Source organism: Vibrio sp. MOR3 (assembly GCF_001557775.1).
GTDB classification, from domain to species: domain Bacteria; phylum Pseudomonadota; class Gammaproteobacteria; order Enterobacterales; family Vibrionaceae; genus Vibrio; species Vibrio jasicida.
In genome coordinates this window covers 57672-173014 of record NZ_LNRD01000011.1, presented here as the reverse complement: position 1 = coordinate 173014, position 115343 = coordinate 57672, and the positions used below count along the sequence as shown (strand labels likewise).

93 protein-coding genes and 2 tRNA genes (2 of these 95 cut by a window edge) are annotated in these 115343 nt (G+C 45.2%); 56 read left to right on the top strand and 39 right to left on the bottom strand.

The features are described from left to right. Together trmD and rplS are read left to right on the top strand one after the other, a co-directional pair. Positions 1–138, top strand: partial view of a tRNA (guanosine(37)-N1)-methyltransferase TrmD gene (gene trmD / locus ATB76_RS19605; protein WP_038870473.1) — the end only. The gene continues 606 nt to the left of window position 1, outside the view; the window shows 138 of its 744 coding nt (coding positions 607–744); its start codon lies off the left edge, out of view; it ends in the stop codon at positions 136–138. A 41-nt stretch (positions 139–179) separates the two neighbouring features. Further along, positions 180–533 (top strand): 50S ribosomal protein L19, encoded by a 354-nt coding sequence (gene rplS / locus ATB76_RS19600; protein ID WP_038870475.1) that lies wholly within the window; start codon positions 180–182, stop codon positions 531–533. Positions 534–858: 325 nt separating this feature from the next. Here the strand turns inward: rplS and yacG are convergent, their stop codons facing one another. The 8 genes from yacG to nadC form a co-directional block, all read right to left on the bottom strand. Continuing rightward, on the bottom strand, positions 859–1053 hold the full coding sequence (yacG, locus tag ATB76_RS19595) for a DNA gyrase inhibitor YacG (RefSeq protein WP_038870477.1): 195 nt from the start codon (positions 1051–1053) through the stop codon (positions 859–861). Between the two features lie 64 nt (positions 1054–1117). Continuing rightward, complete coding sequence (zapD, locus tag ATB76_RS19590; protein ID WP_038870479.1) at positions 1118–1858, bottom strand: cell division protein ZapD; 741 nt, start codon at positions 1856–1858, stop codon at positions 1118–1120. A gap of 27 nt (positions 1859–1885) precedes the next feature. Continuing rightward, entirely contained in the window at positions 1886–2500 is a 615-nt protein-coding gene (coaE, locus tag ATB76_RS19585; protein WP_039975491.1) for a dephospho-CoA kinase, read from the bottom strand. Then, positions 2501–3370, bottom strand: a complete 870-nt coding sequence (locus ATB76_RS19580; RefSeq protein ID WP_038870483.1) for an A24 family peptidase — start codon at positions 3368–3370, stop codon at positions 2501–2503. A 71-nt stretch (positions 3371–3441) separates the two neighbouring features. Beyond that, complete coding sequence (locus tag ATB76_RS19575) at positions 3442–4665, bottom strand: type II secretion system F family protein (RefSeq protein WP_039975492.1); 1224 nt, start codon at positions 4663–4665, stop codon at positions 3442–3444. Between the two features lie 31 nt (positions 4666–4696). Further along, complete coding sequence (gene pilB / locus ATB76_RS19570) at positions 4697–6382, bottom strand: type IV-A pilus assembly ATPase PilB (protein WP_061035980.1); 1686 nt, start codon at positions 6380–6382, stop codon at positions 4697–4699. 3 nt (positions 6383–6385) lie between these two features. After that, positions 6386–6826, bottom strand: a complete 441-nt coding sequence (locus ATB76_RS19565) for a pilin (RefSeq protein WP_061035979.1) — start codon at positions 6824–6826, stop codon at positions 6386–6388. A gap of 264 nt (positions 6827–7090) precedes the next feature. Next, positions 7091–7978 (bottom strand): carboxylating nicotinate-nucleotide diphosphorylase, encoded by an 888-nt coding sequence (gene nadC / locus ATB76_RS19560; protein ID WP_061035978.1) that lies wholly within the window; start codon positions 7976–7978, stop codon positions 7091–7093. Positions 7979–8070: 92 nt separating this feature from the next. Here nadC and ampD point away from each other — a divergent pair, with 92 nt between their 5' ends. The 5 genes from ampD (at position 8071) to lpdA (ending at position 16167) form a co-directional block, all read left to right on the top strand. Then, the gene (ampD, locus tag ATB76_RS19555) at positions 8071–8622 is read left to right on the top strand and encodes a 1,6-anhydro-N-acetylmuramyl-L-alanine amidase AmpD (RefSeq protein ID WP_061035977.1); all 552 of its coding nucleotides are present in this window, start codon (positions 8071–8073) and stop codon (positions 8620–8622) included. A 404-nt stretch (positions 8623–9026) separates the two neighbouring features. Next, a complete protein-coding gene (pdhR, locus tag ATB76_RS19550) occupies positions 9027–9794 on the top strand; it encodes a pyruvate dehydrogenase complex transcriptional repressor PdhR (protein ID WP_038870493.1) in 768 nt (255 codons plus the stop codon). A 55-nt stretch (positions 9795–9849) separates the two neighbouring features. Next, positions 9850–12513 carry a pyruvate dehydrogenase (acetyl-transferring), homodimeric type gene (aceE, locus tag ATB76_RS19545; protein WP_038870495.1) on the top strand — a complete coding sequence of 888 codons (2664 nt, stop codon included), beginning with the start codon at positions 9850–9852 and terminating at the stop codon, positions 12511–12513. A 30-nt stretch (positions 12514–12543) separates the two neighbouring features. Then, positions 12544–14493, top strand: coding sequence for a pyruvate dehydrogenase complex dihydrolipoyllysine-residue acetyltransferase (aceF, locus tag ATB76_RS19540; protein ID WP_061035976.1), 1950 nt, complete (start codon positions 12544–12546; stop codon positions 14491–14493). A 243-nt stretch (positions 14494–14736) separates the two neighbouring features. Continuing rightward, entirely contained in the window at positions 14737–16167 is a 1431-nt protein-coding gene (lpdA, locus tag ATB76_RS19535; protein ID WP_038870499.1) for a dihydrolipoyl dehydrogenase, read from the top strand. Positions 16168–16472: 305 nt separating this feature from the next. Here lpdA and opaR read toward each other — a convergent pair whose 3' ends face one another. Beyond that, the gene (opaR, locus tag ATB76_RS19530; protein WP_038870500.1) at positions 16473–17090 is read right to left on the bottom strand and encodes a transcriptional regulator OpaR; all 618 of its coding nucleotides are present in this window, start codon (positions 17088–17090) and stop codon (positions 16473–16475) included. A 320-nt stretch (positions 17091–17410) separates the two neighbouring features. Between opaR and hpt the strand changes: the two genes are divergently transcribed. Continuing rightward, the gene (gene hpt, locus ATB76_RS19525; protein ID WP_038870502.1) at positions 17411–17941 is read left to right on the top strand and encodes a hypoxanthine phosphoribosyltransferase; all 531 of its coding nucleotides are present in this window, start codon (positions 17411–17413) and stop codon (positions 17939–17941) included. A gap of 86 nt (positions 17942–18027) precedes the next feature. Here the strand turns inward: hpt and can are convergent, their stop codons facing one another. After that, positions 18028–18699, bottom strand: coding sequence for a carbonate dehydratase (can, locus tag ATB76_RS19520; protein ID WP_038870504.1), 672 nt, complete (start codon positions 18697–18699; stop codon positions 18028–18030). Between the two features lie 281 nt (positions 18700–18980). On the opposite strand from can, the gene ATB76_RS19515 reads away from it, so the two are divergent. From ATB76_RS19515 to lpxL, 4 genes are all read left to right on the top strand, one after another. Next, on the top strand, positions 18981–20651 hold the full coding sequence (locus ATB76_RS19515; protein ID WP_061035975.1) for a SulP family inorganic anion transporter: 1671 nt from the start codon (positions 18981–18983) through the stop codon (positions 20649–20651). A 253-nt stretch (positions 20652–20904) separates the two neighbouring features. After that, positions 20905–21822, top strand: a complete 918-nt coding sequence (locus tag ATB76_RS19510; RefSeq protein ID WP_038879226.1) for an ABC transporter ATP-binding protein — start codon at positions 20905–20907, stop codon at positions 21820–21822. After that, positions 21822–22592 (top strand): ABC transporter permease, encoded by a 771-nt coding sequence (locus ATB76_RS19505; RefSeq protein ID WP_038870509.1) that lies wholly within the window; start codon positions 21822–21824, stop codon positions 22590–22592. The genes ATB76_RS19510 and ATB76_RS19505 overlap by 1 nt, the downstream gene beginning before the upstream one ends. A 128-nt stretch (positions 22593–22720) precedes the next feature. Next, complete coding sequence (gene lpxL / locus ATB76_RS19500; RefSeq protein WP_061035974.1) at positions 22721–23650, top strand: LpxL/LpxP family Kdo(2)-lipid IV(A) lauroyl/palmitoleoyl acyltransferase; 930 nt, start codon at positions 22721–22723, stop codon at positions 23648–23650. Between the two features lie 54 nt (positions 23651–23704). Here lpxL and panC read toward each other — a convergent pair whose 3' ends face one another. The 7 genes from panC to sfsA all read right to left on the bottom strand — a co-directional run bounded on the left by panC (position 23705) and on the right by sfsA (position 29640). After that, positions 23705–24607 (bottom strand): pantoate--beta-alanine ligase, encoded by a 903-nt coding sequence (gene panC, locus ATB76_RS19495; protein WP_061035973.1) that lies wholly within the window; start codon positions 24605–24607, stop codon positions 23705–23707. Positions 24608–24618: 11 nt separating this feature from the next. Then, positions 24619–25413: a 3-methyl-2-oxobutanoate hydroxymethyltransferase gene (gene panB, locus ATB76_RS19490; protein WP_038870513.1), complete on the bottom strand. Its 795-nt coding sequence runs from the start codon at positions 25411–25413 to the stop codon at positions 24619–24621. 24 nt (positions 25414–25437) lie between these two features. Then, on the bottom strand, positions 25438–25923 hold the full coding sequence (gene folK / locus ATB76_RS19485; protein WP_038870514.1) for a 2-amino-4-hydroxy-6-hydroxymethyldihydropteridine diphosphokinase: 486 nt from the start codon (positions 25921–25923) through the stop codon (positions 25438–25440). Further along, entirely contained in the window at positions 25920–27287 is a 1368-nt protein-coding gene (pcnB, locus tag ATB76_RS19480; protein ID WP_038870516.1) for a polynucleotide adenylyltransferase PcnB, read from the bottom strand. Before pcnB ends, folK begins: the two co-directional genes overlap by 4 nt. A gap of 101 nt (positions 27288–27388) precedes the next feature. Then, positions 27389–28252 (bottom strand): tRNA glutamyl-Q(34) synthetase GluQRS, encoded by an 864-nt coding sequence (gene gluQRS / locus ATB76_RS19475; RefSeq protein ID WP_038878922.1) that lies wholly within the window; start codon positions 28250–28252, stop codon positions 27389–27391. A gap of 88 nt (positions 28253–28340) precedes the next feature. Continuing rightward, complete coding sequence (gene dksA, locus ATB76_RS19470; protein WP_010450149.1) at positions 28341–28787, bottom strand: RNA polymerase-binding protein DksA; 447 nt, start codon at positions 28785–28787, stop codon at positions 28341–28343. 136 nt (positions 28788–28923) lie between these two features. Further along, the gene (gene sfsA, locus ATB76_RS19465; protein ID WP_038870521.1) at positions 28924–29640 is read right to left on the bottom strand and encodes a DNA/RNA nuclease SfsA; all 717 of its coding nucleotides are present in this window, start codon (positions 29638–29640) and stop codon (positions 28924–28926) included. A gap of 67 nt (positions 29641–29707) precedes the next feature. Between sfsA and hrpB the strand changes: the two genes are divergently transcribed. The 10 genes from hrpB (at position 29708) to ATB76_RS19415 (ending at position 46231) form a co-directional block, all read left to right on the top strand. After that, positions 29708–32176: an ATP-dependent helicase HrpB gene (gene hrpB / locus ATB76_RS19460; RefSeq protein ID WP_061035983.1), complete on the top strand. Its 2469-nt coding sequence runs from the start codon at positions 29708–29710 to the stop codon at positions 32174–32176. Beyond that, a complete protein-coding gene (mrcB, locus tag ATB76_RS19455; protein ID WP_061035972.1) occupies positions 32169–34559 on the top strand; it encodes a penicillin-binding protein 1B in 2391 nt (796 codons plus the stop codon). The genes hrpB and mrcB overlap by 8 nt, the downstream gene beginning before the upstream one ends. Before the next feature lie 87 nt (positions 34560–34646). Next, entirely contained in the window at positions 34647–36962 is a 2316-nt protein-coding gene (locus ATB76_RS19450) for a patatin-like phospholipase family protein (protein ID WP_042603143.1), read from the top strand. A gap of 269 nt (positions 36963–37231) precedes the next feature. Beyond that, on the top strand, positions 37232–39820 hold the full coding sequence (gene acnB, locus ATB76_RS19445) for a bifunctional aconitate hydratase 2/2-methylisocitrate dehydratase (protein ID WP_038870528.1): 2589 nt from the start codon (positions 37232–37234) through the stop codon (positions 39818–39820). A 339-nt stretch (positions 39821–40159) separates the two neighbouring features. After that, positions 40160–40528, top strand: a complete 369-nt coding sequence (locus tag ATB76_RS19440; RefSeq protein ID WP_061035971.1) for a YacL family protein — start codon at positions 40160–40162, stop codon at positions 40526–40528. A gap of 188 nt (positions 40529–40716) precedes the next feature. Further along, a complete protein-coding gene (locus tag ATB76_RS19435) occupies positions 40717–41055 on the top strand; it encodes a P-II family nitrogen regulator (RefSeq protein WP_005439398.1) in 339 nt (112 codons plus the stop codon). A 25-nt stretch (positions 41056–41080) separates the two neighbouring features. After that, entirely contained in the window at positions 41081–42310 is a 1230-nt protein-coding gene (locus tag ATB76_RS19430) for an ammonium transporter (protein WP_005439399.1), read from the top strand. 151 nt (positions 42311–42461) lie between these two features. Further along, entirely contained in the window at positions 42462–43475 is a 1014-nt protein-coding gene (locus tag ATB76_RS19425) for a Fe(3+) ABC transporter substrate-binding protein (protein WP_061035970.1), read from the top strand. A gap of 99 nt (positions 43476–43574) precedes the next feature. Continuing rightward, complete coding sequence (locus ATB76_RS19420; RefSeq protein ID WP_038865820.1) at positions 43575–45200, top strand: iron ABC transporter permease; 1626 nt, start codon at positions 43575–43577, stop codon at positions 45198–45200. After that, positions 45200–46231, top strand: a complete 1032-nt coding sequence (locus tag ATB76_RS19415; RefSeq protein ID WP_061035969.1) for an ABC transporter ATP-binding protein — start codon at positions 45200–45202, stop codon at positions 46229–46231. Before ATB76_RS19420 ends, ATB76_RS19415 begins: the two co-directional genes overlap by 1 nt. Positions 46232–46324: 93 nt before the next feature. Here the strand turns inward: ATB76_RS19415 and ATB76_RS19410 are convergent, their stop codons facing one another. From ATB76_RS19410 to hemL, 14 genes are all read right to left on the bottom strand, one after another. Next, positions 46325–47737, bottom strand: a complete 1413-nt coding sequence (locus tag ATB76_RS19410; RefSeq protein WP_061035968.1) for a phosphoglucomutase/phosphomannomutase family protein — start codon at positions 47735–47737, stop codon at positions 46325–46327. Between the two features lie 125 nt (positions 47738–47862). Further along, the gene (locus tag ATB76_RS19405; RefSeq protein WP_045405520.1) at positions 47863–50271 is read right to left on the bottom strand and encodes a N,N'-diacetylchitobiose phosphorylase; all 2409 of its coding nucleotides are present in this window, start codon (positions 50269–50271) and stop codon (positions 47863–47865) included. A gap of 84 nt (positions 50272–50355) precedes the next feature. Further along, entirely contained in the window at positions 50356–52275 is a 1920-nt protein-coding gene (locus tag ATB76_RS19400) for a family 20 glycosylhydrolase (protein ID WP_061035967.1), read from the bottom strand. Positions 52276–52283: 8 nt separating this feature from the next. Next, positions 52284–53174, bottom strand: coding sequence for an N-acetylglucosamine kinase (locus ATB76_RS19395; protein ID WP_042603150.1), 891 nt, complete (start codon positions 53172–53174; stop codon positions 52284–52286). Between the two features lie 2 nt (positions 53175–53176). Then, entirely contained in the window at positions 53177–54916 is a 1740-nt protein-coding gene (locus ATB76_RS19390) for a glycoside hydrolase family 9 protein (RefSeq protein ID WP_061035966.1), read from the bottom strand. 72 nt (positions 54917–54988) lie between these two features. Then, the gene (locus ATB76_RS19385; RefSeq protein ID WP_038878947.1) at positions 54989–55984 is read right to left on the bottom strand and encodes an ABC transporter ATP-binding protein; all 996 of its coding nucleotides are present in this window, start codon (positions 55982–55984) and stop codon (positions 54989–54991) included. A 49-nt stretch (positions 55985–56033) separates the two neighbouring features. Continuing rightward, positions 56034–57017: an ABC transporter ATP-binding protein gene (locus ATB76_RS19380; protein WP_005386550.1), complete on the bottom strand. Its 984-nt coding sequence runs from the start codon at positions 57015–57017 to the stop codon at positions 56034–56036. A 2-nt stretch (positions 57018–57019) separates the two neighbouring features. Further along, positions 57020–58045 carry an ABC transporter permease gene (locus ATB76_RS19375; protein WP_038878949.1) on the bottom strand — a complete coding sequence of 342 codons (1026 nt, stop codon included), beginning with the start codon at positions 58043–58045 and terminating at the stop codon, positions 57020–57022. Positions 58046–58047: 2 nt separating this feature from the next. Then, on the bottom strand, positions 58048–59034 hold the full coding sequence (locus tag ATB76_RS19370) for an ABC transporter permease (protein WP_038865841.1): 987 nt from the start codon (positions 59032–59034) through the stop codon (positions 58048–58050). Positions 59035–59204: 170 nt separating this feature from the next. Then, positions 59205–60887: an ABC transporter substrate-binding protein gene (locus ATB76_RS19365; protein ID WP_038865843.1), complete on the bottom strand. Its 1683-nt coding sequence runs from the start codon at positions 60885–60887 to the stop codon at positions 59205–59207. Positions 60888–61704: 817 nt separating this feature from the next. Further along, positions 61705–65091 carry a response regulator gene (locus ATB76_RS19360; RefSeq protein ID WP_042603154.1) on the bottom strand — a complete coding sequence of 1129 codons (3387 nt, stop codon included), beginning with the start codon at positions 65089–65091 and terminating at the stop codon, positions 61705–61707. A 228-nt stretch (positions 65092–65319) separates the two neighbouring features. Then, a complete protein-coding gene (gene rsmC / locus ATB76_RS19355; protein ID WP_061035965.1) occupies positions 65320–66345 on the bottom strand; it encodes a 16S rRNA (guanine(1207)-N(2))-methyltransferase RsmC in 1026 nt (341 codons plus the stop codon). Between the two features lie 76 nt (positions 66346–66421). Further along, complete coding sequence (locus ATB76_RS19350; protein WP_038865847.1) at positions 66422–67507, bottom strand: AI-2E family transporter; 1086 nt, start codon at positions 67505–67507, stop codon at positions 66422–66424. A gap of 359 nt (positions 67508–67866) precedes the next feature. Beyond that, complete coding sequence (gene hemL, locus ATB76_RS19345; protein WP_061035964.1) at positions 67867–69162, bottom strand: glutamate-1-semialdehyde 2,1-aminomutase; 1296 nt, start codon at positions 69160–69162, stop codon at positions 67867–67869. A 246-nt stretch (positions 69163–69408) separates the two neighbouring features. On the opposite strand from hemL, the gene erpA reads away from it, so the two are divergent. The 3 genes from erpA to ATB76_RS19330 all read left to right on the top strand — a co-directional run bounded on the left by erpA (position 69409) and on the right by ATB76_RS19330 (position 74124). Further along, complete coding sequence (gene erpA / locus ATB76_RS19340) at positions 69409–69750, top strand: iron-sulfur cluster insertion protein ErpA (RefSeq protein WP_005439421.1); 342 nt, start codon at positions 69409–69411, stop codon at positions 69748–69750. Positions 69751–69864: 114 nt separating this feature from the next. After that, on the top strand, positions 69865–70980 hold the full coding sequence (locus ATB76_RS19335; protein ID WP_061035963.1) for an efflux RND transporter periplasmic adaptor subunit: 1116 nt from the start codon (positions 69865–69867) through the stop codon (positions 70978–70980). Between the two features lie 9 nt (positions 70981–70989). Continuing rightward, entirely contained in the window at positions 70990–74124 is a 3135-nt protein-coding gene (locus ATB76_RS19330; RefSeq protein WP_061035962.1) for an efflux RND transporter permease subunit, read from the top strand. A 42-nt stretch (positions 74125–74166) separates the two neighbouring features. Here ATB76_RS19330 and ATB76_RS19325 read toward each other — a convergent pair whose 3' ends face one another. Beyond that, on the bottom strand, positions 74167–75456 hold the full coding sequence (locus ATB76_RS19325) for a peptidoglycan DD-metalloendopeptidase family protein (RefSeq protein WP_042603158.1): 1290 nt from the start codon (positions 75454–75456) through the stop codon (positions 74167–74169). A gap of 130 nt (positions 75457–75586) precedes the next feature. On the opposite strand from ATB76_RS19325, the gene tyrS reads away from it, so the two are divergent. Then, the gene (tyrS, locus tag ATB76_RS19320) at positions 75587–76774 is read left to right on the top strand and encodes a tyrosine--tRNA ligase (RefSeq protein ID WP_038865855.1); all 1188 of its coding nucleotides are present in this window, start codon (positions 75587–75589) and stop codon (positions 76772–76774) included. Positions 76775–77195: 421 nt separating this feature from the next. Next, a complete protein-coding gene (locus ATB76_RS19315; RefSeq protein ID WP_039976195.1) occupies positions 77196–78041 on the top strand; it encodes a magnesium transporter in 846 nt (281 codons plus the stop codon). On the opposite strand, the gene dacB is transcribed toward ATB76_RS19315, so the two are convergent. Together dacB and ATB76_RS19305 are read right to left on the bottom strand one after the other, a co-directional pair. Then, positions 78020–79444: a serine-type D-Ala-D-Ala carboxypeptidase gene (gene dacB / locus ATB76_RS19310; RefSeq protein WP_038865861.1), complete on the bottom strand. Its 1425-nt coding sequence runs from the start codon at positions 79442–79444 to the stop codon at positions 78020–78022. The genes ATB76_RS19315 and dacB overlap by 22 nt on opposite strands. A gap of 117 nt (positions 79445–79561) precedes the next feature. After that, entirely contained in the window at positions 79562–80566 is a 1005-nt protein-coding gene (locus tag ATB76_RS19305; protein ID WP_038865862.1) for a porin, read from the bottom strand. 535 nt (positions 80567–81101) lie between these two features. Here ATB76_RS19305 and greA point away from each other — a divergent pair. Further along, positions 81102–81575 (top strand): transcription elongation factor GreA, encoded by a 474-nt coding sequence (gene greA, locus ATB76_RS19300; protein ID WP_038865864.1) that lies wholly within the window; start codon positions 81102–81104, stop codon positions 81573–81575. Between the two features lie 79 nt (positions 81576–81654). Here the strand turns inward: greA and yhbY are convergent, their stop codons facing one another. Then, positions 81655–81951 carry a ribosome assembly RNA-binding protein YhbY gene (yhbY, locus tag ATB76_RS19295; protein WP_005380066.1) on the bottom strand — a complete coding sequence of 99 codons (297 nt, stop codon included), beginning with the start codon at positions 81949–81951 and terminating at the stop codon, positions 81655–81657. A gap of 138 nt (positions 81952–82089) precedes the next feature. On the opposite strand from yhbY, the gene rlmE reads away from it, so the two are divergent. The 17 genes from rlmE to vmrA all read left to right on the top strand — a co-directional run bounded on the left by rlmE (position 82090) and on the right by vmrA (position 100131). Further along, positions 82090–82719: a 23S rRNA (uridine(2552)-2'-O)-methyltransferase RlmE gene (rlmE, locus tag ATB76_RS19290; protein ID WP_038865866.1), complete on the top strand. Its 630-nt coding sequence runs from the start codon at positions 82090–82092 to the stop codon at positions 82717–82719. A gap of 108 nt (positions 82720–82827) precedes the next feature. Beyond that, positions 82828–84807 carry an ATP-dependent zinc metalloprotease FtsH gene (gene ftsH, locus ATB76_RS19285; protein ID WP_038865868.1) on the top strand — a complete coding sequence of 660 codons (1980 nt, stop codon included), beginning with the start codon at positions 82828–82830 and terminating at the stop codon, positions 84805–84807. A gap of 69 nt (positions 84808–84876) precedes the next feature. Beyond that, positions 84877–85707 (top strand): dihydropteroate synthase, encoded by an 831-nt coding sequence (folP, locus tag ATB76_RS19280; protein WP_038865870.1) that lies wholly within the window; start codon positions 84877–84879, stop codon positions 85705–85707. Between the two features lie 19 nt (positions 85708–85726). Then, on the top strand, positions 85727–87067 hold the full coding sequence (glmM, locus tag ATB76_RS19275) for a phosphoglucosamine mutase (RefSeq protein ID WP_038878962.1): 1341 nt from the start codon (positions 85727–85729) through the stop codon (positions 87065–87067). 223 nt (positions 87068–87290) lie between these two features. Next, a complete protein-coding gene (gene secG, locus ATB76_RS19270; protein ID WP_010649836.1) occupies positions 87291–87629 on the top strand; it encodes a preprotein translocase subunit SecG in 339 nt (112 codons plus the stop codon). Positions 87630–87646: 17 nt separating this feature from the next. Continuing rightward, a tRNA-Leu gene (locus ATB76_RS19265) sits at positions 87647–87730 on the top strand. Positions 87731–87786: 56 nt separating this feature from the next. Beyond that, a tRNA-Met gene (locus ATB76_RS19260) sits at positions 87787–87863 on the top strand. Between the two features lie 227 nt (positions 87864–88090). After that, positions 88091–88546 (top strand): ribosome maturation factor RimP, encoded by a 456-nt coding sequence (rimP, locus tag ATB76_RS19255; RefSeq protein ID WP_038865875.1) that lies wholly within the window; start codon positions 88091–88093, stop codon positions 88544–88546. Positions 88547–88582: 36 nt separating this feature from the next. Then, positions 88583–90070 carry a transcription termination factor NusA gene (nusA, locus tag ATB76_RS19250; RefSeq protein ID WP_061035961.1) on the top strand — a complete coding sequence of 496 codons (1488 nt, stop codon included), beginning with the start codon at positions 88583–88585 and terminating at the stop codon, positions 90068–90070. A gap of 21 nt (positions 90071–90091) precedes the next feature. Continuing rightward, complete coding sequence (gene infB / locus ATB76_RS19245; protein WP_038865880.1) at positions 90092–92776, top strand: translation initiation factor IF-2; 2685 nt, start codon at positions 90092–90094, stop codon at positions 92774–92776. A gap of 109 nt (positions 92777–92885) precedes the next feature. After that, positions 92886–93293, top strand: a complete 408-nt coding sequence (gene rbfA / locus ATB76_RS19240; RefSeq protein WP_005449148.1) for a 30S ribosome-binding factor RbfA — start codon at positions 92886–92888, stop codon at positions 93291–93293. Continuing rightward, positions 93293–94237: a tRNA pseudouridine(55) synthase TruB gene (gene truB / locus ATB76_RS19235; RefSeq protein ID WP_061035960.1), complete on the top strand. Its 945-nt coding sequence runs from the start codon at positions 93293–93295 to the stop codon at positions 94235–94237. The genes rbfA and truB overlap by 1 nt, the downstream gene beginning before the upstream one ends. Before the next feature lie 150 nt (positions 94238–94387). Then, positions 94388–94657, top strand: a complete 270-nt coding sequence (rpsO, locus tag ATB76_RS19230) for a 30S ribosomal protein S15 (protein WP_005380094.1) — start codon at positions 94388–94390, stop codon at positions 94655–94657. A gap of 319 nt (positions 94658–94976) precedes the next feature. Beyond that, on the top strand, positions 94977–97109 hold the full coding sequence (gene pnp / locus ATB76_RS19225) for a polyribonucleotide nucleotidyltransferase (RefSeq protein WP_038865885.1): 2133 nt from the start codon (positions 94977–94979) through the stop codon (positions 97107–97109). 183 nt (positions 97110–97292) lie between these two features. Continuing rightward, positions 97293–98216 carry a lipoprotein NlpI gene (gene nlpI / locus ATB76_RS19220; RefSeq protein WP_038878965.1) on the top strand — a complete coding sequence of 308 codons (924 nt, stop codon included), beginning with the start codon at positions 97293–97295 and terminating at the stop codon, positions 98214–98216. 97 nt (positions 98217–98313) lie between these two features. Further along, positions 98314–98727, top strand: coding sequence for a MarR family transcriptional regulator (locus tag ATB76_RS19215; protein ID WP_038865889.1), 414 nt, complete (start codon positions 98314–98316; stop codon positions 98725–98727). A gap of 57 nt (positions 98728–98784) precedes the next feature. Further along, the gene (vmrA, locus tag ATB76_RS19210) at positions 98785–100131 is read left to right on the top strand and encodes a sodium-coupled multidrug efflux MATE transporter VmrA (RefSeq protein WP_038865891.1); all 1347 of its coding nucleotides are present in this window, start codon (positions 98785–98787) and stop codon (positions 100129–100131) included. 71 nt (positions 100132–100202) lie between these two features. Here the strand turns inward: vmrA and ATB76_RS19205 are convergent, their stop codons facing one another. The 3 genes from ATB76_RS19205 to ATB76_RS19195 all read right to left on the bottom strand — a co-directional run bounded on the left by ATB76_RS19205 (position 100203) and on the right by ATB76_RS19195 (position 104304). Next, positions 100203–101081 carry a U32 family peptidase gene (locus ATB76_RS19205; protein ID WP_038866052.1) on the bottom strand — a complete coding sequence of 293 codons (879 nt, stop codon included), beginning with the start codon at positions 101079–101081 and terminating at the stop codon, positions 100203–100205. Between the two features lie 20 nt (positions 101082–101101). Then, positions 101102–102115 carry a peptidase U32 family protein gene (locus tag ATB76_RS19200; protein WP_038865894.1) on the bottom strand — a complete coding sequence of 338 codons (1014 nt, stop codon included), beginning with the start codon at positions 102113–102115 and terminating at the stop codon, positions 101102–101104. A gap of 149 nt (positions 102116–102264) precedes the next feature. Further along, complete coding sequence (locus tag ATB76_RS19195; RefSeq protein WP_038865896.1) at positions 102265–104304, bottom strand: EAL domain-containing protein; 2040 nt, start codon at positions 104302–104304, stop codon at positions 102265–102267. Positions 104305–104570: 266 nt separating this feature from the next. Here ATB76_RS19195 and ATB76_RS19190 point away from each other — a divergent pair, with 266 nt between their 5' ends. Together ATB76_RS19190 and ATB76_RS19185 are read left to right on the top strand one after the other, a co-directional pair. Continuing rightward, positions 104571–105098: an SCP2 domain-containing protein gene (locus ATB76_RS19190; RefSeq protein WP_005431915.1), complete on the top strand. Its 528-nt coding sequence runs from the start codon at positions 104571–104573 to the stop codon at positions 105096–105098. Next, entirely contained in the window at positions 105082–105585 is a 504-nt protein-coding gene (locus ATB76_RS19185) for an N-acetyltransferase (protein ID WP_038865898.1), read from the top strand. Before ATB76_RS19190 ends, ATB76_RS19185 begins: the two co-directional genes overlap by 17 nt. Positions 105586–105671: 86 nt before the next feature. On the opposite strand, the gene ATB76_RS19180 is transcribed toward ATB76_RS19185, so the two are convergent. Continuing rightward, positions 105672–106124 carry a hypothetical protein gene (locus ATB76_RS19180; RefSeq protein ID WP_042603165.1) on the bottom strand — a complete coding sequence of 151 codons (453 nt, stop codon included), beginning with the start codon at positions 106122–106124 and terminating at the stop codon, positions 105672–105674. 63 nt (positions 106125–106187) lie between these two features. On the opposite strand from ATB76_RS19180, the gene ATB76_RS19175 reads away from it, so the two are divergent. The 9 genes from ATB76_RS19175 to ATB76_RS19140 all read left to right on the top strand — a co-directional run. Beyond that, complete coding sequence (locus ATB76_RS19175) at positions 106188–106586, top strand: DNA polymerase III subunit psi (protein ID WP_039976184.1); 399 nt, start codon at positions 106188–106190, stop codon at positions 106584–106586. Positions 106587–106598: 12 nt separating this feature from the next. Continuing rightward, the gene (gene rimI, locus ATB76_RS19170) at positions 106599–107054 is read left to right on the top strand and encodes a ribosomal protein S18-alanine N-acetyltransferase (RefSeq protein WP_038865902.1); all 456 of its coding nucleotides are present in this window, start codon (positions 106599–106601) and stop codon (positions 107052–107054) included. 303 nt (positions 107055–107357) lie between these two features. Further along, the gene (gene prfC / locus ATB76_RS19165; RefSeq protein WP_038865904.1) at positions 107358–108947 is read left to right on the top strand and encodes a peptide chain release factor 3; all 1590 of its coding nucleotides are present in this window, start codon (positions 107358–107360) and stop codon (positions 108945–108947) included. 120 nt (positions 108948–109067) lie between these two features. Continuing rightward, on the top strand, positions 109068–109235 hold the full coding sequence (locus tag ATB76_RS28490) for a DUF5363 family protein (protein WP_158654985.1): 168 nt from the start codon (positions 109068–109070) through the stop codon (positions 109233–109235). Then, positions 109222–109995, top strand: a complete 774-nt coding sequence (locus ATB76_RS19160; protein WP_038865905.1) for a TatD family hydrolase — start codon at positions 109222–109224, stop codon at positions 109993–109995. The genes ATB76_RS28490 and ATB76_RS19160 overlap by 14 nt, the downstream gene beginning before the upstream one ends. 204 nt (positions 109996–110199) lie before the next feature. Then, positions 110200–111483, top strand: coding sequence for a NupC/NupG family nucleoside CNT transporter (locus ATB76_RS19155; protein ID WP_038865906.1), 1284 nt, complete (start codon positions 110200–110202; stop codon positions 111481–111483). A 580-nt stretch (positions 111484–112063) separates the two neighbouring features. Then, the gene (deoC, locus tag ATB76_RS19150) at positions 112064–112840 is read left to right on the top strand and encodes a deoxyribose-phosphate aldolase (protein WP_038865907.1); all 777 of its coding nucleotides are present in this window, start codon (positions 112064–112066) and stop codon (positions 112838–112840) included. A gap of 99 nt (positions 112841–112939) precedes the next feature. Further along, positions 112940–114268, top strand: a complete 1329-nt coding sequence (gene deoA / locus ATB76_RS19145; RefSeq protein ID WP_061035959.1) for a thymidine phosphorylase — start codon at positions 112940–112942, stop codon at positions 114266–114268. Positions 114269–114336: 68 nt separating this feature from the next. Beyond that, positions 114337–115343, top strand: partial view of a phosphopentomutase gene (locus tag ATB76_RS19140; RefSeq protein ID WP_061035958.1) — the 5' portion only. The gene runs 214 nt beyond the window's last position; 1007 of the gene's 1221 nt are visible here — the first part of the coding sequence; the start codon lies at positions 114337–114339; the stop codon falls past the right edge of the window.

Sequence of the window (115343 nt, the reverse complement as noted above, 5' to 3'; positions counted from 1 at the left end):
GATATTCGTCAATGGCGACTAAAACAGTCGCTGGGCCGAACTTGGCTAAGAAGACCAGAGCTCCTGGAAAACCTAGCTCTGACTGACGAACAGGAACAATTACTTGCTGAGTTCATTACTGAACATAACGCAAAGTAACCTAATTTATTTAGTATCAGTTTATTCTAGGAATTTAAAAAATGAGTAACATCATCAAAGCTCTTGAAGAAGAGCAAATGAAATCAGACCTGCCTAAATTTGCACCAGGTGACACTGTTGTAGTTCAGGTTAAAGTTAAAGAAGGTGAGCGTGAGCGTCTACAGGCTTTCGAAGGCGTTGTAATCGCAATCCGTAACCGTGGTCTACACTCTGCTTTCACTGTACGTAAGATCTCTAACGGTGAAGGTGTTGAGCGTACGTTCCAAACACACTCTCCAATCGTTGATAGCATCGAAGTTAAACGCCGTGGTGCAGTACGTCGTGCCAAGTTGTACTACCTACGTGAGCGTTCTGGTAAGTCTGCTCGTATCAAAGAGAAACTTGCTAAGAAGTAATGCTATAACTAGCGTTCTCATAGTAAACGGAGCCCAATTGGGCTCCGTTTTTTTATGCGAGGAAAAAGACGCTGGGTTTAGGGAGTGGACGTTGTCCTTCGAGAATCGGGAACGCTACGAGATTCGAGAGCTTCTCGCTTTAGGAACCGAGAGGTGTAACTAGTGCAAGAAGTATGGCCTCGAAAGGTTGTTGGCAGAGCTTGTCCTTAGAAAGACAAAATGAACCGAATCCCGAAAAATAAAAAGGGCTGATGTTCCACATCAACCCCTCTCTCTATTCTCGAAGTGTAGAGTTTTCGTTTCTCGACTCTAGCCTCTCAATTCTTTAGTACTGGTCTTCAGACCATCCATCGCTGTCCGACATATCCGGTGCGCCAGCAATGGCGTTTTCTTCGTCAGCCCATTCGCCAAAATCAATCATTTGGCATTTCTTGCTACAAAAAGGGCGGTGAGGGCTTTGCTCTCCCCATTCTACGTCTGCACCGCATTGTGGGCATGGCACGATAGTAATTTTAGACATGATTAAAGAGTCCCATTATGTTGAGGTGTCAAAGGGGGTATAGAAATAATAGTGTGCGTTGGTTTTAGCTACAAACCGCGAGTTCAAACTCAACGTCTTGCGTGCAAGCTTGTCCGCTTTCAAACGACATAAACTTAATCGCGAAGCGGTTCTTATGGCCTGAAATCATCGGATAGACGCCATATTCCATAGGGATGTGTAAACGAAGGATATTCGCTTCATCAGCGTCGCTTTGGAAGAAGCCTGCACGAGCGATTTGTGCTTTGAAGTGGCCTGTTTCGCGAGTCAGTTTTAGCCATAAAGCGAGTGCATCGGACAACGGCTTTAAGCTCTCTTGCCATTGGGCTGCATCGTGCTTTTTGCGTTCGATAGGAAGGTGTAACCAATAATGCAAGGCTGGCAAATCAAAACAGCAAGAACCACCAGGAAGATTAAAGCGCTGGCGAATTGAGCTTAAAAAACGATCTTCTTTCAACGCTTGGCCGAAACGTTCAGCAGTCATCAGTTGGCTATGAACCACATCGATCTCTTTTAGTAGCTCACTTAACGCTTGCTGATCGACGCCTTCAACGTTCAGCCAATTTCGGTAGGCTAAACGTTGTTTCTCAAGATCTTTTGCCAACTCACTTTTCAATTGAATCTGCTCAAAGATTTCAACCATGTCGAAAAGCGCACGGAAGAACAACTGATATTGGTGATTATCGGCAAAACCAGAGGCTAGGTGAGCCTGACGCAGCAAAGACTCAACTCTCAGATAGATGCGAGTTTTCTCATTTAACGGATGTTCAAATTTGTGCGTGGTCATCGACATAAGCCTTGGTGAGTTTCATTCCTATTTTCGCAGATTTTTCTTACACATGGCTAGGTACTTTTCGTGTAAATCTGTGATTTGAAGCAAAAGATCAGGGTCGTTTGGGTTATTTCTCACCACATCATTCGCAATCGCGAGTCTTTGCGCTTGTGTTGCTTGTGAGGCTAAGATCGCACGAGCTTGATCTTCACTTACATTATCACGTTTTACCGTTCTTGCGATTTGAGTTTCCGGTTCAACATCAACCACAAGGACTCGGTCACATAGGCTATCAAGCTTGTTTTCGATTAAGAGCGGGACAACCAGTAGCGCATACTCTGACTCCACTTGCTCTAAATCTTCGATCATTTTTTCGCGGATCATCGGATGTAGTAGGGCGTTTAGCCACGCTTTCTCCTCCGGATTAGAGAAAATTTGCTCTCTTAATTTTGCTCTATCAAGGCTTTGGTCTTCTCGTACAATATCAATGCCAAAATGTTCAATGATCGCATTGAGTCCAGTCGAGCCCGGTTCTACGACTTCGCGGGCTACAATATCCGCGTCAACAACGTCTATTTTGAATTGCTGTTTGAATAAGTTTGCAACGGTGGTTTTACCGCTTGCAATGCCACCTGTTAGGCCAATAACAAAAGCCATTTATACTCCTAGAATCGACGTGAAGTACCAGTTTAGAATCTGGTTACCCCAAATAAGGCTCACCCAACCTGCAATCGCAAGGTAAGGGCCAAAGGGGAACGCTTTTTCGATACCCTGTTTTTGTAAACGCAGTTGTATCAGGCCGAAAATAACGCCCACAACCGACGACAGTAAAATGATCATCGGCAGTGATTGCCAGCCTAACCATGCACCAAGGGCAGCAAGCAGTTTGAAGTCACCATAGCCCATGCCCTCTTTGCCAGTCAGAAGCTTAAATACCCAGTAAACACTCCAAAGACACAAGTAACCAGCCATCGCGCCAATGATGGCGTCTTGTAGGTTAACAGGACTAACGCCAGACAATGCAAGTGCAATACCTGCCCACATTAATGGCAGCGTTAGTTGGTCTGGTAGCAACATAGTATCGAGGTCGATAAACGTGGCGGCAATCAATACAAAGGTAAAGAAAACCAGCGCAACAGTGAAGTAACTAAAACCGAAGTGAAACGCGATAAAACCCGAACCAAAAGCAGTAAGCAATTCGATGAGAGGGTAGCGAGCACTAATCGAGGATTTACAGTTATGGCATTTTCCTTTCAGAAGCAGCCAGCTAATGACAGGAATGTTGTCACGAATGCGGATCGGCGTTCCGCACTGTTGGCAGGAAGAACGAGGGACACTTAAGGTCAGTGTTTCCTTCGGTGCTTCAATTTTGTATTCAGGGAATGATTCAGCGCACTCGCGTCGCCATTCTAGTTCCATGATCTTGGGTAAGCGGTAAATAACCACGTTGAGGAAACTACCCACGATCAAACCAAAAATTGTGGCAAATACAACGAATAGCCATGGGTAGTACTGGAATACTTCCATATCTGTCTCTTGAACGATGAATCAAATAGCAAAGTGCTGTTTTGATGGGATTAATTTGCTAAAGCAACATTCTATCCCAATACGCTCATTAAGTTAAAGATTGGTAAGTACATTGCTGTGACCAATCCGCCAACGACGACCCCAAGAAAAACAATGATCAACGGCTCTAAAATTTTACTCAGATTGTCGACGGTGTTATCCACTTCAAACTCATAGATCGCGGCAATTTTGTTGAGCATATCGTCTAAACGTCCGGATTCTTCACCGATCATTACCATTTGCAGCACCAATTCTGGGAATACGTTGCAATTGCGCATTGCGATATACATTGGCATACCCGCTGCGGTATCTCGGTAGACCTCTTCGATGGCAAGTTGATAATGCATATTACCGGATGTTTTAGAGGTGGTTTTTAAGCTTGTCAAAATGGGGATACCGGCGGTAAAACTGGTTGCAAGAGTACGGCTGAATTTCGCAATCGCCGCTTTGGATAAGACGGGGCCGAGTATAGGAAATCTTAAGCTCGATCGAGCCAACAATAATCGGAAAGAGTCCGAACGTTTAGCCATGATACGGGAGGAAATAAATAAGCTTAATGCACTGAGCCCAATAAAAGGCCCCCAATTTTGTGTCCATGCCGAAAGATTTAAGACCATTTGAGTAAATGCAGGCAGGTCGGCGCCAAAGCCAACAAACATCTTTTCGAACTCAGGTATCACTTTGGTGAGCATGAGGTAGGAGACCCCTAGCGCGACCAAAACTACCATCGCCGGATAGATGAGTGCTTTGATAACTTTTGCTTTCAATTGTTCGCTTTTTTCTCGGTAAGTCGCCAGACGTTCAAATACCTGAGGTAAGTTACCTGACTGCTCACCGGTTGCGATTAAATCAGTATAGAGTGGATCAAAATGCGTGCTGGCGGTTCGCATGGCTTTGGACATCGGCGTACCTGCTTCTACTGCTCGTGTTACGCTCATCAGTATTGATTTCATCTCAGCTTTTCTATGGTTTTCTGAGACAAGCTTCAGAGCTTGAACGATGGGAACGCCGGTCATTAACATGGTAGCGATTTGACGGGTAAATACCGTAATGTCTTTGCCTTTGACTCGATGACTCAGCTTCGTGATAAAAGAAATACTGCCTTTCTTAAGCTTCTTAATTTTGATGTGTTGAGCATCTAGGCGTTCTCGCACTTCAATTTCCGTCATGGCTAACACTTGTCCGGAGGTTTTCTTCCCTGAGCTGTTCGTACCTTTCCAGCGGAAACTTTTAAGTTGTGGGGCGTTAGTTTTCATAGAATTGATGACTGCCTAATAAACGTAAAGATCAGAAGTAGAGAACGCGTTGTAATTCGCTAAAGCTGGTGATGCCTTGTTTAAGTTTTTCTATACCGGACATTTGTAAGGTGTGCATACCGTTTTTGAGAGCAAGTTTTTCTAACTCATGAACGGATGCGCCTTTGATTAGTGCTTCGGAAAGCGTCTCGTCAAAGCGCATCACTTCATAAATGCCGGTTCGACCAGAATAACCTTGGGTACATTCGTTACAGCCATCTGGGTTCGCTTGAAAGATGTTTTCCGTGGAGTGGATGCCAATATGTTGCAGTTGTGCATTCGGCTCTTGAGGTTGTTTGCACTGAGGGCATAGCTTTCTTGCCAAGCGTTGAGCGATGATCAAGCTCAATGATGAAGCAAGGTTAAAGCTCTCAACCCCCATATTGGATAAGCGAATCACGGTTTCAGCGGCAGAGTTGGTGTGCAGAGTAGACAGAACTAAGTGGCCAGTTTGTGAGGCTTTAATAGCGATTTCTGCCGTGTCTAGATCGCGGATCTCACCCACCATGACCACATCAGGATCCTGACGTAAGAAAGAACGAAGTGCTTCAGAAAAACCAAAGCCAATTTTGGGCTGGACTTGCACTTGGTTGATGCCAGGCAGGTTAATTTCAACGGGGTCTTCCGCTGTAGAGATATTGATCTCTGTTTTGTTTAGAAGACTTAAGCCTGTATAGAGCGAGACGGTTTTGCCACTTCCCGTCGGGCCAGTCATTAAAATCATACCTTGTGGCCGTTTTAGCGCATCCAGATAAAGTTGCTTCTGCTCATCACTGTAACCCAAGCGGTCAATATTTAGCGAGGCGGAGCTACTGTCGAGCAAACGCAGTACTATTTTTTCGCCAAATAGCGTTGGTAATGTCGATACACGCATATCAATTGCAGTATCTTGGTTTAGCTTAAGCTTGATACGACCATCTTGTGGTAAGCGTCGTTCGGCGATATCAAGTTTGGATAAGATTTTAATACGCGCTGATAAGCGACGACTTAAATGACTTGGTGGTTGTTGGCTTTCAACGAGAATACCATCGCAACGTAAGCGCACTCGATACATGCTTTCGTAGGGTTCAAAGTGAATATCCGAAGCGCCTTTACGCACGGCATCCAACAAAATCTGATTAATGTAACGACTGACAGGCGCTTCGTCTTGGCTGAGATCTTCGATGTTGTCGATTTCATCTGCACTAATATCAACCAGACCTGCCAGTTCATCTTGGTTGATCTCTTTTAATCCGGACTTTTCCTGTCCTAGTGCTCGACCATATAAGCGCCTAATTGCCGCACTGAGTTCACGAAAATCCGCAAGAACAAGCTCAACCTGTAGTCCTGTCGCAAAACGAAAGTCATCTTCAGCTTGGAGATTAGTCGGATCAGCTACCGCCAAGATCAGAGTTGAAGAACTGCGATTGAGCGGCAGAGCATTATGGCGAGTGATCAGATCACGTAAGCCCAACGTTTGGCAAAGCGAAGCGTATTCGTACTGATTGAGAGAGGTGCAAGAAAGCCCAAAGACAGAGCTTAAGTGTTCCGTCAATTCATGGGATTGGAAAAAGCCAGAACTGAGCAAAGCCTCCGGCATTGAAATGCCAGAAGCTTTAGCTTGCTCAAGTAACGATTCTTCTTGGGAGAAGGTCAGTATTCCCGCTTGACGAAGAACCGTTGAGAGGTTGGTTAGCATTGATTAGTTTTTACAGCTATTTGGCTTTGAGTCTTCCGGTACGTTGGTCGTTGTACATGTCCAACCTGTCGTATTATTTTTAGTAAATTTGACGGTACCCACACTTCCACTGACTGCAAGGCTACCCTCACTAAAAGTAAACGTAGCGGTACCACCACTAGTACCAGAAGCGGCAAGGGCAATAACTCCTAAAGAGTTCATGCTGTTACTTCCACCTACTAGGTTTGTATCTGTAGGGAAAGTACCTCCATTTTCTTGTTGATACATATCAATATTGGTTAACAGGCCACGCAGAGTTGCTGTCGCGGAAGCAACCTCCGTTTTTTGTACATAGTTTTGGTAGGCAGGGATTGCTACAGCTGACAAAACACCAATAATTGCCACCACAATCATCAATTCAATCAGCGTAAAACCTTGCTGCTTCTTCTGTTTATTCGTTTTCATTTTGTTTCCTTAAGAGAAATTTAGTTAATGCTTATGCATGGAGCAGAAGAGTAAAAAGAGTAGAAACAAGTGGAAACTAGCAAGGGGATGCCTTCCGAGTGAGGTAAAAATCTTTAGGTTGAAGTTGCATATTGCATGCAAGGTTTTGCGAGGGGTGTTATTTTTTTAGTGGATAAAAATAAAGAGCCTTGCGGCCCTCTATTTAGTGAATCAGATTACAACATGCTGACTTTTCGGAAGTTAATATTGTTGTCGGTACTCTATTTACTTAAAGCGCATCGAAAGGTCCATCGCTTTTAGGTGCTTAGTCAAAGCACCCACCGAGATGTAATCTACGCCAGTTTCTGCGTATTCAGCGATGGTTTCTAAGGTTACATTGCCAGAGTTTTCTAATGCCGCACGACCAGCGTTAATGGCTACCGCTTCACGCATCATGTCGGTAGTGAAGTTGTCGAGCATGATGATGTCGGCACCCGCTTCAATCGCCTCTTTTAGCTCGTCCAAGCTTTCCGTCTCAACTTCAACAGGCTTGCCTGGGTTTAATTCTTTTGCAGTAGTGATCGCTTGAGTAATGCCGCCACAAGCAATGATGTGGTTTTCTTTAATAAGGTAGGCATCGAACACACCGATACGATGGTTGAAACCACCGCCACAAGCTACTGCGTATTTAAGCGCACTACGTAGACCAGGAATCGTTTTACGAGTATCTAATAGACGGCATTCAGTGTGAGCAATTTTCTCTGCGTATTCAGCGGTAATGGTCGCGCAACCTGAAAGGGTTTGAATAAAGTTCATTGCGTTGCGCTCGCCAGTGAGCAAATCACGAGCAGGACCTGTCAGTGTGCAAAGTGTTTGGTTTGGTTTAACCTTGTCGCCATCTTTTACATGCCACTCGATGGTCACTTTGCTACCTAGCTGTTTAAATACTTCATCTGCCCATGCTTGGCCACAAAACACACCGTGTTCACGAGTGATGATGGTTGCCGTGTTAATAGCGTCAGCTGGGATAAGCGATGCGGTGATGTCTTTATCGACATCCAATGTACCACCTAGATCTTCTTTTAGGGTATCGGCTACGGCGCGAGTGATTTCTAATGGAAGTTGTTGCTTAAGGTATTCTAGGCGTTCTTGGCTGTTGTGTGTGTTCTTCATCGCAAATCTAGTCTTGAAAGGGAGATGGCAACGAATGATACTCTCCGGTGTCAATAATTTCAGCAGTTAATTTGCAAAGTAGAGAGGTTGATATGTGCCTAAAAATCGAGAATGGTTGGTTGACGCAAGCGAAGCATGTCCCTTCGCCATTTTTTGATGCTCGTTCAGACAAAGAAGATATCTCTCTGCTGGTGGTGCACAACATCAGCTTGCCACCGGGTCAATTTGGTGGATGTTATATAGAGGACTTTTTTACCGGCAATCTTGACCCCAATGCCCATCCATTTTTTGAAGTAATTCACAAAATGGGCGTTTCGGCACATTGTTTAATTAAGCGTGATGGCGAGATTGTTCAGTTTGTTTCTTTTTTAGACAGAGCTTGGCATGCCGGACAATCTAGCTTCGCTGGCCGTGAACGTTGTAATGACTATTCAATTGGTATTGAGTTGGAAGGCACCGAGTTTGTTGCGTACACAGAAGAGCAATATCAATCACTTACTGCATTGACCCAATCCGTTATGCATTCCTACCCAAAAATTACCTTGCCGAGAATTACGGGGCATCAGTATATCGCTCCCTTGAGAAAAGCCGATCCTGGGCTAAGCTTTGACTGGGTCAAGTTCAGACAACAAGTACAAAGTTAACTTGTAGCAAAAGTGTAAATTCAAAAAACAGAAATAAATAAGGCATACACTCAGGTATGCCTTTTTTTGATACAAGAAATATGAAGGCTTGTTAAAAGTTAACGACATTTTGGGGCGTTAAAACGGTTCGTGACGAAAAAATGACCCGGTTTTTTTGTCATTTTTTGTTTTTGTTGATCAAATTTACTAGCACGAAGACTTCCCATCTGTTTTGTTTATGTAATTGGTCATACCAATTTTATTGCTGTTTTAATGGTCGATTGTTATCAAAGTGTTGGTTGTAAGTCCGTTCTATGATTTAGGTCAACTTTTGGCTGGACAGTCACGTTTTAATTATGTTAATTTCTGCACCAACTTAAAATTGGTATTACCAATTACCTGCAAGAGTAGAAGAACAATAAATTATGGCTTATCAAAGGATTCGTCAGCCAAAACTCTCTGATGTTATTGAACAAGAGTTAGAAAGGTTGATTGTGGAAGGAACACTCTCTCCGGGGCAGCAATTGCCACCAGAGCGCGAACTCGCAAAGCAGTTCGATGTGTCTCGTCCATCTGTCCGTGAAGCCATTCAGCGTTTGGAAGCGAAACGTCTGCTTACTCGTCGTCAAGGCGGTGGCACATTCGTAAGTGAAAACATCTGGAAGAGTTTCTCAGACCCTTTGCTGAATTTGTTATCTACCCACTCAGAGACGCAATTGGACTTGCTTGAATCGCGCCATGCGATGGAAGGCATTTCAGCGTACTTTGCAGCATTACGTGGTACCGATGAAGATTTTGCTCGTATTCAGGCATGCTTGAATCAAATCAGCGAAGAGCAAAAAGGCGGCAACGTTGAAGCAGAAGCGGCAGCAGTAATGCAATTTTTGATTGCATTAACCGAAGCAGCGCACAACGTCGTTCTCCTTCATATTGTTCGTAGCCTTGCGCCTTTGCTTGAGCAGAATGTTCTACAGAATCTAAAGCTCTTACATCGCCGCGATGAAGTGGTCGATAAAGTAAGTAAACACAGAGCTAATATCGTGGATGCGATTGTTTCTGGTCAGCCTGAAAAGGCGCGTGAAATGTCTCACTCACATTTAGCTTATATCGAAGAAACATTGTTGGATTTGACTCGAGAAGAGTCTCGACGAGAGCGTTCTCTGCGTCGAATTCAGCAAGGTAACGATTCTTAATACAAGAACCGCTTACTTAAATAAGTAGATCCAACCAACAGAAGGATAGATCGCCATGTCTGACATGAAGCATGACGTAGATGCACTGGAAACTCAAGATTGGCTACAAGCCCTTGAATCAGTTGTTCGTGAAGAAGGTGTAGAACGTGCACAGTTTCTACTAGAAACCGTTCTAGAAAAAGCACGTCTAGACGGCGTTGATATGCCAACTGGCATCAACACAAACTACATCAACACTATTCCAGCAGCACAAGAACCAGCTTACCCTGGTGATGTAACTCTTGAGCGTCGTATTCGTTCGATTATTCGCTGGAACGCAATCATGATCGTATTGCGTGCTTCTAAGAAAGACCTAGACCTTGGTGGTCACATGGCTTCTTACCAGTCAGCAGCAGCGTTCTACGAAGTTTGTTTCAACCACTTCTTCCGTGCTCCAAACGAGACAGACGGTGGCGATCTAGTTTACTACCAAGGCCACATCTCACCGGGTATCTACTCTCGTGCGTTCGTTGAAGGCCGTCTAACTGAAGAGCAGCTAGACAACTTCCGTCAAGAAGTAGACGGTAAAGGTGTACCTTCATACCCACACCCTAAGTTGATGCCTGAGTTCTGGCAGTTCCCAACAGTATCTATGGGTCTTGGTCCTATCTCTGCTATTTACCAAGCACGTTTCCTTAAGTACCTAAACGGCCGTGGCCTTAAAGATACTTCTGCTCAACGTGTATACGCTTTCCTAGGCGACGGTGAGATGGATGAGCCAGAATCACGTGGTGCAATTTCTTTCGCTGCGCGTGAGAAGCTAGACAACCTATGTTTCCTAATCAACTGTAACCTTCAGCGTCTAGATGGCCCTGTAATGGGTAACGGTAAGATTATTCAAGAACTTGAAGGTCTATTCAAAGGTGCAGGTTGGAACGTAGTTAAAGTTATCTGGGGTAACAACTGGGATGCACTACTAGCTAAAGATACGACTGGTAAGCTACTACAGCTTATGAACGAAACGATCGATGGCGACTACCAAACATTCAAATCTAAAGATGGCGCATACGTACGTGAGCACTTCTTTGGTAAGTACCCTGAGACTGCTGCACTAGTTGCAGACATGACTGATGACCAAATCTTCGAACTGAAGCGTGGTGGTCACGATTCTTCTAAACTGTTTGCTGCATTCAACAATGCAAAAGAGACAGGTGGTAAGCCAACGGTAATCCTAGCTAAGACTGTTAAAGGTTACGGCATGGGTGAAGCGGCTGAAGGTAAGAACATCGCTCACGGTGTTAAGAAGATGGACATGACTCACGTACAATACCTACGTGATCGTCTAGGTCTACAAGACATCCTTTCTGATGAGAAAGTAGCTGAACTGCCTTACCTAAAACTGGAAGAAGGTTCTGCTGAGTACGAATACCTACATGCTCGTCGTAAAGCACTGAAAGGTTACACGCCACAGCGTCTACCTAAGTTCACACAAGAGTTCAAAGTACCAGAGCTAGAAGAGTTTGCTCCTCTACTTGGTGCTCAGAAGCGTGAAATCTCAACGACTATGGCTTACGTACGTACGTTGAACATCCTGCTTAAAGACAAGAACATCGGTAAGAACATCGTTCCTATCATCTGTGATGAAGCGCGTACGTTCGGTATGGAAGGTCTATTCCGTCAAGTGGGTATCTACAACCCAGACGGTCAAGAATACACACCTGAAGATAAAGGCATCGTTTCTTACTACAAAGAAGCAACGTCAGGTCAAGTTCTTCAAGAAGGTATCAACGAACTAGGTTCAATGGCATCTTGGGTTGCTGCTGCTACTTCTTACAGCACAAACGATCTGCCAATGATCCCGTTCTACATCTACTACTCAATGTTCGGTTTCCAACGTATTGGTGACATGGCATGGCTAGCAGGTGACCAACAAGCTCGTGGCTTCCTACTAGGTGCTACAGCTGGTCGTACAACACTGAACGGTGAAGGTCTACAGCACGAAGATGGTCACTCGCACATTCAAGCGAACACTATCCCGAACTGTATCTCTTACGACCCAACATTCGCTTACGAGCTAGCAGTAATCATGCAAGATGGTATCCGTCGTATGTACGGTCCTGAGCAAGAAAACATTTACTACTACCTAACAGTAATGAATGAAAACTACGCAATGCCAGCAATGCCAGAAGGCGCTGAAGAAGGCATCCGTAAAGGTATTTACAAGCTTGAGTCTCACGAAGGTGCTAAGGGTAAAGTTCAGCTAATGAGCTCTGGTACTATCATGAACGAAGTACGTAAAGCAGCGACTATCCTAAGTGAAGAGTACGGCGTAGCATCTGACGTGTTCTCTGTAACTTCATTCAACGAGCTAACTCGTGATGGTCAAAATGCAGAGCGTTACAACATGCTTCACCCAGAAGCTGAAGCGAAAGTACCTTACATCACTACTGTTCTTGGTAACGAACCAGCAATCGCTGCGACGGATTACATGAAGAACTACGCTGAGCAAGTGCGTGCGTTCATGCCAACTGAGTCATACAAAGTTCTTGGTACTGACGGCTTCGGTCGTTCAGACAGCCGTGAGAACCTACGTCGTCACTTCGAAGTTAACGCGGGCTACGTAGTAGTTGCTGCACTAACTGAACTAGCGAAACGTGGTGATGTTGAGAAGTCTGTTGTTGCTGAAGCAATTGCTAAGTTCAACATCGACACTGAAAAAACAAACCCACTTTACGCTTAATACAGCGCTTAACTAGAAGGTAAATAAGCAATGGCAATCGAAATTAATGTACCTGACATCGGTGCGGATGAGGTTGAAGTTACTGAGATTCTTGTAAGCGTTGGCGACAAGGTTGAAGAAGAACAGTCTCTGATCACTGTTGAAGGCGACAAAGCTTCTATGGAAGTTCCAGCGTCTCAAGCAGGTATTGTAAAAGAAATCAAAGTTGCAGAAGGCGATTCAGTAACAACTGGTTCTCTTATCATGATTTTCGAAGCCGAGGGTGCAGCTGACGCTGCACCTGCTCCTGCGGCAGAAGCGGCTCCAGCAGCAGCTCCAGCTCCAGCAGCAGCGGCAGCAGAACTAAAAGAAGTTCACGTTCCTGATATCGGTGGCGACGAAGTAGAAGTTACCGAGATCATGGTTAAAGTTGGCGATGCAGTAGAAGAAGAGCAATCACTTCTAACTGTAGAAGGCGACAAAGCTTCTATGGAAGTACCAGCACCATTTGCAGGTACGGTTAAAGAGATCAAAATTGCTGAAGGCGATTCAGTAACAACTGGCTCTCTTGTGATGGTATTTGAGGTGGCCGGCACTCCGATAGCTGGCTCAGGCGCAGCGGCTCCAGCTCCTGCAGCGGTTGAAGCGCCAGCAGCACCTGCGGCGGTTCCTGCGGTAGCAGCGGACAAAGAAGTTAACGTTCCAGATATCGGCGGTGACGAAGTAGAAGTTACTGAGATCATGGTTAAAGTTGGCGATACAGTAGAAGAAGAGCAATCTCTAATTACTGTAGAAGGCGACAAAGCTTCTATGGAAGTACCAGCACCATTCGCAGGTACAGTTAAAGAGATCAAGATTGCTGAAGGCGATTCAGTAACGACTGGCTCTCTAATCATGACTTTCGTTGTGGCCGGCACCCCGGTTGAAGGCGCAGCACCTGCTCCTGCGGCGGCTCCAGCTCCAGCTCAAGCGGCAGCACCTGCTCCAGCAGCAGCTTCTGCACCTGCACCAAAAGCTGAAGCTCCAGCGGCGGCACCTGCAGCGAACGATTTCCAAGAGAACGGTGACTACGCACACGCATCTCCAGTTGTTCGTCGTCTAGCTCGTGAATTCGGTGTTAACCTGTCTAAGGTTAAAGGTACTGGTCGTAAGAGCCGTATCCTGAAAGAAGACGTTCAAGCTTACGTTAAAGATGCTCTTAAGCGTCTTGAGTCTGGTGCAGGTGCAGCAGCATCTGGTAAAGGCGACGGCGCTGCACTTGGTCTACTTCCTTGGCCAAAAGTTGACTTCAGCAAGTTCGGCGAAACTGAAGTTCAGAAGCTTTCTAAGATCAAGAAGATCTCTGGTGCAAACCTACACCGTAACTGGGTAATGATCCCTCACGTTACACAGTGGGATAACGCAGACATCACTGAGCTAGAAGCATTCCGTAAAGAACAGAACGCAATCGAAGCTAAGAAAGACACTGGTATGAAGATCACTCCTCTTGTGTTCATCATGAAAGCGGTAGCGAAAGCACTAGAAGCATTCCCAGCGTTTAACTCTTCACTTTCTGAAGATGGCGAAAGCATCATTCTTAAGAAGTACGTGAACGTAGGTATCGCAGTCGATACGCCAAACGGCCTTGTTGTTCCTGTATTTAAAGACGTGAACAAGAAAGGCATCTACGAGCTATCTGAAGAATTGATGGTAGTATCGAAGAAAGCACGTGCTGGTAAGCTAACTGCAGCTGATATGCAAGGCGGTTGTTTCACAATCTCTAGCCTTGGCGGTATCGGCGGTACAGCGTTTACGCCAATCGTAAACGCGCCAGAAGTTGGTATCCTAGGTGTATCTAAATCTGAAATGAAGCCAGTGTGGAACGGTAAAGAGTTCGAACCACGTCTACAGCTTCCACTGTCTCTATCGTACGACCACCGTGTGATCGATGGTGCGGAAGGTGCACGCTTCATTACTTTCTTAAACGGTGCACTATCAGACATTCGTCGTCTAGTACTGTAATTGAGAAAGTAATAGTTAAGGTGACTTTCGGGTCACCTTAATTCTTTATATAAAAGACTATTTTTAGACGACAATTTCTTCCATCGTTCAGAAACTGAAAGATGAATTGTTGTCTAGCTCACAGGCTAACTTAAAGCTGCTTTCACACTGTTAACATCTCTGTAAAATATTGACCGTTTGAAAGCCTAATAATTTAAGAACATCTACTCAGCCTGTTAGGGATAATGACTACAAGAGGTCACAATGAGCAAAGAAATTAAAGCCCAAGTTGTTGTACTTGGTTCTGGTCCTGCTGGTTACTCAGCTGCATTCCGTTGTGCGGATTTAGGTCTAGAAACAGTACTAGTTGAACGTTACAGCACTCTTGGCGGTGTATGTCTAAACGTTGGTTGTATTCCATCTAAAGCACTTCTTCACGTTTCAAAAGTTATCGAAGAAGCGAAAGCGATGGCTGAGCACGGTGTTGTGTTTGGCGAACCACAAACAGACATCAGCAAAATCCGTATCTGGAAAGAGAAAGTTGTAAACCAACTGACAGGTGGTCTTAGCGGTATGGCTAAGATGCGTAACGTAACGGTTGTTAACGGTTTCGGTAAGTTCACTGGTCCTAACAGCATCCTAGTTGAAGGCGAAGGTGAAGCAACAACAGTTAACTTCGACAACGCAATCATCGCTGCGGGTTCTCGTCCAATCAAACTACCATTCATCCCTCATGAAGACCCACGTATTTGGGATTCAACGGATGCGCTAGAGCTGAAAGAAGTACCAGAAAAACTGCTTATCATGGGCGGTGGTATCATCGGTCTAGAAATGGGTACGGTTTACCACTCTCTAGGTTCTAAAGTAGACGTAGTAGAGATGTTTGACCAAGTTATCCCAGCGGCGGATAAAGACATCGTTAAAGTCTTCACTAAGCGTATTAAAGACAAGTTCAAGCTAATGCTTGAGACGAAAGTAACCGCAGTTGAAGCGAAAGAAGACGGTATCTACGTTTCAATGGAAGGCAAAAAAGCGCCAGCAGAAGCTGAGCGTTACGATGCGGTTCTTGTTGCTATCGGTCGTGTACCAAACGGTGCACTTATCGATGCTGAAAAAGCGGGTATTGAAGTGGACGAGCGTGGCTTTATCAACGTTGATAAGCAAATGCGTACTAACGTTCCTCACATCCACGCGATCGGTGACGTTGTTGGTCAACCAATGCTTGCTCACAAAGGTGTGCATGAAGGCCACGTAGCCGCAGAAGTTATCTCTGGTAAGAAGCACTACTTCGATCCTAAAGTTATTCCTTCAATCGCTTACACTGAGCCAGAAGTGGCATGGGTTGGTAAGACAGAGAAAGAAGCGAAAGCAGAAGGCATCAACTACGAAGTGGCAACATTCCCATGGGCAGCATCAGGCCGTGCAATCGCGTCTGACTGTGCAGACGGTATGACTAAGCTAATCTTCGATAAAGAAACTCACCGCGTAATCGGTGGTGCTATCGTTGGTACTAACGGTGGTGAACTACTTGGTGAAATCGGCCTAGCGATCGAGATGGGTTGTGATGCGGAAGATATCGCACTTACTATCCACGCTCACCCAACTCTACACGAGTCTGTGGGCCTAGCTGCTGAAGTATTTGAAGGTTCAATTACTGACCTTCCAAACAAAAAAGCAGTTAAAAAGAAAAAGTAATTTTTCTTGAACGTTGAATGATAAAAACCGCTGATTTGTCAGCGGTTTTTTTGTGCGCGGAGCTTGAGAGGCGAGAACGGGCTGTTCTATGTAACGCTGCGCTTCGAGAGTCGCGAACGCTTCGCTCTAAAAATCGAGAGGTGTTCGTTAGAAGGTTAATCGAAGGCAATTGTATCTAAACCGAGTTGGCAGAGTTTGTTCCCAGAAAGACAAAATATTTCCCGTTTCCCGTTTCCCGTTTCCCGAAAACGAAAAAAGGCCAATACCTAAGTATCAGCCTTTGCTTTTTTAAGCCTAATTATTTTTTAGTGATGTTCACGGTTGTAGATGCATAGCATATCTAAATATGCGCTTACTAGGTTCGTTAGCTCTGCTTCGCTCTTAGAGCGGTTTGCTTGAACGAAAATAGAGTAACAAATACCGTGGAACAGATTCGCCAAGTGTTCCGGTTCATGTTGGTCACAAACTTCCCCACGTTCAATTGCTTTAATGAACATGTTTTGCACCAACAGTTGGTTAGTGCGGTTAGTTGTCACGAACAATGGCCATACTTCATCACGTGTTGATGCGCTCCATTCGAACCATACTTTTAGCCAGTGGCAATCTTGGCTAACAAGTTCGATCATTGCGTTTGTGATGTTGGCGATGTTTTCACGTGCGTGAAGGTCTAAGTCGATGTTATCCGAAAGGAAGTTTGAGAACTGACGTACAACGTGGTTCAGTACTTCATCAACCAAATCTTCACGAGTTGGGAAGTAATTAAATACTGTTGCAACAGAAACTTGTGCAATCTCAGCAATGTCTGCGTGACCACCACGGCCAATACCGCGACGAGCAAACACTTCAAGAGCGATTTCCATTAGTTGCTGTTTACGTTTTAAAGGGGAAAGCCTAGTGCGAGGTCTCTTAGCTATTGAGTCCATATTCTTTTCCTTGCCATTGAGTTGATATTATTTGGGGGTAACCCCCTAATTGATTATTTTAATAGTTGCTTAAAGCATTGATGAGTGTAATGGTGCATATGTGCAAGGTCAACATCTGATGCCCAATTTATAGACAGTAATGTCATTATTGATGATTCATTCAACTAGATAAATCCGAAAACTAAGACTTTCATCCAAGAATTCAATGGAATGGGATGCGACTTTCCACCTACTGAGTGGGGTGTTACACTACACGCCGCAAGATAAGGTGATCGTTTGCGTACGACCAACCTCAACCCACAAAGAAAATTGAGCACAGTATGAAACATACAATAGAAGTGATGATTTCTGAGCAAGAAGTTCAGGATCGAATTCGTGAATTAGGTAAGCAAATTACAGAACATTACCAAGGCAGTGAAGATCTGGTATTGGTTGGTTTGCTACGTGGTTCATTTGTATTTATGGCTGACTTAGCACGTGCTATCGAACTGACTCACCAAGTCGATTTTATGACCGCTTCTAGCTACGGTAACACGATGGAAAGCTCACGTGATGTACGTATCTTGAAAGACCTTGATGACGACATTAAAGGCAAAGATGTACTGATCGTAGAAGACATCATTGATACAGGTAACACGTTAAACAAAATCAGTGAAATCCTGTCTCTACGTGAACCAAAATCTATCGCTATCTGTACGCTGCTTGATAAGCCATCTCGCCGTGAAGTAGAAGTTCCGGTTGATTGGGCTGGTTTCTCTATTCCAGATGAGTTTGTTGTTGGTGTTGGTATTGATTACGCTCAGAAATATCGTCACCTACCATTTATTGGTAAAGTGGTTCCGCAGGAATAATTTCTGTCGCCAGTTTTAGAATTAAAAAAACGCCCATCTTAAATGGGCGTTTTTTATTTATCTTGTTGACGATTTATTTGTGATGATTAATCGCGACATAACAATTTGTTGTCATCGTTAAGAATGGTCGAGAGCGCTTTTTGGTAAGACGCTTCCACGGTCTCTTTTGAATTTGAACGAATCCCTAAGTACTCAAGACGACCATCTTCAATGCCGTAAACCACTCCATGAATTTCAACATCCTGACCGCGTTCCCATGCGTTTTGCATGATGGTTGAGTTACCCAAGTTATATACTTGCTCGGCTACGTTGATTTCACCTAGTTTATCGGCGCGATCGTCAAGAGGCATTTGGTCAAGGTAAGCGCGGTGCTTAAAGTAAAGATCACGGATGTGAAGTAACCAGTTGTTGATAAGGCCGAGTTGAGGGTTATCAATTGCGGCATTCACACCACCACAACCATAATGACCACAAACGATGATGTGCTTTACTTTGAGTACGTCGACGGCGTATTGCACGACAGAGAGGCAGTTTAGGTCGGTGTGGATGACCTGGTTAGCAACGTTTCGGTGAACAAATAACTCGCCTGAGAAAAGTCCCGTTAGTCGCTCTGCTGGAACGCGACTGTCTGAACAACCAATCCAAAGAAAGTCTGGCTTCTGACCTTCCGCTAGTTTTGCGAAATATTCTGGACGATCAGATTTTATTTCTTCTGACCATTTCGAGTTATTTTCGAATAATTGTTTAATTTCCGGCATCTGACATCTACTTCCCTAAAATTAAAAAAACCAACCACTCCCTAGTGCTTACTAAGCGATCAGCGCTGTAACTATACACAATGTTACAATTTCGATCCCGTTAAATATTCATTCAAGATGACTCATCTGACTAGTTCTCGCTGTGAAAATCATAAAATATGCAGCCATCATTCAGTAAGCAAATAAGCCCAATTTGGTCGTGACTTTTTTTCGTTTATTTCTTTAGCGAAATATTTGTTAGATTGATGGCATTTTGTCTTTTTAATGCAGGGAGCAAATTCGTGTTCGGTAGTCGCTTTAAGGATATCAACCTCAAAGGGGATCTGTTCGGTGGTGTCACAACGGCCATCATTTCACTTCCTCTCGCATTAGCATTTGGTGTGGCTTCAGGAGCTGGTGCAGAAGCTGGTTTATGGGGCGCGATCATGGTGGGGTTATTTGCTTCACTGTTTGGTGGTTCCAATACACTTATTTCTGAGCCAACTGGTCCCATGACGGTGATCATGACAGCGGTATTAACCAGTATGATGGCCAAATACCCAGAAACGGGCATGGCCATGACCTTTACCGTGGTGATGATGGCGGGCGCGTTCCAAATTGTGCTCGGTACATTAAAGCTTGGTAAATACGTAACGTTAATGCCATACAGTGTTATCTCCGGCTTTATGTCGGGTATTGGTGTCATTCTCATTATCTTGCAGTTGTCGCCTTTACTTGGCCATGCTGCGCCATCTGGCGGTGTGATAGGGACACTATCGGCTCTGCCAGATACGATTTCTAATCTTAAGTTCAGCGAACTGTTTTTAGGTTTGTTGACGTTAGGTATCTTGTTCTTCTTCCCTAAGCAATATCGCAGATACGTGCCAGCGCAGCTGGTGGCTCTTGTGGCGGTAACGTTACTTTCTGTCCTTGTCTTTGATGCCGATGATATTCGTCGAATTGGTGAAATCCCAGCAGGTTTACCTTCTTTGGTGGTGCCACATATCGATCCTGCGATGTTTACCGAAATGGTCATCGATGCATTGGTATTGGGTACGTTAGGTTGTATTGATACCTTATTGACAGCGGTTATTGGTGACTCACTCACGCGTAAAGAGCATGATTCAGACAAGGAACTGCGTGGCCAAGGTTTGGCGAACATGATTTCTGGGCTGTTTGGCGCTCTGCCAGGTGCGGGGGCGACGATGGGAACGGTGACCAACATCCAAGTTGGCGCTCGCTCACCGTTATCCGGTGTGATTCGTGCTTTGATTCTCGCTTTAGTCGTGCTTGTCGCTAGCGGGTTGACTGATCCCATTCCGATGGCTGTATTGGCCGGTATTGCGGTTTATGTTGGCTTTAATATTCTGGATTGGAGTTTTATCCAACGCGCCCATAAGGTGAGCTTTCCGGGGATGGCGGTCATGTATGGCGTCATGCTGCTGACAGTATTTGTCGATTTGATTGTGGCTGTAGGGCTAGGGGTATTTATTTCTAATATCATCATCATTGAACGCTTGAGTCGTGAGCAAGCACGCCAAGTTAAAGCCATCAGTGATGCTGATGAAGACGATGTACCACTGACCGATAGCGAAAGAGGCTTGTTGGACAGAGCTAATGGTAAAGTGTTGTTCTTCTATCTATCCGGTCCGATGATCTTTAGTGTTTCTAAAGCGATCTCTCGTCAACACTCGAGCATTTCTGATTATGAAGTCATGATCCTCGACTTAACAGATGTTCCTATGATTGATGTGACGGTCGGCTTGGCTTTGGAAAACGCCATTAAAGATGCTTTAGACGCGAACTGTGAAGTGTACTTGTTGTGTCCTAACCAACGTACTCGTGAGCAACTAGAGAAATTTCATGTGATTGATTTAGTGCCGGATGCGAATACATACAAGTTCCGCTATGAAGCGCTTAATGCGGCTATCAGGCATGTTGAAACTGATGAGCATCAAATGCTGACGCTTTAATCAACAGTCTCTTTTAACTAAGCGCTGCTGGGGTTCTGGGAGCGCTTTTTTATTGTTTTTAGATTGAGTGATTAAGAATCATAAAAGATAGGTATTTCTAATTTTATAGAAAGGTTTATTTGTATTCATCGTTATTCAACGATAAACTAATTCAACTTTAGTGCAATACCGATTGTCGGTTATGACGCCGACAGCAGTTTCCCCATTTGGTATTGGCATTCACGATTCATCAACAGATGGCAAGTATTACGCAATGTACGCATTAGAAATTGAACAGCTTCGCAAGACCTATGCGGGCGGATTTGAAGCGTTGAAGGGCATCAGCTTACAAGTAAAGAAAGGTGACTTTTACGCACTTCTTGGGCCGAATGGGGCTGGTAAATCAACCACCATTGGCATTATCTCTTCTTTAGTCAACAAGACATCTGGCACCACCAAGGTGTTTGGGTATGACATTGATACGCATCTTGAATTGGCGAAGCAAAACCTAGGTTTGGTTCCTCAAGAATTCAACTTCAACCAATTTGAAACTGTTGAACAGATTGTCATGCAGCAAGCGGGTTATTATGGGGTTTCAAAAGCGCTAGCTAAAGAGCGTGCAGAAAAGTACCTGACCAAACTCGACTTATGGGAGAAACGTAAGGAACGTGCGCGTAACTTGTCTGGTGGTATGAAGCGTCGTTTGATGATTGCGCGAGCTCTAATGCACGAGCCTCAATTGCTGATCCTTGATGAACCAACTGCAGGGGTGGATATTGAACTGCGTCGTTCAATGTGGGACTTCTTAAAGGAGATCAACCAAGAGCAGGGCATTACCATCATCTTGACCACGCATTACTTGGAAGAAGCAGAAATGCTGTGTCGTAATATCGGTATCATTAACAAAGGTGAACTGATTGAAAATACGACCATGAAGGCGCTGTTGGGTAAATTGACGGTAGAAACTTTTATCCTAGATATTGAGTTCGACGGTGAAGTGCCAGCACTTCAAGGGGTAAGTAGCCAATCGATGGTCAATGGTTCATTGGAAATCGAATTAGATAAGAGCCAAGGGTTGAACTCGGTGTTTAACCAATTATCTGATCTAGGCGTAAAAGTGCTGTCTATGCGCAACAAAGCGAACCGTTTGGAAGAGCTGTTTGTCAGTATCGTACGTGGAGGTAACCAATAATGTACCAATTGTATTGGACGGCTTTTTGTAGCCTAGTTACAAAAGAAGTGAACCGTTTTACGCGTATTTGGGTGCAAACTTTGGTACCACCTGCGATTACGATGACGTTGTATTTCATTATTTTCGGTAACTTGATTGGCTCTCGCATCGGTGACATGAACGGATTTAGTTATATGGAATACATTGTTCCGGGTTTGATCATGATGTCGGTGATCACTAACTCATACTCGAATGTGGCTTCCTCTTTCTTTAGTTCCAAATTCCAAAGAAACATCGAGGAATTGTTAGTGGCGCCAGTGCCGAACTACATCATCATTCTCGGCTTTGTGATGGGCGGCGTCGTACGTGGCCTATTAGTCGGAACGATTGTCACGTTTGTTTCGCTCTTCTTTGTTGATTTGCAAGTCGATCACTGGGGCATCATCATTGCGACCGTCTTTATGACGTCAGTGGTATTTTCACTTGGTGGTTTAATTAATGCGGTTTATGCGAAAACGTTTGATGATATCTCGATTATCCCTACGTTCGTTCTGACTCCGCTGACTTATCTTGGCGGTGTGTTTTACTCCATCAGTCTATTGCCTGAATTTTGGCAAGGGGTGTCTAAGCTGAATCCAATCGTCTACATGGTGAACGCTTTCCGTTATGGTTTCCTTGGTGTGTCTGATGTGGGTATCGTTACGTCGTTTAGCGTATTGATCGTCTTTGTGGTTGCGCTCTACGCGGTGGCTCACTATCTAGTGACTAAGGGGATTGGGTTAAGAAGTTAACCTTAACAACACATTCAAAGGGCAGCCATGAGAGCTGCCCTTTCTTAATGCACACCAATACATTCCCATACAATTTTTCGACTTTTAACATGCTAGGTTTGATTCATTTGTTGTAAATGCATGAAGCCATGAATATTGTCCCCTCTCCATCTTTCTCTTTTAAATTGCTTCTTCCTAAATATTGGCCTGTTTGGTTCGCCTTTGGTCTGCTGGCGCTGATTGTCAATCTGCTTCCATACTCAGCCTTACGTTTGTTAGGTAGGGGCATTGGTTCGCTTGCGATTCTGGCCATGAAGCGCCGTAAAGGCATTGCAAAGCAAAATTTAAAACTCTGCTTTCCCGAATACAGCGCTCAAGAATGCGATGTACTGGTAAAGACAAACTTTAAATACACAGGGATGGCGCTGATCGAGACCGGAATGGCTTGGTTTTGGCCTGAGTGGCGAGTGAAGCGTCTAGCCAAGGTGGTTGGAAAAGAGCGTTTACTGGAACAAGAGAAAAATGGGCGTGGTGTACTGGTGGTTTGCAGTCATCACCTAAATTTGGAAATGACGGCGCGTATTTTTAGTCAATTTGCCAAAGGTTATGGTGTTTATCGACCGAATTCCAACCCTGTTTATGAGTTTGTTCAGCATCGAGGACGCACGCGTTGCGGCCATCAAATGATTGATCGGAAAGACGTTAAATCAATGCTTAAAGTGCTGAAAAACGGTCAGCGACTGTGGTACTTACCTGACCATGATTACGGTGTTAAAAATTCGGTCTTCGCCCCGTTTTTCGCTGTTGAGCAAGCCGCGAGTACTGCAGGATCGAGTGTGCTTATTGATGCGACAAAATGTGCAGTGATGTCAGGGGTTACGGTCAGTGAACATTCTCACTACACGCTCTATATTGGTGAAGATCTCAGTGGACGTTTCGAGCGCCGTAATCCCGTCAAAGCGGCAAGTATCTTAAATCAAGAACTTGAAGGCATGATAAGAAGAGACGTGCCGGCTTGGATGTGGCTGCATAAGCGGTTTAAAACTCGTCCGGAAGGTTTGAGTGGCGTTTATGCGTAGGAGGGATACAAAAAAGGTCGGCTTAGTGCCGACCTTTTTATTTGCGAATTTCGTTTATTCAGCGTTTGCTGAATTCGCTTCGCTAGATTCTTCTTCTTTAGCTTCTACCGCCATATCAACAGTTTGGTTGTCGATGAGGCGTGCTTTACCTAAGAAGGCAGACATCAGGATCACGGCTTGAGTGGTCTCTGTTGTGATTGCTTGAAGTGTGCGAGCATCACGAATGAAGATTTCATCTGGCTGCAAACCGGCAGCGCGTAACTGATCATTTGCATCTTCAATCACTGAAGCGTAATCGTCACGACCACCACGCATCGCGCTACTGATCCAGCGCATAGTACGTGCTAAAACAGGTGCGCGTTGACGCTCATCAATCGTTAGCAGGCCATTGCGAGAGCTCATTGCAAGGCCGTCCATTTCACGAACGGTTGCGACACCTACAATTTCGATGTCCATTGCTAGATCATCAACCATCTTACGAATAATAGCAAGCTGTTGGAAATCTTTCTCACCAAAGCAAGCTACATCAGGTTGAACGATGTTGAATAACTTATTTACGATAGTCGTCACGCCACGGAAATGGCCCGGACGAGAAGCGCCTTCAAGAATCGTAGAAAACCCAGGCACATCGACAAAAGTCTGTTTATCTAAGCCTTCAGGGTAAATGGTCTCTGGTGTCGGTGTGAATACCAACTCGACGCCTTCACCGCTTAGCTTGTTAAGATCTTCTTCAAGTGTACGAGGGTAGTTATTTAAATCGTCTGCACGTTCAAACTGCATCGGGTTGACAAAGATGCTTACCACAACGACATCGGCGTACTCGCGTGCTTTACGAACCAGTGTTAGATGGCCTTCGTGTAGGTTGCCCATGGTTGGGACAAACGCAACTTTACGACCTTCACGTTTGAACGTCTTGATCTGTTCACGAATGGCTGAGATTTCTGCAAAAGTGTGCATGCATTTATCCTCTAGGCAATAGTATGAGCGTCGTCTGGGAACACTGCGCTTTCAACGTCTGCCATGTATTTTGCCACAGCTGTACGCATATCGCCTGTTTCAGCAAGGAAGTTTTTCGAGAACTTTGGCATGTAGTTCGCCGAAATTCCGAACATATCATGCATAACTAGGATTTGACCGTCCGTTACGTTACCTGCACCGATGCCAATTACTGGTACATCAAGTACTTGAGTAATACGAGCTGCCAATTCAGCTGGAACACACTCGAGTAAAACAATTTGAGCGCCGGCTTCTTGCAGTGCTAATGCATCTTTTACCATACGATCGGCTTTTTCTTGATCGCGACCTTGCACTTTGTAACCACCAAAGATGTTTACAGATTGTGGTGTTAGGCCCAAGTGTGCACAGACTGGTACCGCGCGTTCCGTTAGCATTTTTACGGTATCTACTAACCAGTCGCCGCCTTCAATTTTTACCATATTTGCGCCAGCACGCATGAGTACTGCTGCGTTCTCACACGCTTGCTCTGGCGTTGCATAGCTCATGAATGGCATATCAGCCATCAGAAGACAATTCGGGCTACCAGCGCGTACACAGCGAGTGTGATAAGCAATATCTTCAACAGTAACAGGTAACGTGTCGGTCTTACCTTGCAGAACCATGCCTAGAGAGTCACCTACCAGTAAAACTGGCATTTCTTGGCTTTCGAAAAGTTGGGCAAAGCTTGCATCGTATGCAGTTGAAGTAGCAAATTTACGACCTTCTTGCTTCCACTTAATCAGGTCGTTAATGGTCATTTTTTTCATTGTTTTATCCTCACTAGGAGTTGGCTATGACTGCCAAATATTGAGGCCGTTGCGATCTACTTTTTCAAGTAGTGACGACACCTCGATCCCGTCTGGGAGTTGTAAACTTGGTGCAATTTCCGCAAGAGGGTAGAGTACGAACTCGCGCTCTCTCATTCCATAATGTGGAACTGTCAGTCTTTCGGAATCAATCACCTCATTGCCGTATAACACGATGTCGAGATCCAAGGTTCTTGGTCCCCAACGCTCGTCTTTACGGACACGCCCTTGCTCTTGCTCTATTGCTTGGGTGCAATCGAGCAGTTCAAGTGGCGTCAAATTGGTTTTAATTGCCACAACCGCATTGATGTAATCCGGCTGGTTTTGCGGACCCATTGGTGTGCTGCTGTATAGCGAAGAAGCTTGAATAAACTCTGTTTTAGGCAGGGTCTTCAGTGCTTCAATCGCTAATTTAGCTTGGCTGACGGGATCAGCCAAGTTACTGCCTACCGCAATGTACGCTGTGATCATGAGTTTGGTTTACTCTTTTTCTTGCGATAGGTTTTACGACGTCGTTGGCCTGTTTTTGGTGCTTGGCCATCTAGGTCTGCAGCCATGGCTTGGCGCATTTCTCGGCCAGCATTTTGGAAAGTTTCCCACCACTTAGCAAGCTTCTGAGTGTCGCCGCCTTCAATTTCACCGCGCATTTCAAGAAAATCAAAGCCAGCTCTAAATTTATTGAGCTCCATCAGGCGGAAAGCACGTTTACCATTGCGACGTGGAAGACGTAATTGCAGCTGCCAAATCTCGCGTATGGTCGCGGTATGACGGCGCGGAATGGCGATTGAACGTACTTGGTCATCAAGAATGATGTTGCTTGCTTCCATGATGGCATCGTAATGGCACAGATTACGCTGTTCCATGAGTTTGTCTGCCATTGCACACAGTGGGTACCACAGCATTGCAGCAAACATAAAGGCAGGGTTAATACGCTTACCTTCTTCGATGCGCATATCGGTTGAATCTAACACTAAATCAAGCATTTGCTCAGTGTGAGATTCATAATCTTCAGTGAAGTGCTCTGAAATTGCAGGGAACAACTGTTGGAATAAGTTGTATTCACGCAATAAATGGTAGGTTTCTAGCCCATACCCAGACTGAAGCAGTTTCAGTGATTCCTCGAACAGACGTGCCGATGGAATATCACGTAGTAGTGGTGCCATCTCTTCGATTGGTGCCGCGGTATCTTCTTCGATATCGAAGTCCAATTTCACCGCAAAGCGAACTGCACGCAGCATACGTACTGGGTCTTCGCGGTAACGGGTTTCTGGGTCACCGATCAGGCGAATAAGGCGATCTTCTAGATCTTCAATACCACGCGCATAATCGTGAATTGAGTAGTCTGCGATGTTGTAGTACATCGAGTTAATCGTGAAGTCGCGACGTTCGGCATCTTCATCTACGGTGCCGTATACGTTGTCGCGAAGTAGCATCCCTTCTTTCGATTGCTGGGAGATACTTTTGTTCTGTTGCTCTTGGTGGTGACCACGGAACGTTGCAACTTCGATGATGTCTCGACCAAACATAATGTGTGCGAGACGGAAGCGACGACCGATCAAACGGCAGTTTCTAAATAACTGTTTGATCTGCTCTGGTGTCGCGTTCGTTGCAATATCAAAGTCTTTTGGTTTTTGTCCAAGCAGTAAGTCTCGAACCCCGCCACCTACAAGATAAGCATCGAAACCGGCACCGTTCAGTCGGTATAGCACTTTCAGTGCATTGTCACTGATATGCTTACGCGAGATGTTGTGCTCTTCACGAGTAATTACATTAAGAGCGAGTTCTGGGATCATGGCAGATTCGCTTGGTGTATAGTCGTTTGTATTCATGTGCATCTGGCAATAACTGGGTTTAATCCAATCTTGCTTTGGTTAGTTTCTACGCCTCGAGGGCCAATTTTGCGGCTAATGATAGCCTACGCAGTGCCATTTGAGAATCACGGTGTGATCTCGATCTCTGCTGGAAGCTGTTCTAAGTGCCAATTTTCGCAACCCCAACGCAGTATTTCTTCAAGGTTTGCGCCTTTTACATCGTCAGGTATATCAAAGCCTAAAAATGTCATGGCATGCAGCAGAGCTGGCTTCGGATTGTCGACATCAATAGCCGTCGCATGGTTTTGTTTTGACAGCTTATTACCGTTTGAATCCATCGCTAACGGTAAGTGTAAATAGCTTACTTCTGGTTGCCCAAGTATTTGGTACAAGCTGATTTGACGACCTGTGGGCTCAATTAAATCCGCACCACGAACGACTTCGGTAACCCCTTGGTCGATGTCATCTAATACTACCGCAAGATTATAGGCAAATAATCCATCTCGACGCTTAATAATGAAATCTTCATTTACTAGAGCTTCTGGAATCGTCATGGTGCCTTGTTTCTTATCGAGAAAATCAGCGATAGGTTTGGTCATTTTTAGGCGAATCGCGCCTTCTTTCAAGCCTTTATCTCGACATGTCCCCGGATAATAGCCGCCGTGTTCTTTAATTTGCTTGCGAGTACATTGGCAATAATAAGCGTCGCCATTCTTTAACCAAGCATCGATTTGTGTTTGGTATAAGTGATGACGTTCGCTTTGGTATACGACGTTGCCGTCCCAGTGCAAATGGTAAGCGCGTAGTGCACTTAGAATCTCGTCAGAAGCTCCCGGCATTTCTCTGGGTGGATCAAGGTCTTCGATACGTACCAACCAATCTCCGTGATTGGCTTTCGCTTGAAAGTAGCTGCCGAGCGCAGCTACTAACGATCCAAAATGTAATGGCCCAGAAGGGGATGGTGCGAATCGACCTACATAGCGTGTCATGCGTGTATCTCGAAATTATTCTAATAAAGCTAAGCCAAAACAAAAAGGGAGCCTGAGCTCCCTTTCAATAATCATCATGCTTGGTTGATTAACCTTGCATTTGTTTCTCTTTGATCTCTGCAAGTGTTTTACAGTCGATACAAAGGTCTGCGGTTGGACGCGCTTCAAGGCGACGAACACCAATTTCAACACCACATGATTCACAGAAGCCGAAATCTTCTTCAGTGATTTTATCTAGTGTTTTTTCGATCTTCTTGATCAGGCGACGCTCACGGTCACGGTTACGCAGTTCTAAGCTGAACTCTTCCTCTTGAGAAGCACGGTCAACTGGATCTGGGAAGTTTGCTGCTTCGTCCTGCATATGGTGTACAGTGCGATCGACTTCTTCCCTGAGCTGATTACGCCAAGCTGTTAAGATTTTCGTAAAGTGTTCAACCTGTTCTGGTGACATGTACTCTTCACCAGGCTTTTCCTGATATGGCTCCACACCGGCAATGGCTAGGATGCCTATCGTTTTCTTCTTTGATTCTGGCATACAGCATCTCCTACTTACACCTAGTCAACTGCTTTGCAGTCAATTTAAGGCGGGTATCTATAGCAAAAAGAGGCGGTGCAGGCAATTACTGAATTGCAAACTTATCGTCATTGTGAAGATGACATCATTTTTTCTCTTAATTGATAAATTCAATAGCAGAGATTAGCTTGACTTCAGTATTGCTCAGTTCAGCTTTGTAGCAGAGAACTTCCACTCCAGCGTCTTGTGCTTGTTTTAGTAAAGTTGAATATTTCGCGTCTATATGGTGCGCCGCAGATACTTTTTCAATACCTGAATGTAAAACAGTGAATAAAAGTATGGCTCTACTTCCAGTTTGTGCCATTTCTGTGAGCTCTCGCAGGTGCTTTTGTCCTCGAGTAGTCACGGCATCAGGGAAATAGCCTTGGCCGGATGCGCTTTCTTCATCCAACAGCGTGACGCTTTTCACTTCTATATAACACTTTGATTTGTCACTTGCGCTGAGCAAGATATCAATTCGACTATTTTCATTGCCATATTTCACTTCAGTTTGAAGTTTGTCATACCCACACAGTTCTGAAATGACATTATTTTCAATTGCTTCTACGGCAAGTTGGTTAGCTCGAGCGGTGTTAATACAGATTTTATGGCCCTGTTGTGTTTCACTGAGCTCCCAACTATTGGGATATTTGCGCTTAGGGTTATCAGAAGTGGAGTACCAAACTTTGTTGCCTGGTGTGGCGCAGCCTGTCATTGCACCAGTATTGGCACAGTGGATAGTGCGAACTTCGCCGTTATCCAATTCGATATCGGCAAGAAAGCGTTTGTAGCGTTTGAGCAGAGTCGCTGACTCTAGAGTAGGTTCGAAATGCATTTTGCTTCTTTAGGGGGGACTGTTTTTATGTACAATGTTGCCAACATTACAACACAAGGTATTTCCTTTGTCACAATTGCCGATTGAAGCCGTGATGCCGCAATTACTTGCTGCGGTTAATCATCAACATCAAGTGATCTTAAAAGCTGCGCCGGGTGCCGGTAAGTCGACATTCTTTCCTCTAAAGCTTCTTCAAAGCCAAACCGTCACGGGCAAAATCATCATGCTAGAACCAAGACGTTTAGCGGCTCGTAATATTGCGCGTTATCTAGCACAGCAGTTGGGGGAACAAGTTGGAGATCGAGTTGGTTATCGTGTACGTGGTGAGACGAAGGTAAGTAAAAATACGCAACTTGAAATTGTAACGGAAGGGATCATGACTCGGATGATCCAAAATGACCCAGAGTTAGATGGCATCGACCTGCTGATCTTTGATGAGTTTCATGAGCGAAGTATTCATGCTGATACGGCATTGGCCTTTAGTTTAGAGGTTCAAGAAGCGTTGAGAGACGACCTCAAGCTGGTAGTGATGTCAGCTACGCTTGACCAAGATGCCTTACAAACCTTGTTGCCAGAGGCTGAATATATTGAGTCTGAAGGGCGAAGTTTTGAGGTGGAAACACGTTATTTACCTCTGGGTACAAATGATCATTTGCCCACATCAATGGCAAGGACGATTGAAAGTCTAATTCAGAAAGAAACAGGGTCGTTGCTCGCTTTTCTGCCCGGCGTTGGGGCAATTAAGCAGGTCGCGGAACGTCTGTCACATCTTCCTAATTCTGTGGAAGTTTGCCCTTTATATGGTCAATTGAGCTTTGCCGAGCAACAAAAAGCCATTGTTCCCGCTTCTGGAGGTAAACGCAAAGTCGTGCTCGCGACTAACATTGCTGAAACTTCTTTGACCATTGAAGGCATTCGATTGGTCGTCGATTCTGGATTAGAACGTGTGGCGCGTTTTGATTTGAAGAATGGACTTACGCGCTTGGAGCAAGTGCGAGTGGCACAATCGTCTGCGATTCAACGTGCTGGTCGTGCAGGGCGTATTGAAGAGGGCATTTGCGTCCGATTGTATTCGGAAAGCCAATTCAAGCAGCAACCGCAAGTTCCCCAACCAGAAATCCTGCACTCAGATTTAGCAAGCTTGGTCATGGAACTATCATTCTGGGGAGCAGGGGATATCGCAGAACTTAAATGGTTGAATATTCCTTCTTCAGCATCGCTTGCTCAGGCTAAACAGCTGTTGATTTCTTTAGGGTTACTTACCGAGCAAGGCCAACTCACTTCTGCAGGTAAAACGGCCCACGCTCTTGGTGTAGAGCCGCGCTCAGCAGCAATGCTGATTCAAGCACAGCAGTGCAGTGAAAAAATGCTAAATACCGCTTTGGCTGCGGTCGCCCTAATTGAAGAGCCCGAGCGCAATGTGACTAACATCGCGCATAGCCTACATCGCTGGGTAAGTGGTACACATGCAAAGAAAGCTATATTGCACAAGCGATCTCAAGCGCTGGCGCACAAACTGGATACAGTATTCAGCCTACCTGATGTTGATGAGCGAGTGCTAGCGTTAGTATTGAGCTTAGCTTTCCCCGATCGCATTGCGCAGCAGCGTGTTAACCAATATGGTCGTTTTACTTTGTCGAACGGGCATGGTGCTGAGTGTCGACCAGAAGAGACACTCGGTGGTTGTGATTACTTAGTTGCGATTGATTTGATGCGCTCGCATTCTAACTCAAGCCAAATTAACCTAGCTTGTGACTTAGATATCAACGCATTACAAGAAATGTTCGAGCACCTTTTCACGACGGCTGAGTTGGTTGATTGGGATGAGAAAAAAGGCCGTTTGATTGCCGAACGCCAAATCAAACTTGGTCAACTGGTGATTAAGCGTGAAGCCTTGCCGAGTCCGGGTAAAGAAAAAATGACACAAGCTTTACTCACTTATGTCCGCCGTCAGGGCTTACAGAGTCTAAACTGGACGTCGGCAGCGGAAAATTTGTTAGAACGTATTCGCTGCGCAGTGGAATGGTTACCTGAGCAAGCTTGGCCAAGTTTTGATGAGACCAGTTTGCTTAATGGCCTAGAAGAGTGGCTAGAGCCGTACATGAGCACGGTTTCATCGGTGAAAGATTTGGCGAAAGTGAACCTTGTGGAAGCATTGAATGCTCGATTAGGTTGGCCGTTGAATCAACAGATTGATGAGTGGTTGCCAGAAGATTATCGCTTACCAACAGGTTCGAAAAAGCGCATTCGTTACCAATTTGGTCATGAGCCTGTGCTGTCAGTGCGTATGCAAGAAGTGTTTGGAGAGAGCACTTCTCCAACGGTGGCACAAGGTCGCAAGCGATTGGTGTTAGAGTTACTTTCTCCAGCACAACGGCCTCTTCAGGTGACAACGGATTTAGCTGCCTTTTGGGCAGGAAGCTACAAAGAAGTGCAAAAAGAGATGAAAGGCCGATATCCAAAACACGTTTGGCCTGACGATCCTGCCACTCATGTAGCGACAACAAAAACAAAAAGACAATTGAATAATGACTGATACAAAAAAGCCCGGTGCAAAAAGAGCACCAGCGAAGAAAACAACGTCAAGTAAAACGACTGCCGCTAAGAAAAGCGGTGCGAAGCGACCGAGAAAATCGCCATCGAAGAAGCCAAGCAATGGCAAGCAGTCTTGGCTTAAAATTATTTGGTCATTTAGCTGGAAAGCGGGTGTAGCGTTGGCCGCAGTATTGCTTTTCGTCGGGATTTATTTAGATAGTGTAGTGAAAGATCGTTTCGATGGGCAGTTGTTTGATTTGCCAACGGTCGTGTACGCTCGCATTCTCAATTTGAATCCGGGTGAAAACATAACCATCAAAGAGATGCGTAACGAGCTAGATGTTTTGAATTACCGTAAGGTTAGTCAACCGCGTTATCCTGGCGAATACTCTTCCTCTTCCACTCGTATTGAGCTCATCCGTCGTCCTTTTGAATTTGCTGATGGTCCTGAGCCTGATCGTCACGTGATGTTGCATTTCTCAAGCAGCGGCTTAACGCGCATTCAATCTCTCGAATCAAAAGGAGATTTAGGTTACTTGCGTATTGAACCTAAGATGTTGGGTATGCTGGAGAAAGATCAAAACGAACAACGATTGTTCCTACGTCGTGATCAATTCCCTGAAATTCTTGTCGATGCACTTCTTGCGACCGAAGATCGTGATTTCTACCAGCATGATGGAGTCTCTCCTTTGGCGATTGGTCGTGCACTTGTTGCCAACATCAAGGCAGGCCGTACCGTACAAGGTGGCAGTACGCTGACCCAGCAGTTAGCAAAAAACTTATTCTTAACTCGCGATAAAACGTTATGGCGTAAAGTTCGTGAAGCGTATATCGCACTGATTTTGGATTATCGATACAGCAAAGATCGAATTCTTGAGGCTTACCTCAACGAAGTTTATCTCGGTCAAAGTGGCGGGGATGCGATTCATGGCTTTGCTTTGGCATCACGATACTACTTTGGACAACCAATCCAGGAGCTTCGTATCGACCAACTTGCGATGCTGGTGGGTATGGTTAAAGGGCCATCTTACTACAATCCAATTCGTTACCCTGAGCGCACGAAAACACGTCGTGATCTAGTTTTACGCCTCTTGATGCAACAAGACATGCTGACTTCTGAACAGTATGAACAAGCGGTCAATCGTCCGTTAGATACGCAAAGTAAACCTCGTATAGCAAGCCGTCAGCCCGCTTATTTCCAGCAATTGAATATTGAGCTGAAAGAAAAAGTGGGTGATAACTTCAAAGCTGAAACGGGGTTACGTTTGTTTACGTCTCTCGATCCTGTTTCGCAAAGTAAGCTAGAACAAGCGATTGCGAAAAAGGTACCTGAGTTGGCTAAACGAGCAGGTAAAGAACTTGAAGCAGCAGCAGTTGCGGTTGACCGTCATAGTGGCGAGATTCGTGCCATGGTTGGTGGTAAGCGTGTCGGCTACGAGGGCTTTAACCGAGCATTGAATGCGAGTCGTCCAATTGGTTCGTTAGTGAAGCCTGCAATTTACTTGACGGCATTAGAGCAACCAGAGAAATACAACCTCGCTACCACGCTTCACGATACGCCGTTAAGTTTGAAAGGCAGTAAGGGTAGCGTTTGGTCGCCACGTAATTTCGACCGTAAATTCCGTGGTGATGTGCCTCTATACCTAGCACTAGCGAAATCTCTTAATGTGCCAACCGTTCGTTTGGGGATGGAACTCGGTATTCCTGAGGTTTCTGATACGCTAGAACGTCTCGGCGTTGATAAAAATGAGATTCGCCCAGTGCCATCTATGTTCTTAGGTTCTTTCTCTCTGACGCCATTTGAAGTCGCACAGATGTACCAGACGGTAACAAACTCGGGTAAACGCGCGAAACTGTCAGCATTGCGTTCGGTTATCGATATGGATGGTAATGTGATTTATCAATCACTGCCTCGTTCGGCTCAGGCTGTTGATCAGCAAGCGGCATGGCTAACTACATACGCAATGAAGCAAGGTGTTGCACAAGGAACTGGCCGTTTCTTACAAAGCCAATTCTCATGGGCGGCGTTAGCAGGTAAAACGGGCACCAGTAATGACAGCCGTGATAGTTGGTTTGTCGGTGTTGATGGTCGGGAAGTGACAACCGTTTGGCTGGGGCGCGATGATAATAAATCTACCAAGTTGACGGGTTCAAGCGGTGCTCTGCGTGTTTACGCCGAATATTTGCAGCAACGTATCCCTGAGCGACTGGAATTGCCATGGCCAAAAGAAGTGACGACATTGGGTTTCCAAAAAGCGGCGAATGGTGCGTTGGAACTGAACTGTCGTAGCGAATATAAGTTGCCAGTGTGGGATAAAACAGGCCAAATAAAACAGCAGTGCGAGAAAAAATCGAACTGGTTGAATAATTTATTTGATTGGTAAGGCTACCAAAAACGCTATCACTGACTTGTTTCATTGGTCGATTCTTAGTAAAAGTAGTTGATCAATATTCAGTAAAGGAAGATGTGAATGTTCAAAAAGATGTCCAATAGCCCGTTAGTGCATGGTTTTGCGCTTTGGGTCTGCTCCTTTTTGATTGCCACACCTTCCTTTGCTAAACATCTCGAAGAGGACGGCTCTCGTCCTAAAATTGCGGTGGTTCTCGCTGGTGGTGGTGCGAAAGGCGCTGCGCATATTGGTGTGCTTAAAGCCCTTGAAGAGATGAACATTCCCGTTGATATCATTACCGGTACAAGCATGGGCGCTTATGTCGGAGGTTTGTACGCGACGGGTATGAGTGCTGATGAAATTGAGAGTTTTATCTACAGCGTGGATTGGAACAGCGGTTACCGAGATCGCGTTGATCGCAGCCAACGTCGCGTTCGCGACAAAGAATACGAAGACCGCTACCAAATAACGACAGATCTTGGTCTGAGGTTTGGTGAGGTGCGTTCCCCAACTGGTGTTGTGCAAGGGCAGAACATGTTGCGCATTCTGCGCGAAACGACGGGCAATCTAGGACGCTTTGACTCTTTTGACCAACTTGCTATCCCTTATCGTTCTGTCGCGACTGACATCGTCGAGCTTGATGAAGTCGTGCTCGATAACGGTTACTTAGTTGATGCGATGATGGCGAGCATGTCGGTACCGGGCGCGCTTCCTCCATACGAGCTCAACGGTCATATGCTGGTGGATGGTGGCGTTGTCAATAACATGCCTGTTGACGTAGCGCGCGCGATGGGAGCGGATATAGTCATTGCGGTCGACATCAGTACAGATTATAAAAGCAAAGAAGACTTCACCGGCTTGTTTGCGGTTGCGGATCAGTTGTCGAATTATTTGGTGCGTCGTAGCACTCAAGAGCAAGCGGAAACTCTGAAAGATGATGATGTTTACATTCGTCCAGATGTTGGGCAAATGGAAACCGTAGAATTTGAAAAGATGCCGAGCGCATTTCAAGCTGGCTACGACATCACTAAAAAACTCAAATCCAAGCTTGAATCCTTGAGTGTCTCTAACGCGGAATACCAAAAATATATCGAGCACAAACAAGACGTTCGTAAAGGATTAGAATATGGTGATGAGCGGGTTGTTGATCAAATTGTTATTGTCAATAACACCCACTACAGTGATGTCTTACTGACCAACCGACTCGAGCTTGATACTGGTCGTCCTCTCAAAACGGCTGAAATCGAAAAAGCAGTCGAAAATCTTTATGCCTTAGATCGCTTTGAACTGATTACTTACCATTTCGAAGAGATTGAAGGTGTTAACCTACTTGTCTTTGAAGTGAATGAGAAGTCTTGGGGACCAAACTACCTGAACTTCCGCTTTTTCTTAGAAGATGACTTTAATACTGACAGCCAATATGGCATTGGTATCTCGTCGAACTTCACTAATCTAAATTCACATGGTGCCGAGCTAACGCTGAATGTTGACATGGGTACGGATAAGTTGATTGAAGCCGAGCTTTATTCACCGGTATTGTCGAGTCAGGAGTTGTTTGTTTCGGGTAAATTGAATTACAACAACGAAAACCGAAACTGGCCTTTTAGTGATTTAGAAAACCCAGATATAGGTTCGGTTTACGATTTTCTTCCCGTCTCGTATACCGAGTTCATAACGGAACTTGCTGCGGGTGTACAACCGACGTTATGGCAAGAGTTCCGTGTTGGTGGGCGTTATACCAAAGGGCAAATAGAGGCCTCAACGCTCGCATCTGCCGGGACTTTTGATTACGAGCGTTTGGGGGTGTTTGCTAACTACCGTCTAGATACCTTAGACGACTTTGCTTTTCCCACGCATGGTATGTTGATTGATTTGGATTACCTGGTGTCTCATGACAAGAGCCCTGAGGATTTTCGTCAAACCAATACTAATGGTGATATCGAAGATACTGTGTATGAGATCACGGCACGTTTCAAAGGCGCAGTGACGCACAGTCGTCATACTTTAGTCGGACAGGCGGAATACAGCTTTGTAGAAAGCAAAAACTCCTCGATCCCGTTAGACCCACGTGAACTTGGTGGTTTCTTGAATCTATCTGGTATTCCACGTAATAGCCTGATTGGGCAGAACTTATTCTATACCAGCTTGGTGTATCGTTATAAATGGATGGATAACGACTTCGGGCTGTTTGAAGCGCCAGTGTACCTAGGCGCATCACTTGAACACGGTGGTGTTTGGTCAGATAACGATCTGAAGCTTAATGAAGCGCCACTGTATAATGCCGCATCGATTTTCTTTGGTGTTGATTCACCAGTAGGACCAATCATGTTGGCATACGGTCGTACAGAGCAAGATTTAGATGCTGTGTACCTGATCGTTGGAACATCATTTAAATAACCGGGAAAAGGACAGCAATATCTCCGCATATTTAGCCAAAATAAACAGGACTTTAGTCGTAAGTTGCTATGTTGGTCAAAATGATGAGATTTTAATTTAAGGTTAAATTTGCTATCCTTTCGCCCACAGTTTGGCCTCTGCGGCGCTGTTTCTCAATCAAGAATTGAATGAAAACAAGGGCAATGGAGAGCCAAGTTTCCAAGGATGTTCACTCCTTTACTTTTAAAAACAGTAATAAGAAGGAGGAACCGCAATGAGAGGAAAAAGTCGTGCTTGAAGCCTACCGTAAACACGTCGAAGAGCGTGCTGCCGAAGGAGTTGTTCCTAAACCGCTAGACGCAGAACAAGTTGCTGGACTTGTTGAACTTCTGAAAAATCCCCCGCAAGGTGAAGAAGCCTTTATTCTTGACCTGCTAGAGAACCGTATCCCACCGGGCGTAGACGAAGCGGCTTATGTTAAAGCTGGCTTTTTGACTGCGGTTGCTAAAGGCGAAGTATCGTCTCCACTTGTTAGCCGTGAAAAGGCAGCAGAATTACTAGGTACGATGCAAGGTGGTTATAACATCGCTCCGCTCGTCGAGTTTTTAGATGATGATGTTCTTGCGGCTATCGCAGCAAAAGCACTGTCTCATACCCTGTTAATGTTTGATGCTTTCTATGATGTTGAAGAAAAAGCGAAAGCGGGCAACACGTTCGCTCAACAAGTCCTTCAATCTTGGGCGGAAGCCGAGTGGTTTACAACGAAAGAGAAAGTAGCGGAAAAAATCACGGTTAAAGTCTTTAAGGTAACCGGTGAAACTAACACCGATGACCTGTCTCCAGCTCCAGATGCTTGGTCTCGTCCAGATATTCCAGTGCACGCGAAAGCGATGCTTAAGATGGAACGTGATGGCATCAACCCGGATCAACCTGGCAGCGTTGGTCCAATCAACCAAATTGAAGAACTGCAAAAAGACGGCATCCCACTAGCATACGTAGGTGATGTTGTTGGTACGGGTTCTTCGCGTAAATCAGCGACCAACTCAGTATTATGGTTTATGGGTGAAGATATCCCATTTGTACCAAACAAGCGTACTGGTGGTATCTGTCTAGGCGGTAAGATTGCGCCTATCTTCTACAATACGATGGAAGATTCAGGAGCGTTACCAATTGAACTAAACGTACAAGACATGAATATGGGCGATGTGATCGACATTTACCCGTACGAAGGTGTGGTTCGTAAAGAAGGTTCTGAGATCTCAAGCTTTGAACTGAGTAAAGTGCTGCTTGATGAGGTACGTGCTGGTGGTCGTATTCCATTGATCATCGGTCGTGGTCTAACGAGCCGTGCTAGAGTAGCTCTTGGTCTTGAAGAGACAGATTTGTTTGCTAAACCCGTTGATCCAACTGCTTCTGACAAAGGTTATACATTAGCTCAGAAGATGGTAGGTAAAGCATGTGGCGTAGAAGGTGTGCGTGCTGGTCAATATTGTGAGCCTAAGATGACAACGGTAGGTTCTCAGGATACGACTGGCCCTATGACGCGTGATGAGCTAAAAGATCTTGCGTGTCTTGGTTTCTCAGCGGATCTCGTGATGCAGTCATTCTGTCATACGTCAGCATATCCGAAACCAGTCGACGTGAACACGCACCACACACTACCTGATTTCATTATGAACCGTGGCGGTGTATCGCTTCGTCCAGGCGATGGTGTTATCCACTCATGGCTGAACCGTATGCTTCTGCCAGATACTGTTGGTACTGGTGGTGATTCGCATACTCGTTTCCCTCTGGGTATTTCATTCCCAGCAGGTTCTGGTCTAGTGGCATTTGCAGCAGCAACAGGCGTTATGCCTCTTGATATGCCTGAATCAATCTTGGTTCGTTTTAAAGGTGAGATGCAGCCAGGTATCACGCTACGTGATCTTGTACACGCCATTCCTCTATACGGTATCAAGCAAGGCCTGTTAACAGTAGAGAAAGCGGGTAAGATCAACGAATTCTCAGGCCGTGTCCTAGAAATTGAAGGTGTTGAACACCTGTCTGTGGAACAAGCATTTGAACTTTCAGATGCATCGGCAGAGCGCTCAGCAGCGGGTTGTACTGTGAAGCTTTCTCAAGAGTCGATTGATGAATACCTAAACTCGAACATCACTATGCTTAAATGGATGATTTCGGAAGGTTACGGTGACCGTCGTACAATCGAACGTCGTATTACTGCGATGGAAGAGTGGTTAGCAAACCCTGAGTTGATGGAAGCAGATTCAGACGCTGAATACGCACATGTGATTGAAATCGATCTAGCGGAAATCAACGAACCAATTCTTTGTGCACCTAACGATCCAGATGATGCGCGTCTTCTGTCTGACGTTCAGGGTACTCAGATTGATGAAGTATTTATCGGTTCTTGTATGACGAACATTGGTCACTTCCGTGCAGCAGGTAAATTGCTCGACAAGTTTAACGGCCAGCTTGATACTCGCTTATGGGTAGCACCACCAACCAAGATGGACCGTGACCAACTAACTGAAGAAGGTTACTACGGTATTTATGGCCGTGCCGGCGTTCGTATTGAAACGCCAGGGTGCTCGCTATGTATGGGTAACCAGGCTCGTGTTGCGGATAAAGCAACGGTAATGTCGACGTCTACTCGTAACTTCCCGAATCGTCTAGGTACTGGTGCGAACGTTTATCTATCCTCGGCTGAACTTGCAGCGGTTGGTGCGATTCTAGGTAAGATTCCAACTAAGGAAGAATACCTGTCTTACATGGACCAGATTGATGCGACAGCAGCAGACACATACCGCTACTTGAATTTCCACAAGATGGAACAGTACACCAAGAAAGCAGATGATGTGATCTTCCAAGAGCCTGCATAATCTTAGCAAGTTTTGTTAATACTTGAATAAGCGCTCACCGATTGGTGGGCGCTTTTTTGTGGAACGCTGCGCTTCGAAAAGAGAGAATGCTTCGCTCTAGGAATCGGGAAGTAAGCGCTGGAATATTAAAGATAAACGTGTGAGCTCAAAACACGTTGATAGTCTTTGTCCCTCAAAAGATAAAATGAAATCGTCTCTCGTCTCTCGTCTCTCGTCTCTCGTCTCTCGTCTCTCGTCTCTCGTCTCTCGTCTCTCGTCTCTCGTCTCTCGTCTCTCGCTTCTCCCATCCAACATCTCCCTGTATACTTCGCACCAAATTGATACGAAAAGGCGATCACGATGGAATTTGAATTCATCCGCAACACATTGATGGGCGAATACTATGTCAAATGCAGCATGGGGCATGAGATTGTGGGTCGTTGGTTGCAAGAAGAAATAGGCAAAGACCCAGCAAAAATTGCTCAGGTAGAAGCTTTAATTAATCAGGCATTTTCTTCGCCATCTCAAGAGCATAGATTAACCGGTGCAGAGATCAGTTTGATGATCCACGGTGATGAGGTGCTAGTGCAAGAAAACGCGCTGGGCCATGAGTATGAAGTGGAAATGGAAAGCGAGTTTGATTTCTACGATGCAGAGAGTACAGCCAGCTGTGGTATAGAAGATTTTTGTGCCTTGATAGAGCAATGGAAAGACTTTTTGAACGTTTAATGCACAGTTTTGGGTAGTCTAATTAGGATTGCCTTATATTTGTGAAAAGGGCGCACCGATATGGTGCGCCCTTTTTGTTTATAAGTTTGTTTATTTCACTAATTCTATATAAATCAATGGGATAAAAAGTTGGCACGCCGCTTGGATTAATATGAATGTTTCAGGATGAAAGCTGCGGAGAAGATTCAATGAAAATCATTAATGCCATTATAAAACCTTTTAAGTTAGACGATGTACGCGAAGCATTGGCTGATGTCGGTATTGAAGGGATGACAGTATCAGAGGTTAAAGGTTTTGGTCGTCAGAAAGGCCACACGGAGCTATACCGTGGCGCCGAGTATCAAGTCGACTTTCTACCAAAAGTAAAACTAGAAATTGCAACCCATGCAGACAATGTGGAGCGCGTGGTAGAAGCCATCACTAAAGCGGCGCAAACCGGCAAGATTGGTGACGGTAAGATTTTTGTCTACGACTTAAACCAAGCGGTGCGTATACGTACTGGCGAAATGGACGCAGAAGCACTTTAAGAATTCAAGGGATTGGAGAACTATCATGGAATTAACAACAACGGTAACTGAATTACGTTACGCACTCGACACCTTTTTCTTCCTCATTTCCGGTGCGTTGGTCATGTGGATGGCCGCAGGCTTTGCCATGCTAGAAGCGGGCTTAGTCCGCTCTAAAAACACAACAGAAATTCTAACTAAAAACATCTGTCTTTACGCGATCGCTTGTACCATGTTTCTATTGGTTGGCTACAACATTATGTATGTCGATAACGGTGAAGGCGGTTGGTTACCATCATTTGGTGCACTAATTGGCACACAAGGTGAAGGTGCTGACCACTCTCTAGAGTCGGACTTCTTCTTCCAAGTCGTATTTGTAGCAACAGCAATGTCAGTGGTTTCAGGTGCTGTTGCAGAGCGTATGAAGCTTTGGTCTTTCCTAATTTTCTCAGCGGTACTGACGGCATTTATCTACCCAATGGAAGGTTACTGGACTTGGGGTGGTGGCTTCCTATCAGAAGCAGGCTTTAGTGACTTTGCGGGTTCAGGAATCGTACACATGGCCGGTGCTTCCGCTGCATTAGCAGGCGTACTATTACTGGGTGCACGTAAAGGTAAATACGGTAAAAACGGCGAAATCTACCCAATCCCTGGTTCAAACATGCCTCTCGCTACATTGGGTACGTTCATCCTTTGGTTCGGTTGGTTCGGTTTCAACGGCGGTTCTCAACTTATGGTTTCGGATTTTGAGAACGCGACTGCAGTTGGTCAAATTTTCCTAAACACCAACGCTGCAGCTGCAGCAGGTGCAATTGCCGCACTATTTGTATGTAAAACAACTTGGGGTAAAGCAGACCTGACTATGATTTTGAACGGTGCGTTAGCTGGTCTTGTTGCTATCACGGCTGACCCTCTATCTCCATCACCGCTTTATGCTGTGGCGATTGGTGCGGTATCAGGCGCGCTAGTAGTATTCAGCATCATCGGTTTGGATAAGATTAAGATTGATGATCCAGTAGGTGCTATCTCAGTTCACGGTGTGTGTGGTTTCTTCGGCCTAATGGTTGTGCCACTGAGCAACGGTGATGCAACGTTTGGTGCACAGCTTCTAGGTGCGGCAGTTATCTTTGCTTGGGTATTTGGTGCAAGCCTAGTGGTATGGGCAATCCTGAAAGCGACAATCGGTATCCGCGTATCGGAAGACGAAGAGTTAGAAGGTATGGATATGCACGACTGTGGTGTTGGTGCTTACCCAGAATTCGTGACTGTGAAATAACACTCACAATGTAATAAATAGTTACAAACTTAACATTAAAAAACCTGCTCCAATGAGCAGGTTTTTTTATTGATTAATTGTTTTCTTATTGAACATGCATATAATAACGCAACTGATAAACGTTATCATTAGCATGGTAAAGGATTAAACAATGAAAAAACTGCTAACTCTTTCAGCGATTACTTGCGCTACTCTGGCTCCAACGGCAATGGCTGCTGAAGAAGTGAACGTGTACTCTTACCGTCAACCTTTCCTAGTTGAACCTATGTTCAATGAGTTCACTAAAGATACTGGCATTAAAGTAAACGTGAAGTTTGCGAAAAAAGGTCTAGCAGAGAAGTTGGCTCAAGAAGGCGAATACAGCCCAGCTGACGTAATCCTTACTACAGATATCAGCCGTCTAGCTGAACTGACAAACAAAGGTCTGGTTCAAAAGGTAGACAGCAAAATCATCGAAGAAAACGTACCAGCACAGTACCAAGACAAAGAAAACGAGTGGTTTGCTCTGACTCTACGTACTCGTAACGTTTACTCTTCACGTGACCGTGTTGGCAAACTAGGTGACGACTTCAACTACGCTGACCTAGCAAAGCCTGAGTTCAAAGGCAAAATCTGTACTCGTAGCGGTAAGCACCCTTACAACGTATCTCTAGTATCTTCTATGATCGCTCACCACGGTGAAGCTGAGACTAAAGAGTGGCTAGAAGGCGTAAAAGCGAACCTAGCTCGTAAGCCTCAAGGTAACGACCGTGCTCAAGTTAAAGCAATCAAAGAAGGTCTATGTGACGTTTCTCTAGGTAACAGCTACTACCTAGGTAAGATGGTTAACGACAAAGAGCAAAAAGCTTGGGCAGACGCGGTATACATCAACTTCCCTAACCAAGAGACAACAGGTACGCACGTGAACATCTCTGGTATGGCGATGGCGAAGTTCTCTCCAAACAAAGACAACGCTTTGAAGCTTATGGAATTCCTAACGGGTGACAAAGCGCAGCAAATGTACGCAGAAGTAAACTACGAGTACCCAGTGAAGGAAGGTGTTAAGCGTTCTGAGCTTGTGGAATCTTGGGGTGACTACAAAGCAGATACGATTTCTCTAGATGATATTGCTTCTCACCATGAAGCAGCAATCAAGCTACTAGATGAAGTGAAATTTGACCTTTAATTCCATGTGGGGGTATAACTGTACCCCCATTTTATTAAAGGATATGAGATGTATTTGCAGCCGCATTTGTATTTCATAAAGCCTTGCAGTATTTAGGCAATGAAGAATAAACATTCTCTATGGAAAACCAGTAGTGGGGCTATCACCCTGTTACTGGTTTTGCCGATCTTAGCGATCTTCTATACCGCCATTGGCGAGACAGATGACTTGTTCACACACTTGATGTCGACGGTCATGCCTACCTATATCTATAACACCGTAGTTCTGACTGCAGGTGTGATGCTTCTTTCTTTGATTCTGGGTATTCCAAGTGCTTGGTTTATGGCGATGTGTAAATTGCCAACTGAGAAGTGGTTGCAGTGGGCCTTAGTTCTACCACTTGCGATGCCGGGTTATATCATTGGTTACATTTTTACGGATTGGTTTGATTTTGCTGGGCCAATTCAAATCTTCTTACGTGATATAACGGGATGGGGCCCAGGTGAGTATTGGTTCCCTGATATTCGGACCTTAGGTGGTGCGACCTTCGTTCTTTCTCTTGTTCTTTACCCATACGTTTACTTGCTTTGTCGTGCTGCATTTATGGAGCAGAACGTTTCTCTACTGCAGAGTGCTCGCTTGTTAAAATGTTCCCCTTGGGAAAGCTTTTGGCGTATCTCTTTACCGCTTGTAAGACCCTCTATCGCTGTTGGTTTGTCTCTGGTAGCGATGGAAACCATCGGTGACTTCGGAACCGTCAGCTATTTTGCTGTGAACACGCTTACTACGGCGGTTTACGATACTTGGCTTGGGTATTCGAACCTCAATGCAGCCGCGAAAATCTCAGCAATGATGTTGATGATTGTAGTGTTGTTATTGAGTGCAGAGCGCTACAGCCGCCGTAAGCAGAAGCTGTTCCAAAGCCAGTTTAATAGCCATGAAGATTTCCGTTATGAGCTACGAGGTTGGCGAAAGTGGGGCGCATTAATTTGGTGTTGGGGCTTGGTGGCAATCGCGTTTATCTTCCCATTGCTACAGTTAATTGATTACGCCATCACTTACTTTGCACAAAGTTGGACGCCGGAGTTTCGTGAATACGCATGGAACAGTTTGGTGGTGTCAGTCGTGGCTGCAATCATTGGTGTTGCGATTGCGTTGACTGTGAACTTCAGTCAACGCGTAAATGGCGGCCGCTCTAGCTTGGCGTTTATGCGTTTGTCTTCGTTGGGCTATGCCGTCCCTGGTACGGTACTGGCTATCGGTGTGATGGTTGCTGTGTTGTTTATGGATCACCGTGTTAACGATATTGCGAAAGCGATGGAATGGGGTAGACCTGGGCTTATTTTCTCTGGTTCTATGTTTGCGCTGATTTTCGCGATGGTGGTACGTTTCTCGGCTGTTGCAATTGGCAGTGTGGAAAGTAACTTAAATAAGATCTCTCCATCGTTGGATATGGCTTCCCGTACCATGGGCTGTACGCCAAATACCATGCTTTGGCGAGTGCATTTCCCGTTGGTTAAACGTGGTGCCCTAATTGCTGGTTTGTTGGTGTTTATTGAGTCAATGAAAGAGCTCAATGCTGCATTACTATTACGACCATTTAACTTTGAAACCTTAGCGACGTATGTATACAACTTCGCTTCGGATGAGCATTTAGAGCTTGCCGCACTTCCGGCTGTATTACTGGTTCTCGTTGGGTTGATCCCGCTTGTTGTTGTTAACCGTTCACTGGAGCAAAGTCACTGATGAGCTGCGCATTATCGATTAAAAACCTAACTTGTCAGTATGACGATCAGACTGTCCTTGAATCACTTTCTCTCGAAGTTGAGCAAGGGCAGATTGTCTGCCTACTTGGCGCGAGTGGCTGCGGTAAGACAACGCTTTTGAAAGCGATTGCTGGCCTGCTTCCTTTGAGTTCAGGTCAAATGAGTTTGAACTGTCTTACGATTGATGACGGTAAAAACTGGCTACCACCAGAGCAGCGTAATATCGGTATGATCTTCCAAGATTACGCTTTGTTCCCGCACCTGACAGTCGCTGAGAACATTGCTTTTGGTTTGAAGAATGAAACGGCGCAGCAAAAGCTGATTAAAGTCGAAGAGATGCTCAGCTTGGTTCACCTTAAAGGTTATGGTGACCGTTATCCTCACCAACTTTCTGGCGGTCAGCAGCAACGTGTGGCGATTGCTCGTTCATTGGCTTACAAACCAGACCTTCTGTTGTTGGATGAACCGTTTTCCAATATTGATACCCAAGTTCGTCATGAACTGATCCGTGAGATCCGTAAAATCTTCAAAGAACAGGGGGTTACCGCGATTTTTGTCACCCATAGCCGTGAAGAAGCGTTTGCTTTTGCCGATAAGATGGCAGTGATGAACCATGGTGTGATTGAGCAGTACGGCACGGCATCTGAACTTTACTACCAGCCTTCGAGCAAATTTGTTGCGGACTTCTTAGGTGGTGGTAGCTACCTTGTTGCGAAGAGAATTTCCGACAATGAATATCAAACCCACTTAGGTGTGGTGGAAGCCAATGCTCAGCAGGAAATCCAAGTAGATGATGAGTGTGCATTACTGCTTCGTCCTCAACATGTTCAAATTACTGCGGATGAAGAGAGTGCAATCAAAGTACTTGAACAGCACTTTATGGGGGATCACTGTCGCTACGTGATAGATGTCAATGGTGACCGACTGTTGGCTACTTCAGCTCAGGCGTTGAATGTCGGGGATAGTGTGATAGTAAAAGTTGAAACCCAAGGTGTATTAGCTTTCGCGTAATGTTTACATCTATAAAATAAAAAGGCCCGGCGCTGATGCCGGGCAAGTGTTCTTCACCTATAGGATTGTGCTCAAAACGAGCACAAGGTTCAGTTATATAGACAAGAAGTCCTTAAACTGTTGAAGAACACGTTCTGCAGTGTCCTTATCTTGCATTTCTGCAAAAATTCGTAGTAGTGGCTCAGTACCTGAGAAGCGAGCAATAATCCAACCGCCGTTCTTGAAGTACACTTTCGCACCGTCTTCGTAGCTGACTTTCTCGATCTCAAATTCAAACTCAGGCAACTGCTTCTCAACATAAATCTTGTTGAATAGCACTTCTTTTTGCGCAGGTTTGAACTTGCAATCGCCTTCTGCCATGTAGGCATATCCGTATTTGCCGTAGATTTCATCCAGTAACTCAGACAGTTTCTTACCAGTGACTGAAATCATTTCTACTAATAGGCTTGATGCAAATACACCATCTTTGCCTTTAATATGGCCACGAATAGTTAAGCCGCCAGAGCTTTCACCGCCAATTAGTGAGTCGTCAGCTTCCATTTGAGAGCTGATGTGCTTAAAGCCTACAGGTACTTCAAAGCACTTCTCACCGTGGTCTTCCGCAACTTTGTCTAACAAGTGTGTTGTTGCGATATTACGCACTACTGAACCGGTCCAACCTTTGTATTCGAGCAAGTAGTAGTAAAGCAGTAGTAGCACTTCATTCGGGTGAATAAAGTTGCCTTTCTCGTCGATAATACCAAGACGGTCCGCATCACCATCGGTACCAATACCGATGTCATAGCCTTCTTGCTCGACAAGGTGCATCAAGCGGTAAAGGGTTGCAGCACTTGGTGATGGCATTAAGCCGCCAAAATCAGGGTTCTTACCGTCGTTGATTACGTCTACTTCACAGCGGCCATTAATCAATACGGTTTGCAGCGCATTTTTAGCAACACCAAACATCGGGTCGACCAAAACGCGAAGGTTCGCTTTTTTGATGGCTTCAATGTCGATAAAGTCGATGATCGAATCGACGAATTCGTTCATCGGGTTAATAATATCAATCAGTTTGTCTTGTACTGCCTGATCAAAATCGACGCTTTTCACATCTTGTGCTGTAAGCGTTGCGATTTGAGACTCAATTTTTTCTGTGATGATTTCATCGGCATCACGACCACCTTCGATGAAGACTTTGATGCCGTTATAATCCGCAGGGTTGTGTGAGGCTGTAATACACGCAGAGTATGCACAGCCCATCTCTTTTGCTTTAAACATCACGATAGGCGTCGGCACGAACTTATCGATAAAGCTAACTACGATGCCATTTGCCGCCAAAACTTCGGCAAACCAGCGACCAGCTTTATCAGAAAGAAAACGGCGGTCATAACCGATAATAAAGCCGCGATCAGCAACGGACTCAGCGTTGGTAATGTTTGCGACTGCTTGAGCAACCAAACGTACATTATCTTTAGTGAACTCCTCACCGATAAATGCACGCCAGCCGCCTGTACCAAATTTGATCATGATTCGATCCTCGATAAGAGCGGCGTCCCACCGCTTCTTAAATCTTTGCTAGCGAACCGATGCACTTATCGAATTCAAGTGCATCGGATAAATCAAAAGGGGAGAAGCTCTCCCCTAAGAGATGATTAACCTAGAGTAACGATAACTTCGTTTACTGAACCTTCCGCTTGAACTGGTACAGAGGCACCATTTACTGCTTCACCGTTCACAGTAATCGACTTAACGCCTTTGCTTACTGAGTCTGGGTTAACGACTTTGATGTTGTACGTTGCACCTAGCCATTGGCGAGTCACTTCGAAGCCTGGCCAGTTCGTTGGGATACATGGATCGATAGTCAGACCATCAAAGCCTGTTCGCACACCAAGGATAAAGTTGGTAACTGCGAAGTATGCCCAGCCAGATGTACCTGTTAACCATGGGTGGTTTGCACGACCGTGGTCTTGGTGGTCACGACCCATGATGAACTGCACGTATGAGTATGGTTCTGCAATACGTTTTTCGATGATGTCGTTCTGGTTGTATGGGTTAAGTGCATCGTAGAATTTCATTGCACGATCACCACGACCCAGTTTCGCTTCAGCTACCCAAGCCCATGGGTTTGGATGCGAGAAGATTGCACCGTTCTCTTTTACGCCTTGGTAAACACGAGTCACGAAACCGATGTCATCGTTCGGCGTTGCAAATGATGGTGAGTTTAGATGCAGACCGTACTCAGAGAACAGGTTCTCATCGACTGCGTCCATCGCTTTTTCACCGCGCTCTTGAGAAACCGCACCAGAAAGTACTGCTAGCGTGTTTGACTCAAGGTGCACTCGGCCTTCCGCTTGTTGCGCTGTACCGATCTTGTCACCATTCTTCGTCAGACCACGGATGTACCAACCGCCTTCGTCGTCCCAAAGATGTGTTTCACACGCTTCACGTACGTTTGCTGCCATTTCCGTGTATTTCTCAACATCCGCTTCTTTGCCTAGGTATTTCGCTAGGTCGATAAACTCTTGCAGTGCCCAGAAGTGAAGGAACGATACCATTGAAGATTCGCCACCACCGAGGTTCAGACAGTCGTTCCAGTCTGCGCGCAGACCTTTACAGATACCCGTTTGACCGACGTATTCAGCCGAGAAATCTAGTGCTGCTTTCATATGGTCATAAACGCTTGCATCGCCGCCATCTGCGTAAGGGATCACTTCGTCAAAGAAACTGTGCTCACCCGTTTCCATCACGTACTTACAGATGGTTGGAACTAGCCATAGGTGATCATCTGAACACGTGTCTTCGATGCCGTGGATCTTGTCTTCATCAGAAGGCGTTGGAACGACGGTTGGAGATTTAGATGGCTTAACATCAGCTTTCTCAGGATCGAACCAGTCTGGATCGAACAGGTGCAGACCGTAACCTGCTTTCACTTGGCCACGAAGTAGGTCAACAAGACGCTTGCGGGTCATTGCTGGGTTGGCGTGAGGAACGGAAATCGCATCTTGCGCTGTATCGCGGTAGCCAAGACCAGTACGACCACCCACTTCGATGAACGAAGCAAAGCGAGACCACACAACACAAGTTTCTGCTTGGTATAGGGTCCAAGCGTTGATCATGGTATCTAGACCTTCGTTTGGTGATTTCACTTGGAATTTATTACAACGCTCATCCCAGTGTGCTTTGATGCCCGCAAATGCATTGTCTACTTCAGCGAGATCTTGGTATTTAGCGCGAAGGCGGTCGCCGTTGCCTTTACCGATACCTAGGATGTATGCGAAACGAACTTCTTCACCTGGTTGGATAGTAAATTGCTTGTGTAGAGAGCCACAGTGGTTGTAACACGTTTGTGCGGTGTTAAAACATTTACCTTGTTCTACTGCTAGTGGGTTTGCTTCGTCGCGGTATAGACCTAGGAAGCTGTCACGTTGGCCGTCGTATGAATCTGGGTCAAACGTTGAAGCTAGGTAGTAGAAACCTTCGAAATCGTTGGTGTTATAGTACAAGTCGTATTCAATCACACCTTCATTGTAAGACGTGCCTGCAGAGTACAGAGACATCTGGTGGTTTTGGTTGTCTGATTGAATATGGCTGAACGAAAATTCTACAAACGAGAATGCACTGATTGTGCGCGGCTTGTCTGAAGTGTTCTTGATAACCACATCCCAAACTTCAGCGTCTTCGCCTTTTGGTACGAATAGGGTTTTCGTTGCTGTAATACCGTTGTATTCACATTTGAACTTAGAGTAAGACAAGCCATGGCGAACTTCGTAGTTTGCTTCATCTAGGCTTTTTGCAACTGGTTGCCAAGAGATTGACCAGTAATCACCTGTCTCATCATCACGTAAGTAAACGTAGTGCCCAGGACGATCGAATGTCGCGTTTGGACGGAATTTAGTAACACGGTTGTATTCTGGAGAGTTATAGAACGAGTAGCCGCCTGCGTTGTGCGAGATAACGGTACAGAACTTCTCAGTACCTAGGTAGTTAGTCCATGGCGCTGGTACGTCAGGGCGAGTGATGACGTATTCGCGATTCTCGTTATCGAAATAGCCGTATTTCATTTGTGTATTTCCTTTTTACAATACTGCGTTTGCAGTCAAATTTAATAATTCTTTAAGCAAGATGTATTGTCATCTAGCTTGGTATTACTTCCACGGTTTACGGTAATTCACTCCCTGCAAATCAAGCAGAGGAAGGTGCCCTTTCAAACGTGATAAATAGTCGGTCCAATCGCGGTGTTGTTTTTCAGTCCAACATGCTTCTGCCATGGCTGTTAAGCGAGGGAAAATCATGTAGTCCATACGCGATGGGTTGTTGATGATTTCGCACCACAAGGCAGTTTGAATGCCCCAAATGCGCTTTCTGATTGGGTCATCAGCAGGGACTTCTGCTAATGGCTCATAGTTGTATGCTTTCTCTAATGGCAATGGGTTTGCCCAGTCAACACCTGGCTCTTCTGGTGCATAGTCTTGGGTCATGTCGAGGTAGGTGGTTTGTGCTGGTTGCAGCACTACATCAAAACCTTGGCGAGCGCAGTTCAATGCAGCTTCTTCGCTTAGCCATGAGTAGATCACTGTATCTTTACTCACTTTGTTGCCGTGTTGGGCTTCTTCCCAACCTACCATTCGTTTGCCTAATTTTCGTAGCTTGTCTTCTGCATGACGTAAGAAGTGCCCTTGTAGCTCTTTGTAATCGGTATAACCCAATTGCTCCATAAGAGCTTGGCAAGAAGGGCTCTTAGACCACACGCCATTAGGAACTTCGTCTGCCCCAATATGGACATAAGGCGCTGGGAATAGAGCTGCTACTTCTTCAAGTACTTTGTCGATAAACTCGTAACTACCCGGCAGAGCGGGGTTGATGACATTATCGTTATAGTGCTGAATGCTGCGATATTCGGTTTTGTCTTCCGCTTCAACAAGTAGGTGTGGCAGAGATTTGATTGCTGCGCGGCAATGCCCAGGAACGTCAATTTCAGGGATGATAGTGATGCCACGCTGTGCTGCAAAAGCCACCACGTCTTTAATTTGCTCTTGAGTGTAGAAACCGCCGTAACGCTGAGTTAAATGGGTGTATTGCGGTTCGATGGTTTCATCGATACCACGCCAAGCGCCAATGTCTGTTAGTTGAGGTAAGGACTTAATCTCGATACGCCAACCTTCATCGTCCGTTAGGTGCCAATGGAAGGTATTGAATTTGTAATGTGCCAACAAATTGATGAGGCGTTTTACTTGCTCTACCGAGTGGAAATGACGAGCGCAGTCCAACATCATACCACGGTAGCGAAAGCGAGGACTGTCTTTGATAGAGCAGCACACCACTTCCATAGTGTTGGTACTCTCGTCTCGTTTTAGTAGTTGCAATAAGGTCGCACAAGCATGGGTAAAGCCAGACGAAGACCCTGCCTCAATCTTGATCGACTCTTCAGATACTTTAAGTCTGTAAGTACCTTCGTCCAGTGTTGGGTTACTTTTGAATAAGATTTTCCCACTGTTAGAAGAAGACAATTTGAATTGGTGAATGCGTTCAAGCTCTTCCAGCAACCATGCTTTTGCTGAATTCGCTAAATCTGTGTATATCGCGACACCAACTTGCTCATCGAAGCTAAACGACTGGTCACTCACTTCAATATGGTTGGGCTTTGGTAATAAAGGCTGTGCATGCGTTAAGCTTGCTGGAATATCACTGCGTTCACGGTAAGGTGACGCTAAAACGATAGGGGTCACATCCACTTGTGCGCGCTGTGGATTTCCATCAACGACAAAGTCGATCATCGCTTCATTAAAACCATCCGAGTAATAACGGAATGGGTTTGAACCAATACTGAATTCACAGTAATAGTGATGGTTGGCAGCCAGTACCATACCTTCCGGTTTTAGTGTGCAAAAGCTACCAATTTGAGTCAGTTGACCATTTGAAACGCTGTCTGGAAGAATGTAACGATCGAAAGCGAAAGTTAAGCTCCAGCTGTTTAGGTCTTGGTCGCTCAAGTTATGAAAGGTGAGTCCAAAGCGGCAGTTTTGTTTTTGCTCAGAAAGGACCACTAAATCAACACGATATTCCATGTTCACTCCTACTCAACACTCACGGCGTAAAGGTTATGCTCTGGTTTACCAGCAAACATAATAGCTCCTTCAATCGCATCAAATTGAGGCTCTACCACCCATTGTTGAACGGGCGGTGACAGCCAATGCAGGATGCGTTCAGCAATACTGCCCATTAAGCAAATACGAGTCGCCCCGCGTTTTTTTAACGCAACCAGAAACATCTCAATATCCGCTGCGGTCTGCTTAAGCATTTCAATCGCCAGTGCATCGCCTTGTTCCGCATGTTGGAAAATAGCAGGAGAAAATTGACCGTAATCGCGAGGTAGAGCTTGTTTGGACCATGCCACTACGTTGTCGATGTCATTTTCAAAATGAGCCATGACATGCGCTGCTAGAGGTGTTTTTTCACGGATGCCATCTTCTGCTAGCAAGACTTGTTGAATCAGGCGTAATCCCATTACTGCGCCGCCGCCTTGGTCGGAGATCGGGAACTCACGTCCACCAACAACGTGCTGCTCAAGGCCTTTCAGGAAAATACCGCAAGAACCGGTTCCAGCAATCATGATTGCGCCATCTTTACCGCTGTGTGCGCCAATACAAGCACCGTAAGCATCAGTGTTGAGTGTCATACTGGCAAATGGGTGTTCCAAAGCCATGAATGCTTGCCAAGAGGTTTTGTGTTCAGCTCCCGCAAGAGCTAAGCCAACGTGCATAGAGGCAAAGTCTTGCTGAGTTAGGCCGCCTTGCTGCGCTGCTGAAGCTATTGATTCAAGAATGGATGCCATTGCGACTTCCGCTCCCAGCATGACGTTTGCACTTCCGCTTTTCGCTTCACCAATGAAGTTACCTTGCGCGTCTTTGATACGGGCTCGACATGAAGTGCCGCCGCCGTCAATACCTACAAAATACATCCCCATGGTTATTGCTCCTTAATTTCTTGAGAGTTCGCTAAAGTCGAGATGTGCTGAGCCTGACTCATTACTGCGAGTAGGTACCAAGCGCCATGCGGGATCCATTGTTCTCCCCAACGCCAGTTCTGAAGCATGTCGTCTTTCTGTGCTGGTGGATTAAATGCAATGTCTTCCTCATCTTCGAAACCGCCGGTGATACCGTTGCAAACGCCACCTTTTGCGTTGAAGAAGCCATATTGAGGAAGGTAGTCCGGATTGTTACGGCCATGACCGTCCAACATGCACATGTCGTACGGGTTCAGGCCCACAATCCAGTTGATAGAATCTTGTGCGAGTTTAGAAAGCTGCTGCTTTAGAATTTCTGACTCAATAAATGGTTGCGCCAAATACGCCATGGTTGCCAGTGAACCTAAGCGAGCATTCTCACCTTGCCACCAGTAACCCGATTCATTGTTGTGTGCCACAAAGAACGCATCACGCTTCGATTCGTCCACGCCTTTTACATATTGGCGTGGGTAACCAAATGGGTTCTTCACTTTATGGGTGATTGCGACTTCAAACTCACAAGCTTGGGTGATGATTTGTTTTGCTACTGAAGCGCGCTCAGAGTCGTCTTCAATCGCCAAGTATTCACATAGCGCGATAACAGGAAGCCCTGCTTCTGCCGCATGGAAGTAAGGGCGGCTGCCATCATGATTGGCAGCCCAAAAATGTTGAATGTGCTCATCACTCATTTGACGAGCAGAAAGACGGTTTGCCCACATGCGGCTGTCTTCTAGGTAGCGTGTTTCTTTGGTGGTCTTGAATAGCTCAACGGCTGCAAGCAATGCGCAGTATTCATCGATGATGTTCTCTTCACCATCGTTTAGATATTGGGTGTTGTGCTCTTTTAAGTGCCAGTAGCCGTTTTCTGCTGCATTACGGTATTTTTGTTGGTCGAACTCACCGTGAAACTCCAGACGTGCTGCTGAAGCTAATGCCGCAATGCTAACGCCAGCCCCTTGTCGGTAACCGGCTTGGTAGTCATCAAACTTATGGCCAAGTTGGGTTTCGTAGGCGCAGATTTCACGTTGAGCGGTGTCTTTACTCCACTTGTCGAACACGGTCATGTAGAAGAAGCCTTTTTCGTTTTGCATACGAACAAGGAAGTCTGCACCGAACAGGGCTTCTTCAATAAGGCGAGTAGAAGTGAATTTAGCCAGTTTGTCGTTGCCTTCAAGCAGAGACAGACCTTTCAACATGTTCCACACCACCATTGGTGTCTGCTGTGGGTTTAGGTAGTTTGCGTATGACAAATGACTCAGATATTTACTGACATCGCCTGAAGCGTCATACCAACCGCCGTGAACATCTGCGGTTTCGTCGGAATTTAGCAGTGGAACCTGACGATCTTGTTGATCAAAAATGCCACCACAACGTTGAGACTTAAAGTAGTGGATCACGTCAGATAGTGTTTGATCGAGAAGAATATGTTCACCAATTTCAAAGTGAGATGAACGCAAATGATCGAAACGAAGGTAGTAGTTACCAGGAGTATTAAATGAAGAAAAGTCTACAAGATAGAAATGACCTTGATGCCAGCTCGCTACTTTGCCTTGCTTTTCCACTGTTAGCGTAGCGACAGTTTGGTGGCTGTCCGCACAAACCAATAAAGCAGTATAAGAAGACAGACGTGGTTGGCTTGTCTGGATGATCGCTTTTTTAGGGCCCAGACGCTCGTAACCAATGTGGTTAATCAGTAGCAGCATTCAAGTTTCTCCGGGAAACAATAAAATATAAAGGGAAAAAGGGGCCAGGTTTATACCTGACCCTCGTTATGATTAATCTTCAAATAAGTAACAACGAACAAAGTGGTTGTCAGATAGCTGAGTTACAGCAGGCAGTCGCTCACGACATTTGTCTGTGGCATGAACACAGCGTCCTGCGAATGGACAACCAACTGATTCTGGCGTCCAAAGTGGGATTTCGCCTTTGTTGCCTTTCAACTTCTCGTGGATTGACTTTGATGGATCAGGAACGGCAGAAACCAGTAGTTGCGTGTATGGGTGTTGAGGATCGTGAATGATTTCCTCTGTGTCACCCCACTCAACCATGTGGCCGACGTACATAACCGCAAGATCTTCAGCGATGTAACGCGCTGTCGCGATGTCGTGCGTGATGTAAAGAAGAGACATTTGTTTCTCAAATTTCATCTCTTCCATCAGGTTAAGAACACCGGCACGGATTGATACGTCAAGCATTGATGTTGGTTCGTCAGCCAGTACCACTTCTGCTCCAACCGCAATATTACGAGCCAAGTTCACGCGCTGGCGTTGACCGCCAGAAAGTTGATGTGGGAACTTTTGCGCCGTTTCTTTTGGTGGAATCAGACCAACTTGTTCTAGTAGGTTGTACACGCGCTCTTCCAACTCTTTTTTGTTGCCCGGTGATACCTTCTTGTGGATCAGAAGTGGGCGAGCAATATGGTGGAAGATGTTGTGTGTAGGGTTTAGCGAGCCAAACGGGTCTTGCCATACCATTTGCACACCTTCACGGTAAGTCATCAAATCGTGACGAGAGGTGATGTCTTGAATATCACGACCTTTGTACTCGATGATGCCATCGGTTGGTGCGTACATTTTAGCAATCATTTTTGCAGTAGTAGACTTACCTGAACCAGACTCACCTACCACTGACAAGCCGCGGCTCTTGTACATTTTGAAAGATACGTCGTTGATTGCACGCATCTTAGATTGTTTGATTGAGTTACTGTTTAAAGGGAAGTCCTTAACGACATTTTTACCTTCAATCAGCAGTTCGCCAAATTGTTTGCTCATAATTCTCTCCAGTGTAATTTTTGTTCTTAGCTAGCGTTATTTTTTGTTGTTAAACCTTAGCTTGAGCAATGGTGTCGCCGTACAAATGACAATTTGAGAGACGACCTGGTTCAATTTGACGTAGTTGCGTTGGTACTCGTGTACATGCTTCATGTACGCGGTCGCAACGAGCTTGGAAGCGACAACCTTGTGGCACTTCTAGCAAGTTCAGCGGGTTACCCGGAATACCAGTCAATTTGGTCTTTGGACCAGTTAGTGGAGGGAAAGAGCTACCCAAACCTTTGGTGTAAGGGTGGTAAGGACTCTCCAGAATCTGCTTAGAAGGTGCAACTTCAATTAATTCACCTGAGTACATGATGCCGATACGGTCAGAGAACTCGACCATCAAAGACAAATCATGCGTGATGAACAGGATTGAGAAACCAAACTCTTCTTTAAGCGCGTAAATCTTTTGTAGAATTTCACGTTGAACTACTACATCTAGTGCGGTAGTTGGTTCATCCATGATGATCATTTTTGGATTCAGAGCCAAAGCTATTGCGATTACTAAACGCTGACGCATACCACCAGAGAACTGGTGTGGGTAGTCGCTTAAGCGGCTTGGGTGGATATCAACGATTTCCAGCAGACCTTCAGCTCGTGTTTTTGCTTGAGCACGCGTCATATTGGTATGACGCATGATGACGTCGCAGAACTGTTCTTCCATAGTAAGAACAGGGTTCAAAGCGTTCATCGCACTCTGGAATACCATCGACATTTCGCTCCAACGGAACGCTTGCATACGGTCATCGCTGTACTGGAGGATATCTTCGCCATTGAAGATAACCTCACCACCAGTAATAAATGCTGGCGGCTTATGAAGGCGCATTAGCGAGAAGGCAACAGTCGATTTACCACAGCCTGATTCACCTGCTAGGCCGAATACTTCGCCGGGTGCGATGTCAAAGCTGACGTTGTTACAGGCGCGGACATCGCCCGCATCTGTAATGTAGTCTACGCATAGGTTACGGATAGAAATTAGTGGTGCAGTCATGATTATTTATCTCCGCTCCATAGTGCATTTTGTGGTGCCAGTTCAGGCTCACGCTCTTTCTTGTCTTTTGCTGCTAGTTTCTTCCAGCGCTTCATGCCTTTGTGAGAGCGAAGCTGCGGGTTCGCAATTTCATCAACGGCGAAGTTAAGTAGAGCAAGACCTGTAACCAGTAACGTTAGTGCAATACAAGGTGCTAGAACTTCCCACCATGCGCCAATTAGCATCGCCGATGAGGTTTGCACGTTGTACAGCATGATGCCCCAACTGATGGTGTTCGCATCGCCCAGACCTAGGAACGAGATTACAGCTTCTGTGTTGATTGCTAGCATTACTGAACCGATGAAGCTTGCACCTACGATTGGGATAAGGTTTGGTAGAATCTCAACGAAGATGATACGAAGAGATGACTCACCAAGAACCTCAGCCGCTTTAACAAATTCTTTTTCACGCAAGGCCATGGTTTGAGCTCGAACCACACGTGCACCCCAAGCCCAGGAGGTACCGGCAATGATTAATGCAATGGTGAGTGGTCCAGCCTCCCCGATAAAGGCGGCAAGTACGAACAGTAATGGCAGTTGTGGGATAACTAGCATGATGTTCATGGCAGCACTTAACACGTCATCAACACGACCACCAAAGTAACCAGCAGAGATACCGATAACCGTCGCTAGGAAACACACGATAATACCCGCACCGAAACCAACACCTAGAGATACTCGCGCGCCGTATGCCACTTGAGACCAAATGTCACGACCCATGCGAGACGTACCTAGAACGTGGTCCGCTTTTTTCGACATGATAAGCGTACGACGGTCGTCGGCTAGATTTTTAGCCACCCAGCCATCAGGGTTGTTTTGCGCTTGTTTTACAACAAAGCCAGGGTATTCATGTGGGTTACCCGTGCGTTTGTCTGGTGCGTGTTGAGTAATTAAAGGAGCAGCCACTGCAACAAAGATAAACAAAGCGATAATGGCTAAACCAACACGTGCGAACGCGTTACCTAAAATCAGTTTAAATAGTTCTTTCATGATTATTTGCCTCCCTTACGTAGGCGAGGGTCTAGAATCATGTACAGCATGTCAGCCATTAAGTTGAAGCACAGCATGAACATTGTCATGATAATTAGCTGACCTTGAAGTACTTGGTAGTCACGTGCGTGAATTGCGTTTAGAAGCACCGTGCCTAGGCCTGGGTAGTTGAAGATCATCTCGATGATAAGCTGACCACCGATTGCCATACCTAGAGACATTGAAAGTGCAGTAACACTTGGTAGTAGCGCGTTACGTGCAGCATAGTTAAATACAACACGGTTTTGGCTTAGACCCTTACCTTTTGCCATCGTGATGTAGTCTTCAGCAAGAAGGTTGATCATGTTGTTACGCATATTTACTAGGAAGCCACCAATCTGAACAATCGTTGCACAGAACAATGGAAGAACCGCGTGATAACCAACGTCCTTTATGAATTCCCAACTTGTCCAGTCAGGAATGGTACCCGGTGTGTAAGCGTAACCAGATGGGAACCATTTAAGACCGATTGCAAAAATAAACAGCGCTAGCATCGCGATAACCATTTGCGGGATTGCTTGGATAATCAGCGTTCCAGGCGTTACAAATGCATCGTATTTGCTACCACGTTTCCATGCTGCAAAGATACCCAGTACAGATGCAATAGAGAATGAAAGCACAACTGCCGTACCAGCTAGGAATAGTGACCAACCAAATGCACTGCCTAGTAGAGAGTTAACTGAAAGCGGGTAGAACTGGATAGAAGTACCTAGCTCCCAGCTTAGAATGTTTTTAATGTACGACAGGTATTGAACATAAATTGGACCATCTACGAAACCTAACAGCTCTTTCATTGCTGCGATTCGCTCTGGTGTTACCTGTACTGATGCGTTAGCAAACATCATGGTAACTGGGTCACCAGGCATTGCTCGCGGAATAATGAAGTTTAACGTCGCTGCAACCAAGAGCGCGACAAGATAGAACGACAAACGTCTTAAAAAATAACCCATAACTCACACCTTACTCACCCAGATTTTTTCCCTGTTTCTGGTTTCAGGTCGCTCCTAGCGAAATTTAGAGCGAAAAATCCCCTGACGACGAGCGCCATATGTTGGTTTGGTCACAAGGGGATTTTTATAGGCGGCACACGGGATGTGTGCCGCTAGAAATGAACTTCTACTTATTTAACTGGTTTTAGATCCAATACGTGAAGTAGACGCTCTGGGATACCAGCCCAAATGTTTGGACGGCCCTTAGGATTTTCTTCGTTCCACCAACCTGTGAAGCGAGTTGTGTTGTATTGGTACATGTAAGCACCAGACAATACAGGAATAGTCACTTGGTCTTGAGCGATGATTTGCTGGATACCGTGAGCGATTTCTAGCTGTTCTTGCTTATCAGCTGTTTTGTAGAAGCTGTTAAGTAGGCCATCTAGCTTATCGTTCTTGTAGAAGTGCATCGCGAAACGAGGCATACCGTCGCCAGACTGAAGTGCTGAGTTGTAAGCACTGTTCCAGTAAGTGTATGGGTCTGCACCGTGGAAGTAGTTGGTGTACGCAACATCGTAAGTACCTTCAAGCATTGCTTGGTTGTACACAGAGAAATCTGGTGTACGAGCACGTGCTTTGATACCTACTTCTGCAAGTTGCTCAACAGCAAGCTGTACAGTGTTGTTGAAGTCAGTCCAACCGTTTGGAGATTGGATTAGAAGCTCGAAAGACTTACCTGATGGAGTGTCAACAAAACCATCTTTGTTTACGTCTTTGAAGCCAGCTTTAGCTAGAAGCTTCTTAGCGCCTTCAGCGTTGTATGAGTTGTAAGCTTTGAACTTGTCATGAGTCTTTTCGTCAGACCAAGCTTCGAATGCGTAGCCAAGGCCAGATGCGAAGTCGTTCACAGTACCGCCGCCGTAGAAAGCGATATCAATGATAGTTTGACGGTCAAGAGCCATAGAGAATGCACGACGGAAGTCAACGTTAGTTAGTGCTTCGTTTTTCGCTGCATCTGGGTTCTTGAAGTTTACAACGAATGCCTGTGTACCTGCTGGCGGGTACCAGTAGTGGTGTTTAGGGCTCGCTGCTGCGTAAGTACGGTCGATATCTGGAACGAATGAAGAAGTCCAGTCCATCTCACCGTTTACAACTTTACCTAGGAATTGGTCGTTGTTTGCGATTTGTGGAACACGTAGACAGTCAACGTCTAGGTTCGCTGCATCCCAGTAGTTCGGGTTTTCACACTGGATGTACAGTTGAGGAGTGAAAGTGTCGATCACTGTGAATGGGCCAGAACCTACTGGATTTTCGTTAGTGAATGTTGATGGATCTTTCACTTTGCTCCATACGTGCTTAGGTACAACTGGTACTTTAGCAATTTCGTAAGGAACGTTTGAGTTTGCTTCGCTTAGACGGAACTTAACTTTGTAATCGTTAACTTTTTCTACGCCAGTTACCCAAGAGTTGATACCAGATTGGTCTAGCTCTGGCTTCTCTTTAACTAGGTTGAAAGAGTAAACAACGTCATCAGCGGTAAACGCTTCGCCGTCAGACCATTTTACGCCTTTACGGATATCGAAAGTTACGCTCATTAGGTCGTCAGACATTTGGAAGTTTTCTGCTAGACGGAATACCGGTGTGTTACCGTGCATTTCGTTGAAAACAACTAGAGGCTCGTAAATAAAGTCAGTAGTTGTGTGCAGGTTAGTTGCACCCAAGAAAGGGTTAAAGTTACGAACAAAAGTTGTAAACTCTTTAGGGTGGATAGTCAGTTCACTGCGCTCAGCGGCTGTAGCTACTGATGCAAAACCTGTAGTAGCCGTTGCAATAATTGCTGTTGCTAGTGCTGTTTTTTTAATATTGGCAAGCATAGCTGTTCCTTACTATTTGCTTTCATTTCACTAATGGAATTGAATGTCATCAATTGATAAACACTCTCCAAGGCCCACCTCTTCACTACACTTCAAATTGTGTCGCTCTAAGAGTGGCCTGTAGGCCTTAGGCAGGACTAAGAAAACACCTTATCCACAAAATAATCAAACTCGATTCCCGTTAAAAACGTTAAAAATTAAGCCAACTACGTTACAAACGTCATTTTGTTCGTTTTTAAGTCTCTGCAGGCTAAAAAACAAACGTTGATATGTGTCGCAGTTTATATCCGTACAAATACTGCGTGTTAGTGGTTGCTTACGTCATAGGTCTTTTATTGTATGTTTGCTTTGTGTTCTCTTTGCTTTGGCGATCTGGCTCACACACGAAAATTTTGTTAATTAACTAGGTGAAATTTAATCTGCCGTTCTGTTGTGATTGACTTCGCAATCTCCGTTAATTGTTGGTCAATTTTCCCTTTAAAAGTAAAAAATAGCCCATTTCGGCGATGAAATTTGGCGGCTGATTATGCTTTTTTTATAGGGGAAAGGAAGTGTTTTTTCTGCGTATTTGTTCGAAATGACACGATGCTATTTGCCGTCGCTCAGCCCAGAAAAAACTTGGTTTAATCATCTTTTAAAAATGATTCTGATATGTTGCTTCCAAGTCTTATAGGAAGGACTGAGGTGGGAAAGTGGTCCATTATTGAGTGGTGAATGAGGTGAATACATTTGAGCATTGCTGTGGAAGCTAGGATGGCTGCTTTTACTATCAAAAAAAGCCCTGCGTGAGGCAGGGCTTGAATTAAAATAGGCATGCTTAGCTCGTGAGGAGCCTTTGCAGTTTGTCCCGCTGTGCTTCGATGTAAGCACGTTCTGGGCTTTGTTCTTTACAGTGCTCAAGAATAAACTCTATCGAGTTTAAAACGGTTCTCCAGCGTGGTGTTTTTGGCAAAGTTTCGATGCGCATGTATTTATCAAGTGTTCGAGTCTGTAATGTACTGCGGTCTAGGTAAACACGCCAAAAGCCGCTTTGCTCAGCGAAAGCAAACTTGGTTTCTCCTGTAACGGACTCCCAGTATTCTAAAGCATGTGTCATCGCATCAACCAGTACTTCACGCATCAACTCTTGTTTATCTTTCTTATTGCCTAATGCTTTGTCGGCAAGACGAGTAAACTCTCCGCCCAACTCTTTCAGTTTTTGTAGTTGATCTTTGTCTCCATCGAACGCATAGCATGAAAGAACTTCTACTGCCGTTTCCAGATTATGAATACGTGCTGCGTTTGCTCCACCACCAACGTTAAAGATGTACATAACGTCTAAACCAGAGCCTTCTGGCAGTTTGAGAATGTCTGCTTCAATGTTTTGACGAATATCTTCGATGTAGATATCAATCTTGCCACAGTAGTGTGGTTGCTTGACGGTTAAGAATTTTGGCGCAATGAGTTCATCAGCTGATGAGCGTTTTAACTGTTCTAGGCTGCGTTTGAAGAGTTTACAAGCCGCCTCGTTGGCAAAGCGAATTCGTTGGTCTTCTCGCAAACAGATGATGGCCTCTGGAGCAGATTCAAGTTGCTCTAACAAACGTCCTTGTGTTTCAAGTAAACTGGCTTCGACTTCTGCGCGTTGACGCAGCTCAGATTCAAGCAACTTGTTTTCCATGTGACGCATTTCGGCTTTGCTTGCTGTCAAATGCGCTTGGATTCGAGCGGCTAGTTCTTGTTTATTAAATGGTTTGGACAAGTAATCATTTGCACCAGCCTCGAAGCCTCTTACACGATCTTCTGTCTGGCTTAATGCCGTTAACATGATGATCGGCAGTTCTGCGTGGTCGTAAGTGTTACGTAACTCGCTACATACCTGGTAGCCACTCATGCCTGGCATCATGATATCCAATAGCAACAGCTCTGGTTTCTCTTGTTCAATTAACGCTAGCGTATCAGGGCCATCTGAAATCGTACGCACTCGATAGCCTTCCAATCGTAAGAAGCTCTCTAAAACGCGTAAGTTTACTGGTTCATCATCTGCGACGTAGAGTAGTGGACCATCCGGGTTTTCTGGCAGAGATAAGTCGTCGGTGTTTTCCAAATTTGCTTCAGGGATTTGGAAGTGACCACGAGCCGCCAGAGTTTGTGTTGCTTTTATTTCCTCTTCTGTTGCAAGAGGTAAAGTGAAGCTAAAGGTTGTTCCTACCATTGGTTGACTACTGACATACAGTGAGCCGCCCATCAACTCGATAAGCTGACGGCTAATGGATAGGCCGAGTCCTGCACCCTGACGGTAACGACTTGCATCTTGGCCCGCCTGAATGAGCGGTTCAAAGATGTGCTCCAAATGTTCCGCTGGGATACCTTGGCCAGTATCAACGACTTGGACGCGCACCTGATCGTCCACCACATTTGCGGAGATGACAATTTTACCTTCTGAGGTGTACTTAATTGCGTTACCAATCAAATTGTAAAGCACTTGCTCTATACGTTGTGGATCGGCAGAGACCGCTTTTAAATCCGCAGGGACTTGGTTAATGATGCGGATTGTTTTGTTACCTAACAGGTGGCCAGAGAGTTCCAGTACCAAACGTGTTGCACTTGCTAAGCTTACCGCTGATTTTTGGATATCCATGCTGCCATAGCGCATCTTATGATAATCCAATAAATCATCAACGAGATTTGCCAAGCGCTGACCACTCTTAATAATGATGTCTAGCTGGTATTTTTGGCTCGCAGGAATCGCACCGTTTGCGCCAGATACCAATGTCTCTGCAATCCCCACCATGCCGTGTAGCGGTGTCCGCAATTCGTGAGACGTAGTTGCTAGGAATTCATCTTTGAGTTTGTCTGCTAATTGCAACTCCTCGTTTTGCTTTTGAATCAACTTAATGTTGCTCTCAAGCTCTTCGTTTTGTTGTTTAATCGTTTGAATCTTTTCTCGAATTGAGCGCTGCATACGTTCAAAGCTGATCGCAAGACGCCCGATCTCATCTTTTCGCTGAGTATTAAAGGTCGTCTCATCTAAGTCACCAGCAGACACTTTCTCTGCTGCCCAAGTAAGCTTGAGTAGCGGCGAAGTGATGAAATTAGATAGGTAATGTGAAGCGATAACGACTAATACAATTGCAATCAACATCGCAATCACAAACAGTTTCTCAAGCTGATGGACACGGGCAAACGCTTCTTTTTCAGGAAGCTGCACGACTAGCGCCCAAGTTAGACCTCGAGTTTCAATGGGTGCAAACGCCGCGATCATCTCTTCACCTAAGCGGTTGCTGTAAGTGCCTACTTCGGTTTCGCCCGCGAGTGCTTTGTCGATAATTTCTAGGCTGTTTTGGATGTTGTCTTGCTTGGTGTTAATTGTGCGAGGTTTGTGATCACTGCCAACCAACAAAGTCTCAATAGAAGAATCGCGGTTAATTTCTGCAATTAGCTTTGTAATGCCATTGTTTGGTAGTCGGAACATGGCATAGCTGTGCAGGTAACCTTGCTGAACAATCGGCGCACCTAGCCAGGCGACTTGCTTACCGTTTTCGATCTCAAAGTCAGAAAACACAACAGGTGTGTAATCTTCATTGACTTTACGACGCGCATTAACGTCCTCCGACAGACGTTTGAATGTTCGGCCCAAGGCGCTGTCTTTATAGCTGCCAGTCAGTAAGTTTGTGCCGTAATTGTCATCTTTATTGATCGAATAAGTCACGTTACCGTCAATGTCGACCAACAAGATGTCGTTGAAGTCAGAGCGCTTTAACAGTTCTAGGTACGCCCAGTGGTAGCGTTTATGTAATAGGCGATAACGCTCACTACCAACATAGTTAGAGGACTCTGGCAAAATTGAAGTTTTTATCTGGTCGCCACTGCCTTGGATATAACGTTGCTGTGCGTTCTCTCTCGCTTCGTCAATATCATGCCCTAGGCGACTGAATGCATTGACTAAACCATAGAATCGACCACCACTAGCATACGCCAATTCTGAGCGAACAAAGCCCATGACCTCAGTTTCTTGAGCCGCAAAGTAGTCGATGATCTGTTGTTGCTTCGTGTCACGCACAGAAAGTAGGTGTGAGGTACTTTGTTCTTGAAGATCTTTACTGTGTGACTGCAGGAAGAAAATCGCAGTGATCGTCAAAGGCGTGATACTAAGAACCAAAAACGCGGTCATTAGCGTGCTTTGCAGGCGCTTAAATTTCTGCTTTTTGTAGAATTTAAACATGAATAAGATTACAACTCATAAAAGGGCAGCGACCAAATTACTAGGGCTTGCCAAGGTTCTCGTTAAAAACGGATAAGAAGTTAGATTCGATAGAATTAACAAAATTAACGAGTTTTTTTTCTTTGACAAGAAAGTTGATTGCAAAGCGTGGGGAGTGACGCAGTTTTTCGAAGAGTTGAATGAAATTTAAGTAAGAAATGCGCAGGATTTCACCTGCGCAAAGAGAAGCTAAGGCTTTTTAGCGTAGTAAATCGAGAACTTATTAGTCTTATTTAGCGTCTCGCAATTATTGAATGTTTGCTCAATAATTGGAGGGTATTTCAAGAAGCTGTTTGCAACGATGATCATTTCACCACCTCGTGTCATGTAGTGTGGTGCTTGTCCAAGTAAGGTTTCGGCAGCGTTATAGTTGGTGTCTAAACCACTATGGAATGGTGGGTTACTAATGATAAAACGGTAGTCTTTAGCCGTGTCTGAGTAGATATCTGAGGCAAAAACACGACCTGATAACCCGTTCGCTTCGAGTGTTGCTTGGCTTGAAGTGATGGCATACGCGTTGATGTCACACATTTCAATCGCAATTTCTGGATTGGCTTTCGCCATAAATGCGCCTAAAACACCTGCACCACAACCGAAGTCGAGCACTTTACCTGACAGGTTTGGCAACGTTTCTAAAAGTAATTGGCTACCCAAGTCAAATTCACCATGGCTGAATACACCTGGAAGGCTTTTTACTTCAACGGATTGTTCTCCAAGAGTAATGGTATAAGATTTAAACCATTCTGCTTGATCAAACGGCTTTGGCTCGCTCAAGCATGTTCCCCAGTAAAATGAACAACGACGAGCCGTGTCGTACTTCTTCACAGGACCATAGCCTTTAAACATCTTCTCAATGCTTTTCACGCCGGAGCGATTTTCGCCGACGACTACGATCTCAGTGTTGATGCCTAGCTTCGCCATTAACATAGCGAGTAGGTACTCCGCCTCTGGCTTTGCCTTTGGCCAGTACAGTAACACCATGTCTGCCTGCGTATCGGCATCAAACTCTGAACCAAAATGGCTTTTGATTTTTTCAGAAGTACTGATTTGACGGTAATAGCTGTAGTTTGAAGTGAATACTTCAACTGACTCACAGTGATCCACCAGTTCCAGTGGAAATAAGTCTTCTACTTCACCAGCAACTAAAACGTGTTTTCCGTTAAAATACTCGAGTTGACGCTGAGCTATTTGGCTTGGAGCGATATAAGCAGACATAAATTTGGTTCATCAGAAATAATTAGGGCCAGATTTTCGCATAATCTGGCCCAAGCTTGAAGTGAATAAGCGGTTGTTAGCTATTGTCTTGTTGGTTGAGGAAGTCTTTAAACTCTTCTTCGTAGATATTGAATAGAACCATAGTCACGGCAAAGATCAGTGGACCGTAAATAAGGCCAATTAAACCAAATAGATGCAGACCACCCAGCAGCGAGAAGAAGATCATTAGCGTGTTCATACCTGCGCTGCCTTGCATTAGCAATGGACGTAATAGGTTATCGATCGAACCAACGACAACGATACTCCACACCGTCAAGAAGATTGCCCAAGTGGTGTCACCAGTCAGGAACAAGTAGGCTGCTGCTGGAATCCAGATCAGTGCGGTACCGACCACTGGAATGAAAGAGGCGAAGCCCATCATGGTGCCCCAGAATAAGCCCGGAAAACCAGCAAGCCACATACCGATACCGCCAGCGAAACCTTGCGCTATTGCGGTTAAGAACGAGCCCATAACTGCAGATTTCGATACTTGCTCAATTTCGGTCAGTATTTTGTCTTCTTGGCTACGAGAGAGCGGCAGAATATGGCGCATCGCCGAGATGATCTTGTCGTGGTCACGCAGTAGGAAGAACAAAACGAACAACATTAGGAAGAAATCCATTAGGAAGTTCGTTGCATCACCGAGGATTTTTGCGCTAATAGCTACAAGGTTTGAACCAAATGATGTGGCGAATTGACCAATCTTCTCTGCGATAGCTTGAGGTTCTATTTTATCGAAAGGTAAGTACTCATTAACCAGTGCTAAACCTTTGACTACCCAAGGGTGTTGGAAGATATCTTGGATTCCACCATTGGTCACCCACTTATAGGTGTTTTGAGAAAAGACGGAACCTTGCTGAACGATAGCAGCAAAGACAAACAACAATGGAATCACAATAATAAAGGTTAGAACCACACAAGAGAGTAGCGAGACCAAGTTTTTATGGTTAGGCATTTTGCTCTCAAACCACTCATGTATTGGGAACATAAGTAGCGAGATGATAAAGGCCATTACGATTGAGTTTACATAGGGCTCAACCAATAAATAGCAGGCAAAAGCAGCGGCGAGTAGTGCAACAACTAACACTCGGTGACTCGACGTGATTTTTACATTGTTCGGCATGGGATTAATCCAACTTACGGATGATGTTACGGCTAGCGCTTTATACCACAGCGTCAAACCTTTATTACTTTGCACCGACGATTCTTTCAAGCTTATGACATAGCCGAATTGGGAAGGTGCAACGGACCTTGTTATAATGACCACAAATCAGGCAGTTATCAATCAAGAGATAGAAAAATGGGTTGTTGTAACGGTGACAAGAAGTGTCAGAGTGAAAAGAAAACTAAGCGTATTCCGTGGTTTGGTATCGTTCTTGGCGTGTTAGCTATCTTAGTGATTTTTAACTGGCAAGCGTAATGCAGGCAATAAAAAAGGACCGTGAAGGTCCTTTTTAGTATTGATGTTCTGGGGAGAAAAGCTTACTTCGCTTCTTCTGCCAGAATTGCAAAACAGCGATCTGCCGCTTCTAATGTTGCATCGATCTCTTTTGAGCCGTGTGCAAGAGAAGTGAAGCTTGCTTCGAATGCCGATGGCGCTAGGTATACGCCGTGTTTTAGCATTAGGTGGAAGAAACGTTTGAAGCGCTCAACATCGCACTTAGTCACGTCTTTGTAGCACGTTACGGTTTCTTGGTCAGTGAAGAAGAAGCCAAACATACCGCCCACTTGGTTTACTACCAATGGCACGCCGTGTTTGTCGGCAAGTTCTTTGAAGCCTTGTGCAAGTTGCTTAGTTTTTGCTGCTAGGCGCTTTTCGTTCCCTTCTTCTTTTAGAAGGTTCAAACATGCAAAGCCTGCTGCCATTGCAACTGGGTTACCAGAAAGCGTGCCTGCTTGGTAAACAGGGCCTGTTGGCGCTACGTATTGCATGACTTCTTTACGACCACCAAAAGCGCCCACTGGCATACCACCACCGATAACCTTACCTAGTGTCGTTAGGTCTGGTTTGATGTTGTAGTGTGCTTGTGCGCCACCAAGAGCAACACGGAAACCTGTCATTACTTCATCAAATATCAGTAGTGCACCTTCTTGGTCACAGATTTCGCGTAGACCTTCATGGAAGCCTTCTACTGGTGGAATACAGTTCATGTTGCCCGCAACTGGCTCAACGATGATACAAGCGATTTCGCCTTTGTTTGCAGCGAACAGTTCACGTACTGAATCTAGATCGTTGAATGTTGCCGTTAACGTATGCTTAGCAAAATCTGCAGGAACGCCAGGAGAGCTTGGTTGGCCTAGAGTTAGTGCGCCAGAGCCCGCTTTTACTAGCAAGCTGTCAGCGTGGCCGTGGTAACAACCTTCAAATTTCATGATCTTGTCACGGCCAGTGAAGCCACGAGCAAGACGGATAGCACTCATGGTTGCTTCTGTGCCAGAGCTCACCATGCGGATTTGTTCCATTGATGGCACGAGCTCAGATACAAGCTCAGCCATCGCGATTTCCATCTCAGTTGGCGCACCAAAACTTAGACCGCGTTGTGCTGCATCGATAACTGCTTGACGGATAACTGCGTGGTTATGACCTAGAATCATAGGACCCCAAGAGCCAACGTAATCAATGTACGCTTTACCATCGGCATCAAAAATCAGGGCACCGTCTGCTCGTTCGATAAATAGCGGAGAACCGCCAACGCCGTTGAATGCACGAACTGGTGAGTTCACACCGCCAGGAATGGTTTGCTGAGCCTTTTGATATAGCTCTGATGATTTGGTCATGGGGTTATCCTCTTTTGATTGCTCGGACCAAGTGGAGCGCATTGTACCTAGCTAATTTCAAGTTAGAAACGTTTTGGGTAATTTATGTGTAGTCTGGCGTTGTAATCTTACATATCAGCATCGGATATAAAGAATCGACGGTGAATACTTGAACGAGTTGGTCAGGTATTGGATAATCGCTCTAATTAGCACAAATTTGACGTCTTGCTTCAGGCTTGACGCATTACACGAGTGAGAGAGGTCTTCGTGAGCGAAGTAAACGTACCATTGTCTTTTTCTGATGCCGCGGCATCTCGCGTTCAAACGTTGATTGCGGAAGAAGAAAACCCAGCGCTGAAATTACGCGTATACATTACTGGTGGCGGCTGTAGTGGTTTCCAATACGGTTTCACATTTGATGAGAACGTAAATGAAGGCGACACAACAATCGTAAACAGCGGTGTAACACTGGTTGTAGACCCAATGAGCCTGCAATACCTAATCGGTGGCGTGGTTGATTACACAGAAGGTTTAGAAGGAGCTCGCTTCTTCGTCAATAACCCAAATGCGACGACAACTTGTGGTTGTGGTGCATCATTCAGTGTTTAATTAACACGACAACAGGCAGCCAATTGGCTGCCTGAGTTTTACGTAGCAGGAAGTCACGTAAACGCACTCCCAGTTCCAAAGAGAGCTGCGAGCTAAAAATAAAAAGGACTTTGTATGTCTGGATCTTCTTTTGGACGTCGTATTGTAGAGCGTCCATGGCTAGTCTCTCTAACGCTTGTGATCGCTTTAGCTGCTTGGCTCGCAATGGGTCAACTTAAAGCACAAGACGAAACGGCTTCTCTTTCAAACTCTCAATCTGAAGACACACCTGTTGCTAAGGTGATGTTCAACTCTTTTACCGCCCAACCAACCAGCAAAACCATTGAACTGTACGGTCGCACTGCACCAAATCGACAAGCTCGCCTAGGGGCTGAAGTCGCAGGTAAGATCATCAGTTTGAATGTGCAAAAAGGGCAAAGCGTGAAACAAGGGCAGGTGATTGCCAATATTGATGAACGTGACCTCGATATTCAGCTCAAACGCGCTAAAGCGATGCTGCGTGTTAAAGAAAAAGAGTTTAAAGCCGCAGAGTCTCTGAAAAATCGAGGCTTACAGGGTGAAGTTGCGTTTGCCACAGCACAAGCTGCCTTGGTTGATGCTCGAGCAAGCCTAAGTAACGTTGAAACTGCACTCAAAAACACCAAAGTAAGAGCGCCTTTCGATGGCATTCTTGACCATAGATTCGTTGAAGTTGGTGATTTTGTTGGTGTTGGCGATCCGATCGCCACCGTTATTGACCTTGAAAAGTTAGTCATCGAGGCGGATGTGAGCGAGCGTCACATTCAGTATTTAAAAGAAGGCCAAGTCGCTGACGTTCGCACGATCAACAACCTTCACCACCAAGGCTCAATTCGTTATATCGGACGTGTGTCTTCGACTTCAACTAATACGTTCCCCATTGAGATCGAAATTGATAACCGTGAGAGTGTAATGCCGGCGGGGATCAGTGCCGAAGTCGTGTTGTCTTTGAGTGAAGTGTTGGCCGTAAAAGTGACCGCAGCGATGCTCGCGCTCGATGAAGAAGGCAACCTTGGCATCAAGACACTGAGTGATCAGCATGTCCACTTTGTTCCTATTCAACTTGTGAAAGCCGAAAAAGATGGCGTTTGGCTGTCTGGATTGGGCGACCAAGTTGATATCATTGTGCTCGGACAAGGTTTTGCGCGTGATGGTGATTTAGTGATGGCGACCAAGGTGGATGACGCCATCGAAGCCGCGAATCAGCAGTAAGGAGGCAATATGTTTGCTTTGATTGATGCTGCGTTATCGCGTGCACGTACCATGCTCACCTTGTTGGTGATGATTTTGATTGCAGGTGTGATCACCTACATCACGATCCCCAAAGAGTCGAGTCCCGACATCACTATCCCAATCATTTATGTTTCTGTTGGGCATCAGGGGATTTCACCAACAGATGCTGAACGCTTATTGGTACGCCCAATAGAGCAAGAGTTGCGTTCGATTGAAGGCGTAAAAGAAATGACCGCTGTGGCTTCAGAAGGTCATGCCTCTGTGACGTTAGAGTTCAGTGTAGGCGTCGATCTTGCTGAAGCAATGGCCGATGTGCGTGATGCTGTCGATCTAGCTAAGCCGAAGTTGCCAGAAGACAGCGATGAACCGACCGTAAATGAAGTCACATTTGCCTCTGAAGAACCAGTACTTACGGTTGTGCTTTACGGGACTGTACCAGAACGTACAACCGTACAAATTGCCCGTGTACTTCGCGATAAATTAGAAAGCTATCGTCAGGTGCTAGAAGTCGATATTGCGGGAGATCGGGAGGACATTGTAGAGATCGTCGTCGATCCATTGCTGATGGAAAGCTACGGTTTGGATCAAGCGGATATCTACAACTTGATCGCGTTAAACAACCGTGTCGTAGCAGCAGGTTTTGTCGATACGGGATATGGTCGTTTCTCAGTTAAAGTCCCTTCTGTTTTTGATTCTTTAAAAGACGTCTTAGAGTTGCCAATTAAAGTTAATGGCAAAGAGGTGATTACCTTTGGAGATGTGGCGACGGTGCGTAGGGCGTTTCGTGATCCTGAGAGTTTTGCTCGCTTAGATGGTAATCCTGCTGTTGTTCTCAACGTCAAAAAGCGCGCGGGTGAAAACATCATTGAGACAGTTGAGTTAGTCAAACAAGTAATGCTCGAGGCACAAAAGCGTTCAGAGTGGCCGAATAACCTACAAGTCAAATACACGTGGGATCAGTCTGATGACGTCAAACTGATGCTCAACGATCTGCAAAACAACATTCTCTCGGCAATCATTCTTGTGGTGATTGTTATCATTGCAATTCTTGGGGTTCGAACGGCGTTGCTTGTTGGGATCTCTATTCCGGGTTCTTTCCTGACGGGGTTATTAGTTCTGTCGGTATTTGGCTTAACGGTCAACATTGTTGTGTTGTTTGCTCTCATCATGGCAGTCGGCATGCTCGTTGATGGGGCTATTGTCGTGACAGAGTTTGCCGATAGGCGGATGCAAGAGGGTATACCACGTAAAGAAGCCTATCGTGATGCTGCAAAACGTATGGCATGGCCGATTACAGCCTCTACGGCCACCACTCTCGCCGCATTTGCTCCATTACTCTTTTGGCCAGATATTACTGGCGAGTTCATGAAGTATTTACCATTAACCTTAATTGCAACCTTGACTGCTTCTCTTGTAATGGCGTTGTTATTTGTGCCAGTTATAGGCGGAATCATCGGTAAGCCTCAAGCTGTTAACCAGAAAAGCCAGCAAGAGATGGTTGACTTGCACAACGGAGAGTTTGAGAAAGCGACGGGCATTACAAAGCTTTACTATCGTACGTTGTCGATTGCGATTAAGCACCCACTTAAAGTGTTACTCAGTGCGATATTGCTTGCGGGTGGAGTCGGTTTTACTTACAGCAAAGCTGGCTTAGGTGCGGAGTTTTTTCCAGAGGTAGATCCTGCTTTCTTTACCGTCAAGGTGCGTTCTTACGGTGATTTATCGATCAACGAAAAAGACGTCGTGATGAAAGAGATCGAAAAAGTCATGCTAGGACACGATGAGTTTGAGAGTGTCTATACGCGTACCGGAACGGATTCAAATGATGGTGATGAGATTGGTCAGATTCAGATTACGCCTGTCGATTGGCAATATCGTCGCAAAGTGAAAGACATCATTGAAGAGCTCAAACAGACTACTAATCAATTCTCAGGCGTAGAGTTGGAGTACAAATTCCCCGATGCTGGTCCGCCAGTAGAGCATGATCTCGTCATTGAAATGTCGGCACAAAACTCAAGCATTGATCAGTTAGACAGTGCGGCCAAAATGGTTCGTTACTGGGCTGATCGCAATCCCGCTTTAACTAACTTGAGTGACACCACTAATAAAGAGGGGATTGATTGGCAGATTGATATCCGCAGAGACGATGCTTCTCGTTTTGCTGCTGATGCGACTTTGGTTGGTAATACTGTCCAGTTTGTGACTAACGGTTTGAAGATTGGTGATTATCTGCCCGATGATGCCGATGAAGAAGTCGATATCTTAGTGCGTTATCCGCAAGATAAGCGGGATATCGGGCGCTTTGATCAATTACGCGTAAAAACGGCGGCTGGCTTAGTGCCGATCACGAACTTTGCGCAGATTAAGCCGGACCATAAGCAAGATACGATTCGACGTGTTGATGGTCGACGCGTAGTGAACATCAAAGCAGACATGGTTGAAGGTTATAACCTTGCTCTTGAATTACCAAAGATAGCTGCAGAAGTAGAGCAGCTGCGCTTGCCTGCTGGTATTGAGTTTAAAATTCGCGGTCAAAACGAGGAGCAAGAAAACTCTTCTGCGTTTTTACAAAGTGCCTTTATGGTTGCACTTGGCGTTATGGCGTTGATTTTGATTACCCAGTTCAACAGCTTTTACCAAGCCTTTTTGATCCTTAGTGCCGTCCTGTTTTCTACGGTTGGAGTATTTGCCGGTTTGCTTATCTTCCAAAAACCGTTCGGTATTATCATGTCAGGTATTGGTGTTATTGCGTTAGCGGGTATTGTCGTCAACAACAACATCGTCTTGATCGATACCTACAACCAAATGCGTAAACGTGGTCTAGAAAAGTCGGACGCGATATTACGGACTGGGGTTCAGCGCTTGCGCCCTGTCTTGCTTACCACAGTGACGACCATATTAGGTTTGTTGCCAATGGTGTTAGAAATGAACATCGATTTGGTGAATCAAAAAGTTGAATTTGGCGCACCAAGTACCCAGTGGTGGTCACAATTAGCAACCGCAGTTGCTGGTGGCTTGGCATTTGCGACCGTGCTGACTTTGGTTTTAACGCCTTGCCTGCTAATGCTTGGACGTGAGCATAATATTGATGATTCTCAAACAGAAACAAAAGAGGCAGCCTAGGCTGCCTCTTGGTGATTCAATTTTTACTCGCATCACTCAACATTATTTCATTGCGAGTAACTTACTGTAACGGTCAAGCTTCGCCATGCTGATTTTCGCGTTAGCCATAAAGGTTTGCTTTGCTTTCCCCGTCAAAGATTTCGATTGCGGCAATTTTACCGTCCTTGCGTTCTTGTGTACGCCGTTTACTAAGAACTCATAATGCAGGTGAGGTCCGGTTACTCGTCCAGTACCACCTAGAGTACCAATCGTTTGTCCTTGTTTAACACGTTGACCTGTCTTCACCATACGTTTGGTTAAGTGTAAGTACTTAGTCACATAGGTATTGCTGTGTTTAATGAAGACGTAGTTACCATTGAATTTGTTGTAAGCCGACTTAAGCACTACGCCGTTGCCCGCAGCCCAAATTGGAGTACCAACTGGTGCTGCATAGTCTGTACCACGGTGAGGGCGAACTTTCCCGGTTACTGGGTGAAGGCGACGAGGGTTGAAGTTTGAGGTTACACGGCGGAAATCCAGAGGCGCACGTAAGAAGGCCTTTTTCATTGCTCGACCATTTTCGTCGAAGTACTTACCACTCTTCTCATCTAAAATCGCGGTGAAGGTGTCACCTTGGTTTTTAAAGACTGCGGCGATGATCTTACCACGTCCAATGACTTCGCCCTCGACGACCTCTTCTTGATAAAGTACTCGGAAGGTGTCGTTTTTACGAATATCCAGCGCAAAGTCGATATCCCAACCAAAGATTCCCGCCAGCTCCATGATTTGATTTGCATTCAATCCCGATGAAATACCAGCATTCCAGAAGTTAGATTTAATCGTCGCTTCGGCGTAGTTGTATTGATAGTCGACTTCTTTTTTGTCGACTTCAGAGACGTATTTACTTCCCTGCAACTTGATACGGAAAGTTTCAAAAGCATTCAATGTACGTTTTAGCTGTATAAAATCGTTATTTTCATCAAAGCCAAATTGCAATCGGTCTCCGGGACGAAGCCGAGTAAGCTGCGCTTTGATCTCTTTATCTGAAGTGATGAGTTCGTGAAGAAGACGAGGGGAGAGCCCTACACGATTAAACAGGACGGCAGCGCTTTCGCCATTTTTGACTTTGTAGGTTTCCCAACGCAAAACAGAAGGAAGATTAGAAGAGGCGCTGCGCTCGGGAGATTCTACAGAAATTGGTACCGAATAGTGCTCACCAACTTTGAGTCGGCTTTGCTGCGGGTCGAGGTCTTGCGGATCAGGCAAAAAGAATAGTGCAAAGATGATGAGGGCACTAAAAAAGCCGATCAATACTTTGTGCAAGAGTGGGAGTCTGACAAAAATCGAATGCATAAGGTACTTGATTGCTAAATTAAACGTAAAAATTGACAACTACCTAGTCTAACGTGTTTCAAAATGCATCGCTATTCAAGTAAGATGTTCAGCTATTATATTTTTGCCAAATCTGTGGGAGTGAACAAGAATGGCGAGCATTGAAGCTGCATTAGCCGAGATTAAGCGCGGTGTTGAAGAGCTGATTCCAGAAGAAGAGCTGATCGCGAAACTAAAAGAAGGCCGTCCTCTACGTATTAAACTCGGTGCCGATCCAACAGCACCTGACATCCACCTAGGCCATACGGTTATTTTCAATAAGCTTCGCTTGTTCCAAGAGCTAGGTCATGAAGTGACGTTCCTAATCGGTGACTTCACTGCAATGGTTGGCGACCCAACAGGTAAGAACACAACGCGTCCTCCACTTAGCCGTGAAGACGTATTGCGCAATGCAGAGACATACAAAGAGCAAGTATTTAAGATTCTTGACCCGGCTAAGACTAAGATTCAGTTCAACTCTGAGTGGCTATCTGAGCTTGGTGCCGAGGGTATGATTCGTCTAGCGGCAAACCAAACGGTTGCACGTATGCTAGAACGTGACGATTTTAAAAAGCGTTACGCAGGTGGTCAGCCAATCGCTATTCATGAGTTTATGTACCCACTACTGCAAGGTTGGGACTCAGTAGCAATGGAAACAGACGTTGAGCTTGGTGGTACTGACCAGAAGTTCAACCTACTAATGGGTCGTGAACTGCAAAAATCTCACGGTCAAAAACCACAAGTGGTATTAATGATGCCACTGCTTGTTGGTCTAGACGGTGAGAAGAAGATGTCTAAATCTTCTGGTAACTACATTGGTATTAGCGAAGCGCCAAGCGAAATGTTTGGTAAGATCATGTCTATCTCTGACGATCTAATGTGGAGCTACTACGAGCTACTGTCTTTCCGTCCATTGGAAGAAATTGCACAGTTCAAAGCTGACGTGGAAGCAGGTAAGAACCCTCGTGATATTAAAGTACTGTTAGCGAAAGAAATCATTGCTCGTTTCCATAGTGAAGCGGATGCTGATGCGGCAGAGCAAGAATTCGTGAACCGTTTTGCTAAGAACCAAATTCCAGATGAAATGCCTGAGTTTGATTTTGAAGCGGGCACACCAGTAGCAAACCTACTGAAAGAAGCTGGTCTATGTGCTTCAACTTCTGAAGCAATGCGCATGGTTAAACAAGGCGCAGCTAAGATTGAAGGCGAGAAAGTTGCTGATGCGAAGTTTGCGCCAGAATCTGGAACTTACGTATTCCAAGTTGGCAAACGCAAATTTGCACGTATTACTATTAAGTAATCAATAACTGCCCAAAATGAAAGCGCCTAATAGGCGCTTTTTTTGTATTAAAATTTAGTGAAATCGTGTGACATTGACTGTAAAAACAGATGAACTTTGTTACTATACGCGCGCTGCAAAATGAGCAGCTTTATCGGAGATTTACATGAACAATACCGACCATCCTCCCAGTTGCTGGGTGAGTAAGATTAAGGGAGCGAAATAACCCGCTTCGGTATTGGCGATCTCCGCCTTACCTGAGTGGTAAGGCATCTTTTCTATTTTTCCTTCTTGTTATTTCCTTCAACTAATTCTGAACAGACAGTGCAATTGCATTGATGTCTTCACGCATCTTGATTTTGTTATATAGAAAGCAAGTGCGCGAACAACCTTTTGCGTGCGTTGTCGATGGTCGTTACCAATGCCAATCGGGAGATTCGCCATGACGGTAATGAACAACACTTTTATTGAAACAACACCAAACTTCTCAGAGGTTGAAATTGGTGCCGCTCGTAATGCATTTCTGCAATATGAGCAGGAGCAACAGCTACACTTATTGACCGTAATGCCTATCGACGAAGCCGTCGGTATTTTACAGCACTGCTCGGTTGGTTATGTGAACAGCCTAATTGCTCAACTAGAACAAGCAGGGTATGACAAACGAGCGAGACATTATGCGCACCAGCTAGGGCTGCATATGTCAGAGGTTGATACACCGGACGGTTATTTATCGACGAGTGTTATCGAGCATGTGAAGCAGCGTATTGGCTGGATCATTGCCCTTGCATTACTTGGTATTGTCTCTGGACTTATCATCGCTCAATACGAGGACACACTAAGCCAATTGGTTTTGCTGGCTGTATACATGCCTGTGATTGCTGCTGCTGGTGGTAATACAGGAACGCAGGCGGCTACGTTAGTTATCCGAGCTCTTGCAACTGGGGAGCTTAAGAAGCGTCAATGGCTTGCAGTGCTTTGGAAAGAAAGCCGCGTCGCTTTATGTATCGCGTTTACGATTTCTATCGTGATGATTGGCAGAATTATGCTGTTTAGCGGTAATCAATCAACGGGCGGTTTTGAGCTTGAAACCATCGCATTTGCTATTGCAGTCGCTCTGTTTATTCAGGTGACTATTTCGACGACATTAGGTGGGCTACTGCCTATTATTGCTCGAGCATTTAAACTGGACCCTGCCGTTTTGGTGAGCCCAGTTTTAGCATCAATTGTTGATATCTCAGGTATGTGGATTTACTTTACCGTTGTTAACTACTTCTTAGGTATTGCCTGACTGAAGCTGATAATGTCTTGATAGAAGAGTTTTTCAAAACGCGTAATAGGGGCGACGACAGGTTTGTTATCGTCCCTTTTTTCTGGGAAATAATCCGATACAAACTGAACAAACACAGTGTTTGGTTTACCATTCTTATCTAACCCATACCCTGCCATATTGTAAGTCCCGTATAACGAGCCACTCTTTGCTATCAACTGCCCTTTGATCGGTGCCTTACGCATACTTTTTCGGTACTGCAAAGTCCCAGATTCACCTGACTTTGGCATAATGGCGATTAGGTTGAGTTCCTTCTCATGCTGCCAAATGTAACGCAGGATTGCCGCCATAGAGGTCGCTGAGATTCGGTTGTTACGTGATAAGCCAGAGCCATCTTCTAGTCTTGCATTACGGATATCGACCCCAGTATTGGCAAAAATAATTTGCTTGATCGCTTCTGTACCATTGGCGAAGCTTCCCGCCTGGACAAAAAACTTCGCGCCCAATGTTTTGGTCAGTGTATCGGCAATAAGGTTATCAGAGCGTTTAAGCATTTGATCCAACAATTGAGGTAAAGGCTTCGATTTATGTATCGCGAGCAATTTACGCTGCTTTTCTGGAGGCGTGCCGATACGGATATTGCCTTTCAAGCTGATTCCAACTTGTTTAAGCAACTTCTCTAATTTTTTGCTGGTGTAACTTTCTGGGTCTTGTACGGCAAATTTAAGAGGTAACGGTTTGTCCCCTCGGTCAACGAGGCAGCCGTTAAGTTCATAATGGTTGTCGGGCTTAGCAATTAGGTCTAAATCGCAATGACGGCTCTTTTGGACGCTTCTAGACACGGTTTTTACACTAGTGCTGACATTAATTGGTTGATGTTCAGGAACATAAACCCGTGTTGAACCGTTTTTCTTGGTGTAGATGGAAGCTTGAACACAGTTGTCATTTAGAGTGATCGCCGATGCTGGCGCACTATAACAAACCCCTAGAATGTCCCACGGCCAACCGACCGCACGGTTGTATCCAGTAAAGGCACTATTATCGAGCCATAGGTCGCCTTTGATTTGCGTTAAACCGTTTTTCTTTGCGCGAGTCAGTAGATTTTTGAGATCGCCAGTCAACAACGTTGGATCACCAGAAAAATGAATGACGGCGTCCGAGCTAGAGCTTTCTAGGGTAGTGCGAAAAGCAAAGTTGTTTCCCAGTTCAAGTTTCGCAGCCAAAGCGGTGACGACTTTTAGCGTGCTAGCTGGCGGGAAATATTGGTCGGTTGGATTAATACCGGTTAGCTCACTTTGGTCGTTGAGTTTTTCAGCAATCAAGCTGACACGGGAGCCTTCTGGCAAAACCTCTTGATGAGGATAAGCCATAGATGTGAGTGGGGCGAGACTAGAAAAAAGTAATAAAGACCAAGGTAAGCGCATAGTGAAAGTTCGTGAGGTTAGTTATGCAATTGAGTATATACCGAAAAATTGCAGAATTCTGGATATAAAAAATGCCCGCATAGTGCGAGCATTTTATCTTCAAGTCTTAAGACTGAATTAGAAGTCGTAACGTAGGCCTAGAGCTAGCTCGTCTTCTGCGTCAGCTTTAGTCGCTTTGTGGTTAGCGAATTCAGTTGAACCCATTTTATCGCCAGCATCAATTAGGTTGAAGTTGTACGATACGTAACCACGGAAGTTAGGCTTGAAGTAGTAAGACGCGTCGATAGCGAAGTTGTTCGCTGAAGTATCGCCGTTTGTCTCTGCGTTGTTGTACGTAGAAGTGAACACAGTTTGACCTAGAGTGTAAGCACCCGCTAGTTCGTAACCTGTGTAGTCTACAGTGTTTTTGAAGTCAGCTTCTTTTTCGCCGTCAGTGAATACACCAGCGAAGTATAGATCGCTCATAGTGTAAGAAGCAGCAAGCATGTATTCGTTAGCGTCAGCTTGATCTGCGTAACCAGCACCTAGGTCAAGACCAGTGTCACCTAGAGTGTAGATTGCAGATAGAGAGTAGCCATCTTCGCCGTTGTCTTTGTATGCGCCGTTTTCTTCTACACGGTCAGCAAAACGGTAGCTAGCTTTAACTGCTAGGTTTTCGAATTGGCCTTTGTAAGAGAACATGTTGTCTGAACGGTCAGCAGCAGCTAGTTTGTCAGCAGCTGTGTTACCAGCGTAAGCCATGATATCTGTGAAGTCAGTGATAACGCCTAGCGCACCGTCGTTCTTACCGTAAGTAACTTCACCGAAAGCACCGCCTAGACCAGCGTATGCGTAACGAGTGTCTAGATTGCTGTTGCCGTCTACGCCGCCTTCTTCAGCTGTAGTGAACTCACCTTCCCAGAAACCAACACCGTATAAGTTGTCGTTGATTGCTTGAGTACCAAGGAAGTTTAGACGGATGCGAGAGTTATCCGCTACGTCGCCATCTTTCATAGATAGACGTGCTTCAGCACGGCCGCCCATTTCTAGAGAAGTGCCGTCTTGGTTGTAAAGTTCAGCTGCGTTAACGCCAGTTGCCATAGCTGCTGCAGATACAGAAAGAGCAATTAGAGTCTTTTTCATCTTATTTGTCCTAGTTAGCTGTCCATAATCATTGTTTTATGGGGGAGAGGTTATCTCTCACAAGCTGTTGTTGTGCGTATAGTTTCACTCGTGAGAATCGCCCACATTCGAAAAAGCTATGACGTAACAGCTTGCCGGACATGTTTTACTGCTAAAGTTTCCTTATGAGTTAGTAAAATGATATAAATCCAACTAATGAACAGTGTTCAATTGTCTGGATTTTTAGTGTAAGTTGTTGTATTTAAACGGTTAGGTTGAGGCTAACATTGGTCTGACATTGATTTGTTTTTATCTTTTTTGATGTTTTTAGTGTAATGAACAGTGTTGTTTTCCAATAAACTGCGATGATGGTTAAATCTAAAAACAATTCATGACGAGGTATTTCTTTCGCTGTCACGCTGTGAAATCGAATTAGGGTGATTTCATATCGGAGTTTGTTTAAACTAACTGAAACAAATCTTCGAACGCACTACCTAGCCATTTGGTTGGGTGGGCTTTTTTTGTCCAAAGACACCTTTGGCCTTGAGGTTATATAATGGAAAAAGTTCCAATGACAATGCGTGGCGAACAATTGCTACGCACAGAACTCGATCGTCTACTAAAGCTTCGCCCACAGATTTCAGAAGCAATCGCAGAAGCACGCGAACTTGGTGACTTGAAGGAAAATGCAGAATACCACGCGGCTCGAGAAGAGCAGGGTATCTGTGAAGCACAAATCCGTGACATCGAATACAAACTGTCTGTGGCTCAGGTTATCGACGTAACCAAGATGGACAACACAGGCAAAGTGATTTTTGGTTCAACAGTGACTTTGATCGATTGCGATACAGAAGAAGAAAAAACTTACCAAATTGTTGGTGATGACGAAGCTGATATTAAATCGGGTCGAATCTCTGTTAGTTCTCCAATTGCTCGTGGTTTGATTGGTAAGATGGAAGGCGACGAAGTCGTTATTCAAACCCCAGGTGGTGCGAAAGACTTCGAAATCGATAGCGTAGAATACGTGTAATCACTCGATATGTCTTATCGTTAGATGCAAAAAAGGTCGCCATTGGCGACCTTTTCTTCTTCCATAGGGTAAGTTGAGATTACTTACGAGGAATTTCGATTTTACGCTCTTCAGATTGGCGGTATAGCACAAGTACTTTACCAATAGTCTGAACTTTTTCAGCGCCCGTCTCACGTACGATAGCGTCGATGATTAGCTGTTTTGTCTCACGGTCTTCTGATGCAACTTTCACTTTGATCAGTTCGTGATGGTTTAGAGCGATTTCAATTTCTGCTAGCACGGCTTCTGTAAGTCCATTTGCGCCCATTAGCACAACAGGTTTTAAACTGTGAGCCAGGCCTTTAAGGTGCTGCTTTTGTTTGGTGCTTAGGTTCATTACGCGGCCAATTTTCTTTAAAATAAGGGTTGAAAAAAGCTATTTTAACGCCATCTATTGCTGAAGACTATAATTTATTGAGCAATAGGTTGAGCCTATTAGAACAATAGCTCCTATTTACGCCTTGTTGGGATTAAAATGAGTAAACAAAAACATTCGGCTAGTTCTGGTCGTTGGTTGAAAGAACACTTTGATGATAAATACGCTAACGAAGCTCGTAAAAAAGGCTATCGTTCTCGTGCTTACTTCAAAATTGATGAGATCCAAACGAAAGATAAATTGTTGAAACCTGGTATGACTGTCGTCGATTTAGGCGCGGCTCCGGGGGGCTGGTCTCAATATGCTGCTAAGATATTAGGTGACGAAGGACAAATCATTGCGTGTGACTTATTACCAATGGATCCAATCGCTGGTGTAAGCTTCTTACAAGGTGACTTTCGTGACGATGTGGTATTAGAAGCGTTGTTGGAAAGAATCCAACCTTCGATGGTAGACGTAGTAATGTCTGATATGGCGCCTAATATTGCAGGCAACAACTCAGTAGATCAGCCGCGAGCTATGTATTTAGTTGAATTGGCTTTAGATATGTGTCGACAAGTTCTAGCACCTAATGGTAGCTTTGTCGTAAAGGTTTTCCAGGGTGAAGGCTTCGACGAGTACGTTAAAGAAGTCCGAAACATGTTTAAAGCCGTAAAAATCAGAAAACCAGACTCATCGCGAGCTCGCTCACGAGAAGTCTTCGTTGTAGCCACTGGTTACAAAGGTTAACTATTTCGCTCGTTTAGAGCATGGTTAACACTATAGCTACAGCTAATAAACTGTAGTACCCTACCTTTAATTACAATTAGTTATCGAGAGGCTGACACCTTGAGTGACATGGCAAAAAATTTAATTCTGTGGCTTGTTATCGCTGTCGTGTTGATGTCGGTATTCCAGAGCTTTGGCCCTGGAGAGAGCAACGGCAGAACCGTGGACTACACCACGTTTGTACAGGAAGTTGGCCAAGGCCAGATTCAAGAAGCAACTTTTAAAGACGGTGAGATTAGTTTCGTTCGTCGTGGCGGTGGTGCCAAAATGGTCACCTACATGCCAGTGTATGATCAGAAGCTTCTAGATGACCTAATCAACCAAAATGTGAAAGTACAAGGTACGCCTCCTGAAGAGCAGAGCTTACTTGGTACTATCTTTATTTCTTGGTTCCCAATGATCTTACTGATTGGTGTGTGGATTTTCTTCATGCGTCAAATGCAAGGCGGCGGCGGTAAAGGCGCAATGTCCTTCGGTAAGAGTAAAGCTCGTATGATGAGCGAAGAACAAATCAAGACAACTTTTGCTGACGTCGCAGGCTGTGATGAAGCAAAAGAAGATGTTAAAGAACTGGTGGACTATCTGCGTGACCCAAGCCGTTTCCAGAAGCTGGGCGGTAAGATTCCAACGGGTGTTCTAATGGTTGGTCCTCCGGGTACTGGTAAAACGCTACTAGCGAAAGCCATTGCAGGTGAGGCAAAAGTACCATTCTTTACTATCTCAGGTTCTGACTTCGTAGAAATGTTTGTTGGTGTTGGTGCATCTCGTGTGCGTGACATGTTCGAACAAGCGAAGAAAGCGGCACCTTGTATCATCTTTATTGATGAGATCGATGCGGTAGGTCGTCAGCGTGGTGCTGGTGTTGGTGGTGGTCACGATGAACGTGAGCAAACACTTAACCAAATGCTAGTAGAAATGGATGGTTTCGAAGGTAACGAAGGTATCATCGTTATCGCTGCGACTAACCGTCCAGATGTATTGGACCCAGCGTTGCTACGTCCAGGCCGTTTTGACCGTCAAGTTGTGGTTGGTCTACCTGATGTACGTGGTCGTGAACAGATCCTTAAAGTACACATGCGTAAAGTACCTCTTGCTGGCGATGTAGAGCCTTCTCTCATTGCACGTGGTACGCCTGGTTTCTCTGGTGCTGATCTTGCTAACTTGGTCAACGAAGCTGCACTGTTTGCTGCTCGTGGCAACAAACGCAATGTATCTATGGTTGAGTTTGAACTAGCAAAAGACAAAATCATGATGGGTGCAGAGCGCCGTTCAATGGTGATGTCTGAAGAGACAAAAGAGTCTACGGCTTACCACGAAGCTGGTCACGCTATTGTTGGTCGTCTCGTGCCTGAACATGATCCAGTGTATAAAGTATCTATCATTCCACGCGGACGTGCGCTTGGTGTGACAATGTACTTACCAGAGCAAGACCGCGTAAGCATGAACCGTCAACATCTTGAGTCGATGATTTCTAGTTTGTATGGTGGTCGACTGGCTGAAGAGCTTATTTACGGCAAAGAGAAAGTATCAACTGGTGCATCCAACGATATTGAACGTGCAACAGATATTGCTCGTAAGATGGTGACACAGTGGGGCTTCTCTGAAAAATTAGGTCCGCTTCTTTATGCAGAAGACGAAGGTGAAGTATTCCTTGGCCGTAGTGTGACGCAGACTAAACACATGTCTGATGATACAGCGAAGCTTATCGATGACGAAGTCCGTAAGATCATCGACCGCAACTACGATCGTGCGAAGCAAATTTTGGAAGATAACATGGACATCATGCATGCGATGAAAGACGCGCTAATGAAGTATGAAACCATTGATGCTGGCCAAATTGACGACCTGATGGAACGTAAAGAAGATATTCGTGAGCCTGCTGGTTGGGGGGATAAACCTACTAATAAACCAGAAGACGACGATAAGCCTCAAGCGAAGCCTGAAGTAAAAGCGGAAGAGAAGTCTGTTGAGCCTACTAAACCAGTAGAGCAATCAACGACTCAAGAAGCGACTTCAAGCGAAGTGCCAGAAAAGAAAGACTCTGAATAAAGAGTAGTCTTTGATAATAAACCCCGAGTTAAGCTCGGGGTTTTTGTTTATGTTGTAATTATTAAAGCTATGATCATTAAAGCAAATAATAAATCCCTCAACCTATCCCATCCTCACGTGATGGCGATTCTCAATGTCACGCCGGATTCATTCTCTGATGGTGGCAAGTTTAATAATCTTGATTCTGCTTTGATCCAAGCTGAGAAAATGATTAAGGCTGGAGTGAGCATTATTGACATCGGTGGCGAATCAACACGTCCCGGAGCGCCAGACGTTACATTAGAAGAAGAGTTGCAACGTGTTATTCCTGTGATCAAAGCTATCCGTGAAAAGCACGATGTTTGGATTTCTGTTGATACCAGTAAAGCTGAAGTGATGCGTCAAGCGATTGAGGCTGGTGCAGATCTCATTAATGATGTTCGCGCCCTTCAAGAGCCGGGAGCGTTAGAGGTGGCTGCTGCATCAAACTTACCAATCTGTTTGATGCACATGAAAGGGCAACCTCGAACCATGCAAGCCAACCCTCACTATGATGATTTGATGAGTGATGTGGCTGAATTTCTGCATGAACGTATTACCACGTGCGAATCGGTAGGGATCGAAAAGTCACAACTTATTCTTGATCCTGGTTTTGGTTTTGGCAAAACCATAGAACACAATTATCATATGCTTGCTCATCTCGACAAGTTTCATGAGTTTGGTTTACCTATATTGGCTGGGCTTTCGCGTAAGTCCATGATTTTTAAATTATTGGATAAGCCAGCGAGCGAGTGTGCTAACGCAAGCGTTGTCTGTGCGACTTTGGCAGCGATGAAAGGTGCACAGATCATTCGAGTTCATGATTTTGAAGAAACCATTGAAGCAATGAAAATTGTCGAGATGACGAAAAATAATATCTAAAAGAATTAAGGAAAGTTTTATGTCTGATAAAAGACGTTACTTTGGTACCGACGGTGTGCGCGGGAAAGTAGGACAATACCCAATTACCCCTGATTTCGTACTTAAGCTTGGCTGGGCTGCTGGTCGTGTACTAGCAAAACAAGGTACTAAGAAAGTGATCATCGGTAAAGATACGCGTATTTCTGGTTATATGCTTGAATCTGCACTGGAAGCCGGCCTTGCTGCTGCGGGGTTAAAAGCGACCTTTACTGGTCCGATGCCAACACCGGCGGTGGCATACCTAACGCAAACCTTCCGCGCGGAAGCGGGGATTGTTATTTCTGCTTCACACAACCCTTATTACGACAACGGTATCAAGTTCTTCTCGTCTGAAGGTACTAAATTACCAGATGATATCGAGCTTGCTATTGAAGCTGAGTTAGATAAAGACATCGAGTGTGTCGAGTCTGCTGAGCTAGGTAAAGCGACACGTCTAAATGATGCTGCTGGTCGTTACATTGAATTTTGTAAGAGCACATTCCCATCGGAGCTTAGCCTAGCAAGTCTTAAGATTGTCGTTGACTGTGCACACGGTGCGACTTACCACATCGCTCCTAACGTATTTAAAGAGTTAGGTGCAGAAGTGATCGCAATGGGTGTAGAGCCAAACGGCACTAACATCAACGCTGAAGTTGGCGCGACTGACGTTCGTGCTTTACAAAAGCGCGTTGTAGAAGAGCAAGCTCATCTCGGCTTGGCGTTCGATGGTGACGGTGACCGTATTATCATGGTTGACCATCTAGGCAACAAGATTGACGGTGACCAAATCGCTTACATCATCGCACGTGATGCTCTGCGTCGTGGTGAGCTAAAAGGTGGTGTCGTTGGTACGCTAATGACAAACCTAGGCATGGAAAATGGTTTGAAACAATTAGGCATTCCATTTGTGCGTGCAGCAGTGGGTGACCGTTATGTCATGGAACAGCTACTTGCTAAAGGCTGGAAAATTGGCGCGGAAAATTCAGGTCACGTTATCTTGCTAGACAAAGTAACTACGGGTGATGCTATCGTGGCAGCACTGCAAGTGATTGCGTCTGTAGTTGGCAGTGATATGTCGTTGCACGATTTGTCGCAAGGTATGACACTTTACCCTCAAGTGCTTGAGAATGTTCGTTTTGCTGGTGATAACAATCCACTTGAAGAGCAAGCCGTACTAGACTCTGTAGCGGCGGTTGAAGCGGAGTTAGGCGATAAGGGTCGTGTGTTGCTTCGTAAGTCAGGCACCGAGCCATTGATCCGTGTTATGGTGGAAGGTGAGGATGCAGATCTCGTTCAAAGCTCTGCGCTTAAGATTGCGGAAGCTGTAAAAGCGAGTTGTTAATCATTGCTTTAATGCCTTTTGCGAGAGAAAAGGGCAACTTTTGCCCTTTTTTTGAGCGCTTAATGCGTTAGTGCTGATTTTTTGCTAATTTTCCCTTGTCAGCGTTACTGGCTTTCGCTAGTATTGCTCCGCCTCCTGTTAGGAGGTCGCTAGCCTTGTTCTAAAATGAAAGTGTTATTTTTGAACGGCGCTGGCTCAACAATTTGGAACATAGGTGGAAAAAATGTTTTCAGTTCTACTTGTGATTTACCTGTTGGCGGCGCTTGGTGTGATTGGCCTTGTGTTGATTCAACAAGGTAAAGGCGCAGATATGGGAGCCTCGTTCGGTGCAGGTGCTTCAAACACAGTGTTTGGCGCAAGCGGCTCAGGTAATTTCTTAACTCGAACAACTGCTATTTTAGCAACCGTATTTTTTATCATTAGCTTGCTACTTGGTCGTATGTCTACGCACAAGACTGAGTCACAATGGGTAGACCCAACGTTAGGTCAACCAGTTGTAGAACAAGTTAAAGATGCAGCGAGTGAAGTTCCAGCACCTACTGGTGATGAGATTCCTCAATAAGCTGTAAAAGTTTATGAGCCGAGATGGTGAAATTGGTAGACACGCTAGCATGAGGTGCTAGTGCCTTTGGTGTGAGGGTTCGAGTCCCTCTCTCGGCACCATGAATTTACAAACTTGTAAATCACTTGTTTGAGGGTATAATGCTCAGCAAGTCGGACGCGGGGTGGAGCAGCTTGGTAGCTCGTCGGGCTCATAACCCGAAGGTCGTCGGTTCAAATCCGGCCCCCGCAACCAATCTCTTCTTTCATTGGAAAGAATGATGCGATTGGCAAGTTTGCACAGTGCTAACCACACTGTGAGTTAAGAAAAGTATTTTTGGCTATTCTTAACGTATCAGGGTCCAGCAGCATAAAACCCCGACTTTCGGGGTTTTTTGTTATCTGAGTTTTTATAATCTCTCAGATACTGCTTGGTTTTTTGATTGGGCTCTGAGCCCTTTTTTTGTTTCTGGAGTGGTTAAAATGACTGGTTTAGAAAGACAACTTACTGAAATGCTTGAAGCTCCAGTAGAGGCATCAGGCTACGAGTTGGTTGGATTAGAATTTATTCGTGCGGGTGCGCACTCAACGTTACGTATTTACATCGACCATGAAAATGGCATCAATGTAGATGCTTGTGCAGAAGTTAGCCATCAGGTAAGTGCAGTATTAGACGTTGAAGATCCAATTTCTGTTGCTTACAGCCTAGAAGTTTCTTCTCCAGGCTTAGAAAGACCACTTTTCAAAGCAGCACATTACGAGCAATTTATTGGTCACGAGGTCAGCATCGTATTGAAAATGGCTGTTGCCAACCGCCGCAAGTGGGCAGGTACTATCCACAGCGTTGATGGTGAGACAATAGCGGTTACTGTTGAAGGGCAACAAGAAGAGTTTGCTCTAAGTAACATTTCAAAAGCTAACCTGATCCCTAAATTTTAGTTCCCTAAAAAAGTTTAAGCTTAGAGGCTAAATACAATGAGTAAAGAAATTTTAGCGGTAGCAGAAGCGGTATCGAATGAAAAAGCGGTACCTCGTGAGCGTATCTTTGAAGCTCTTGAGATTGCTCTAGCAACTTCTACTAAGAAAAAGTACGAGATCGAAATCGACGTACGTGTTGCTATTGACCGTAAAACGGGCGAATTCGAAACATTTCGTCGTTGGTTGATCGTAGAAGATGTTGAAAATCCAACAAAAGAAATCTCGCTAGAAGCTGCACAGTATGAAGATCCAGAACTTCAACTAGGCGACTTTGTTGAAGATGATATCCCTTCAGTTACTTTTGACCGTATTACGACACAAACGGCTAAGCAAGTTATCGTACAGAAAGTACGTGAAGCTGAGCGTGCACAAATCGTTGAACAGTTCATTGACAACGAAGGTGACCTTATCACTGGCGTTGTTAAGAAAGTAAACCGTGAAACTGTCGTAATGGACCTTGGTAACAACGCTGAAGCGGTAATCCTACGTGATGACCAACTTCCTCGTGAAAACTTCCGTCCAGGTGACCGTGTTCGTGGTCTTCTGTACAAAGTAGCTCCAGAAGCTCGTGGTTTCCAACTGTTCATCACGCGTTCTAAGCCTGAAATGCTGGCAGAACTATTCCGTGTTGAAGTGCCTGAGATCGCTGAAGAGATCATCGAGCTTAAAGGTGCGGCACGTGATCCTGGTTCTCGCGCTAAGATCGCGGTTAAAACAAACGATAAACGCATTGACCCTGTGGGCGCTTGTGTTGGTATGCGTGGTGCACGTGTACAAGCAGTATCTGGCGAACTTGGTGGTGAGCGTATCGATATCGTTCTTTGGGATGATAACCCAGCACAGTTTGTTATCAACGCAATGGCGCCAGCTGACGTAGCATCAATCATTGTTGATGAAGATGCACACTCAATGGACATCGCAGTTGAAGCAGATAACCTAGCTCAAGCTATCGGTCGTGCAGGTCAGAACGTTCGTCTAGCGTCTCAACTAACTGGTTGGGAACTGAATGTAATGACTGTTGCAGATCTTCAGAAAAAACACGCTGAAGAATCTCAAGCATCAATCGAGAACTTCATGAAGTACCTAGACATTGAAGAAGACTTCGCTCAACTGCTTGTTGAAGAAGGTTTCTCAACGCTAGAAGAAATCGCATACGTACCAGTTAACGAACTGCTTGACGTAGACGGTCTTAACGAAGAACTTGTTGAAGAACTACGTAGCCGTGCTAAAGACGCACTAACCACTATCGCACTAGCACAAGAAGAGTCATTTGAAGGTCTTGAGCCGGCTGAAGACCTACTAAGTCTTGAAGGTCTAGAGCGTGAAATGGCGTTCAAACTAGCAGCGAAAGGTGTTGCAACACTAGAAGATCTAGCCGACCAAGGTATCGACGATTTAGAAGGTATTGAAGGCCTGACAGAAGAACGCGCAGGTGAGCTTATCATGGCTGCACGTAACATCTGTTGGTTCGGCGAAGAAGCATAATATCAGCAAGGAGGAAGCGGCATGACACAATTAACAGTTAAAGCTCTGAGTGAAGAGATTGGTACTCCAGTCGACCGCTTAATGGAACAACTTGCTGACGCTGGCATGAACAAAGCGAGTTCTGACCATGTATCGGATGAAGAGAAGCAAAAGCTTCTCTCTCACCTGAAGAAAGAGCACGGCGATACGTCGGGCGAATCTGAACCTACTAGACTGACGCTTCAGCGTAAGACTCGCAGCACACTAAGTGTTGCAGCAGGTGGCGGCAAAAGTAAGGATGTTCAAGTAGAAGTGCGTAAGAAGCGCACGTATGTGAAGCGCAGCACTATCGAAGACGATGCAAAACGTGAGGCTGAGGAAGCAGCAAAGCGTGAAGCTGAAGAGCTTGCGAAGCGTGAGGCAGAAGAACAAGCCAAACGTGAAGCTGCAGAGAAAGCACAGCGCGAAGCCGAAGAGAAAGTGAAACGTGAAGCGGATGCAAAACGTGACGCTGAAGAAAAGGCAAAACGCGCACAAGCTGAAAAGGCTAAGAAAGACATGAATGCAAAAAATGCGGATGTTAATACGCAAGCGAAGAAAGAAGCTGACGAGCTAAAGCGTCGTCAGGAAGAAGAAGCCCAACGTAAAGCTGAGCAAGAAGCAGCTAAGCTTGTTGAAGAAGCTCGTAAACTTGCAGAAGAAAACGAAGCTCGTTGGTCTGAAGAAGAGTCTAAGAAGAAAGAACTTGAAAACTCTGACTACCACGTAACCACTTCTACGTACGCTCGTGAAGCTGAAGATGCAGCTGACCGTAAAGAAGAAGGCGGTGCTCGTCGTAAGAAGAAGAAACCAGCTAGAGAAGAGCAGTCACGTGGTGGTCGTAACCAACGTGGTGGTAAGGGCCGTAACAAAGGCAAACTTGCTAAGCCAACTTCAATGCAACACGGTTTCGATAAGTCTGCGACTGTAGCAAAACAAGACGTAGTAATTGGCGAAACAATCGTTCTTTCTGAACTTGCTAACAAGATGTCGGTTAAAGCGACAGAAGTTATCAAAGTGATGATGAAGATGGGCGCTATGGCGACTATCAACCAAGTGATCGACCAAGAAACAGCACAACTTGTTGCTGAAGAAATGGGTCACAAGGTCGTTCTCCGTAAAGAGAACGAACTGGAAGAAGCAGTACTATCTGATCGCGACACTAACGCAGAAGCAGTACCTCGCGCTCCAGTTGTAACTATCATGGGTCACGTTGACCACGGTAAAACGTCAACACTTGACTACATCCGTCGTACACACGTTGCTTCAGGCGAAGCGGGTGGTATCACACAGCACATCGGTGCTTACCACGTTGAAACTGACAACGGTATGATCACGTTCCTTGATACTCCTGGACACGCAGCATTTACTGCAATGCGTGCTCGTGGTGCTCAAGCGACAGATATCGTTGTTCTTGTTGTAGCAGCAGACGATGGCGTAATGCCACAAACAGTTGAAGCGATTCAGCACGCGAAAGCGGCTGGTGTTCCTCTAATTGTTGCTGTGAACAAGATCGATAAAGAAGACGCGAACCCAGATAACGTTAAGAATGAGCTAGCTCAATACGACGTAATCCCTGAGGAATGGGGCGGTGAGAACATGTTTGTTCACATCTCTGCTAAACAGGGTACAAATATCGATGGTCTTCTAGAAGCTATCCTTCTTCAGTCTGAAGTTCTTGAACTTACGGCTGTAGCTGAAGGCATGGCGTCTGGTGTTGTTGTTGAATCTCGCCTAGATAAAGGCCGTGGTCCAGTTGCAACCGTACTTGTTCAATCAGGTACGCTAAACAAAGGCGATATCGTTCTTTGTGGCCAAGAATACGGTCGTGTTCGTGCAATGCGTGACGAACTAGGTCAAGAAATCACTCAAGCTGGTCCATCTATCCCTGTAGAGATCCTAGGTCTTTCAGGCGTACCATCTTCAGGTGATGAAGCAACAGTAGTACGTGACGAGCGTAAAGCACGTGAAGTAGCAAACTACCGTGCTGGTAAGTTCCGTGAAGTGAAACTTGCTCGTCAGCAGAAATCTAAACTAGAGAACATGTTCTCTAACATGACTGCTGGTGAAGTTGCTGAACTAAACGTAGTACTAAAAGCAGACGTACAAGGTTCTGTAGAAGCGATTGCAGACTCACTACTGAAACTGTCTACTGACGAAGTTAAAGTGAACATCGTTGGTTCTGGTGTTGGTGGTATTACTGAAACTGATGCAGTACTTGCAGAAGCTTCTAACGCAATCATCCTTGGCTTTAACGTTCGTGCTGATGCTTCTGCTCGTCGTGCGATTGAAGCAGCAAGCGTTGATCTACGTTACTACTCAATCATTTACCAACTGATTGACGAAGTTAAACAAGCAATGGGCGGTATGCTTGCTCCTGAATTCAAGCAAGAAATCATTGGTCTTGCTGAAGTACGTGACGTATTTAAGTCACCGAAACTGGGCGCAATCGCTGGTTGTATGGTTACTGAAGGTCTGATTAAGCGTAACAACCCAATCCGCGTTCTACGCGACAACGTTGTTATCTACGAAGGTGAGCTAGAATCACTTCGTCGCTTTAAAGATGACGTTCAAGAAGTTAAGAATGGCTACGAGTGTGGTATCGGCGTTAAGAACTACAACGACGTTCGCGTTGGCGACCAGATCGAAGTATTCGAAATCGTTGAAATCAAACGTACTCTAGACTAATTGACTAAAATTACTAAACGTCTGAAAGACAAATAGTAATTGGTTGTTGAATACACCATGGGGGGCTGGCTTGACCATCCCCCCATTCTTTCTATTTAAGAGAATGAATATGTCAAAAGAATTTAGCCGCACGCAGCGCGTATCACAGCAGCTGCAAAAAGAACTTGCGATGATCCTTCAACGTGAAGTTCGTGACTCTCGCCTAGGCATGGTTACGATTTCTGATGTAGAAGTATCACGCGATCTTGCTTACGCAAAAGTATTCGTTACTTTCCTATGTGTGGGTGAGCAAACGCCAGAATCATGCCTAGCAGCACTACGTGAGCACGAAGTGCACATCCGTATGATGCTTGGTAAGCGTATTCGCCTACGTCTAACGCCTGAAATCCGTTTTTACTACGACAATACGTTAGTAGAAGGTATGCGTATGTCGAACCTAGTGTCTGAAGTCGTGAGCGAAGACAAACGCAAACAACAAGATTCAGGTCGCGAAGAAGATCAGGCAGGGGAAGAGTAATGGCTCGTCGTCGTAAAGGTCGTCCAATTAATGGCGTTATCTTGTTGGACAAACCAACAGGTATTTCTTCAAATGATGCACTGCAAAAAGTAAAACGTATTTTCTTTGCTGAAAAAGCAGGTCATACGGGTGCATTGGACCCACTAGCGACGGGCATGTTGCCAATCTGCTTAGGCGAAGCAACTAAGTTCTCTCAGTTCTTGTTGGATTCAGACAAGTGCTACCGCGTAATCGCAAAGTTGGGTGAGCGTACTGATACGTCTGACTCTGATGGCGAAGTGGTAGAGACGCGTCCAGTTGACGTGAACCTTGAGAAGTTAGAAGCGTGCATCGACACGTTCCGTGGTGAATCAGACCAAGTACCTTCAATGTTCTCTGCATTGAAGTACCAAGGTAAACCATTGTATGAGTACGCGCGTAAAGGTATCGAAGTACCACGTGAGTCTCGTAAGATCATGGTATACGAAATTGTGCTTCACCGTTTTGAAGGCGATGAAGTTGAGATGGAAGTACATTGTTCTAAAGGCACGTACATCCGTACTATCGTTGATGATCTTGGTGAAATGCTTGGTTGTGGTGCGCACGTGACGATGCTGCGTCGTACGGGTGTTGCTAAGTACCCATATGAGAAAATGGTGACGTTAGAGCAGTTAAACGAACTTCTGGAGCAAGCTCATCGCGATGAAGTTGCGCCAAAAGAGCTGCTTGATCCGTTATTGCTACCAATGGATACTGCGGTTGAAGATTTACCAGAAGTAAACCTCAATGCAGAGCTTACCAATCTTGTTCAGCATGGTATGCCTGTACAGGTGTTCGGCGCACCTGCTGGTACGCCACTTCGAATGACTTCAGGTGAAGAGAAACTTTTCATCGGAGTCGCTGAACTAAACGATGACGGAAAAGTGGCACCAAAGCGTTTAGTGGTTTTCCGTGACGAAGCATAAGCTCACCAATGAATTGAAAATACCGGCGAAATCGCCGGTATTTTTGTATTGCGCGGATAAGGAAACTTCCCTATAATTCGCGCTTCGCGTAGCGGCTGAATCAGAGATTGGCTGCTACAACTTTAAACTTACTCTTATTAGGAGAGAATTATGTCTCTGAATGCAGAAACTAAAGCAGCAATCGTTGCAGAATACGCACAAGGCGAAGGCGACACTGGTTCACCAGAAGTTCAAGTAGCTCTACTTACAGCTTCTATCAACCACCTACAAGGTCACTTCAAAGCACACAAAGGCGATCACCACAGCCGTCGTGGTCTTCTACGTATGGTTTCTCGTCGTCGTAAGCTTCTAGATTACCTAAAAGGTAAAAATCTAGCTCGCTACCAAGACCTAATCAAGCGTCTAGGCCTACGTCGCTAATAAGCGACTGCATAGCAGTTTGTCTAAAAGGGGCTTTATGCCCCTTTTTTGTTGCCCGTTACTTATTTTGGCTGCTATAACTTAGCCAAATCAAACTTATGCCGTTATACTACACGCGGCTAAATCTCGTTTTGAGATTTTCACTAAGCTCATCGTATTACAGTCAACCAAGTCGACCAAAAGGTCGCGACTATTAAAAGTGTACTTCAGTCTGACTCAGTCCATTTTTACTAGTCGCGATTCGTAATACCTTGAGTGTCAATTAACACACTCTGAGGCGCCTTTATTCGTAAAGAACGCTCGGAAACAAGGAATAACAATGTTCGAAAAACCAGTTGTTAAAACGTTCCAGTACGGTAACCACACAGTTACTCTAGAAACTGGCGTTATCGCACGTCAAGCTACGGCTGCAGTAATGGTTACAATGGACGATACAGCAGTATTCGTTTCAGTTGTAGGTAAGAAAGAAGCGGTTGCAGGCCAAGATTTCTTCCCACTAACAGTAAACTACCAAGAGCGTACTTACGCGGCAGGTAAAATCCCTGGTGGTTTCTTCAAGCGTGAAGGCCGTCCTTCTGAAGGCGAAACGCTAACAGCTCGTCTAATTGACCGCCCAATTCGTCCACTATTCCCTGATGCATTCAAAAACGAAGTTCAGGTTATCGCGACAGTAATGTCTGTAAACCCAGACGTTCAGCCAGATATCGTAACAATGATCGGTACTTCTGCTGCGCTTGCTATCTCTGGTATCCCGTTCAACGGTCCTATCGGTGCTGCGCGTGTTGGTCACGTTGATGGCCAACTTGTTCTAAACCCAAGCAACACAGAGCTAGATGCATCTAAGCTAGACCTAGTGGTTGCAGGTACAGAATCTGCGGTACTAATGGTTGAATCAGAAGCAGACAACCTAACTGAAGAAGAAATGCTAGCTGCGGTTGTTTACGGTCACGACCAACAACAAGTTGTTATCAACGCGATTAACGAATTCAAAGCTGAAGTTGCTACTCCGGCTTGGGATTGGGTTGCTCCTGAAGAGAACACTGCGCTTAACAACAAGATTGCTGAGCTAGCAGAAGCGAAACTTGTTGAAGCTTACCAAATCACAGAAAAGATGGCTCGTTACGACCGCATTCACGAAATCGCGGCAGAAGTAAACGAAGTGCTACTTGCTGAAGATCCAGAAGCGAACACAAAAGAAATCCACACTATCTTCCACGATCTAGAGAAGACAGTTGTACGTCGTAGCATCATCGCTGGTAACCCACGTATCGATGGTCGTGAGAAAGACATGGTTCGTGCGCTAGACGTACGTACTGGCGTTCTTCCACGTACTCACGGTAGCGCGCTATTCACTCGTGGTGAAACTCAGGCGATCGTTACAGCGACTCTAGGTACACAACGTGATGCTCAAATCATTGATGAGCTAACTGGTGAGCGTAAAGATCACTTCCTACTACACTACAACTTCCCTCCATACTGTGTAGGTGAAACTGGTTTTGTAGGTTCTCCAAAGCGTCGTGAAATCGGCCACGGTAAACTGGCTAAGCGTGGTATCGCTGCAGTAATGCCATCTGTAGATGAGTTCCCATACACAGTACGTGTTGTATCAGAAATCACAGAATCTAACGGTTCTTCATCAATGGCTTCTGTATGTGGTACTTCTCTTGCTCTTATGGATGCAGGTGTGCCAATCAAGTCTTCTGTTGCGGGTATCGCAATGGGTCTTGTTAAAGAAGGTGACGATTTCGTTGTTCTTTCTGACATCCTTGGTGACGAAGACCACCTAGGCGACATGGACTTTAAAGTAGCAGGTACTCAATCTGGTATCACTGCACTTCAAATGGACATCAAGATCGAAGGTATCACCAAAGAGATCATGCAAATTGCGCTTAACCAAGCTCAAGGTGCACGTAAGCACATCCTATCTGTAATGGATGAAGCAATCTCTGGTGCTCGTGAAGACATCTCTGAATTTGCTCCTCGCATTCATACAATGAAGATCAGCTCAGAGAAGATCAAAGACGTTATCGGTAAAGGTGGTGCAGTTATCCGTGCTCTAACGGAAGAAACTGGTACAACTATCGAAATCGAAGACGACGGTACTATCAAGATTGCAGCAACTGAAGGTGCTGCAGCGAAAGAAGCTATCCGCCGTATCGAAGAGATCACTGCTGAAGTTGAAGTAGGCCGTATCTACACTGGTAAAGTAGCTCGTCTAGCAGACTTTGGTGCATTCGTTACTATCCTTCCAGGTAAAGATGGTCTAGTACATATCTCACAAATCGCTGAGAAGCGTGTTGAGAAAGTGTCTGACTACCTAGCTGAAGGTCAAGAAGTTCAAGTTAAAGTTCTTGAAATCGACCGTCAAGGCCGTGTACGTCTAAGCATGAAAGAAGCAGTAGAGAAGCCAGCAGAAGAGGCGTCTGACGCATCTGAAGCGAAAGGTGAGTAATCTTAGTTTCGACTTTTGGTCTTTTATTAGCTTAAGAGCCTGAAAGCATGCTATAAAAGGGGAGCATTTTCGCTCCCTTTTTTTTGGTTTGTTTCGAAGTATTTACCCTCAAATGAGGTTAACTATCCTATAGTGCATAAAAGAGAAACAGACCCAGAGCGGTCCAAACAGGAGTACTAATTAGTGAAATGGTTTCAAACCGCAAGTTTATGTGTTGCTATCGCGCTGACCGGTTGTGCTAATACATCTCAACAATCATCGGAGAAATGGATCTATCCACCGATGGCAGTTCCTCTGCAGCCGAGTGTTCAACAAGAGGTTCAGATCGCGCGTCTGTCTCAGCTTTTACAACGCCCTGACCTAAGTGATGAAGTGCGCGCAAAAATGCATTACGAACGTGGTAACTACTACGACAGCGTTGGTCTTCGTGATCTTGCTCGTTTGGACTTCAACCAGTCTCTACAATTAAACCCTGCTCAACCTGATATATTTAACTTACTTGGGGTGTACTTTACTCAGGTAGGTGAGTTTGATGCGGCTTATGAAGCCTTTGACTCAACGCTAGAATTAGCACCAGAAAACTCTTACGCAGAACGTAATCGAGCCATTGCGTTGTACTACGGCGGTCGAATTGATCTTGCTTTAGAGGACATGACTAAGCACTACGAAGAGATGCCTAGTGACCCATTCCGTGCATTATGGTTATACATCATAGAAGCAGAGCAAAACCCTGAGCAAGCGAAAGCGAACTTAGAAAAACGCTACCAACGTGATCGCAGCGAAGAGTGGGGATGGGTGCTTGTTGCCATTATGCTTCGTGATGTGTCAGATGATGCCGCACTTAAAGCTATTATGGATGGCACGCGTGAAAATTACCGCCTTGCGGAGCGCCTGACAGAAACCTACTTTTATTTAGGTAAGCGCTATCAACTGGAAGGGGATGTGGCTGATGCCATTGCCTTGTATAAATTGGCGATTTCTTTCAATGTGTATGAGTATGTTGAGCATCGTTACTCTTTTCTAGAGTTGGCTCAAATATACGATAGGCTACAACAAGAACAGCTGGCTAAACTCAAAGCCGAGCAACAAAAAGAAGAAGCAAAATAACAGAAGGCCGCTCACTTAGAGCGGCTTTTTTGTGCTTGAAGATTTTGAACCTCTTCACTAAAATAGTTAGCCTTGCTAACTAAATGGATTGTACTCAATGGCATTAGAAAAAAGCTTGATTGATTTGGAACGTTTTTGTGCAAAAGCGTGGCGTGTTTATGCCAAGGAAGATCCGCTTTCTCATTTGAGCTTTAACGAGTTTGATTATCTACGAGTGATCCAGCTTTACCCAGAGGGAGTTCGAATTACGGACCTTGCTGAGGATCTTCAGGTGACAAAACCTTCCGCTTCTAACATGGTGGTTCGTTTGGAGAAAAAAGGATTAGTACAACGCATTGCTTGTAATGAAGATGCACGTTCAAAGCGTGTTCTTTTAACGGAAGAAGTCATTCAAGAAATGTCGTTAGAGCAAGTGGTTTACAAGGATATTTCTGAGCAACTCGTGCGTAAACTTGATAAACAAGAAGCACAGCAACTGAAAGCGCTACTGGATAAAGCGCTCGGAAACTAAACATACATTTTATTCTTTTATCTATTTAGTTAGCCTTGCTAACTATTGGTGGTAGTCATGCAAAACTCTATATATAAACAGTTTTGGAAATACACAATTCCGACCGTTGCAGCCATGTTGGTCAACGGCTTATATCAAGTCGTAGATGGCATTTTTATCGGTCGTTATGTAGGGGCTGATGGATTAGCCGGGATCAATGTAGCCTGGCCGATCATTGGCTCGATACTTGGTATTGGTATGATGGTGGGCGTAGGTACGGGTGCACTCGCCTCTATCAAACAAGGTGAAAAAGACAGTGAAGGTGCTAAACGTATTCTTTCAACTGGTCTTTTGCTTTTAGTTGCTTTGATGCCTGTCGTAGCAACAACTTTGTTCTTCTTCGCTGATGACTTTATTGGTTGGCAAGGGGCTGAAGGGCGAGTATACGAACTTGGTTTGCAGTACCTGCACATCTTAAGCGTGGCGTGTGTGTTCTCGTTAGGTTCAATCGCAGTGCCGTTTTTGCTGCGTAACGATGATAGCCCGAACTTAGCCACCATCTTGATGGTGATTGGTGCCGTGATCAATATCGTGCTTGATTACTTGTTTATTGCTTGGCTTGGTTGGGAGCTTGAAGGTGCAGCGATTGCGACTGCGTTAGCACAGATGGTGGTCACCATTCTTGGTGTGGGATACTTCTTTACTTCAAGAGCCAACATGCGTTTGTCTTTCAGTGACTTGAAGATGCAGTTTGATGTTATCCCTAAGATTGTCATGATCGGCACATCAAGCTTCTTCATGTACGCATACGGCTCAATGATGGTCGCGCTGCACAACGCGCTGTTTGCTCAGTATGGTAGCGCTCTGCTAATTGGTGCTTACGCCATCTTGGGTTATATCGTTACGGTCTACTACTTGATCGCGGAAGGCATTGCTAATGGTATGCAGCCTTTAGTGAGCTATAACCATGGCGCACGCAACCAAGACAATATTCGTAAGCTGTTGAAGGTCGCAATGGGCACGTCAGTGCTCGGTGGTGTCGCGTTTGTTATTTTGATGAACATCTTCCCGTATGAGTTTGTCTCGGTGTTCAACAATGCCGATCAAAACCTGATTGATGCGACAGTAGTCGGCATTCGCCTCCATATGTTTGCATTGTTCTTGGATGGTTTCTTAGTGGTTGCTGCGGCGTACTACCAATCGGTGAACAAAGGCAGCAAAGCCATGTTTGTGACCATTGGCAACATGGTTATCCAATTACCGTTCTTGTTTATTATGCCCAAGCTATTTGGTGTAACTGGTATTTGGATTGCATTCCCACTGTCTAACATTGCTTTGAGCTTAGTGGTGATGAGTATGTTGTGGCGTGATATTAAGAAGTTAATGAATGAGAGTACTGTAGAGCCGAGTGTTCAAGTTTCTTAATCGAAAAACGCAAACGAAAAAGCGAGGTTAACACCTCGCTTTTTTATTGGCTTGAAAACCCTGAGAAGGGCTTAGATGTTCTTCACTTCTAAGCCAGCAAGCTGATGCCAGTAACCGTTACATTGGCGGTCTTGGATCTTGCCTGGGTTAGTGCCTTTCTCGTTTGAACGGAATTGGTCTAGTTCAGAGAAGGTACTGATACCGAGTGGGCTTAGACGAACCACATCAACCAAACCTTCCATGCTCGGGAGATCATTGACCAAGTTGTAGCAGTAACCCGATTGAGTCTGAATGCCATTTAGGTTGAAGACTTCTTGACCTTCTTGGCTGCTGACTTGGATACCTGTTGGGTACTTAATACAGCAGGTCTCGCAGTCGTCTTTGGCTTTGTTTTCTGCACGAGCGGTAAAGCAGCGTGCCGAGTAAGCCAGTGGCAGGTAACCATGGCTGAAAACTTCCACTTCAAACTTATTGCGAATACCTAGTTCGTCACATTGAACCAGCGTGTTGCTGAGCCACTCACGCGATAGCTCTACTGGCATACACCAGCGGGTCATGCCTTGTTTTAGGAACAAGTTAAGCGTGTGGGCGTTGTAAGTGTTAACCGCTGGGCCTACTACGAAAGGCACTTTGTGTTCAGAAGCTAATTGAACTGCAGATACGTCGTTAGCTTCAATCGCGAAGTCACCGTTGTCGATGTACTTTTTCATGATGTTGACTTCACTTGGCGCTTCTAATAGTGCCATCGTTGAAAGCACCACTTGTTTACCAGATGTAGACAGTTCTTTCGCAATATCAAACCAGTGTGCAGGTTTCATCTCTCGACGTTTTGAACACACGGTTTCACCTAGATAGATGATGTCCGCAGAACTTGATTTTGCTTGCTCATAAAACGCTTCAATATCTTGCTTTGGCCAGAAGTACAACAGCGGACCAAGTGCGTATTTCATTGAGTTATCCATCTTAACCTCTACTGCCATTTACGGTGGTAAGCACCAAGTGTGGTTTGCGTACCTTCCGATACGTTTGCCAACGCTGCATCCCAAGCCGCTTCTACTTGGTAAGCCTCTGGGTTTGCTTGGTAACGATCAATCGCTGCACGCCATGTGCGCGTTACTTGTTCTACGTACGCAGGGCTACGTTGGCGGCCTTCAATTTTTACTGAAGCCACATTTGCCGCAAACAGCTCAGGTATCATAGAAAGGGTGTTTAAACTGGTTGGCTCTTCCAGTGCGTGGTAGCGTTTCTTCTCGCCTTCAATTTCAGCGTCGAAACGACCTTTACACAAGGTTGGGTAGCCCGCGTTTTCACCGGCGCTGTAGCGATCGATCAGGATGTCGTTAAGACGAGATTCCAGACCGTTTTCTGTTTCTTGCCAGCGAACGTATTTCGCTGGAGAACACGCACCCACGGTGTTTGGTGACTCGCCGGTCATGTAAGACGACAAGTAACAACGACCTTCTGACATGATGCACAAACTACCAAAAGCAAAGACTTCCAGCTCGACATCGCTGGTGATGTTGCGAGAAAGCTGTTTTACCTGATGGATAGACAATACGCGAGGCAGTACAACGCGCTTCACGTTGAAGTTTTGTTTGTAGAAATCAACAGCCGCAACGTTGGTCGCTGAGGCTTGCACAGATAAGTGCAATTCTAGTTCAGGGTATTTGCGAGCAGCGTATTCCAGAACCGCAATGTCAGCGACAATCAAAGCATCAACACCAAGAGCCGCTGCGTTATCGACGGCATTTGTCCAGCGATCAAAGCCATTTGGATGGGCAAAGGTGTTGAGCGCAACGTGGATCTTTTTGTTGCGGTCATGAACGTATTGCACCGCTTTTTCTAGCTTCTTGCCGTTAAAGTTAAGACCAGCAAAGTGACGAGCGTTGGTGTCGTCTTTAAAGCCGATATAGACGGCGTCTGCACCGCAATCAATCGCGGTTTTTAGCGCAGGCAAGTTACCCGCAGGACACAAGAGTTCCATATGCTCACAATTTTAGAGAATAAAAAGGTGCCCGCATTTTATGAAGAATTATGAATAGCGAAATTGACCTAAGTTAGGTTTAGCTCAATAAAGTTGAGATTTACCCCTTGAGAGTAAGGGGTAACACTCAGATTTTGTTGCAGTTGAGATCAGTTCTTATGACGGCGGTTTTGCGCAAACAACTCTTCAACTTCGTGTTTAGGTTGAGGACGGTAAAAATGGAAGCCCTGAATCGAGTTACATTGCAGGTTCGAGAGTAGTGTCGCTTGCTGGTGGGTTTCCACACCTTCGGCGACCACGGTCAAATCCAATGATTTACCAAGGTTGATGATGTTCTCAATCACCGTCACCTGTTTCGGGAGTGTATCGATGTCGTTGATAAATGCGCGGTCGATTTTTAGCTCATCGATAGGGAAGCGAGCTAAGTAGGAAAGGGAAGAGTAACCCGTTCCGAAGTCGTCGATAGACAGAGCAAAACCAAGCTTTTTGATCGCGTTAAGCATTTGCAGTGTGTGTTCGCTGTCGCTCATTACTGCACTTTCGGTGAGCTCGAAGGTAATACAACTTGGGTCAAGTTCGGTAGTGCGCAGCAGCTTTTCCATGTAGTCGATCAGTTGTGGGTTACCAAATTGCTCTGGAGAGAGGTTGATCGCCACGCGTCCCGGTAAGATGCCTTGCAGTTTCCAGCGCTTTACGGTGTTAAACACATCGCGCATTACCACACGACCAAGGTGTTCAATCAAGCCTGCACGTTCAGCTACGGGGATAAATGCACCCGGGCTGATATAACCTTCAACCGGATGCTTCCAACGTACTAACGCTTCTGCACCGTTAATGCTGAAGTCACGGGCGTTAACTTTTGGTTGGTACCATACTTCTAAGCCGTTTTGCTGCAATGCTTTTTGTAGCTCGATCTCCAACCACAAACGCATTCGTGCTTCTTTGTTCATCTGATCGTTAAATTTAATCAGACGGTTACGACCTCGATCTTTCGCTTCGTACATCGCGGTATCAGCATTTTGTAGCAGAATGCGCGCGTCTTGCCCGTCTTCTGGGTAACGCACACTGCCAATTGAACATGCTAGGCGTTTACTGAAATGATGCAGATCGAAAGGTTGGTTAATCAGAGAAATAATGCGCTCAGATAAAATCTCCGCCATGCGAGTGTTTTCTGGCTCAGGCAGGATGATGCCAAATTCGTCACCGCCTAAGTGACCAATGATAGCTTGATTAGGTAAAGAGCGTTTTAGGCGGGCGGAGACTTCTTGAATTACTTTGTCACCGATGTGGTGGCCAAGTGAGTCATTGATATTCTTAAAGTTATCGATGTCGAGGTAGAAAACCAGTAACGGTGTCTGGCTCTTAATAAGTTGCTCTAATCGTTTAGTAAAGCCAAAGCGATTGTACAGCTTGGTCAGTGAATCAATGTGTGCGTCTTCATTGGTGGCAGAAGAGAGTAGTTTTGGCGCATCATCAGCGTCTTGGATCAATATGATTTGGGACTCGCTACCAAGAATTGCCGTAGTATCCGCATGCAATTGGACTTTACGTTCAAATCCACAACGTGCGCTGGTTAAACAAACAAAGGGCTTTTCTGATAACAGCGTGCTGATGCGATGGGTGAAAACCTTTTTGCTGTTTTCATCAATGAACAAGCGAGTAAGCTCTTCACCCAGTAATTCGTGGGGAGAGTTTAACCCCAGTAAGCGAGCTGAAGCAGGGTTTGCAGAGATGATAATGTCATCTTCAACAAGCAATAAACCGTCAGGTAAGAGCTGGGTGAGCTTGGCAAACTTGCTTTCAGATTCTTCTAAAGAGCGAACCAGAATTTGTTTTTCTGATGTATCGACGGCATGAAAAACCACAAAACGGATTTCGTTTTCTTCGTGAATCGGAGAAAGACTGAAGTGCAAACTGGTTTCGAGATCGGTTTCGTCGAGTGTGATTTCTGCTTCGACATGCTCGCCTTTGAAGGCACGCTGATAGTAGGGCGCGAGCTTTTTGTAGAACTGCTCTCCCAATACCTGACTGTCGTTAAGGCCGATGATTTCATCATGACCTAAGCCTGCAATGTCACAATAGCGATCACTTACCATTCGATAATTGTGTTTCTTATCAAGAATGGCAAAAAAGAAAGGGCTATTTGAGGTTAGCGTTGCAAACCAATGTTGTAATTGCTGGGAAGGCATTAAGGTGTTACCGATCTCCAATGAGCCTGATTATTCGTCCGTGTAATAAAAACGCTATTTTGATAACTATAACTTTGAACATACCGTTATTAAAGCGTTTATCCACGACTTAGCGTCAATAATACACGTAAGGTCAAAAAAACGACGCTAAGGTTGGTAAAACTGCCTACTTCTAAAACAAACAGTTTTATTGATACATAACAGGTACTGGTATTACTCTATTGCGTAATATAAACGACCTTATGACAAAGTAACGGATAATTAGCGTGTTAAACAAGATTCGCAGTCAACTAGTAAAGAACGCAGCATCAATTTTGCGATCTCCAGTCCAGTTATTGCCACAAACTGTTCAGAAAAAAGCCTTGTTAGAAGGCCTAAAAATGGTGTTCAAAGAAGCCCTAGAAGATGGCGATTTTGAGTTCCTTGAAGACAAGTGGCTAAAAGTTGCGATTAAAGACTTGAACTTAGCATGGTATATCAGCTACCAAGATGAAAAGTTAGTGGTAGCAGAGAAACCGGTTCAGGAAGATGTGAGTTTTAGTGGTAACCTTAACGACCTAGTACTTATTGCTGGTCGTAAAGAAGACCCTGACACGCTGTTCTTCCAACGTCGCCTTTCTATTGAAGGTGACACCGAGCTTGGCTTGGAAGTGAAAAACCTGATGGACAGTGTCGACTTAGAGCAGTTACCAAAAGCAATGCAGGTTGCACTGAACCAACTGGCTGACTTTGTTCAAAAAGGCGTTCAAGCACCAGCACAAGAAACCGGAGTAGCGAATGCTTATTCGAACTGAAGCCCCTGCGGACATTCTGACCATTGACCGCCTATTGAAACATGCTTTCCCCACTGAGGCGGAAGCCAATCTAGTGATGCGCCTACGTGAAAACGGCAAGCTCACTTTGTCGTTGGTAGCATGTACAGATGAAGGTGAAGTCATTGGTCACGCATTGTTTAGTCCTGTGACGCTAAACGGTGAAGATTTGTCTTGGCAAGGGCTTGCACCACTGGCGGTACATGAAGACTACCGTCGTCAAGGTATTGCGGCTGAAATGATTAAAGAAGGTTTCGATTCACTACGTGATTTTGGTTACCCAGTCTGTGTGGTATTAGGTGAGCCAGAATACTACGCTCGTCAAGGTTTTGAAGCTGGTGAAGAGATGGGTTTTGACTGTGCATGGGAAGTTCCACAAGGTGCATTCCGTGTCGCTGAATTAGTAGAGGGCCAGTGTGATGGTCGTTCAGGTCGTATTGATTACTCACCAGAGTTTTCTGAGTTGTAGTTTGCCGTCTATCTACTCGACTTAGAGAAACAAAGCCCGCATTAAAAAGCGGGCTTTGTTGTCGATGCGCAAAGAGAAAGCGTGGATTAATCTTGCTCTTGGATACGTTTTTTGCCCCAAACCTCGATTTTGGCTTTTTTGCTCATACCTGCGGCATTCAGAGTCATGTTACCCCAGCTTTTGTATTCCATATCCAGACGCTTAAATTTAGCATCTTCAGAGCCTGGTAGAGTCCATGCGCGCGTCGACATGCCCTTAGTTAAAGTGCCGACCATGGTCTTGAGTTTTTTTTCACTGCCATCAGTCATGGTCACTTTCATGTTCTTGATGCTCATGGTGCCTTGAGTACACTTGATTTTAATCTTGCTGAATTTACGATTTTTGAAAAGACCATTTGGCTCAACCGTATCAGTTTCCGTTTGGAAGTTTACGGTTTTTTCAGCGATCAGCTCCCAACCATCGTTGCTATCCTTAGCAAAAGTAGTAAAGCTGGTGGTCGCGACGAGCAATGTGATTGCGAATGATTGGAAAAGCTTCATAACACCTCTGACTTTAAATGCGAAATTTTGGTAGGATTGCCTCGTTCAAATAGGTGACAAAAGATGTCAATTAACGAGAAACAATATTTACATGAAATGGGGATCAGCACATGGGAGCTGACTCACCCAGAAAGATTGGAAGGCTATCAGTCGCCATTATTGGATTTGCAAAGTTCTTGTAAACTCCTATTGGTATCGCCAATGTGTCCTGAAAACGAGACAGCTTTGATGTTTGAGCGTGTATTGAAGAGCATTAAACTCTCGCTCGACGATGCGCTGTATTTAGAACCGAGCCGAGTATCTTCTTTAGGCGAGCACGAGTTGGAGTGGGTATGGTTTGCTGGGTGTGAAGTAGATGCAAGCGTTAATGCAAAACAACTGACTTCCCCACTACTGAAAGATATTGATGGCAACAACGAACAACGTCGCGCCTTGTGGCAGCAGATCTGTTCGTATTCGTAACGGAGCAAAAGCGTGACGATTCAAATTACGCCGATGGAAGCTAAACACTCAGATCAAGTATGGCAAATTGAGCAGCAAGCACACTCTCACCCTTGGGCTGAATCACTGGTTCGAGATTTATCGAGTCGAGGTGCTTGTCATCATGTGATGACGGAAGATCATCAAGTATTGGGTTACTTTTATGCGCAGAATATTGTGGGTGAAGTGACCTTACTCAACATCGCGATAGCACCGCACCAACAAGGAAAAGGCTTAGGTCAGAAGCTTTTGGATGCTTTCCTTGAATACTGTGAACAAGCAAAAGCAGAGAGCGCTTGGTTGGAAGTGCGTGAAAGTAACCATCCAGCTATTCATATTTATGAACAAGCGGGCTTTAATGAAGTGGATCGTCGTTACAACTATTACCCTGCTAAAACGGGCAATGGCAAAGAAGATGCCATCATTATGAGTTACTTATTTTTGATTTAGTTTTTAGTCATTACGAATTACCTCATCAACACTTATGCTATAAATGCGTATCTGACTTCGAGGCTATTGAATATGTAATAATAATTTTTTGAATTTTTTACATCTCTTTGTGTGGAGCTAGTTTTCCATTGTTGGCGCTAGGGAATGTGAGCCCTAGGGAAAGAGAGGATGAACCGAGCAAATTGAGTTCATGTCTTTCCAGTTTGCTAGCATAGCGATAATAAGCGAGAATACCGCACAATATCGAATAGTAGATATGCTTGCCCATTTTGTGAGCATGAAAGTAATTTAGAAGATTAACTAATGTCAAATCCCCTTTTTTTAGGCGAAGTTTCTAAGCGTAGAACGTTCGCTATTATTTCTCACCCGGATGCGGGTAAAACCACCATTACTGAAAAAGTACTGTTATTCGGAAACGCAATCCAAAAAGCAGGTACGGTTAAAGGTCGTGGTAACGCACAACACGCAAAATCAGACTGGATGGAAATGGAAAAGGAACGTGGTATCTCGGTAACCACGTCTGTCATGCAGTTTCCTTTCAACGATTGTCTGGTTAACCTACTTGATACTCCTGGACACGAAGACTTCTCGGAAGATACATACCGTACACTTACGGCGGTGGACTCGTGTTTGATGGTTATCGACGCAGCGAAAGGTGTCGAGGATCGTACTCGTAAGCTGATGGAAGTTACTCGTTTGCGCGACACACCAATCGTAACTTTTATGAACAAACTTGACCGTGACGTTCGTGACCCAATGGAAGTATTGGACGAGGTTGAAAACGAACTTGGCATGATGTGTGCGCCAATTACCTGGCCAATCGGCTGTGGTAAAGAGTTTAAAGGCGTTTACCACATTCACCGTGACGAAACGATTCTGTACGAATCTGGCCACGGTCATGAGATCCAAGAAGTTCGTATCATCAAAGGCCTAGATAACCCTGAGCTTGACGAGAAAGTGGGTGAAAGCTTGGCAGCAAGCGTTCGTGAAGAGCTTGAACTTGTAATGGGCGCTTGCCCTGAGTTTGACCAAGAAGCGTTCCTAACGGGTGAGTTAACGCCAGTTTACTTCGGTACAGCACTAGGTAACTTCGGTGTAGATCATATGCTAGAAGGTCTGACTGAGTGGGCTCCAGCACCGAAGACTCGTCAAGCGGTTGAACGTGACGTTGAAGCGACAGAAGACAAGTTCTCAGGTTTTGTATTCAAAATTCAAGCAAACATGGATCCAAAACACCGCGACCGTATCGCATTTATGCGTATCGTTTCGGGTACTTACACACAAGGCATGAAGATGAACCACGTTCGTCTAGGCAAGCAAGTGAGTATCTCGGATGCGGTTACCTTCATGGCGGGTGACCGCTCTCGTGCAGAACACGCTTACGCGGGTGACATCATTGGTCTTCATAACCACGGTACGATTCAAATTGGTGATACGTTCACTCAAGGTGAAGCGTTGAAGTTCTCAGGTATCCCAAACTTTGCACCGGAACTGTTCCGTCGTATTCGTTTAAAAGATCCATTGAAGCAGAAGCAGCTACTAAAAGGTCTGGTTCAGCTTTCTGAAGAAGGTGCGGTACAGGTATTCCGTCCACTACAAAACAACGATTTGATCGTTGGTGCGGTTGGTGTACTTCAGTTTGACGTGGTTGTGGCTCGCTTGAAGTCAGAATACAACGTTGAAGCAATCTACGAAGGCGTTAACGTGGCAACGGCGCGTTGGGTTGAGTGTGGTGATGCGAAGAAACTGGATGAGTTCCAACGTAAGAACCAAACTAACCTAGCGTTGGATGGTGGCGACAACCTAACGTATATCGCACCAACCATGGTTAACTTAAACCTAGCGCGTGAACGTTTCCCTGATATCGATTTCCGTGCGACTCGTGAGCACTAATCGAATCTAACTCGCTTTATATTGCGTACTAGATCATAAGCCGCCGTTAGCTATACACTTAGCTAACGGCGGCTTTTTATTTGGCGCAACGCGAATTCTATTAGCTAAAAAGGGAGTGTGATGAACTGGTTTAAGAAAGGGCTCAAACGCTATGACGATTGGTGCAAAGAGATGGGGCTGACGCCTGCTCAAAAGCGCAGTTGTGTGCCGTATAAACAAGACCCAGTTCATGAAGACGAGCCTGCTAAAAAAGCAGAGCAAGGGAAAGCAAATAATGAAACTGTTTGATACCCACTGCCATTTTGACTTTGACGTCTTTCAACAGGATTTTACTCACCAAGTCGACCTCGCTCGTGAGCAAGGGGTAGAGCGTATCTTGATTCCGTCTATCGGGCCGAGTAACTGGGCTCGTATTCAAGAGCTGGCCAATCAATACTCTCACCTTTATTACGCGCTGGGTTTTCATCCCTATTTTCTACAACAAGAGTTTGAGCAGTTTGTTCCTGAGCTCGAATCTCTGCTTTCCTCACGCAACCGACAATGCGTTGCGATAGGGGAGTGTGGTTTAGACTTTGCTATCAAGGTTCCCGCCGAGCTTCAAGAGCAGGCGCTCAAATTACAGTTCAAACTGGCAAAACGATTCGAACTACCCGTTATTTTACACAGCCGAAAAGCACACAATCGTCTCATCCAAATGGTCAAAGTCGCTAAGTTGCCGAAAGGTGGTGTGTTGCATGCTTTCTCTGGCAGTTATCAACAGGCGATGGAGTGGGTTCGATTAGGTTTTCTTATCGGAGTTGGGGGCACAATTACCTACCCAAGAGCGAACAAAACACGCGACGCGATTCAAAGGTTACCACTGCAACATCTTGTACTCGAAACCGATGCTCCAGATATGCCTATACTTGGCTATCAGGGCGAACCGAATCACCCTTCAAAACTCATTTATGTCTTAAATGAGCTGTCTGCGTTGCATATAGAAAATAAGCAATCGATTGCGTCTCAGCTATGGGAAAATAGCAATTCTGCCTTCTCTATATGTGAATAAAATCTAAAGATGGTGTTTAAAAGCGAAAACGTTTTCCTTCTTATTGTGAGATAACTCACAAACGAGAGTGAATCAATGATGAATCTTATAAGAAAGTGTGAGGGTGGCATTACTTTAATTGATTCGGGATGAGTATAATTGCCCCCGCTTTATAGCTCCATTTTGTAACACGCCAATAAATAACTTATAAGGAAGTCATAAACTATGAGCCTGTTTATGAGCCTAGTCGGTATGGTAGTGCTTCTTGCTATTGCATTTGCATTTTCTAATAACCGAAAAGCTATCAACTTTAGAACTGTGGGTGGCGCATTTGCTATCCAATTTATCCTAGGTGCATTTGTTCTTTACGTACCTTGGGGCCGTGATCTACTAAACGGTTTCTCTACTGGTGTATCTAACGTTATCAACTACGGTAACGATGGTTCATCTTTCCTATTCGGTGGTCTTGTTTCTGACAAGATGTTCGAAGTATTCGGCGGCGGCGGTTTCATCTTCGCATTCCGCGTTCTTCCTACACTGATCTTCTTCTCTGCACTGATTTCAGTTCTTTACTACATTGGCGTTATGCAGTGGGTTATCAAGATTCTTGGTGGTGCACTACAGAAAGCGCTTGGCACATCTCGTGCGGAATCAATGTCAGCAGCAGCTAACATTTTCGTAGGTCAAACAGAAGCGCCTCTAGTTGTTCGTCCGTTCGTTCCAAAAATGACTCAATCTGAGCTATTCGCGGTAATGTGTGGTGGTCTAGCGTCTGTTGCTGGTGGTGTACTAGCAGGTTACGCATCTATGGGTGTTCCACTAGAATACCTAGTAGCAGCATCATTCATGGCTGCACCAGGTGGTCTACTGTTCGCTAAGATTCTTCACCCAGAGACTGATAAGCCTCACGAAGATATCGAAGAAGCAATGGACGGTGGCGACGACAAACCAGCTAACGTAATCGACGCAGCAGCGGGCGGTGCGGCTTCTGGTCTACAACTTGCGCTAAACGTAGGTGCAATGCTAATCGCATTCGTTGGTTTGATTGCTCTAGTTAACGGTATGCTAGGTGGCATCGGTGGTTGGTTCGGTATGCCTGAACTAACACTAGAACTTATCCTAGGTTACGCGTTCTCTCCACTAGCATTCCTAATCGGTGTTCCATGGGACGAAGCAGTTGTTGCTGGTTCATTCATCGGTCAGAAACTAGTAATCAACGAATTTGTTGCATACTTGAACTTCACACCTTACCTAGGTGAAGGCGCTCAAGTTGTTGCAGCTACTGGTGAAGTAATGTCTGCTAAGACAACAGCTATCATCTCATTCGCACTATGTGGCTTCGCGAACCTTTCTTCTATCGCGATTCTACTTGGTGGTCTAGGTAGCCTTGCACCAAACCGTCGTTCAGATATCGCTCGCATGGGTATTAAAGCAGTTCTTGCTGGTACGTTGTCTAACCTAATGGCAGCGACTATTGCAGGCTTCTGCCTTAGCCTTGCAGCACTATAATTAGAATCGGTTCTTAATATATAGACGCCGTTTTAAATCATGCCCTGTAGCAAGAGATTGCTGCGGGGCATTTTTCGTTTTTCAGGCCTGAAAATTTTATCGTATGTAGGTCGATGCAATTCGCTTACGCAGTCGATGGAATAGGGGCTGGGAAATTTTGAGATACAAACCGTTTGCGCTCTATTTGGTGCTACAGTTTTGCGGTGAAACTCTATAATGTAGTAATCATGAAATGGTGGTTCTGACAACCACTTAATCACAGAGTGAATATTACATACTCGATGGGCAAATGAATTGCCCTCCAATATCAGTTCCCACAAGCGTTTTATTGTGTGATGTGATATTAAAGACACCGCAATCATAGATTGTTGTGCCATAGGCCAAACTGGTACTGTGCGGTGACAAGGATAGCAATTGGTATATGATTTTTCGCAGTATATGCCGAGTCTTCAGGGAACCAAGTCCGTTCATTAATAGACTGCTTAGCTAAAATCTCACGCTGTCTCTACTTGTTGATTATAGTTAGAGAAGTGATGTGAAGCTGAGTAGTGAATTTTTTGAATATTGATCGGAGATAGAAATGAGCGATTTAAAAGCAGCAGCGCTACGTGCACTGAAACTTATGGACCTTACTACGCTAAATGATGATGACACTGATGCAAAAGTGATCTCGCTATGTCATGACGCGAAAACTGCAGTAGGCAACACAGCTGCAATCTGTATTTACCCTCGCTTTATTCCTATTGCTAAGAAGACACTTCGTGAGCAAGGTACGCCAGAAGTTCGCATTGCGACTGTAACGAACTTCCCACACGGTAACGACGATATCGACATCGCTGTTGCTGAAACAAAAGCGGCGGTTGCTTACGGTGCAGACGAAGTAGACGTAGTTTTCCCATACCGCGCTCTAATGGCGGGTAACGAGAAAGTTGGCTTCGAACTAGTTAAGCAATGTAAAGAAGCTTGTGGTGATATCCTTCTTAAAGTGATCATCGAAACAGGTGAACTAAAAGAAGAAGCGCTAATCAAGAAAGCATCTCAAATCTGTATCGAAGCAGGTGCTGACTTCATTAAAACTTCAACTGGTAAAGTGCCAGTAAACGCAACACCAGAATACGCTCGCATGATGCTTGAAGTTATTCGTGATATGGGTGTTGCAGAATCTGTTGGTTTCAAACCAGCAGGTGGTGTGCGTACTGCTGAAGATGCAGCGGCATACCTAGCAATGGCTGATGAAATCCTTGGTGACAACTGGGTTGATGCTCGTCACTACCGTTTCGGTGCGTCTAGCCTGCTAACAAACCTACTAAATACATTAGAAGTATCGGACCAAGTCGCTGATCCAACAGCGTACTAATTCCAAAAAAAGCGTCTGAACGGTAGCACCAGCTTTGGTGCTACCAAACCTCTTCTATCCTACTTTTACCATGGCTCATTATGAGCTTGGGAGGCACTAATGTATTTACCACAAGAAATCATTCGTAAAAAACGTGACGGCGAAGTTCTAACAGCCGACGAAATCAACTTCTTTATTCAAGGCGTAGCAAACAACAGTGTATCTGAAGGCCAGATCGCCGCTTTTGCTATGACAATCTTCTTCAATGAAATGACGATGCCAGAGCGTATCGCACTAACCTGTGCAATGCGTGATTCAGGTATGGTTATCGATTGGAGCCACATGAATTTTGGTGGTCCAATTGTCGATAAGCACTCTACTGGTGGTGTGGGTGACGTGACTTCTCTAATGCTTGGTCCAATGGTGGCTGCATGCGGTGGTTTCGTACCTATGATCTCTGGTCGTGGTCTTGGCCATACGGGCGGTACGCTTGATAAGCTTGAGTCTATTCCTGGCTACAACATCACACCGACAAACGACGTATTTGGTCAAGTAACCAAAGACGCAGGTGTGGCAATTATCGGTCAAACGGGTGACCTAGCACCAGCGGATAAGCGCGTTTACGCGACTCGCGATATCACCGCGACAGTAGATAATATTTCACTGATCACGGCGTCGATTTTATCGAAGAAGCTTGCTGCAGGTCTTGAATCTCTAGTGATGGACGTAAAAGTAGGTTCTGGCGCATTCATGCCAACTTACGAAGCGTCTGAAGAGCTAGCAAAATCAATCGTAGCAGTAGCAAACGGTGCTGGTACTAAGACAACCGCTATCCTAACGGACATGAACCAAGTATTGGCCTCTTCTGCGGGTAACGCAGTGGAAGTACGCGAAGCGGTTCGTTTTCTAACAGGTGAATACCGTAACCCTCGTCTACTTGAAGTAACCATGGCTTCATGTGCTGAAATGTTAGTACTTGGCAAACTGGCTGAGAACACAGAAGACGCACGTGCGAAATTGATGGAAGCACTAGATAACGGCAAAGCGGCTGAGTGCTTCGGTAAGATGATTGCCGGTCTAGGTGGCCCAGCAGATTTCGTAGAAAACTACGATAATTACCTAGAGAAAGCGGAAATCATCAAACCAGTATACGCAACTGAAACGGGCGTTGTATCTGCGATGGATACTCGTGCAATCGGCATGGCTGTGGTTTCTATGGGCGGTGGTCGTCGTGTAGCAACAGACGAAATCGACTACGCGGTTGGTTTTGATAACTTCATTCGTTTAAGCGAAGTAGCGGACAGTGACAAGCCTTTAGCGGTGATCCATGCTCGCACAGAAGAGCAGTGGGAAGAAGCGGCAAAAGCGCTTCGCAGCGCAATTAAAGTAGGCGGAGAATACACACCAACGCCAGAGGTCTACCGCCAAATCCGTGCAGAAGATCTTTAATCGAACAAGTAATTACACAAGGCCTACTCAATCATAATTAGAAGCCGAGTGGGCCTAAGGAACGAGCAATGAAAAGAGCATTTATTTTAGTACTAGACTCATTCGGTATCGGCGAAACCGCTGATGCGAAGCAATTTGATGACGTAGGTTCGGACACGCTTGGTCATATTGCTGACCAGTGTGAACAAGGCTTAGCAAACAACGATAAACGTGAAGGCGCGCTTCGTCTTCCAAACCTATCTAAACTGGGTTTGGCAATGGCACATAAAGAGTCAACAGGTCGTTTTGCTCCTGGTCTAGATGCAGACGCAGAGATCATCGGTGCGTACGGTCACGCAGCAGAGCTTTCTTCAGGTAAAGACACGCCGTCTGGCCACTGGGAAATCGCAGGTGTTCCTGTTCTGTTTGATTGGGGTTACTTCACTGACAAAGCGAACAGCTTCCCGAAAGAGCTGACTGACCGCATTCTTGAGCGTGCTGGTCTGGACGGTTTCCTAGGTAACTGCCACGCATCGGGAACTCAAGTTCTTGACGATCTGGGTGAAGAGCACATGAAGACTGGCAAGCCAATCTTCTATACATCAGCTGATTCTGTATTCCAAATCGCATGTCATGAAGAGACATTCGGTCTAGACCGCCTACTAGAGCTTTGCCAAATTGCACGTGAAGAGCTAGAAGATTACAACATCGGTCGTGTTATCGCGCGTCCATTCGTTGGTGCAGGTAAAGGTCAATTCGAGCGTACAGGTAACCGTCGTGACCTTTCTGTTGAGCCACCATCAGCAACGGTTCTACAGAAACTTGTTGAAGAGAAGCAAGGCAACGTGGTTTCTATCGGTAAGATTGCGGATATCTACGCAAACTGCGGTATCACGAAGAAAGTGAAAGCGACAGGTATCCCTGCCTTGTTCGAAGCAACACTAGAGCAAATCAAAGAAGCGGGTGACAATACGATCGTATTCACTAACTTCGTGGACTTCGATTCAGCTTACGGTCACCGTCGTGATGTAGCAGGTTACGCCGCGGCACTTGAGTACTTCGATGGTCGTATCAACGAAGTGCTAGATATTATGGA

Coding starts and splice junctions, on each gene's coding strand:
- rplS (WP_038870475.1), top strand. CDS start 180: ATGAGTAACATCATCAAAGCTCTTGAAGAAGAGCAAATGAAATCAGAC.
- yacG (WP_038870477.1), bottom strand. CDS start 1,053: ATGTCTAAAATTACTATCGTGCCATGCCCACAATGCGGTGCAGACGTA.
- zapD (WP_038870479.1), bottom strand. CDS start 1,858: ATGACCACGCACAAATTTGAACATCCGTTAAATGAGAAAACTCGCATC.
- coaE (WP_039975491.1), bottom strand. CDS start 2,500: ATGGCTTTTGTTATTGGCCTAACAGGTGGCATTGCAAGCGGTAAAACC.
- ATB76_RS19580 (WP_038870483.1), bottom strand. CDS start 3,370: ATGGAAGTATTCCAGTACTACCCATGGCTATTCGTTGTATTTGCCACA.
- ATB76_RS19575 (WP_039975492.1), bottom strand. CDS start 4,665: ATGAAAACTAACGCCCCACAACTTAAAAGTTTCCGCTGGAAAGGTACG.
- pilB (WP_061035980.1), bottom strand. CDS start 6,382: ATGCTAACCAACCTCTCAACGGTTCTTCGTCAAGCGGGAATACTGACC.
- ATB76_RS19565 (WP_061035979.1), bottom strand. CDS start 6,826: ATGAAAACGAATAAACAGAAGAAGCAGCAAGGTTTTACGCTGATTGAA.
- nadC (WP_061035978.1), bottom strand. CDS start 7,978: ATGAAGAACACACACAACAGCCAAGAACGCCTAGAATACCTTAAGCAA.
- ampD (WP_061035977.1), top strand. CDS start 8,071: ATGTGCCTAAAAATCGAGAATGGTTGGTTGACGCAAGCGAAGCATGTC.
- pdhR (WP_038870493.1), top strand. CDS start 9,027: ATGGCTTATCAAAGGATTCGTCAGCCAAAACTCTCTGATGTTATTGAA.
- aceE (WP_038870495.1), top strand. CDS start 9,850: ATGTCTGACATGAAGCATGACGTAGATGCACTGGAAACTCAAGATTGG.
- aceF (WP_061035976.1), top strand. CDS start 12,544: ATGGCAATCGAAATTAATGTACCTGACATCGGTGCGGATGAGGTTGAA.
- lpdA (WP_038870499.1), top strand. CDS start 14,737: ATGAGCAAAGAAATTAAAGCCCAAGTTGTTGTACTTGGTTCTGGTCCT.
- opaR (WP_038870500.1), bottom strand. CDS start 17,090: ATGGACTCAATAGCTAAGAGACCTCGCACTAGGCTTTCCCCTTTAAAA.
- hpt (WP_038870502.1), top strand. CDS start 17,411: ATGAAACATACAATAGAAGTGATGATTTCTGAGCAAGAAGTTCAGGAT.
- can (WP_038870504.1), bottom strand. CDS start 18,699: ATGCCGGAAATTAAACAATTATTCGAAAATAACTCGAAATGGTCAGAA.
- ATB76_RS19510 (WP_038879226.1), top strand. CDS start 20,905: ATGTACGCATTAGAAATTGAACAGCTTCGCAAGACCTATGCGGGCGGA.
- ATB76_RS19505 (WP_038870509.1), top strand. CDS start 21,822: ATGTACCAATTGTATTGGACGGCTTTTTGTAGCCTAGTTACAAAAGAA.
- lpxL (WP_061035974.1), top strand. CDS start 22,721: ATGAATATTGTCCCCTCTCCATCTTTCTCTTTTAAATTGCTTCTTCCT.
- panC (WP_061035973.1), bottom strand. CDS start 24,607: ATGCACACTTTTGCAGAAATCTCAGCCATTCGTGAACAGATCAAGACG.
- panB (WP_038870513.1), bottom strand. CDS start 25,413: ATGAAAAAAATGACCATTAACGACCTGATTAAGTGGAAGCAAGAAGGT.
- folK (WP_038870514.1), bottom strand. CDS start 25,923: ATGATCACAGCGTACATTGCGGTAGGCAGTAACTTGGCTGATCCCGTC.
- pcnB (WP_038870516.1), bottom strand. CDS start 27,287: ATGCACATGAATACAAACGACTATACACCAAGCGAATCTGCCATGATC.
- gluQRS (WP_038878922.1), bottom strand. CDS start 28,252: ATGACACGCTATGTAGGTCGATTCGCACCATCCCCTTCTGGGCCATTA.
- dksA (WP_010450149.1), bottom strand. CDS start 28,787: ATGCCAGAATCAAAGAAGAAAACGATAGGCATCCTAGCCATTGCCGGT.
- sfsA (WP_038870521.1), bottom strand. CDS start 29,640: ATGCATTTCGAACCTACTCTAGAGTCAGCGACTCTGCTCAAACGCTAC.
- mrcB (WP_061035972.1), top strand. CDS start 32,169: ATGACTGATACAAAAAAGCCCGGTGCAAAAAGAGCACCAGCGAAGAAA.
- ATB76_RS19450 (WP_042603143.1), top strand. CDS start 34,647: ATGTTCAAAAAGATGTCCAATAGCCCGTTAGTGCATGGTTTTGCGCTT.
- ATB76_RS19440 (WP_061035971.1), top strand. CDS start 40,160: ATGGAATTTGAATTCATCCGCAACACATTGATGGGCGAATACTATGTC.
- ATB76_RS19435 (WP_005439398.1), top strand. CDS start 40,717: ATGAAAATCATTAATGCCATTATAAAACCTTTTAAGTTAGACGATGTA.
- ATB76_RS19430 (WP_005439399.1), top strand. CDS start 41,081: ATGGAATTAACAACAACGGTAACTGAATTACGTTACGCACTCGACACC.
- ATB76_RS19425 (WP_061035970.1), top strand. CDS start 42,462: ATGAAAAAACTGCTAACTCTTTCAGCGATTACTTGCGCTACTCTGGCT.
- ATB76_RS19420 (WP_038865820.1), top strand. CDS start 43,575: ATGAAGAATAAACATTCTCTATGGAAAACCAGTAGTGGGGCTATCACC.
- ATB76_RS19415 (WP_061035969.1), top strand. CDS start 45,200: ATGAGCTGCGCATTATCGATTAAAAACCTAACTTGTCAGTATGACGAT.
- ATB76_RS19410 (WP_061035968.1), bottom strand. CDS start 47,737: ATGATCAAATTTGGTACAGGCGGCTGGCGTGCATTTATCGGTGAGGAG.
- ATB76_RS19405 (WP_045405520.1), bottom strand. CDS start 50,271: ATGAAATACGGCTATTTCGATAACGAGAATCGCGAATACGTCATCACT.
- ATB76_RS19400 (WP_061035967.1), bottom strand. CDS start 52,275: ATGGAATATCGTGTTGATTTAGTGGTCCTTTCTGAGCAAAAACAAAAC.
- ATB76_RS19395 (WP_042603150.1), bottom strand. CDS start 53,174: ATGGGGATGTATTTTGTAGGTATTGACGGCGGCGGCACTTCATGTCGA.
- ATB76_RS19390 (WP_061035966.1), bottom strand. CDS start 54,916: ATGCTGCTACTGATTAACCACATTGGTTACGAGCGTCTGGGCCCTAAA.
- ATB76_RS19385 (WP_038878947.1), bottom strand. CDS start 55,984: ATGAGCAAACAATTTGGCGAACTGCTGATTGAAGGTAAAAATGTCGTT.
- ATB76_RS19380 (WP_005386550.1), bottom strand. CDS start 57,017: ATGACTGCACCACTAATTTCTATCCGTAACCTATGCGTAGACTACATT.
- ATB76_RS19375 (WP_038878949.1), bottom strand. CDS start 58,045: ATGAAAGAACTATTTAAACTGATTTTAGGTAACGCGTTCGCACGTGTT.
- ATB76_RS19370 (WP_038865841.1), bottom strand. CDS start 59,034: ATGGGTTATTTTTTAAGACGTTTGTCGTTCTATCTTGTCGCGCTCTTG.
- ATB76_RS19365 (WP_038865843.1), bottom strand. CDS start 60,887: ATGCTTGCCAATATTAAAAAAACAGCACTAGCAACAGCAATTATTGCA.
- ATB76_RS19360 (WP_042603154.1), bottom strand. CDS start 65,091: ATGTTTAAATTCTACAAAAAGCAGAAATTTAAGCGCCTGCAAAGCACG.
- rsmC (WP_061035965.1), bottom strand. CDS start 66,345: ATGTCTGCTTATATCGCTCCAAGCCAAATAGCTCAGCGTCAACTCGAG.
- ATB76_RS19350 (WP_038865847.1), bottom strand. CDS start 67,507: ATGCCGAACAATGTAAAAATCACGTCGAGTCACCGAGTGTTAGTTGTT.
- hemL (WP_061035964.1), bottom strand. CDS start 69,162: ATGACCAAATCATCAGAGCTATATCAAAAGGCTCAGCAAACCATTCCT.
- ATB76_RS19335 (WP_061035963.1), top strand. CDS start 69,865: ATGTCTGGATCTTCTTTTGGACGTCGTATTGTAGAGCGTCCATGGCTA.
- ATB76_RS19330 (WP_061035962.1), top strand. CDS start 70,990: ATGTTTGCTTTGATTGATGCTGCGTTATCGCGTGCACGTACCATGCTC.
- ATB76_RS19325 (WP_042603158.1), bottom strand. CDS start 75,456: ATGCATTCGATTTTTGTCAGACTCCCACTCTTGCACAAAGTATTGATC.
- tyrS (WP_038865855.1), top strand. CDS start 75,587: ATGGCGAGCATTGAAGCTGCATTAGCCGAGATTAAGCGCGGTGTTGAA.
- ATB76_RS19315 (WP_039976195.1), top strand. CDS start 77,196: ATGACGGTAATGAACAACACTTTTATTGAAACAACACCAAACTTCTCA.
- dacB (WP_038865861.1), bottom strand. CDS start 79,444: ATGCGCTTACCTTGGTCTTTATTACTTTTTTCTAGTCTCGCCCCACTC.
- ATB76_RS19305 (WP_038865862.1), bottom strand. CDS start 80,566: ATGAAAAAGACTCTAATTGCTCTTTCTGTATCTGCAGCAGCTATGGCA.
- greA (WP_038865864.1), top strand. CDS start 81,102: ATGGAAAAAGTTCCAATGACAATGCGTGGCGAACAATTGCTACGCACA.
- yhbY (WP_005380066.1), bottom strand. CDS start 81,951: ATGAACCTAAGCACCAAACAAAAGCAGCACCTTAAAGGCCTGGCTCAC.
- rlmE (WP_038865866.1), top strand. CDS start 82,090: ATGAGTAAACAAAAACATTCGGCTAGTTCTGGTCGTTGGTTGAAAGAA.
- ftsH (WP_038865868.1), top strand. CDS start 82,828: ATGGCAAAAAATTTAATTCTGTGGCTTGTTATCGCTGTCGTGTTGATG.
- folP (WP_038865870.1), top strand. CDS start 84,877: ATGATCATTAAAGCAAATAATAAATCCCTCAACCTATCCCATCCTCAC.
- glmM (WP_038878962.1), top strand. CDS start 85,727: ATGTCTGATAAAAGACGTTACTTTGGTACCGACGGTGTGCGCGGGAAA.
- secG (WP_010649836.1), top strand. CDS start 87,291: ATGTTTTCAGTTCTACTTGTGATTTACCTGTTGGCGGCGCTTGGTGTG.
- rimP (WP_038865875.1), top strand. CDS start 88,091: ATGACTGGTTTAGAAAGACAACTTACTGAAATGCTTGAAGCTCCAGTA.
- nusA (WP_061035961.1), top strand. CDS start 88,583: ATGAGTAAAGAAATTTTAGCGGTAGCAGAAGCGGTATCGAATGAAAAA.
- infB (WP_038865880.1), top strand. CDS start 90,092: ATGACACAATTAACAGTTAAAGCTCTGAGTGAAGAGATTGGTACTCCA.
- rbfA (WP_005449148.1), top strand. CDS start 92,886: ATGTCAAAAGAATTTAGCCGCACGCAGCGCGTATCACAGCAGCTGCAA.
- truB (WP_061035960.1), top strand. CDS start 93,293: ATGGCTCGTCGTCGTAAAGGTCGTCCAATTAATGGCGTTATCTTGTTG.
- rpsO (WP_005380094.1), top strand. CDS start 94,388: ATGTCTCTGAATGCAGAAACTAAAGCAGCAATCGTTGCAGAATACGCA.
- pnp (WP_038865885.1), top strand. CDS start 94,977: ATGTTCGAAAAACCAGTTGTTAAAACGTTCCAGTACGGTAACCACACA.
- ATB76_RS19215 (WP_038865889.1), top strand. CDS start 98,314: ATGGCATTAGAAAAAAGCTTGATTGATTTGGAACGTTTTTGTGCAAAA.
- vmrA (WP_038865891.1), top strand. CDS start 98,785: ATGCAAAACTCTATATATAAACAGTTTTGGAAATACACAATTCCGACC.
- ATB76_RS19205 (WP_038866052.1), bottom strand. CDS start 101,081: ATGAAATACGCACTTGGTCCGCTGTTGTACTTCTGGCCAAAGCAAGAT.
- ATB76_RS19200 (WP_038865894.1), bottom strand. CDS start 102,115: ATGGAACTCTTGTGTCCTGCGGGTAACTTGCCTGCGCTAAAAACCGCG.
- ATB76_RS19195 (WP_038865896.1), bottom strand. CDS start 104,304: ATGCCTTCCCAGCAATTACAACATTGGTTTGCAACGCTAACCTCAAAT.
- ATB76_RS19185 (WP_038865898.1), top strand. CDS start 105,082: ATGCTTATTCGAACTGAAGCCCCTGCGGACATTCTGACCATTGACCGC.
- ATB76_RS19180 (WP_042603165.1), bottom strand. CDS start 106,124: ATGAAGCTTTTCCAATCATTCGCAATCACATTGCTCGTCGCGACCACC.
- ATB76_RS19175 (WP_039976184.1), top strand. CDS start 106,188: ATGTCAATTAACGAGAAACAATATTTACATGAAATGGGGATCAGCACA.
- prfC (WP_038865904.1), top strand. CDS start 107,358: ATGTCAAATCCCCTTTTTTTAGGCGAAGTTTCTAAGCGTAGAACGTTC.
- ATB76_RS28490 (WP_158654985.1), top strand. CDS start 109,068: ATGAACTGGTTTAAGAAAGGGCTCAAACGCTATGACGATTGGTGCAAA.
- ATB76_RS19160 (WP_038865905.1), top strand. CDS start 109,222: ATGAAACTGTTTGATACCCACTGCCATTTTGACTTTGACGTCTTTCAA.
- ATB76_RS19155 (WP_038865906.1), top strand. CDS start 110,200: ATGAGCCTGTTTATGAGCCTAGTCGGTATGGTAGTGCTTCTTGCTATT.
- deoC (WP_038865907.1), top strand. CDS start 112,064: ATGAGCGATTTAAAAGCAGCAGCGCTACGTGCACTGAAACTTATGGAC.
- deoA (WP_061035959.1), top strand. CDS start 112,940: ATGTATTTACCACAAGAAATCATTCGTAAAAAACGTGACGGCGAAGTT.